Raw genomic sequence first — 113,247 nt, forward strand, 5'->3', positions numbered from 1 at the left:
CAAGTTCAAGTTCAAGGTCTCCGGTTGCCCGAACGACTGCCAGAACTCCATCGAGCGTTCTGACTTTGCCGTGATCGGTACCTGGCGCGACGACATGAAAGTCGACCAGGAAGAAGTCAAGGCCTATGTGGCCAAGAAGGGTCGTCAGTACATCATCGACAACGTCACCACGCGTTGCCCGACCCAGGCGCTGACCCTGAACGATGACGACACCCTGACCGTCGACAACCACAATTGTGTGCGCTGCATGCACTGCCTGAACGTGATGCCGAAAGCACTGCACCCCGGCGACGACAAGGGCGTGACTATCCTCATCGGTGGCAAGCGTACCCTGAAGATCGGCGACCTGATGGGTACCGTGGTGGTTCCATTCAAGAAGCTGGAAACCGAGGAAGACTACGAGTCGCTGGTTGAGCTGGCCGAAGAAATCATCGATTTCTGGGCAGAGAATGGCCTGGAACACGAGCGCTGCGGTGAAATGATCGAACGTATCGGCCTGGTTAACTTCCTTGAAGGTATCGACGTCGATGTTGACCCGAACATGGTCAACAACCCGCGTCAGTCCTCCTACGTCCGCATGGACGGCTGGGACGAGGAAGCCGAGAAGTGGTTTGCACGTCAGGCTGAAGCCTGATCGCCACTGGCTGATCTAACCCGTTACAGTCAGGCCCGGCACGAAATCCGGGCCTGACCTGACTTACTAAATTCAGGAGAGTCACATGGCAATGGCAGACATGAGGGAACCGATCGAGTCCGGTTGTCCCGATGGTTTCCAGTACATGCATCCCACGATGCGCAGAAATTTCGGTCAGTGGAAATACCACGATGACCCGCAGCCCGGCGTACTTCGCCACGTTGCCTTCAATGGCGACGAGGTCTACACCGTCAAGGCCGGCACCCAGCGTATCCTCGATGTGTTCACCCTGCGCACCCTGTGCGACATCGGTGACAAGTTCGCTGACGGTTACATCCGTTTCACCATTCGTTCCAACATTGAGTACATCGTTGACGACGCCGCCAAGGTTGAACCGCTGGTCAAGGCGCTGACCGATGCAGGCTTTGTGGTTGGCGGCACCAAGAACTCCGTCACTTCGCTGTCCCACACCCAGGGCTGGCTGCATTGCGACATCCCGGGCACTGACGCTTCCGGCGTTGTGAAGTCCATGATGGATGAGCTGATCGACGAGTTCACCGCCTGGAACATGCCGAATCGCGTGCACATCACCACTTCCTGCTGCCAGATCAACTGTGGTGGTCAGGGTGATATCGCTATCAACGTTCAGCACACCAAGCCGCCGAAGATCAACCACGATCTGGTGTCCAATGTCTGCGAACGTCCTTCTGTCGTCGCACGTTGTCCGGTTGCCGCCATTCGTCCGGCCATGGTCAACGGCAAGCCTTCCCTGGAAGTCGACGAGAAGAAATGCATTTGCTGCGGCGCATGCTTCCCGCCCTGCCCGCCCATGCAGATCAACGATGCCGAGCACTCCAAGCTGGCTGTCTGGATTGGTGGCAACCACTCCAATGCCCGTGGCAAGCCGACCTTCCAGAAGCTGGTGGCTTCCGGTATCCCGAACAACCCGCCGCGCTGGCCTGAAGCAACGGCCATCGTCAAGCGTATTCTCAAGGAATACAAGGCCGGTGCGAAGGACTGGGAACGTATCAACGAATGGGTTGAGCGTATCGGCTGGCCACGTTTCTTCGAAGTGACCGGTCTGCCGTTCACCAAGTACCACGTGGATAACTGGCGTGGCGCCCGCGCCAGCCTGAACGCATCTACCCACATCCGTTTCTAGGAAACGGTTTTATTCAGGAGTAGATGAATGAAATTATCCATACTGGTAAATGAAGGCCCGTACCAGCACCAGTCCGCTGATAGTGCGATACAGTTCACCAGGGCCGCGCTGGAAAAAGGACACGAGATCTTTCGCGTGTTCTTCTACCACGACGGCGTGAACAACGGCACCCGTTTTGCGGTACCCCCGCAGGATGATCGCAATATCACCGAACAGTGGACGGAAATGGCCAAAGAGCACAACCTGGACCTGGTTATCTGTATTGCCGCGGCACAACGCCGCGGCATACTCGATGAGAACGAGGCCAAGCGTCAGGGTAAGGACGGCAATAACATTGCCGATGGTTTCCGTATCTCCGGCCTTGGCCAGCTCATCGAAGCCGGCATCCAGTCTGATCGCCTGGTCATTTTTGGCGACTAATTGAGGAAACAGAGTTATGGCTGAACCATGGGAAGACGACGAACTTGACGGACCGGTCCGCAAGTTCATGTATGTCAACCGCCGCGCTCCCTACGGCACGATCTATGCCCTGGAGTCGCTGGAAGTTGTACTGATCGCCGCCGCATTCGAGCAGGACGTTACGCTGGTATTTATGGATGACGGTGTTTATCAGATCAAGAAAGGACAGAACACCGATGCGATCGGCGTGAAGAACTTCTCTCCGACCTACCGTGCGCTGGAAGGCTACGATGTCGAGAAACTGTATGTGGAAAAAGAATCGCTGGAATCCCGCGGTCTGACCACAGACGATCTGGTCGTACCGGTCCAGGTGGTTGATAACGACCAGCTGGCCGAACTGATGGAAGAACAGGAAGTAATCCTGAGCTTCTGATACGGAGAGAATCGCTATGCCAATGCTACATACGGTAAACAAATCACCTTTTGAGCGTCGCACGCTGGACACCGCACTGCGTCACGCCGTCAAGGGCGCGGCTGTTCTGCTGATCGAGGACGGTATTTACGCCGCTTTTGATGGCACTGTCGTTGCTGAAAAGGTCAAGGCCGCACTTGCAGATCACAAGATCTACGTGCTCGGCCCGGACATTGCTGCCCGCGGCATGTCTGAACACCACGTTATCGATGGCCTCGAAGTTGTCGACTACGGCGGATTCGTGGATCTTGTCACTGAATATGACAAGGTTCAGTCCTGGTTATAAACCGCAATTGATTTGCACTACTGCTGCAAACGAGGAGAGCAACAATGCCTATCGAAGTAAATGGAAAAGTCTTTGAGACTGATGAAGAAGGTTACCTGGCTGATCTGAACCAGTGGGAGCCTGATATTGCAACTGCAATGGCCAAGGAAGAAGGCAGCGAACTGACTGACGCCCACTGGGAAGTCATCAATTTCCTGCGTGAGTACTATGAAGAGTACCAGATCGCCCCGGCCGTTCGCGTGCTGACCAAGGCTATCGGCAAGAAACTGGGCAAGGACAAGGGCAACAGCAAGTACCTGTACGAACTGTTCCCTTACGGTCCTGCCAAGCAGGCCTGTAAGTATGCCGGTCTGCCCAAGCCAACCGGTTGCGTCTAGGTCCAGGCTTCGACGCTGTTGATCGTGGGGGAGATTGTCTCCCCCACGCTTTAATTTAAAGATTTCCTGACGGAGGAGTGAGCGTGTCTTTAGTTTCGACCCTGTATGTCGGACTCTTCTACTTTGCGACTGTGTTCCTGGTAGTTGGTCTTGCGCTGCGTATTAAAACCTACGCGCAAACCCCCGCTCCTCTCAAGATTCCGACCATGCCTGCTCCGCGTACGGAGACCGGCGTTGTCTTTCGCTTATTCCGCGAAGTGGCCTTTTTTGAAAGTCTGTTCCGTTCCAATAAATGGATCTGGCTATTCGGCTTCATGTTCCACTTCGGCATGCTGCTGGTACTGCTTCGCCACCTGCGCTACTTCACCGAGCCAGTCTGGTTCTGGGTGAACTGGGTGCAGCCCTTTGGTAAATACGCCGCGTTTGCGATGCTGGCCGGCCTGCTTGGCCTGTGGGCGCGTCGCTTCCTGGTGGCGCGTATTCGCTATATCTCAACCCCGTCTGATCACCTGATGCTCGCCCTGCTGGTGGGTATCGCCATGAGCGGCATCGGCATGAGCTTCCTTGTGCATACCGACATTGTGGCGGTCAAGGCGTTCTTCCTGGGATTGATGTATTTATCCCCCCAACCCCTGCCGGCTGATCCACTGCTGCTGGTTCACCTCGGACTTGTCGCAACACTGATGATCATTTTCCCGATCAGCAAACTTTTACATGCGCCGGGCGTTTTCTTCAGCCCAACCCGTAACCAGACCGACAGTTCGCGCGAGCAGCGTCATATCGCTGACTGGGCGAAGGCGCTGGAAACGGGCGAACGGTAAACCGGACCGGAGGATTAAAGCGTGGCTGATTTTGAAGTACCCGAACTGAAAGAATACCTGGAAGTGCCTGAGCCCCGGGAGAACGTAACCAATCACCTGGCCCCGTTCATTGCCAAGCCGGATCACCAGACCGACCTGGGCTTCCCCGGCGAGTTGGTGGATAACTGGAAAGACGTCGCCATCGACAAAATGGGCGACCTGCTGGGCAAGTACCGCTCACTCAGGGTCTTTCTGGATACCTGCGTTCACTGCGGCGCCTGTACGGACAAGTGCCACTATTATCTTGGCACCACCGATGCCAACAACATGCCGGTTGCGCGCCAGGAACTGCTGCGCAAGGTCTACCGTCGCTACTTCACCTTCGCCGGCAAGTACTTCCCCAAACTGGTTGGCGCTACCGACCTGACCGAGGAAGTACTGGACGACTGGTACAGCTATTTCCACCAGTGCTCACAGTGCCGTCGCTGTTCGGTGTTCTGCCCCTACGGCATCGATACCGCCGAGATTTCCATGGCCGCCCGCGAGATTATGGACGCCGTTGGCAAAGGGCAGAAGTACTGCAATGAAATTATCGCCAAGGTCTTCAAGATCGGCAATAACCTGGGCCTGCCCCAGCCGGCACTGGCCGACACACTGGAGGGTCTGGAAGAAGATATCGAAGACGATACCGGTGTAAAAGTTCGCCTGCCACTGGATGAGAAAGGCGCAGACATCCTGTTGATCACCCCGTCCGCCGACTTCTTCGCCGAACCGCACGTCGATGGCCTGATGGGCTACGCCAAGGTGTTCCATGAAGCCGGCGTTTCCTGGACCATAAGCTCCAAGGCCAGTGAAGCCGCCAACTTCGGCATGTTCATCGGCAGTTACGAAAACATGCGCAAGCTGGCGCTGCGAATTCGCGAAGCCGCCATCGAGCTGGGCGTCAAGCGCATCGTGTTCGGTGAATGCGGCCACGCCTGGCGTGTTGCCTACAGCTTCCTCAACACGCTGGCCGGTCCGTTTGATTTCCTCGACCAGAACTACCCGATCCCGCAGCACATCTGCGAGTTCACCAATGACCTGCTCAAGGAAAACAAACTGCGCATGAACAAGGAAGAGAATGATCATATGACCATTACCTTCCACGACTCCTGCAACGTCGCACGTGGTGCCGGCATGGGTGGGTACGAAGGCGGTCAGTTCGAGATTCCGCGGGCTGTGATCAAGGCGGCCTGCAACAACTATTACGACATGGACGACGATACCATCTACGACGCCACCTTCTGTTGTGGCGGCGGCGGCGGTCTGCTGACCGACGACCTGATGGAAATCCGTGTCAAGGGCGCCATGCCTCGCATGCAGGCGCTGAAAAAAGTCACCGAGGAACACGGCGTAACCAACCTTGCGGCCATTTGCGCCATCTGCAAGAGCCAGTTTGCCAAGACACTGCCCTACTTCGGATTCCGCATGGATCAGATTGTCAGTGTCCACCAACTGGTCAGCAACGCTATTGTATTGAAGGGTTCCGAGCAGGAAGCGGAACTCGACGGTACCGCCGAAGATGAAGGCGAAACCGAAACAGCTTAAACCGAATTAATTTTATCGTATTGCAACATTGAATCCGGAACGGGTTCAGATAACAGGAGAACAGGCATGGCTACTTCTCGCGACGACAAGAAATTAACGTTTCGCAAGTTTGAGGAAGGCGACGACAAATGGGACCGCTGGAACGACGCTATTTTCGAAGGCGATCACTCTCACAAGTGCCCGACCTACGTTCACCGTACCCCGCCGTGCCAGGGCAGTTGCCCGTCCGGTGAGGATATCCGTGGCTGGCTGGATATTGTCCGTGGCATAGAGCACCCGCCGGAAGGCGTCAGCATGCAGGAATATGCCTTCCGCCGTTCAACGGATGCCAACCCTTTCCCGGGCGTGATGGGCCGCGTCTGCCCCGCCCCGTGCCAGGATGGTTGTAACCGTAACGAGGTGGAAGATTTTGTCGGCATCAACGCCGTCGAGCAGTACATCGGCGACGTCGCTTTCAAGGAGGGCTTCAAGTTTGAAGCCTGCCAGGATCTGAATGGCAAGAAAGTCGCCATCATCGGTGGTGGTCCTGCCGGCATGGCAGCTGCATACCAGCTGCGCCGTCGTGGCATTGCATCCACCATTTTTGATGATCACGACAAGCTTGGCGGCATGATGCGCTATGGCATCCCCAACTACCGTATTCCGCGTGAAGAGCTGGATCGTGAATGCGAACGTATCATTGAAATGGGTGGCATCGACTTCAAGGCAAACACCCGCGTTGGCCGTGACATTTCTGTCGAGGACCTGGACAAGGAATATGACGCCGTACTGTGGGCGCTGGGTTGCTGGACCGGCCGCGGCCTGCCGCTGGAAGGCTGGGACGAAACCCCGAACTGTGTCTCCGCGGTGAAATTCCTGGAACAGTTCAATAAGGGCAAGATGCACTACACCGCCAACAACATCGTCTGCGTGGGTGGTGGCGATACCTCCATCGACGTGGTATCCGTTTCCCGTCGTATCGGCACCCTGAAAGACTATAACGAAAAGCCTGAAGCGGTTGTAAACGGCGAGATCACACAAGAAGATGTTGATCTTTCACTGAAGAAAGGCTGTGACAATGTCACCCTGACCGCCCTGTTCCCGCGCGACCAGATGACCGCCGCCGAACACGAAGTGAATGACGCGCTGAAAGAAGGCGTGAACATCATCAATGAAGTCATGCCGGTTGAGATCATCCGTAATGACGAAGGTCGTGCAACTGCCCTTAAGCTGGTCGAAGCAAAATGGGAAGGTAATGGTCCGGTCGCAGTTGAAGGCGGCAAGGAATACACCATTGAATGTGACCTGATCGTTGCTGCCATCGGCCAGGGCGGCGACATGAGCGGTCTGGAAGACTATGCCAATGAGCGCAACCTGATCGATGCCGACAAGTTCTACCAGGTTCCGAACCATCCGGGTCACTTCGTGGCCGGTGACATTGTTCGCCCGCACCTGCTGACCACAGCGATTGGGCAGGGCGCCATCGCCGCCGAATCCATCGAGAACTACCTGAAGCACGCTGAACTCAAGAAGCGCCCCAAGGTCGACAAGCACCACTTCAGCCTGCTCGACAAGATGAAGGAAGCCGGTGTTGAACCCGAGCCTTACACGGTCGGCGAAACCCGTGGCACCAGCGATGCGAAGTTCGCCATCCACAACTACGAAGACCGCTCCAAGCAGGAAATCATTAGCGCTGAAAAGCTGTTCCTGGGACACTTTGAATACACGGAACGCAACTTGCGTGAAGAGGACGTGCCGGACTCTGAACAGGTACTGGGTCACTTTGCAGAGCGTATGAAAGGCTACGAAGACGAACAGGCTGTTGCCGAAGCCGGACGTTGCATGAGCTGTGGCATGTGCTTCGAGTGTGACAACTGCGTCATCTACTGTCCCCAGGATGCGGTCTATCGCGTCAAGAAGGACGAAGCCACGCTCGGCCGTTATGTTGCAACCGATTACGCAAAGTGTGTGGGCTGCCACATCTGCGCCGATGTCTGCCCGACCGGCTACATCGATATGGCCCTGGGTGAATAAGCGGAGTCAGGCAAAATGAGCCAAGCCAAACTGCTGCGGAATCTGTTCGCGCTTATGATCAGTGCCCTGCTGTTACAGCCTGCTGCTGTACTGGCTAACGGAAGCGAGGGGGAAAAAGATCCCCTGCCGTTCTCCGATCTGGTCGTGACCGAACCGGGCCAGCATTACAGCGCCGAGACCGAATGCGTTGCACCGGAAGCCGAAATGCGACGTAATCACATGAACTACATCCTTCATCAGCGCGATGAAACGGTGCACAAGGGTATCCGTACCCGCAAGTTCGCACTTGAAGAATGCATCAACTGTCACGCCGTCAAGGATGAGCAAGGTGAATACGTACGGGTTGAGGACGAGCGGCACTTCTGCGCGACCTGTCATACCTACGCGTCGGTCAAAATTGACTGCTTCGAGTGCCATGCCGATGTACCGGTAAGGGCGTCGAAACTGCCGAAGCTGCGGTCCGGCCTGAGCCCACATCCTTCCAGTGAACCCTTTGCCGGCAAACTGGCCAGCGATACGCTGCAGTTGCTGACTTCAGAGGATCAACCTCAATGAGCGATACCCGCAAGCCTATGGATCCCTCCCGCCGTCAGTTTGTGACGACAACCGCCGGTGCAGCAGGCGCAGCCGCCATTGCACCCGGCGTATTCCTGACGACACCGGCACAGGCCAGGCCGGCTGACCAGCCTGTCAGCAGCGACAAACGCTGGGGCATCCTGGTGGATGCCAACCGTTGCGCCAGCGGCTGTAACGACTGTGTCACAGCCTGCGAAAAAGAAAACGGCTGGGGTTCGGCCAACCCGTCGGAAGATAAATCCAGCCCGGAACAAAAGGCGCACTGGATCCGCAAGGTCACCATCAAGGACAAGGCGACACAGCATGTCACCGAGCTGCCACTGCTGTGTCAGCACTGCGAGAACCCGCCCTGCGTCGATGTTTGTCCGACCGGCGCTTCGTTCAAACGCAAGGACGGCATCGTACTGGTCGACAAACACATCTGCATTGGTTGCCGTTACTGCATGATGGCCTGCCCCTACAAGGCCCGCAGCTTCGTCCATGAAGCACTCAAGGATCAGAAGCCCTGGGCGCCGCGTGGCAAGGGTACCGTTGAATCCTGTACCATGTGCGTACACCGCGTCGACGATGACCGTGCACCGGCCTGTGTCGAAGCCTGTAGCGCGGCAGATCACGGCGCACTCTACTTCGGCGACCTGAAAGACGAAAACAGCGAGATCTCCCGGCAGCTCAAGGAATACGGCGGCACGGAAATCCGCGCCGATCTCGGCCTGAACACCGGCGTCCGCTACCGCGGCATCTGACACCTACGGAACTGGCGAATCACCCATGAAACAAGTGCTGAACTATCGCGAAATTGAAGGCAAAAGTACCGGCTTCTGGATCCTGCTCGGCGGGCTGGGCGCATTGATCGCCCTCGCCCTTGGCGCCGTGCTGCACATGGAGCACGAGGGACACTACGTCACCGGCATGAACAACCAGGTCGTCTGGGGGATGCCGCACGTATTTGCAATTTTCCTGATCGTAGCAGCCTCGGGTGCGCTCAACGTCGCCTCTATCGGCACCGTGTTCGGCAAGTCACTGTACAAGCCACTGGGACGCCTGTCCGGTCTGCTGTCCATTGCCCTGCTGCTGGGCGGCCTGATGGTGCTGGTGCTTGATCTCGGTCGCCCCGATCGCCTGATCGTGGCCATGACCTACTACAACTTCAAGTCTATCTTTGCCTGGAACATCATACTCTATAACGGCTTTCTGGCGGTCACCATTGTCTACCTGTGGATGATGATGGAACGCAAAATGAACAAGTATTACAAACCGGCCGGTTACGTCGCCTTTGTCTGGCGCCTGATACTGACCACCGGTACCGGCTCCATCTTCGGCTGGCTGGTAGCACGCCAGGCCTACGACATGGCCATGCTGGCGCCGATGTTCATTATCATGTCGTTCGCCTACGGGCTTGCGGTGTTCATCCTGGTATTGATGGCCACCTATAACTGGACCAACCGTCCACTGGGTGACGCCATCCTGTTCCGTCTCAAGAACCTGCTCGGTGTATTTATTGCCGCCGTGCTGTACTTTGTCATGGTTTATCACCTGAGTAACCTGTACGCTACCGAGCACCACGGCGTGGAGCGCTTTATCCTGCTGGATGGCGGCATTTACACCAGCCTGTTCTGGATCGTACAGATCCTGCTTGGCAGTCTGCTGCCGCTGGCAATGGTCTACCACCCGACCATTGGCAAATCCCGCCCCGCCATTGCAACGGCGGCCGCGCTGGTCATCATTGGTGGATTCGCCCAGCTCTATGTCCTGCTGATTGGCGGTCAGGCCTACCCGCTGGACATGTTCCCGGGCTATGAAGTCACCAGCAGCTTCTTCGATGGACAGATCAATGCTTACAGCCCGTCTATCTGGGAAATCACCCTTGGCGTCGGCGGTGTAGCCACGGCACTGCTGATGGTGACGATTGCCATGCGCGTGCTGAAATTCGCACCGGTGACACTGGAAGATGCGGTTGTCGATCCACACGCGGCGAAAGCTGACTAGCTGGTGACAGTCCGTCGGCAAGGATATTTTTCTCGCACAGGCGCGAACACGCAAAGCACGAAATGTAGTGCGCTTTCACCCGCACTACATTAGTACGTTGCGAGCTCTGCGTCCTGGCGAGAGGCATTACCTGCCATGTCACAGATACTGATCTCGGCTGCCCACAAGTCTTCCGGTAAAACGACTATCACCATCGGCCTGTGTGCCGCACTCCGGCAACGCGGCCTGAGCGTACAGCCCTTCAAAAAAGGCCCGGACTACATTGACCCCATGTGGCTGGGCCGGGCGGCGGGCCACGACTGCCATAACCTCGATTTCTACACCATGCAGCGCGATGAAATCCGCGATACACTGGCCTGGTTCGGGCAATCTGCAGACATCAATATTATCGAGGGCAACAAGGGGCTGTACGATGGCCTGGACCTGGATGGCAGCAACAGCAATGCCGCCCTCGCCAAACTGGTCGGCGCGCCGGTGGTGCTGGTACTCGATGCACGCGGCATGACACGTGGTATTGCCCCACTGATTCTTGGTTACCAGGCCTTCGATCCCGATATCAACATAGCCGGCGTCATTCTCAACCAGCTGGGTGGCAGCCGGCACGAAGCCAAACTGCGTGCCGTTATCGAGAATTATACCGATGTGCCGGTCATCGGCGCCGTCGCACGACACACTGATATGGAGATTCTGGAACGGCACCTGGGCCTCATCCCCAGTAACGAGGAAGATGCCGCTGAAAAACACATTCAGTCGATCGGTACGGCCATCGAGCGCCAGGTCGATCTGGACAAACTGATCACCCTGGCTGCAAGCAGTCCGTTGCCTGCGGTGCCAGCCACATCTCCACTGGCCATTGCACCGCTCGACAGTCCGGTTCGCCTCGGCATCGCGCGTGATGAAGCATTCGGCTTCTATTACCCGGCCGATCTCGATGCCATGACCCATGCCGGCGCCGAACTGGTGTTTATCGACACGCTGCGCGACAGCGAACTGCCACCGATTGACGGGCTGTTTATCGGGGGCGGGTTTCCCGAGAGCAGTATGGAAGCCCTGCAGGCCAACCGGTCACTGCGGGAAAGCATCCGCCGGGCAATCAATAACGGGCTTCCGGTCTATGCAGAGTGCGGTGGCCTGATGTACCTTTCCCGCAGCCTGACCTGGAACGAAAAACACTGTGATATGGTGGGTGCGATACCCGCCGATACCGTCATGCACAGCCGCCCCCAGGGCCGTGGCTATGTACGCCTCAGTGAAGCCGGTCACCCGCTCTGGCCTGCCAGCGAGGATAGCGCCAGTGAAATAGCCGCCCACGAGTTCCATTACTCCGCACTGGAAAACCTGGAGGCGCCCGAAAACTGGGAATACAATGTCCTGCGCGGCACGGGTATCGATGGAAAACACGACGGCTACTGCTACCGCAACCTGCTGGCATGCTACACCCACCAGCGCAGCACCTCGAAAAACCGCTGGACTGAACGCTTTTTACACTTTATCCAGGCGTGCAAAACACGGCACAATTAGCGCCGCAGCCACTCTTATTCAACGACAGCAAGGGTAATACACCATGATCAGTTTGACTCCCGAGGCAGCCGAACATATCCGCGACTCCGCGACACAGGGTAATATGACCGATATGCCCCTGCGGGTCGCCGTTACCCGCCGTGAAGACGGCAGTTTCCACTACGCGCTGGGCTTCGATGATATCAACCGCCAGGACGATCACAGGTTCGAGTCGGAAGGTATCCAGATTGTCGTGGCGCCACAAAGCATGGACCTGCTGAACGGCACCATCATCGACTATGTGGAGCTGGACAGTGGCAAGGAAATCATCTTCATCAACCCTAATGACCCGGCACAGCAATAACACGCCGGTTTAACACACTATGATTGAGTCGGATAAAAAAGCAGCACCGGTCGACCTCGCGAGCGTCTCTGCAGAGCGTCCGTCGCGCCGTCGCCTGCCTTTACCCGACTGGCCGACGACCCGGCAGTTCCTCGCGGCGCTTTCCGCGCTCGGTGTCACGCTATTGATACTGGGGCTGATGAATATCTGGGACTTCCTGCATGCCGAGCAATCCAACTGGCTGCACCTCGCCAACAGTGTACTGCTGGTCAGCGGCATTGCCTTGCTGGCATACACCTTCCACGTTGCCCGCCGCGACCTGGTGGCACCCCTGACCGAGCTGCGCCACTGGGTCAACGAAATGCACAACGGCAAGCTGAACGCGCGTCTGCCAAAATCCGACCAGCCGGATTTCAGCAAACTCTACCGTGATATCAATGCGCTGGCTGAACGACTCGAATCCCTGTCGCTGGACATGCAGTCCGAGGTCGAACAGCAAACCTTCCGTATCCAGCAGAAAACCCACTCACTGGAAATCCTCTACGACATAGCCGCCAACATCAATGCGGCCAATGACCTGGAAGACCTGCTGACACGGTTCCTGCACACGCTCAAGGATGTCGTCAATGCCCGCGCCGGCACCGTGCGTATGCTGACCAGCGATGGTGACATGCAGCTGATCGCCAGCAGCGGTCTCGACCCCGAGGTCGTCAAGCAGGAACAACTGATCAGTATCGACCGTTGCCTGTGTGGACAGGCTGCACAGCACGGTGAAGTCTATGCCCTGGACGATCTCAAGGGCTGCGGACAGTTTGCCGGCCGGCCTTTCTTCGAGTCTGATGATATCGAAATGATCGCCGTGCCGCTGCGTTACCGTGGCAAGGTACTGGGCGTCTATAACCTGTTCACGGCACAGCATGGCCTGGTCGAGCGCGAGGATATGAAAGACCTGCTCACCAGTGTCGGCCACCACCTCGGCATGGCCATCGAAAAGTCACGGCTCGACGAGGAAGCCAACCTGCTGTCCATTATGGAAGAACGCACCCGGCTGGCGAATGAACTGCATGACTCACTGGCGCAAAGTCTCGCCAGTCTCAAGTTCCAGGTACGCGTACTCGACGAAACCCTGCACAGTGGTGAAGAGTCTGCCCTGTGGGAAGAACTGGAGCGTATCGAAAACAGTCTCGACGAGGCCTATACCGAATTACGCGAACTGATCGCACACTTCCGCGCCCCTATCGACAAGCGCGGCCTGGTGCCTGCTGTTGAACAGGCCATCGAACGTTTTCGCCGCAACTCGCAGATCAGCGCATTCCTGCAACTGGAATGGAGTAATACCAAACTCCCGGCAGAAGTCGAAATGCAGGTATTACGCATTATCCAGGAAGCGCTTGCCAATATCCGCAAACACAGCCAGGCCAACGCCGTGCGTGTACTCATGCGCGCCACACCAAACCAGGACTTCCTGATCATGATCGAGGACGACGGTATCGGTATACAGGAAAAAGTCATCGAAGGCGGCCCCGGTGAGCACCTTGGCCTGAAAATACTCGCCGAACGCGCCGCACGGGTACACGGTGAACTGAAAATCGAAAGCGAAGCCGGTGAAGGGACACGTGTCACACTAACCTTCCCGCCACCTGTCGAAGAAGCCGAAAAAGACAGCACTGTGACCGTCGAATTATCCGCACACCAGGCGAGAAAATTATGAGTTTACGTGTGCTGCTGATCGATGATCACACCCTGTTCCGGGTCGGACTCGAGGGCCTGCTGGCACATCGCAGCATCGAAGTCATTGCCTCCATCGGCGACGGACGGGAAGGCCTGCAACGTGCGGAAGAACTCAAACCCGATGTGGTACTGCTGGATATGCGCATGCCGGACATCAATGGCATTGGCGTGCTGCGCAAACTGCGTGAATCCGGTTTTCAGAACCCTGTCGTTATGCTCACCACCAGCAGCGACGAGCGCGACCTCGTGGAGTCATTGCGTAACGGTGCCCAGGGTTACCTGTTGAAAGACATGGAACCCGACCAGCTGGTCATGGCATTGCGTGATATCGTCAGTGGCAAAACTGTCGTGGCACCTGACCTGGCGCCGGTACTGGCCAAGGTCGTGCAGGGTGATGGAACCCTGCCCAACGAAACCTCCCCCTTTGACGAACTCACACCCCGCGAGAGTGAAATTCTCAGTCTGCTTGCCGAAGGTCAGAGTAATAAGGTGATTGCCCGCAACCTGGGCATCTCGGATGGCACGGTAAAACTGCACGTAAAAGCCATCCTGAGAAAACTCGGCGTACATTCCCGGGTCGAGGCCGCCGTCATTGCCGTCGAACAGGGGCTTCGCGACAACCGCGAAAATACTGAATAACACCCGGACACCTGTCAATGAAGACATTTGAAGAAATGATCAATGAAGCCCTGGAGGATGTCGAAGAGATTTTCCCCTGGGACCTGGCCGAGGAACTCGAACAGAAACCGCAACTGATGCTGCTGGATGTACGCGAACCCTATGAGTACGACGCCATGCACATCAAGGGCGCACTCAACGTACCGCGTGGCATTCTGGAAACCGCCTGCGAATTTGACTACGAAGAAACCGTACCGGAACTGGTCACGGCGCGCGAACAGGAGATTATTGTCATCTGCCGCTCAGGAAAACGTAGCGTACTGGTTGCACAGGTGATGCAGCAAATGGGCTACCGGAACGTCAGGTCACTGAAAACCGGTATGCGCGGCTGGAGCGATGACGACCAGGAGATGGTCGATAGCAACGACAGGCTGGTCGATGAAGACGCCGCTATCGACTACTTCACACCGAAACTGCGCCCGGAACAGATGAGCAGTTAAAGATAATGCTTGTGATACTTGCGACGGGTACCGGCCCGCTGTGACACCACACCCTGAATCGCCTCAATACCGGGGATCTCCAGAGACTCGTCGTAGCCTTCATTCACGCACTTGAGAAAGTAACGATCACCTTCAATGCGCAGCTGGCGGAAATAGAACTCTTCCTCGTGCCGGGCCACCACGTAACAGCCATCCTGAATCAGCCCTTCCGGATCTACAATGATGATGCAACCATCCTTGAACTCCGGTTCCATCATGTCTCCCAGCACTCGCAGCGCAAACGGTTCGCTTGCGGAACAACCTGATGCTTCCAAGGTAACTACCTCATATCATTATCAATTCCTGGTTGCGGATTTTACCACGATATGACCCCGCCGACAGCGTTAAAGTAAGCCCCTTACGCGCCGTCAAATACAGCAGCATTGATTTGATTTTAGAGGAAATTCCGTGACACCGCAGGATCTGGTAACCCGCAATGTTCGTCTGGTTTCACTGCCTGAAGTCTGTATCCAGGTACAGGCCCTTGCCGACTCATCGCATACCACCGCCGATGACATCGCCGACGTCGTCAGCAAGGACACTGCGCTGACTACCCGCCTGCTGAAGCTGGTCAACAGCGCCTATTTCAGTCTGCCACGCAAGATCGACACCGTATCACGCGCCGTCAACATGATCGGCATGCGTGAACTGCGCAACCTGACGCTGGCGGCTTCCGCCGCCGAAGTCTTCTCGAATATCCCGCCCGACCTGATCGATATGGCCGGGTTCTGGCAACACAGCGTCTACACCGGCCTGCTGGCGCGCAATCTGGCCCAGTGCTGCAATGTTTTGCACAGCGAACGCCTGTTTACCGCCGGCTTGCTCCACGATGTCGGCCGCCTGCTCATGTTGATGAAAGTACCGGAACAAACCGCCCAGGCAGAAGCCCTGCGCATGCAGTCCAGACGGGATATCTGTGAACTTGAGGAAGACCTGATTGGCTTCAGCCATGCCGAGGTCGGCGAAGCCCTGCTGCTGCACTGGAACATGCCGGAAAACCTGTGTGCCTCGATTCGTTATCACCACCATCCTGAGGCCGCCAGCAATGCACACCTTGAAGCCGCCATCGTGCACATCGCAGACCAGGTCACCCATTGTGCCCAGGAAAGCAAGGATCCGCTGGGTTCACCTTTCTACGACCCCTACGGCGCATTGCTCGATTCCGACCTGAACTCGGAAACCATCGCCGAACAATCCATGCAACACATACAGCCGATGGCCCTGCAACTCACTCATATCAATGAGCAGAAAATTGTCGATGGTATTGCAAAAACTGCCGCCGCATTCAACCAGGTACTCGACCTGTTGTACCCGATGGCGTGGGAGACACCGCGCTAGCCCGCACCGTTAGCCGAAACGAGACGCGCTCTCAACCACTTGTGCAACTCCATCGCGACCAGCACGGATAACGCGAGCCACAACAACTCCATCCAGTGCTCCAGCGATACCGGCTGGATGCCCAGTACATCGCGCAGACCGGGCGTATACATGGCAGCAATATGCACCAGTTGGGCCGCCACAGTGCCAAACAAAAGAATCGGGTTGCGCAACGGGCTGTGACGAAACACGGAACGGGTTTCGGAACGGCTGTTGAACACGTGGATGTTCTCGAACAACACCATCAACAACAACGTCCCGTTACGCGCCTCGTCAAGCGTAAAGCCTCGCCCCAGCAACCACTGGTAGACCGCAAAAGCCATACTGCCGATCACCAGTGCCGAGATAACAACACGCTCCATCATCAGGCGATTAAACACGGCTTCCTGCGGTGGTCGCGGACGGCGATATAATTCATCACCCTCACCCGGCTCGAATGCCAGCGCCACATCCTGTATACCATTGGTCACCAGGTTTAGCCATAACAGTTGCACAGCCAGTAGCGGCAATGGCTGGTTAGTGAACAGCGCCAGCGTAAACAACACCAGTTCTGCCGCACCGGTCGACACCAGCAGGAAAATCACCTTGCGCACATTGGCATAGGCAATGCGCCCTTCTTCAACGCCCGCCACGATGGAGGCAAAGTTGTCATCGGTGATAATCATATCGGCACTTTCACGCGCCACATCGGTACCACTGCGTCCCATGGCGATGCCAACCTGTGCAGTGTGCAGGGCAGGGGCATCATTGGCGCCATCACCACTGACCGCAACAAAGTGCCCCTGCCGCTGCAATGACTGCACAATATCCAGTTTCTGGTGCGGTTCGACACGGGCGAATACACGGGCATTCCGGGTCAGACTGTCCACGGCCGCTTCATTCACGGCCTGGCGTAATTGTGGGCCGGTCACCAGCTGTTCATCGCGTTGCACCAGTTCCAGTTCACGGGCAATGGCGAGTGCCGTCTGTGGATGGTCGCCGGTAACCATGGCCACTTCGATGCCGGCACGCCGGCAGGCAGCCACGGCGGCTTTTGCCTCTGGACGCAACGGGTCCATCATGCCGACCAGACCAAGCAGGGTCAGGTCGTGCAAGTGTTCGCCAGAGAAGCTATCGATATTGTCGGCATCCACGTGTCCATCCGCCAGTGCCAGCACACGAAAGCCCTGCTGCGCCAACCGCTGCGCCTGTCCCTCAATTACTGCACGATCGATGAGCACATCGCCATGAGTCGTGGCCATTTTTGAACACATGGGTAACACACGCTCCAGTGCGCCCTTGACGGACGCCAGCGTTTGACCATCCACACGATTAAGACTTGCTGCGTACATGCGATCCGACTCGAAGGGAATCACCGCCAGTTCCGGGAAAGCGTTCAGCACTTCCTCGCGGATAATACCTGCCTTGTGCGCCATCGCCAGCAAGGCCACATCCACGGCATCGCCGTGCCAGATCCAGCCACCATTCCGGTGTCCCAGAAATGCTTCGCTGGACAGGACAGCAGCCTGACACAGACGCTCAAGCAGGACGTCTTCCCCGGCCACTGGCGCACCGCGTGGCGCGAGAATCACACCCTCCGGAACCATACCCTCACCGCTGATTTCCCACGGCTCCAGGCCGGGGAACACAATGCGGCGTGCCGTCAGCTGATTAACCGTGAGCGTACCGGTCTTGTCGGTGGCGATAAACGTACAGGAACCCAGCGCTTCCACGGCAACCAGCCGGCGGATGATGACGTGGCGCTTTGCCATACGATGCATGCCTGTCGCCAGTGCCACTGTCAACGCCACCGGCAGACCTTCGGGAATGGCTGATACCGCCAGTGCCACCGCCAGCAGGAACACATCGCTGTATGACATGCCCTCCCACAACGCTACAGCAGCCATAATAGCCGCTGCCACACCAACCACAATGGCAACAAACCGGGTAAAGCGCTCCATGCGCAATACCAGCGGCGCCTGCCCCAACGCCTGGCCCATGACGTCCGCGGCAATCTGGCCCAGCCCGGTTGCCAGCCCGGTGGCAACCACAACGCCGCGACCACGACCACGCGCCACCAGCGTACCGGCGAAGGCCATATTGCGCCTCTCGGCCAGCACCGTGTCAGCCTCCAGCACCGGCGCGTGATCTTTCAGAACGGGCAACGACTCGCCTGTCAGCAGGGATTCATCGACTTCAAGGTCGTTGGCAGCCAGCAGGCGCAGGTCAGCTGGAACCCGATCACCGGATTCCAGTAATACGATGTCCCCGGGCACCAGCCCGGCTGCATCGATTTCATAACTATCGCCATCACGCAGCACACGGCAGCGTGTTGCAACCAGTTCCTTGAGTGCAGTCGCTGCCCGCTGGGCAGAATATTCCTGGACTGTTCCGATAACAGCGTTGATCAACAGCACCGCCGCAATGAAGGCAGCATCCGACCAGTGCTGAATAAACAGTGACAACACAGCAGCCGCCAGCAACACATAGATCAGCGGGCTGGCAAACTGGCGCAGGAAAATCTGTAACAGGCCAGGAGGCCGGGGTTTCGGAAGTTCGTTGGGGCCACAGGTTTCAAGCCGTGCAGTGGCTTCTGGTTGCGCAAGACCGTGTGGCGAGGCATGAAGCGCCTCGAGTACTGCCTCGGCGGGTTTAGCATGTGGTGTATTAACGGAACCCATCATGACACCACCTGTTGTCTCGCAACCTGTTATACGTTCAGGTTGCCCACCCGGCATTCCTGTCAATCCATTTCAGGCTTATCCCGTACCAGAAGGTGATTGGTGCCATCATCGCAAACCAGCTCCAGTCGTCGATCAGGAACAGGCTGGCAACCCATTCATGGCCTGCAAGCAGCACCGACCAGGGGATGCTGTAGAGCGTAAATATAAAACTGGCCCAGGTCAGTAACAGCCCCCCTTTTCTTGTTGAAATACTCGAAAATGCGAGAAAAACCCACAGGGGCATATTGTCTGTCCGTTCCATCTGTCCTTCTTCCCCACCCTTGATTGGTATAAGCATAGCTGGCGCGTTGCAGCCTGACAATCTCTGTATCGGCCATCGGAACCATTTTAACGAAACCATGCGTATTGTCCGGGAACCCGCTGTTTTCGTGATCACGGGCACATCAATGCCTGCGACCTCACCCGCTCCCGGTGCCAAGGCCGGAATATTCAATCCCCGACAACTGTGCCAGTCCGGCATCAAAGGTGGCAAGATCATCGTTGTTAAAGGCAGCAAGCTGTGAGTGCCCGCAGGCGCGGGCCATGACCTTCATTAATTCGACCGAAGCCTCAAAGAAATTTGCCAGTCTTTGCGCCGCATCGTCCACATTCAGTCTTTGCCGCAGTTCGGGTTTCTGTGTCGCAATGCCAGCCGGGCAGTTGTTGGTGTTACAGATCCTCGCAGCAACACAACCGATTGACTGCATGGCGCTGTTTGCCACGGCAATACCGTCCGCTCCCAGGGCCATGGCTTTGATAAAATCACTGGGAACACGCAACCCGCCGGTAATAATCAGTGTCACCCTGCCACTGGCACCCTGCTTGTCCAGGTAATGCCGGGCGCGCGCCAGCGCAGGAATTGTAGGCACGCTGATGTGATCGCGGAACAACAGGGGCGCCGCACCCGTGCCACCACCCCGCCCGTCCAGAATGATGTAATCCGTACCGGCCTGCAGGGCAAACTCAATATCACGCTCAATATGATTGGCGCTAAGCTTGAAACCAACCGGAACACCGCCGGTGATTTCCCGCACGCGATCTGCAAATTTACGGAAATCCGCGGGTGTGTCGAGGTCGCTGAAGGCAGGCGGTGAAATGGCCGGTTCACCTGCGGGGATACCGCGCACCTCGGCAATCCTGCCTGTATTTTTCGCGGCCGGCAGGTGCCCGCCGGTGCCTGTCTTGGCGCCCTGTCCACCTTTGAAATGAAAGGCCTGGATATCTTCCAGCACACGCTCGCTGTAACCAAACTTTGCACTGGCCAGTTCATAGAAATAACGGCTGTTGGCGGCCTGTTCTTCCGGCAGCATGCCACCTTCCCCCGAACAGATACCGGTTCCTGCCAGTTCCGCACCTTTGGCCAGTGCTACCTTCGCCTCTTCCGACAGGGAACCAAAACTCATGTCCGAGACGAACAGTGGAATCTTCAGTACCAGCGGTTTACCGGCTTCAGGACCAACCACCAGTTCCGTCATTACATTGGCATCATCCATCAGTGGCTTTCTGTGCAACTGGGCAACCATCACCTGGATATCGTCCCAGCTCGGTAACTGGTAACGCGGAACACCCATCGCACCCATCGGACCGTGATGACCAAATTCCGACAAGCCATTCCGGGCAAGCTGATGAATAAATTCTACTGTCGGCTCTTCCTCCGTCGGCTGCACTTTCGGTATCGGGCTTTCATCCGGCGCAATGCCCGGGCCCTCCTTGCCCACCTGCTCATCTGAAAACTGCTTATGGGTTCCATCGCAAAAAGGAGGATTACGTGTGTGCTTGCAGGCGCACAACCAGGCTTCCTGCGTCTCTTCGGTAACAATGACGCGGGGCGTAAACGGTGTTCCTGCATGAGAGCCATCGCAAAAGGGCTGGCTTTTCGATCGGCCGCAGGTGCAGAAGTGATATTCCTGACCTTTGGACAAGGTGACTTTTACGGGTTTGTTATCGGCTACGACGGGGTTCTTCATTATGGCTCCTTCCTTAATGACGTTCGTCGGACTATACGTGGAAATCCCCTGATCTCAACGTACGTGCAATTTTGTCACGCTGTGAAGGATCAACACCGGCATCATCTGCATACTGCGTCCACCTGGACACGGCCTGTTTAACCTCGGCAACGATCTTCTCCGCCCGCCCCCGCTTCATCGAGGCCGAACGGGCGCAGGCCCTGAAATCATCCAGTGTAAAATTATCCCGCTTGCCATTCACCGTCATCTGGTGACTGGCCGTCCAGCTACCTGCAGGGTTATAACTGTACGTCATGTCGAATGCCGGTGACAGTGACCATTGACCGGATTTATCCATCAGGAAAGCAATATTCTTGACATGATCATCCTGGTTGCGCGCAATAACATTGAACACCATACGACGAAACTGTTCCTCGATGGCACGCATCGGCAAACCCAGTTGCCGTATCACCAGCAATGCCTGCTCATAACTGTAGGCGCCCGCCAGGTTGAAATCATAATGCGCCAGTGCGCACAGTGACTGCATGTGCAGTTTCTCGCCACCCGCAAGGCGATCAAAACGCCGCGTCATAAAATGCCGTCGGCCGTTTTCTTCAAACAGGCGGCAGTCACTGATCTCTATGCCACAATCTCTGGCCATGAGGTAATACGCGTATTCGATCACACCGTAGCCCTGCGGATCTTCGAGTTCCTTGTCGCGGTTTCCCCTGACCCCGTCAAACTTGAGCAACCAGTATTCAAATCCTTCACCGGCCGCCACCTGGCCGGAGCGCACCTCGTTGGTTTTCGGGTTCCAGGCAATCACCGCCTTGGCACGCGCGCCACCGGCCGAGGTACCGACACGCAGAATATCATTCAACGCCTGTTCCCGGTGGTCACCCGCAAATGAAGCCTTCAGGTTATTCCTGTGCGACAGAACCTCCGAGGCAAGTTCAACCAGACGATCGATCTGAATCCGCTTTGCCTTGCGCGCTTTCGGCCCCAGCACAGGAGAAAACTCCAGTGCGCCCATGCCCCGGTCACCGGTGTAACACAGCCGTTCGACCGCATGGAATGCCCCCGGCGAACGCCCCTGCGTAGCAAGCCAGGCATCAATCAAGGCATTACCGAACTTGTCCGGGATCGAGTCTGCCAGCAAGCCGGGCAAGCCATAAAATGTTTGCCGGGACAATTCAGGGAAACGATAGATACGCGTGGAGAGCGGCAGAGTGATGGGAGAAACCTCGATGCCACTTTGCGCAAAGGCCGGCTCATACTCAAACGCTGCGACATCATCACCGTCTGCCAGTGAAACCGCGCCGATGGTACGGCCCCAGAGCCTGACCTCGGCCAGCGATGTCACGACTCTTCCCAGGACCAGGGTTCGCCCGGGGTTTCTGCACGATGTCGCCTGGAAGCCCGTTGCCTTGGCTTGCCTTTTCGCAGCAGCAACTCTATCGGCCCCGGTGTTGCCTCCGGAATCAGATTATCCAGTCCGGACAGCAAATCCAGCACCCGGAAAATCCGGATCAGGCTCGACATCTGCGCCGAATGACCGGCCTCGATCCGCTCCAGCGTTCGCTTGGCCACACCGGCCTGCTCCGCCACCTCGGCCTGGGTCAACTGCAGGTCGAGGCGGCGCCGGGCCAGGCGCTCACCGATTTCGGCAAGAATGGCATCGTCCGCCAGGAGGTCTGTTATCTTCATTTTTTCGCCTTTAATTACGAGTTAATAGCTAATATTTACTTATATCGCCATATTTAGCGATTTATATTCCATATATATTAAAATGTCAAGGCGTCAAATATGTCGAATAAATGATATATTTTACTATATATCGTAGTTATTGGCGAATTATACTGTAGCTGATTCAGCTGATGACTTTGGCTATTTTCTTCAATGTTTCCTTGTTCTCTCCAAACGTACAGATTGCATCGCGATGCTTGCGCAAATGTGAAAACAGACTTACTCCATACAAAGCCGCAGTACAGGTTTGAACAGTCCGGCATCACCACCAAGGGTCGAGAACCGCTTAAATCCGGGTGAGTGGGCGCTCCAGAACAGATGCGTCTCGCAGGCACAATCACTGCAGCCAAACCCGTGAACAGCGCATAGGTACCGGGCCGATCGGTCATGACTTAAGCGCTCACCACATCCTGCGTACCCTTGACTTCTCCCTGTCTATTTTTTCCCCGACCATGTTCGCCCACAAATTAATACCTGCAATTTTTTCCACCCATGCTGTCGGGACTAAAAATGTGGCTCCTCAGAAATATTTGTGGGTAATTCAAGCTGATTATGGACTCTCGCCAAGCCGCCAAGCGCGCAAAGGAGAGAAAATTTACTCAACAAGGCAATTCACAGTACGGTTGATCCCGTTTTTCATCAGGGATGCACTCCCGCAGGTGCTGCGCCAGGATAACCTCATAGACCGTTTCCAGCAGTCCCGGCCCCGTTTCACGGTGAATCTGTACCGCACTATCGACAATACCCGTTCCAATCTCGTTTTCTGTCATCAGCCGCCTGTCCCTTTGCGTGCTTTGCGTCTTTGCGAGAGCATCAATCCGGCAAATGACCAATAGCCCAGAGCGCCTCGATCGTTCGAGGCAAAACGGACATCCCGTTGTCAGCGTTGTTTTCCAGGCCTTACAGGCCTTGAAATTTATACAAAATCACAGGCTTGGTCGCTTGTCCGCGTCGCTCCTTGCCCACGAATTTTTCCGGGGAGGCCATATTGTTTACCCATCGGGTACATATAACCCCACCGCCATTCGCAGACGAATCAGTATCATTCTAAAACGCTACGCCGACATCCCTTTCTTTTCAAGCCATTGGAGAATTGACTGATTAGTCCACTGCCGCCCAGATATACCAGCTCGCCACCGTCCGATAAGGCCGCCAGGCTTCCGCCAGATCAAGGTACACATCATGCGGCACATCTTCATCCAGTTCCCAGTGCACCCGCATGGACTTTCTCAACGCCAGATCCCCCACCGGCAACACATCCATCCTGCCCAGTGAAAACATCAACAACATCTCGGCGGTCCACTGCCCGATACCGGGAAGATCCATCAGCATTTCCGCCACGCGCTCATCATCCAGCGTATCGAGACAATGCAGGTCCAGTTCCTGCTGGCGAACCCGGCGCGCGATTTCGCGGATGTAACGAATCTTCGCCCCGCTCAACCCGCAACGCCGAAGGGTGGTTTCGCGCACGCGGTAAAAGTGTTCGGGATGAAACACGTCGCTGCCAAAGTGTTTGAGCAGTTTATCTTCAATACTGCGCGCAGCCTTGACGGAAAGTTGCTGGTTGACGATGGCCCACACCAGCGTGTGAAAGCGCGGGTGCGGGTCGCGTTGCAGGGTGCAGGGGCCGTGCTGTTCGATCATCCGTGCGAGGACCGGGTCGGTCCTGGCCAGGTAGCGTTCGGCCCGGCGCAGTTGTTTTTTCACAAGTGCCCCAATCCCATGGACACGACGGCGTAGGTGACGATGGCCATGCCGGCGGCGGCGATGGCGGCCTGGCGTTTCCAGCCGAACAGCAACAGTATGACCACTACGGTCCAGCCGATCAGTAACGGCCAGTACTGGACTTCTCCGCTCATGCGCCCTGCTCCCCCTGTTCCAGTAATTTAATCAGGTCGTCTTCGGATAATACCGGCACGCCGAGTTTTTCGGCCCTGACGAGTTTGGAGCCGGCTTTTTCACCGGCGATGACGGCGGTGGTTTTGGCCGATACGCTGCCGGCCACTTTGGCACCCAACGCCTGCAGGCGTGCTTTGGCGTCGTTGCGGGTCAGTGTGGACAGTGTGCCGGTTAATACGTAGGTCTTGCCTTGCAGGGGTTGCGCGGCGGGAATGTCCTGCAACGGCCAGGTGATGCCGGCATCCAGCAGTTTTTTGATCACGTCGCGGTTATGCGACTGTTTGAAGAACTGCACGATATGGCCGGCAACGACAGGGCCGATATCGGGAATGGCTTCCAGTTGTTCCTGCGTGGCTTTCGCCAGCCGATCGATGTCAGCCTGTACGCGCCTGCGGTCGGACAGGCCTTTCGCATCGCTGGCGCCGAAGGCTTTTGCCAGCGCACGCGCGGTGACTTCACCCACTTCGCGGATGCCCAGCGCAAACAGGAAGCGTTCCAGCGTGGTCTGTTTGCTGGCTTCCAGTGCCTTGATGAGGTTCTCGGCAGATTTTTTGCCCATGCGTTCAAGGCCCGCCAGGGTATCGATATCCAGGCGGTACAGGTCGGCGACGTCGTCGATGAGTTTCTCGTCGACGAGTTGTTCCACCAGTTTGTCACCAAGGCCTTCGATGTCCATGGCGCGTCGTGAGGCGAAATGTTTGATGGCTTCCTTGCGCTGTGCTTCGCAGTACAGGCCGCCGGTGCAGCGCGCAATAGCTTCGCCTTCCACGCGTTCGATATCGGAGCCGCATACCGGGCATTTTTTCGGCATAACAAACAGCTTTGCATCTTTGGGTCGGCGGTCTTTCACCACCGACACCACTTCGGGAATCACATCGCCGGCGCGGCGCACGATCACCCAGTCACCGATGTGAACGTCCTTGCGTCGGATCTCGTCCTCGTTGTGCAGGGTGGCGTTGGTGACGGTGACGCCGCCGACGAACACCGGCTCCAGCCGCGCCACCGGGGTGATAGCACCGGTACGACCGACCTGCACATCGATATCGAGTACGCGGGTGAGTTCTTCCTGGGCGGGAAATTTGCGCGCGATGGCCCAGCGCGGGGCGCGGGCGACGAAGCCCAGACGTTGTTGCTGGTCGAGGCTGTCGACCTTGAACACCACGCCGTCGATATCGAACGGCAGCTTGTCGCGCAGCTTCTCCATTTTATGGTAGTAGCTGATACAACCGTCGAGGCCGCGCACGGTAGCGATGCCTTTATATACGCGCAGGCCCCAGTCACGCAAGCGTTCGAGGATGGCGCTGTGACGATCCGGCAGTTCACCATTTTCCACCAGGCCGACGCCGTAGCAGTACATGTCCAGCGGGCGTTGCGCGGTGACTTTCGGGTCGAGTTGACGCAGTGAACCGGCGGCGGCATTGCGCGGGTTGACGAACGGTTTGTGTCCCTCGGCCTGCTGGCGTTTATTGAGTTCGCGGAAACCTTCCAGTGGCATGACCACTTCGCCACGCACTTCCAGTCGTTCGGGGTAGTCCTCACCCATCAGGCGCAGCGGGATGGAAGGGATAGTACGCACGTTCTGTGTCACGTCCTCACCGCTTGTTCCGTCACCACGGGTAGCACCGCGCACCAGCACGCCATGTTCGTATAACAGGCTGATAGCGAGACCATCCAGTTTCGGTTCGGCGGCATACTCAACGGTTTTGGTTCCCAGCCGTTCGCGCACGCGGCGGTCGAACTCGGCCAGTTCCTCGTCACTGAAGGCGTTGTCCAGCGACAGCATGGGGACTTCGTGGCGCACTTCGCCGAAACCGTCCAGCGGTTGCGCGCCGACACGCCGGGTGGGGGAATCGGGGGTAATCAGTTCCGGGTGTTCGGCTTCGAGTTTTTGCAGCTCGCACAACAGACGGTCGTATTCGGCGTCCGGGACTTGCGGGTCGTCGAGCACATAGTAGCGGTAGTTATGGTAACGGATCTGTTCGCGCAGCTGTTCGACGCGTTGCTTTACGTTCAAGGCCGGTTCCGTTCAGGTCAGGACGCCGCAATGCGCGAGCGGGCCTGCGATTCGGCGATCTGTTCGCGCACCTGCATCAGCACCTGGTGGGTCAGCAGTTTGTGTTGTTCGTCGCGCAGTTCACCGGCCAGTTCCACGGCGAGGCGTTCCGCGGTGTTCACGAAGTCATCGAACGCATCCAGCGCACCGATGGCGCAGGGCAGTTGCAGGAACAGGGTGACGCCGGGCGTCGTAAACGCAGGCATATCACGCGGGAAAGTGCCGGGTTTGACCAGGTTGGCGACACCAAACACGGCAATGTCACGACCGCCCTGCTCCACGTGGCGTTCGAAAATACCTTTTTTACCGTGCACCAGCTTGTTGTTGGCGAAGGCCTTGAGGAGTTTGTCGCCGGGAAAAGGTTCGTTGTCTTCGGCGATAACGGAAATGACATGGATCTGCTCACCGGGGTTCGCCGGGCTTTGTGCGCTGCCGGCATCCACAGGGTCGTGCCAGTCGGGATCGTGGTCGCGCTCGGCAACCAGTTTTTCCATGTGCGCCAGTTCCTGTTCGATATCCGCCGCTTCGGTGTCGCCGTGAGCGGCACGTAGCGCATTGCGTCTGGCACGCCGCGCCGGGCGCTGTTGCAGGCGTGTCCAGAGATACACGCCGCCGATGAACGCGGCACCGGTCACCAGCAGGATGATGCGCAGGTCATCCATAGCGAACGACTAGACCGCCGCGAGCTGCACGGCCTCGTCGACATCCACGGACACCAGGCGCGAGACGCCCGGTTCGTGCATGGTGACGCCGGTCAGCCGGTGGGCAAGATCCATGGTGATCTTGTTGTGGGTAATAAAGATGAACTGCACGCGCTCGGACATTTCCTTCACCATCTCGCAGAAACGGCCGACATTGGCGTCATCGAGCGGTGCATCAACCTCGTCGAGCATGCAGAACGGCGATGGATTGAGTTCGAAAATGGAGAACACCAGCGCCACGGCAGTGAGCGCCTTTTCACCACCGGACAACAGGTGGATAGTGCTGTTGCGCTTGCCCGGCGGGCGTGCCATGACGGTCACGCCGGTGTCGAGCAGGTCTTCGCCGGTCAGTTCCAGGTAGGCGTGACCGCCGCCGAACAGGCGCGGGAACGTGGCCTGCAGGCCGGTATTGACCTTGTCGAAGGTTTCCTTGAAGCGGGTGCGTGTCTCGCGGTCGATCTTGCGGATGGCGTTTTCCAGTGTGTCCAGCGCCGAGGTGACGTCCTCGTGCTGGGCGTCGAGGTATTTCTTGCGCTCGGACTGTTCCTCGTATTCCTCGATGGCAGCGAGGTTGATGGGGCCAAGCCGGGTGATGCGGTTGGCCAGCGTCCCGGCCTCGGCTTCCCAGGCTTCCAGCGTGGCGTCCCCGGGCATTTCCTCGACCAGTTGCGCCAGTTCGAAACCGCTTTCGGCAATCTGTTCCAGCAGGGTTTCGCCGCGCACCTTGATCTCCTGCCAGTGGAGTTTTTCCTGGCCGAGGCGGTCGCGCAGTTGTTCCGCCTGCTGCTCGGTGCGGTGGCGTTTCTGTTCGTCTTCGCGCAGCTTGTGCTCGACGGCTTCCAGTTTGCGACGGCGGTCGGCGAGTTCGGTTTCGACTTCGTGGCGTTGCCTGAGGCCGATCTCCAGCTCCTGTTCCAGCTTCTGCAACGGGGCTTCGCCATCGGCGAGTAACTGGCGGAGTTGCTCGCGACGCTGCTGCAAGTGGCCCTGCTGGCCGCGCATGCGTTCCAGGTTCTGCCGGGTGGTTTCCTGTTCGGTGTGCATGGACTGGTATTTGAGTTCCAGTTCATGCGCCTGGTCGCGATCGCGCTGGGCTTCACTGCGCGCCTCATCGAGCGCGTTGCGTAACTGGTCGCGCTGGGCGGAACGCTGCTCGCGTTCATCGGCCAGGGTATCGATGGTGGACAGCGCTTCGTGTAAACGTGCACGGGCCTGGTCGGCGGCTTTGGTGTCTTCGCTCAGCTGGCTGGCGATTTCGCCGGCTTCCTGCTGCAGGGCTTCGTTGCGCTTGTGAATCTGTTCCAGGCGGGTACGACGCGCATCGAACTGAGCACGCGCATCGCTGAAATCACGGTGGGCGCGGTTGGCCTCGACCTGCATTTCCTCGCGCTGCGCCTCGGCATTCTGGAGTTCGCCACGACCGCTTTCCAGGGCGTTTTCAAGATCAGCAATCAGCTGTTGTTTTTCTTTAAGTTGTTCCTGTAATACATTGATTTCTTTCTCGCGTTCCAGCACGCCTGACTTGCCGTCGGCATCGCGCGCCACGCGCAGCCAGCCGGGGCCGACCCAGATGCCATCACGGGTCACAACGGATTCGTGTGCGGCAAGACGGTTGCGCAACTGCAAGGCTTCACTCAGAGTATCGGCGGCATAGACGCCGGCCAGCAAGCTGTTCAACGACCAGGGAGCACGAACCTTCTGTGTCAGCGGTACACCGGCGTTGCCCGCTTCTTCGGTGACAACCGCAGACGTATCCACCAGCGACAAGGCGCCCTGTGAAATATCGGCCAGCGTATCGGCCACGGCATCGCTGCCCTCGACACACACCGCTTCCAGGTAAAAGCCCAGCGCGGTTTCCACGGCCCGTTCCCAGCCGCTATCGACATCGAGCTGCTTGGCGAGGCGCGGTGCATCGTTCAGGCCCTGCGCGTCCAGCCAGTGTTTGATTTCGCCTTCATTCCCACCCAGCGCGGCCTGCTGCAAGGCCTGCAGGGACGACAGGCGGCCGCGGATATCCTGCTGTTCACCCTGTGCCAGGTTGAGTTCACGCTGCTGGGTGCGGGTGCTCTCGCGCAGTGCGTCGATGCGCGCGCGCAGGACTTCAAGCTGCTCCTGCAAGGCGCTTGCCGCCTGCTGGCGCTCTGCTGCCGTGTTTTCCAGTTCGGTGATTTCACGCTCCAGCGCCTGGCTGTCGAGCTGTTTCTGCTCCTGCTCGATGCGTTCGCGACGTTGCGTCAACTGGTTGAGGTGGCGCTCCAGGTGATCGATGCGGGTGCGCTCAACCTGTGCGGTCTGGGTAATTTCATTGGCGCGGACGTTGAAGGCATCCCACTCGCTCTGCCATTCCTGCATGGCCTTTTCGGCGGCCTCACGCCTGGCGCGCGATGCATCGGCGTGTGCACGCGCCTGCTCGCGGGCCGGGGCGTTCCCGGCCAGTTCATTCGCCAACTGTTCCAGCCGTTGCCCGTCGACCTTGATGTGCGCCTGCACCTCGTTCCACGCCTGCTCGGTTTACTCCAGCTCTTCCTGCTGGGTCTGGCGGGTTTCCCTGCCGTGCTGGATAGCCTGCTCGATGCGCGCCACGTCGGCGCCCAGTTCGTAGAAGCGACCCTGGACTTCATTGAAGCTGTCGGTGGCCTCGACGTGTTCCTCGCGGCCCTTTTCCAGTTCGGCCTCCACGGCCCGCAGTTCCGCCATCACAGCTTCCAGCGCCGTCTCGTTTTCCTGGATGCGTTTGCGACGGTCGGCACTTTCCTCGTGCAGCGCCTGGTATCGCAGTGTCAGCAGCTCGGCCTTGACCCGGCGCTCCTGCTCACGCAGCTCCTTGAACCGCTCCGCACTGCGAGCCTGGCGCTTCAGCTTCTCAAGTTGTTTCTCAATTTCATCTCGTAAGTCATCTAAACGTGAGAGATTTTCCTTCGTATGCCTGATGCGTTTTTCAGTTTCCCGGCGGCGTTCCTTGTACTTGGAGATGCCGGCGGCCTCTTCCAGGAAGGTGCGCAGATCTTCCGGTTTGGCCTCGATCAGGCGCGAGATGGTGCCCTGCTCAATGATCGAATAGCTACGCGGCCCAAGGCCGGTGCCGAGGAAAATATCGGTAATATCGCGACGCCGGCAACGCGTGCCGTTGAGGAAGTACGCCGACTGCCCGTCGCGCGTGACCTGGCGGCGCAGGGAGATTTCGTTGTAATTGGCATACTGACCGCCCAGCCCGCCATCCGAGTTGTCGAACACCAGTTCGACCGAGGCCTGTGCCACCGGCTTGCGCGCGGACGAACCGTTGAATATCACGTCGGCCATGGAATCACCGCGCAGGTGCTTGGCGGAACTCTCGCCCATCACCCAGCGCACCGCATCAATGACATTGGATTTACCACACCCGTTCGGCCCCACCACACCCGTCAGTTCGGACGGAAAATGCACAGTGGTAGGGTCGACGAAAGATTTGAAACCGGAGAGTTTAAGCTTGCTCAATCGCATTGCCGAACTGTACCGATACACGCCATGCCTGACAAGGTTGACATGGTGGTTTATCTGCCATCAATTCGACATACCAAACCCAACTCCCTGTTCCCCTGAAACTTGTGTTGTTTGAGCCTCATCCTGTATCTTCCGCGCATGCCTACGAAGCCCAGCAAAGACCTCGAAACCTTCGACAACCCGCACCCCCGGCGCGACTACACCATCCGTATTCGCATGCCGGAATTCACCTGCCTGTGCCCGAAGACCGGCCAGCCGGATGTCGCCGAGCGGGAGCTGGAATATGTGCCCGACCAGCGCTGCGTGGAGCTGAAATCACTGAAGATGTATATCTGGTCGTTCCGTGACGAAGGCGCCTTCCACGAGGATGTGACCAACCAGATCCTCGACAAGCTGGTGGAAGCCTGCGCGCCGCGCTTCATGCGCCTGACGGCCGAATTCAACGTGCGCGGCGGGGTTTACACCACTGTCATCGCCGAACACCGCGACCCGGCCTGGAAAGCCCCGCAGCGGGTCGAGCTTCCCTGAACCCGCATGCCTGTCCGGCAGGCCTTCATCGGCATTGATATCGGCACTTCCGGGATTCGCGCCTGCGCGATTGACGCGCATGATGCGGAACTGGCCTCGGCAACCGCTCCACTGCCTGCGCCGGAACGTGACGGCGCCAACGTCCAGCAGGACCCCGCAGTCTGGTGGCAGGTATTGTGCGCCACCCTGGACAGGCTGGCGGCTTCGCTGCACAACGCAGCAGTCGTCCGTATTGCCCTCGACGGCACCTCATCCACGCTGCTGCTGTGCCAGCCTGATGGCACACCACTCACCCTCGCCCTGATGTATAACGATGCGCGCGCCACACAGGCCGCCGGGCAGGTCAGCAGCGTGGCCCCGAAACACAGTGCCGCACGTGGCGCCAGCGCCAGCCTCGCAAAATACCTGTTTCTGCGCGACCAGCTCAATGCCGGTGATGTCGCCGAAACCTGCGATGCCATTCCACTGCATCAGGCCGACTGGCTGACCGGCAAGCTCACCGGGCAGTTTCACTCCAGCGACGAAAACAATGCGCTTAAACTCGGCTACGACCCGCAACAGCGGCGCTGGCCCGAATGGCTGGGCAAACTGGGAATCGACATGTCAGCCCTGCCGAAAGTCGTCCCGCCGGGAACACCCATCGGCCCCCTGTCGGAACAACTGGCCACACGCTGGAACTGGCCCGGTGCAGAACTGGTCGCCGGCACCACCGACAGCACCGCCGGCTTCCTCGCCACCGGCGCCACACAGACGGGAACAGGCGTCACCTCGCTGGGCAGCACACTGGTCATCAAGGTACTGTCCGACCAGCCGGTATTCGACGCCAGCCACGGCATCTACAGCCACCGACTCGGCAACCACTGGCTGGCCGGTGGCGCATCCAACGCCGGTGGCGCCGTGCTGAAACAATACTTCAGCCGCTGCGACATCAAACGCTACAGCCGCCTGATGGATACCGAACACCCGACCGGGCTGGATTACTACCCGCTAGCCGCCCCCGGTGAACGCTTCCCGATTGCCGACCCGTCACTCGTGCCGCGATTAACACCACGGCCCTCGTCGGAGCGGGTATTTTTCCAGGGCATTCTGGAAGGGCTGGCAAACATTGAAGCGGAAGGTTATCGCTTACTACACGCTTGCGGCGCACCTGCGCTGAAACAGGTACTAACCGTTGGTGGCGGTGCACATAACAAGCGCTGGGAGGCAATGCGGGCAGTGAAGCTCAACGTTCCTGTCTCGCAAGCGTTACACAGTGAGGCGGCGCATGGTGCGGCACGGTTGGCGCGTGGTATCGAGGCGTTGTTTCAGGGTTGAAATGCCGCTCTGCAGGAGATTGTTTCGCTGTGCTCGCAATGACGACTCAGGCAACATCTAACACGGAGCCAGTCACGGGCGGGGTGAGGCTTTTTCAGGCATCGGCGCAGCCGAGCATCGCAGACGTTTTGCGATCAAGCGAGCGTTGTCTGAGCGGTTCGCGCAAAGCGCGTACCGCGAGTTTAGCGAGCGCGCAAAACGTCGAGAAGCGCAGGGAACCCGCGCAGCGGGCAAGCCGCCGCCTGAAAAAGCCTCACCCCGCCCGTGACGAAATCAACCACTCGAACGAAGCCCCTCCTCCCGAACCCACATCACCGTCGCCCCCGCCACTGCCGCCGGCATCACAATAAAGTTCACCACCGGGATCAGCGTGCAAACCATCACCAGCCCGCCGAAACTCCACGCCAGCAACGGCCGCTTGCGCAGCCGCGCCCGTTGCTCGGTGAAGAACAGCCGGTGATTGCCCATCGGGAAGTCGATGTACTGTACTGTCATCATCCACGCCCCGAACAGCACCCACACCACCGTTGCAGGCAGGTTGAGCAGCGGAACCCATAACAGGATAAACAACGGGATCACGCGCAGCAGGTAGTACAGCAGCTTGCGTATTTCAGAAAGCACGGCCGGTGGAATGTCGCGCACCACATCACGCCAGTTTGACTCAAATGTCTTGCCCGTCAGGTGGGCCTCCACGGCTTCCGCCAGCAGGCCGTTGAACGGTGCGCCAATGAGATTGGCGACCACCGAGAAGCTATAGAAGATTACAACCAGACTGGTTGCCCAGAACAGTGGAAGGATAATGAAGCTCAGCCAGTGCAACCAGGAAGGCAGGCGTGACAGTAACCACTGCGTCGTATCATCGACCCAGCTATATGCCCAGGCGAGAAGACCGCCAAACAGCAATAAATTAATGAGCAACGGGATGATAACGAAGCGACGCAGTTTCGGGCGCATTAACAGTGAAGCGCCTTCGAGCAGATAACGCGGACCATTGAACAGATCTTTCATTGCTGCTTTATGTATCCCGCAATACGCTCGACACCGAGCTTCAGACTTTCCATATCGGTTGTATAGGCGAAACGCACATGCTGTTGCGCTTTCCAGTCACCGAAATCGATGCCGGGGGTGATGGCAACGCCGGCCTGCTCCAGCAGGTCGCGTGTAAAAGCAAAACTGTCATCGGTAAAGCGTTCGCAGTTGGCGTAGAGGTAAAAGGCGCCCTGCGGTTGCACCGGGATATCGAAGCCCAGTTCGGTCAGCGCCGGCAGCAGGTAATTTCGTCTCGCCTGGAAGGCCTGGCGGCGTGACTCGATGATGGCCTGCGCCTCATCCGTGTAAGCCGCCAGTGCGGCGTACTGGGCCAGCGTGGGCGCGGCAAGAAACAGGTTCTGCGCCAGTGCATCGAGGGCATCAATGTGGGCCTCGGGCGCAACCAGCCAGCCGAGGCGCCAACCGGTCATACCCTGGAACTTGGAAAAGCTGTTGATCACGAACAGGTCATCAGCCAGCGCCAGTGCCGAACGGGGCCGCTCGCCGTAGCTCAGCCCCTGGTAGATTTCATCCACGATGAGGCTGCCACCACGGGCGCGCACGGCCTTGTGCAGCGCCTCCAGGCGCTCCGGCGTGATGAGGGTGCCGGTGGGGTTGGACGGGCTGGCGATCAGGGCGCAGCAGGTTTTGTCATTCCAGTGGGTTTCGATGCTGGCAGCATCGAGCTGGTAATGCTGGTCTGCGCCAACCGGCACGCGCACCGGCCGGGCATCGAACAGGCGCACGAAGTTGCTGTTGCAGGGGTAACCCGGGTCGGTCATCAACACTTCACTGCCGGGGTCTACCAGCAGCGCCAGTAGCAGTTGCAGGGCGCCGGATGCACCGGGTGTCACAATAATGCACCGCGGGTCAATCTCCAGGCCATCGTGCTCCCGGTAATCGTTGGCTATGGCTTCGCGTAATTCACGCAGCCCGACGGCCGGCGTGTAGTGGGTGCGACCTTCCTGCAGGGCGCGAATGCCGGCATCGATAATCGGTTGCGGGGTGGAGAAATCCGGCTCACCGATCTCCATGTGAACAATAGTACGGCCCTGTGCTTCCAGTTCGCGCGCTCGCGCCAGCAACGCCATGACATGAAACGGCGTGATGGATTCAATACGCCGCGCGGTCACTCAGCCGGCCTCTCTCCGGGTTGCCGCATGCAACTTGTGCAGGCATTCGATATCGACGCAGGGTTTATCGCATACCATACCGGACAGCACGGTCATGGGCGCATCCGGCTCACCCAGCGTATCTACCACCATTGCGGCGCCGGTGAAATCGTGATCCAGGGTATATTCATTGGTGGTGATCAGGGTTTCAAGCCCGGCATCGCGCGCGGCGCGCAGACCATTGGCCGAATCCTCCAGCGCCAGGCATTCATCCGGGCTGACGTCCATGGCCTGCATGGCATAGTGGTAGATGTCCGGCGCCGGTTTCTTGGCCGGCACCACGGCGCCGGCGGCAATCACGTCAAACCAGTCGACCGCCCCGGGCGAAACGCTGTACTGCAACAAGGCGGTAACATTGGCCGGTGTGGTGGTCGTTGCAATGCCCAGCCGCAGACCTGCTTCACGCGCTTCCCTGAGCAGGCGCAGTACGCCTGGACGCAACGGCAACTCACCGGCCGCCATGGTACGGGTATAGATATCCGTCTTGGCGGCGTGCAGGCCGGCCACGTATTCGTCGAGATTCAGGGGTGGCTCGAAGTCAGGCAGGTGCGTTGCCAGGAAGTGCCTGATGCGCTCCTTGCCACCGGTGACCGCCAGCAATTCACCATACAGGGTCTGCGACCACTCCCAGTCGAGGCCGGCCTGCCGGAATGCCTTGTTGAAGGACTGGCGATGGATTTCCTCCGTATCCGCCAGCGTTCCATCAACATCAAACAGCAAGGTTGTTAAGCGACTCATAAAGTTTTTCCTGACGTTAAATCCGTCTAGCCTACCGCACTGCCGAAACCCGCAACAAGCCTCAATGACCCGACACTTTCGATTCGTGCTTGACTCCGCCGATGCACAGCCGGAAACTACGCCACTTGGTTGGGCCGGCCAATAAATGCTTGCCCTTGTTCCGGGTTTTTGATATAGAGCATCGCTTGTTTTAATTTGGAGAAGTTGCATGGCTGCCAAGAAAAAGGCTGCGAAAGCGAAAGCAAAGAAAAAAATTGCCGCGAAGAAACCGGCAACCAGGAAAAAAGTAGCCGCCAAAAAGACGCCGGCAAAGAAAAAAGCTGCCGCCAAAAAGACCGTTGCAAAGAAAAAAACCGTTGCAAAGAAAACTGCGGCGAAAAAAACACCGGTAAAGAAAAAGGCCGTGGCGAAGAAAGCCGTGGCGAAAAAGGCACCCGCCAGGAAGTCTGCCGCCAAAAAGGCGCCAGCAAAAAAAGCGGCTGCAAAGAAAGCCGCCACAAGGAAACCGGCTGCCGCCAGTACACCGAAGACGCGGGCACCGAAAAAGAAATCGCCACACAAGCCGGCCCCCGCTCCACTCTCCGCCCACGCCGGCCCGGTACCCGGCATCGCCCCCTATATGGAAAAGAAGGGCGAGGAATACATGAGCGAGGAACAGGTCAAACACTTCCGCAAGATCCTCAATGCCTGGAAGCATGACCTGATGGAAGAAGTGGATCGCACCGTGCACCATATGCAGGACGAAGCGGCCAACTTCCCCGACCCGAATGACCGTGCCACGCAGGAATCGGAGTTCAGCATGGAACTGCGCGCGCGGGATCGCGAACGCAAGCTGATCAAAAAGATCGACGAAGCGCTGATGCACCTCGAAAATGATGAATACGGCTATTGCGAGGCCTGCGGCATCGAGATCGGCATTCGCCGGCTTGAGGCACGCCCTACCGCCACGCTCTGCATCGACTGCAAGACGCTCGACGAGATCCGCGAGAAACAGCACAGCTAGGACGCGTCAACCCGCAGGGTTAGCCTGGTAAACTGTTGCCCATGCCGGACACCCGTTATACTGGCCGCTTCGCACCCTCGCCCACCGGCCCGCTGCATTTCGGTTCGCTGGTTGCCGCACTGGGCAGTTACCTTGATGCCCGTGCCCGCGGCGGGCGCTGGCTGGTACGCATGGAAGACCTCGACCCGCCGCGGGAAGTACCAGGCGCGGCTGACGATATCCTGTGCACGCTGGAGGCGTTTGCGCTGCTGCATGATGATGAAGTCATGTACCAGAGCCGGCGTCACGAAGCCTACCAGTCAGCGCTCGATCGGCTGCTCGAACAGGGACGCGCCTACCCCTGTGGCTGCACCCGTCGCGAAATTCGTGCAACCGGCACGCCCGGCGGCGTCTACCCGGGCACCTGCCGCAACGGACTGCCGCCCGGACGTGAAGCGCGTTCGGTACGCCTGCGCGTTGACGGTATCACCACACGGTTTATCGATCGTCTGCAGGGCCCCGTTCAGGAAAACCTCGAGCAACAGGTCGGTGATTTTATTCTGCGTCGTGCCGATGGCCTGTTCGCCTACCAGCTGGCCGTCGTGGTCGACGATGCCTGCCAGGGCATCACCGATATCGTGCGTGGCGTTGACCTGCTGGATTCCACTTGCCGCCAGATTGGACTGCAACACGTGCTGGATATACCAACCCCCGCCTACCTGCATTTGCCGATTGCAGTAAAAGCAGATGGCGCCAAGCTCAGCAAACAAACCTTTGCCCGACCGCTCGACCGCAGACAACCCACAACACAACTGGCGCGAGCACTGCGCTTTCTGGGCCACGAGGTGCCCGCCGAACGGGAACGCGAATCGCCCGCCAGCTTCCTGCAATGGGCAGTCACCGTCTGGGACACCCACGCCCTGCCGCAACAGCGCGCCATCGAAGCCGATTGATACTGCTTCCCGATTGTCCGTACAATGCCCTGAATCTGAACAACAAGGAGTTCGTGGATGTCAGAGGAAAAGCTCTACCCGGTGCCACCCGCCTTTGCTGCCAGCGCGCATATCAACGCAACACAGTATCGCGAGATGTACCAGCGCTCCATCGACGACCCGGACGGATTCTGGGGCCAGCAGGCGGAGCGCTTTATCAGCTGGTACAAACCGTGGGACAAGGTACTCGACTGGGACTTCAATGAACCGCACATCGAGTGGTTTGCCGGTGCCGAGCTGAATGCCAGCTACAACTGCATCGACCGGCACCTGGAAACACGCGGTGAACAGACCGCCATTGTCTGGGAAGGTGATGACCCGGCCCGGGACAAGTGCATCACCTATAACGAACTGCACCGCGAAGTCTGCCGCTTCTCCAATGTACTGAAAAAACGTGGCGTGAAAAAAGGCGACCGGGTGTGCATCTATATGCCCATGATCCCCGAGGCCGCCTACGCCATGCTGGCCTGCGCACGTATCGGCGCCGTGCACTCAGTGGTATTCGGTGGCTTCTCGCCGGAATCCATCAAGGACCGCATCCTCGACTCGGACTGCCGCGTGGTGATTACCGCCGATGAAGGCGTGCGCGGCGGCAAGGTCATCCCGCTCAAGGCCAATACGGACAAGGCGCTGGAAAACTGCCCGAATGTGCACACGGTTGTTGTCGTGCGACGCACCGGTGGCGACATTCACTGGCACGACGAGCGCGACGTGTGGCTGCACGAGATCGCGAAAACCGTCGACGCCAGCTGCGAACCGGAACACATGTCTGCCGAAGACCCGTTGTTCATTCTCTATACTTCCGGCTCGACCGGAAAACCCAAGGGCGTACTGCACACCACCGGCGGCTACCTGTTATATGCCGCCATGACTCATAAATATGTATTTGACTACCAGGACGGCGAGACCTACTGGTGTACTGCGGACGTCGGCTGGATCACCGGGCACACCTACATTGTCTATGGCCCGCTGGCGAACGGTGCAAAGACACTGATGTTCGAAGGCATCCCCACCTGGCCGGATGCCTCGCGTTTCTGGCAGGTGTGCGACAAGCACGAAGTGGCCACCTTCTACACAGCGCCGACCGCGATCCGTGCATTGATGCGCGAAGGTGAAGGACCGGTTAAAAAAACAAGGCGCAGCAGCCTGCGACTGCTCGGCACCGTTGGCGAACCCATTAACCCGGAAGCCTGGGAATGGTACAGCCAGGTTGTCGGCGAAGGCCGCTGCCCGATTGTCGACACCTGGTGGCAGACGGAAACCGGCGGCCACATGATCACACCGCTGCCCGGCGCGATTGCCACCAAACCCGGTTCAGCAACCCTGCCCTTCTTTGGTGTGGCACCAGCCCTGGTCGACAATGAAGGCCATGTGCTGGAAGGCGAAGCCGAGGGCAACCTGGTGATCACCCGTCCCTGGCCGGCCATGATGCGCACCGTGTACGGTGATCACAAACGCTTCAGGGAAACCTATTTCTCGACTTACCCGGGCATGTATTTCACCGGCGACGGTGCACGTCGCGACAAGGACGGTTATTACTGGATCACCGGGCGCGTGGACGATGTACTCAATGTTTCAGGGCACAGGCTGGGGACGGCAGAACTGGAAAGTGCGCTGGTCCTGCACGAAGCTGTTGCCGAGGCCGCCGTCGTAGGCTACCCGCACGATATCAAGGGACAGGGTATCTATGCCTTTGTCACGCTGGTCAAGGGTGTGGAACCGAGTGATGAACTCAGAACCGAACTGATCAAAATGGTACGCAACGAAATTGGCCCGATTGCCACCATCGATGTGCTGCAGTGGGCACCCGCACTGCCCAAGACCCGCTCCGGCAAAATCATGCGCCGCATCCTGCGCAAGATTGCCGCGAATGAAATCGATACCCTCGGCGACACCAGTACACTCGCCGACCCGGGAGTGGTCAAGGAACTGATTACCAACCGGGCCCACCAATGAGTCAATTATCGATACAACAACTGGAAGTTCTGCTGGTTGAACCTTCGACCACCCAGCACAGGATTATCGAGGGCTATCTCACGGCGCTGGGCGCACCGGCTGTGCGCCGGGCACAGGATGGAAAGTCTGCACTGGCATTAATGCAGGAAAGCATCCCGGACCTGGTGATCAGCACCATGCACCTGCCCGACATGACAGGCACGGAACTGGTTCAGCGCATGCGTGCGGATGAGCGGCTGCTCGATGTTGCCTTCATGCTGGTCTCCAGCGAAACCGGCATACGCTACCTGGAACCGCTGCGTCAGGCCGGCGTGGTCGCCATGCTGCCCAAACCCTGCTCGCAGGATCAACTGCGCGCCTCGTTGTTTGCGGCGCTGGAGTTTCTTGAACCTGAACCACTGGAACTGGAGCACATCACACCGGAAGAGATGAACGTGTTGATCGTCGACGACAGCTTCACCTCACGACGCATCATCCGCCAGATGCTGGAGAAAATGGGCGTCGAAAAAATCAGCGAAGCGGAAAATGGCAGGCAGGCCGTGGAACATATCGAGCAGGAATTCTTTGACCTGATTGTTACCGACTACAACATGCCGGAAATGGATGGCGAGCAACTCAGCCAGTTCATCCGCAAGGAAAGCAGCCAGCAGAGCGTGCCGGTATTAATGGTCACCTCTGAAACAGACAAGACCCGACTGGCCGGTGTCGAGCAAAGCGGTGTTTCGGCCATTTTCGACAAGCCCTTCAACGTCGACACACTGCGCACCACCATTCAACGCCTGCTTGCCTGACATGTCGGGTTTGTTTCAGGCCGGCTGCCTCTGTGTCCCCGCTACTGGCTGGACCAGCGTGTGACTGGCTGGTTCAACCCGGATGAGAGGCGATGAACTGACGCTTTTTTCGCACCACTTCAGTGCATTATAAGTAATTTCTGATGTACTTCTTTTTGCTCGAAACCTGACCCTGTTGCGTAGTGTTGACAAGCTGTCAGCGCCAGATACCAACATAAAGTTCCTTTTTAAGTTCGTTTTATATCCCCTTGTTTAAATAAGTTTAATATAAGTTTAATTAATGGACGAACAAGCCCGATAAGTGGCTAAGCAACTGATAACCACAACACTTTCCTCAAGCTGACACAGGTCATGCCGATACCTCACCCAGACTGATTCGTCAATACCTTGGCGCACAGAACTGGAAATTTTAACCGAGGCCAAACCCCTATGACACGTTCGAAGCTGATCAAGACAACCGCGTTGAGTCTGGCGCTGCTGTCCGGCGCAAGCCATGCATCCGAAGCCGATATCTATTCGATCCACTTCACTGAAGACGGCAAACATCTTATTACGGGTGGTGCCGGCGGCTACACACTCGCCGACAAGGTGGAACATACCGGCGGCATCAAAATCTGGGATGCCAGCAGTGGCGCACTGGTGGAAGCCCTGGGCGACCGCAAGGATCTGGATATGTTGTTTGGCGACAAGTATGGCCGGGTAGGCAACCGTCGCTGGGGTATCAGCAACTTCAAGGATGTGGTGATGACCGGCTCCTATCCGAACGGCAAGGTATTGCTGATCCCGAGTTCACTGGGCGTTATGGGTAGCAACCAGAAGACACAGCTGCCCGGGTTCATCGGTGGCTATATGGACTTCTCGGGCAAACAACCGGCGCGCATCGAGCTGTCAAAGGTCAAGGGCAAGAACGGCAACTGCGACCCGAAGACCGGCTTCCATGACTATGTCGGTCCGATTGTGCCATCCAACAATGGCAAGTTCGCCGCTATCGTGGTGAATACCTGCACCGCGCGTACCAACGACAAGGACCAGCAGGTTGCCTTCGAGTACAACTCCGACCTGCACGTGATGGACCTGGAAAAATTCACCATCACCCACACCATCGAACATATTGATGCGGGCGTCTACGCGCTGGGTATCACAGATGCCGGTAATCGCGTGGCATTCGTCGGCCGCGACCAGTTCGCTGTTATTGATACCGATACCGACGAGCGCCATGTTGTCGAAAGCTATTCCGGCAGCGATTTCATGATTCCGCGCCAGTTCAGTTCCCTGCAGTTCAGCAAGGACGGCAAGCAATTGATCTCCCTGCGCAATGTCTATGATATCGAATCCGGCAAGGAGCACACCCTGAAATGGGCCAGTGGCGACGCGAAGAAGCCACGCCGTATTTCCAGTGTCCGCGTTTCACCTGACCTGAAGTTCTTTGCCATTGTGATGCCCAGGCGCTCACTGATTACCTTCGGCGACGACGGCCTGCCCCGCTCCTACGGCAAGGCAGACAAGGTGGTGCTGCTGAGCACCACCACCGGTGAACGGACCGAACTGGAAATCACTGACTCCATGACCGAAGGCAAGCGTTGTGTCACGGACATCTCACCGGACAGTACCCGCGTGGCCGTGGGCTGCAAGGGTGGACTGCTGCGGGTCTATGACTCCAGCACCGGAAAACTGGTGTGGCACAAGCAGAACATCGGCAAGAAGTCCGATAATGGCCTGATGCAGGTTGAGTATGATGACGGCCTGGACAACTTCTACAGCATGCTGGACGGCTCGCTGCTGAACTAACGCTTCATCATTCCGGCGAATGCCGGAATCCAGTAAAAAAGGGCCTTACGGCCCTTTTTTACTTCACACCGCCTTCATACTGAGGCGAATACGGCCCTGCTTGTCGACTTCCAGCACCTTGACCTTGATGGTGTCGCCCTCGGACAACTTGTCGCTGACCTTTTCGACACGCTCGTCACTGATCTGGGAGATGTGTACCAGTCCGTCCTTGCCCGGCAGGATGGTCACGAAAGCGCCAAAGTCCATCAGCTTGGCAACCTTGCCTTCGTATACGTGTCCGACTTCAACATCGGCTGTCAACTGCTCGATGCGGCGCTTGCACTCTTCGCCAGCCGCGTGATCCACGGAAGCAATCTTGACCGTACCACTGTCATCGATATCGACGCTGGCACCGGTTTCCTCGGTCAGCGCACGAATCGTCGCCCCGCCCTTACCGATCACGTCGCGGATGCGGTCCGGGTTGATCTTCATGGTGATGTAACGCGGTGCATAGGCCGACATTTCTTCACGCGCGGTACTGATGGCACTGTTCATTTCCTTGAGAATGTGCAGGCGGGCATCCTGTGCCTGGTTAAGTGCCTGCTCCATGATCTCTTTGGTGATGCCATCAATCTTGATGTCCATCTGCAGGGCATTCACACCCTTTTCGGTACCGGCCACCTTGAAGTCCATGTCGCCGAGGTGGTCCTCGTCGCCCATGATATCGGTCAGTACAGCGAAGTTATCGCCTTCCTTGATCAGACCCATCGCCACGCCCGCCACGGGGGCCTTCAACGGTACACCCGCGTCCATCATAGACAGGCTGCTGCCGCACACACTGGCCATGGAGCTGGAACCGTTTGACTCGGTGATTTCCGACACCACGCGAATGGTATAGGGGAAGTCCTCGACCGAAGGCATCACTGCCAGCAGGCCCCGCTTGGCAAGACGACCGTGACCGATCTCGCGACGCTTGGGACTGCCGACACGGCCGGTTTCACCGACGCAGTAGGGCGGGAAGTTGTAGTGCAGCATGAAGTGTTCACGGTACGAACCCTGCAGGGCATCGATGATCTGCGCATCACGCTCGGTACCCAGCGTGGTAACCACCAGCGCCTGGGTTTCACCACGCGTGAACAGCGCAGAACCGTGAACGCGCGGCAGCACGCCGGTGCGGATGGTAATCGGACGAACCGTTTTGGTATCACGGCCGTCGATGCGTGGGTTACCCTCGATGATACGGCTGCGGACAATGCGTTTTTCCAGCTTGTCCATCGCACCGCGGATATCCTCGGCGCTGTGGCCACCTTCATCATCGCTGGCGAGTTTTTCAATCGTTTCTGTACGAATGGCATCCAGCCGTGCATAGCGATCCTGCTTGTCGGCAATCTGGTACGCCTCACCGAATGCCGCCTCGCTGGCATCGGCAACCCGCTTCGCCAGTGTTTCATCAGCTTCAGGTGCTGACCATTCCCAGGCCGGGGCATTCACTTCGGCAGCCAGTTCGCTGATGGCGCTGATGGCAGACTGCATCTGTTCGTGTCCGTATACAACAGAACCGAGCATAACGTCTTCCGGCAGTTCCTTCGCTTCGGACTCGACCATCAGCACGGCCCTGGAGGTGCCGGCAACGACCAGGTCCAGCCTGGAATCTTCCAGCTGGCTGTGTGTCGGGTTCAGGACGTATTCATCGTTGATGTAGCCAACACGCGCTGCACCGACCGGACCGGCAAACGGCAGACCGGAAATCGAGCAGGCCGCGGAAGCGCCAAGCAGGGCAGGAATGTCAGGATCGATCTCGGGGTCCAGTGACATCACCGTGGCGATGATCTGAACTTCGTTGGTGAAACCCTTCGGGAACAACGGGCGAATCGGACGATCGATCAAGCGACACAACAGTGTCTCATTCTCGCTTGGTCGCCCTTCGCGACGGAAAAAGCCGCCCGGGATCTGCCCGGCGGCGTAGGTGCGTTCCTGGTAATCCACGGTCAGCGGGAAGAAGTCCCGGCCTTCCGAACCGCGTTTCAAACCCACCACGGTAACAAATACGACGGTCTCTCCCATGCTGACCATGACGGCGCCACTGGCCTGGCGGGCAATCTCGCCGGTTTCAAAGGTCACGGTATGGTCGCCGTACTGGAACGATTTCTTGATCGGATTCACTGGCTAGTCCTTAACTGATGGCTACAGCTGTTTGATTGAATACTAAAGAAGAAAAAATCAGCGACGCAGACCCAGGCGACCAATCAGGTCCTGGTAACGACTGACGTCCTTGCCCTTGAGGTAATCGAGCAACTTGCGGCGGTTGCTGACCATGCGCAACAGACCCTGGCGGGAATGGTGGTCATGCTTGTGTTCCTGAAAATGGGATGTCAGTTCCTGGATGTTCGCTGTCAGCAGCGCTACCTGTACTTCGGGTGAACCGGTATCGCCCGGCGCACGCTGGTAATCACTGACAATCTGTTGTTTCTGTTCGGTTGATAAAGCCATGCTTTGCTCCAAATGTAAGTCAGGTTATGCATCCAGCGAACAGGCCAGACGCAAGCGGCGTAGTTTACCTGCCTGTGCCATTTCGCTCAACAGCTTAGGCACCTTTCATCATCCGGCGCGGCGCCACCCGGCCGTCGTCGAGAATTTCGCCCATACCGAGGAAGGTATGCTCGCCCTCGTACAGCCGCACCCAGCCGCTGGTGGGCGCGCGCGGCACCAGGACGGCCTGCCCCTGGCGCAGGTAAAAGGCGGCGTCAGCAGATAAATTCACGTTCGGCCATTGGGTTAGCGCGGTTTCGATAGGCAGTAGCAGATCATCGGTGGCACGCTTGTCCTGCTCCTTGATGGCTTCGAGCTGCTCCAGGGTGACGAGCTTGTCGTCACCATAGGGGCCAACCGACGTGCGGCGCAGTGCTGAAACGTGCGCACCGCAGCCCAGCTGCTCGCCGATATCCTCGACCAGTGTACGGACATAGGTGCCTTTTGAGCAGTGCACAGCGATATCCAGCCAGTCTTCGCCGCGCCCGGTCAGGGTGAGTTCGTGGATATCTACGGGGCGCGGGGCGCGCTCCACCTCAACACCCTGCCGGGCCAGTTTGTACAACCGCTGCCCCTCGTGCTTGAGTGCCGAGTACATGGGCGGGATCTGCTCAATGGCGCCGCGGAACTGTTCCAGCACCGCTTCAATCTGTGCATCGCTGTAATGTTCCACCGGGCGGGTACTGATCACTTCACCTTCCGCATCCGCGGTGGTGGTCTTCACGCCCAATTGACAACGCACTTCATAGCGCTTGTCGGCATCCAGCAAAAACGCCGATACCTTGGTGGCTTCACCCAGGCAAATCGGCAATACGCCGGACGCCAGCGGGTCCAGGCTGCCGGTATGGCCGGCCTTTTTGGCGAAAAACAGACGTTTGACCTGTTGCAGGGCATCGTTGGAAGTAATCCCCGACGGTTTGTCCAGCAACAGAATGCCGTTGACGTCCCGACCTCGTACGCGGCGTCGACCCATAACCTGATATTCCTCAATCGTTGTCCGGATCGGTTTCGTCGTCGGGTTTCGCATCGGCCTTGACGGCAGAATCGATCAACGCGCTCAGACGAGCCCCTTCCCGAAGGGAGTGATCCTGTTTGAAATGGAGTTGCGGTACGTGCCGCATCTTGAGTGTCTGGCCGAGCAGGTGGCGCAGGAAACCCGCTGCGCCTTGCAGGGCTTTCAGTGACTCGGTGATTTCATCCTGGTCGCCAAGGGTCGACACATAGACCTTGGCGTGAGACAGGTCGCGCGACACTTCAACGGCCGACACGCTGACCATACCGACACGTGGGTCGCGCACCTCGTCACGAATCAGGGTCGCGAGTTCGCGCTGGATCTGTTCGCCAACGCGGCGCGTTCTGGGAAAATCTCTGGGCATGGAAGCTCACCGCCGCTACTGGAACCTGGCGCGATCAAAACGGCCGGCTCAATCGACCGTACGCGCCCTCTCTGTCCGCTCGAAGACCTCGATCTGGTCGCCGGGCTTGACGTCATTGTAGCCCTTCACACCAATACCGCACTCGGTGCCGCTGCGCACCTCGTTGACGTCATCCTTGAAACGACGCAGTGATTCCAGCTCGCCTTCGAAGATAACCACATTGTCACGCAAGACACGGATCGGTGCACTGCGGCGCACCACACCCTCGGTCACCATGCAGCCGGCAATCGCACCGATCTTCGGCGCACGGAATACATCACGCACCTCGGCAAGACCAATAATCTCTTCCGTGACTTCCGGCGACAACATGCCGGATACCGCGGACTTGACATGATCGATCGCATCGTAAATGACACTGTAATAGTGCAGGTCGATATCGCTCTCTTCGACAATACGCCGTGCCGACGCGTCGGCACGCACATTGAAACCGATCAGGATGGCATTGGCTGCCAGCGCCAGGTTGGCATCGGTCTCGGTAATACCACCAACACCGGATGAAACGATATTAACCGTCACTTCATCGGTAACGATCCTGGTCAGTGCCTCGCGCAATGCCTCGGCACTGCCCTGCACATCCGCCTTAAGGACAACATTGAGTACCTTCTTCTCGCCCTTGCTCATGCTACTGAACATGTCTTCGAGCCTGGCCTGCTGCTGGCGCGCCAGTTTCATTTCGCGCTGTTTCGTCTGGCGGAATTCGGCCAGTTCACGCGCCTTGCGCTCATCATTGATGACCTGCGCATCTTCACCGGCTGCCGGTGTACCGGACAGTCCCAGCACCACGGCCGGCATGGAAGGTCCCGCCGAGTCGATGGGCTTGCCGGCCTCATCGAACATCGCACGCACGCGCCCGATTTCGTGACCGGTAACCAGCGTATCGCCTTTCTTCAACACACCATTCTGTATCAGGATAGTCGCCACCGGACCGCGGCCCTTGTCGAGCGCGGACTCAATTACCACACCCTGCGCGGGACAGTCCACAACGGCCTTCAGTTCCAGCAGTTCGGCCTGTAACAGGATAGCATCGAGCAGTTCATCAATGCCCTGGCCGGTCTTGGCCGACACCTCGATAAACTGGGTATCACCGCCCCAGTCTTCCGGGATAACACCCTTCTGTGACAGTTCGGTTTTAACCCGCTCGGGGTCCGCTTCCGGTTTGTCGATCTTGTTGACAGCCACCACCATCGGTACCCCGGCGGCCTTGCTGTGCTCAATTGCCTCAATGGTCTGCGGCATCACGCCATCGTCAGCCGCCACCACAAGAATAACGATATCCGTTACCCGGGCACCGCGGGCACGCATGGCGGTAAACGCCGCATGGCCCGGGGTATCGAGGAAACTGATGGTGCCCTTGTCGGTTTCGACATGGTAGGCGCCGATATGCTGGGTAATGCCACCCGCCTCGCCCGCGGCCACCCGCGTGCTGCGAATGTAATCAAGCAACGAAGTTTTGCCATGATCGACGTGACCCATGATGGTCACAACCGGTGGACGTGGCACTTTCTCGCCTGTCACTTCGGCAGCAGCCTGTTGCTCGATCTGGATTTCCAGGTCGTTCTCGGAAACCTGTTTGGCGATATGACCAAGCTCCTCGACCAGCAGCACTGCGGTATCCTGGTCCAGCGTCTGGTTAATCGTCGCCATAACACCCATCTTCATGAGTGACTTGATCAGCTCAGTCGCCTTGATGGAAAGTTTCTGCGCCAGGTCACCAACCGAAATGGCTTCCGGAATCTCGACCTCGCGCACCACCGGTGCAGTAGGACGTTCGAACCCGTGTTCACCGGAAGACTTGACAGCCACACCACCGGCGCGCCGACCACTGGGCTTCTTGCGTCGACCACCCTTGCCCTTGGCAACGTGCAGTTCCTTACGACCATATTTGGTGTGTTGATCAGCAGCCGGCTCACGGTGGCGGGTCTTGCGTTCTTTCTCGGCCTTCTGCTGGCGTGCTTCCTGTTCGGCACGCGCCTGGGCCTGGGCTTCATCAGACACCTTGGCCTCGACTTCTTTCGCCTTGCGCGCTGCTTCCTCTTCCTTCCTGCGACGGGCTTCCTCGGTGCGCTTTTGTTCTTCCTCGACCTTGCGCTGTGCCTCTTCCTCGGCGCGACGCAGGGCATCTTTCTCAGCCTGGATTTTCGCCTCACGCTCGGCCAGCAGGCGCGCCTTTTCCTCGGCTTCCCGCTTGAGCCGGTCTTCTTCCTCGGCGACCAGTTCGGCACGCTTCACATAAGTGCGTTTCTTGCGTACCTCGACACTGACGGTCCTGGCCGTGCTGCCACGCCCTGTCGAACCGGTTTTCAATTCAGTGTGCATCTTGCGCCGCAGCGTCACCTTCTTCGGTTGCGCGGCTTCTGCAGCCGTTTCGGATTTCCCGTGGCTCTTGCGCAAATAGCTCAGCAGTTGCATTTTCTCCTTGTCGGAGATGGTTTCATCTGCGTCGCTGATCTGCATGCCGGCTTCTCCCAGTTGCGCCAACAGGCGATCCACGGGCAAGCCAACTACATGTGCAAACTGTCGTACCGTAACGTCGGTCATCGTAAAGCGTCTCCTCGACGGCTACCCTTGTTCTTCTTCCGCAAACCAGGGGGCCCGAGCGGTCATAATCAATTTTCCGGCGCGTTCTTCATCCATGCCGTCGATATCCATCAGGTCATCGACAGCCTGTTCGGCCAGGTCTTCCATAGTAACGATGCCCTTGCCCGCCAGGGTAAAGGCCAGATCCTCGTCCATACCGTCCATCTCCAGCAGGTCATCTGCCGGGCGGCTGCCACCGATATTTTCCTCGCTGGCGATTGCCCGTGTCAGCAGCACATCGCGGGCGCGGCCGCGCAGCTCATCGACGATATCCTCTTCGAATTCCTCGATCTGCAACAGCTCGCTGTTGGGCACATAGGCGATTTCCTCGATGGTCGAGAAACCTTCCTGCACCAGGATCGCCGCCACTTCCTCATCGACATCGAGGTCATCCATGAACACTTTGGTCAGCAGTTTCATTTCTTCCTCGGATTTCTCCGCGGCCTGCTGCTCGTCCATCACGTTCAGTTCCCAGCCGGTCAGCTGACTGGCGAGGCGCACATTCTGGCCGCCACGGCCAATGGCCTGGGACAGCTGTTCGTTGGTCACCGCGACATCCATGCTGTGCTTGTCCTCGTCGACCACAATCGACACAACCTCGGCCGGCGACATGGCATTGATGACAAACTGCGCCGGGTTTTCATCCCAAAGGATAATATCAACACGTTCACCTGCAAGTTCAGTGGACACGGTCTGTACGCGCGAACCACGCATACCGACACAAGCGCCGACCGGGTCGATGCGCGGGTCGTTGGATTTCACGGCGATCTTGGCGCGCATGCCCGGGTCACGAGCGGCGCCGAGAATCTCGATCAGGTCCTGGCCGACTTCCGGCACCTCCAGCTTGAACAGCTCCACCAGAAATTCCGGCGCCACGCGACTGACAAACAACTGCGGGCCGCGCTGCTCGCTGCGCACTTCCTTCAGATAACCGCGCAGACGGTCGCCGGGGCGCACGGCCTCACGCGGAATCATTTCCTCACGGTAAATTATGGCTTCAGCATTACCGCCCAGATCCAGGTAGACATTGCCGCGTTCGACGCGCTTGACGATACCGGTCACCAGTTCACCGACACGGTCTTTATAGGCATCGACCACCTGGGCGCGCTCGGCCTCGCGCACTTTCTGCACAATGACCTGCTTGGCAGTCTGCGCACCGATACGACCGAAATCGACAGATTCGATTTCTTCCTCGACGTAATCACCAACCTGGATATCCGGATTCTGCTTGCGTGCCTCTTCCAGCAGGATCTGGCGGCTGGGGTAGCGGTAACCCCCCTCCTCTTCATCTTCCTCGCCAGCTTCGGTATCAGGGTGTTCCTCGACCACTTCCCAGCGCCGGTAAGTCTTGTAGTCCCCGGTGTTGCGATCGATCTCGACACGTGCCTCGATGTCTTCCTCGTGGCATTTTTTGGTCGCAGACGCCAGTGCAGCCTCGATCGCGCCGAAGATGATTTCCTTGCTGATGCCCTTCTCGTTCGAGACGGCATCCACGACCAGAAGAATTTCTTTACTCATTTACGCACCCTCCACACGATGCGAATCAAAATCGGGAACCAGCCGTGCCCGGTCTATTTCATCCGGCGCCACAACCAGCTCTTCCTCACCCATCTGCAACACGACCTGGCCGTCTCTCAGGCCCATCAGGGTGCCCTGGAATTTACGCCGGCCGTCAACGGCAGCGGCGAGTTGCAAGGTAATCTCATGCCCGGCAAAACGCTCAAAATCTTTTGTCTGGTACAACGGCCGGTCCAGTCCGGGTGACGACACTTCCAGTGCGTACTGCCCACGGATCGGATCCTCAACGTCGAGGATGCCGCTGACCTGGTGGCTGACCGCCCTGCAGTCTTCCACCGTAATGCCCTGCTCACGATCGATGTATACCCGCAGCACGCCCTGTTTGGCGCGGATAAATTCCACCCCGACCAGTTCAAAACCCAGTGCTGTCACCGCCGGCTCCAGGAGCGCGCGTAGTTCCGCTGATTCACGCGGCATACATTTCCACCACAAACAAAAAATGGGCCTATGGCCCACTGCAAAACCCGGAAACCGCCAATTTACCGCCGGCCCCGGGAAACATCCCAGCCATTGTATCAGAAGCCTTTTGTAAAATGTACCCCGATCCAGTCTGAAAGACGCTTTCCCTTCATCTCACCGGCGAATGACGGAATCCATCCAGACACAAACCCCTGGATGCCGGCCTGCACCGGCATGACGTAAAATTGCCGTCTGACTTCCCCACACAGATTCGCTAAGATACTCACCGCTGCCCACCAGACCGCCAACCCGGGCGCGCGCACAGAACAATTGACAGAAAGTCAGCGAGGAGAAGTTGATGGATTTTGCACACGCGCCAGGCCTGAACAAGGCAGTTGACGATGCCGAACAGGAACGCGAAGAACTGCAACTCTATATCAACCTGAAACTGGCCTCGTCCGGCCAACCCACCTGCGTACCCGAAGACGCAGCCCGCTTCCTCGACATCTCCGGCGACCTGCTGCGCAGCTACCGGGAAAAAAACCGCCTGCTGGCTGATTACCACTGCTGGGTCGACCAGCGTATCCAGGACTTCCTCAACCGCTACCTGGGTGACCTGTCACTGGACAAGGTGCCGTCACTGCCCAGCCAGTCATTTATCCTGGACCGGCACGGCGTGGCGCGCGAACTGTCGCTGCCCATGGGCGAGGATGTATTCCGCTCCGACATCATTTCCAGCTACCGGGTAAAAAATGGCGTACTGCACAACCCGGCCAGCGACCGTCGTACCACTGAAGGTTCATTTCACATCGCCGAGGGTGGACTGCCGATCCCCGGGGACAAAAAAGCGGTACCGAAAATTGCCTTTGCGCGCATGCTCGCCCATGCCCTGAATCCACCGAAACAACTCCTGACCATCCCCTTCACAGCCAACCTGCCGGAGCCGGCGCACATGTTCGTGTCGCTGCTGCTACGGCCGGTGGTGTGCCCGGCCATCCCCGGCAAGGAAGCGGAAAAGTCGATGGAGATTCATTTCTTCGCGCCCGGCAACCTGGTCAGCAACCTGGACTTCGTGGAAAGTATTTTCGGCAACGGTGGCAACCCCTACCTGGCCGAGTTCGACGCGGCGCTGGACGTGGACCACTGGACCGGCCACACCGGCTGCGTGATCCTCGCACCACAACTGGTCGGCCTGCCCAAGAAAGACCTGGGTCTGCCGCACTGGAACGACGCCAGCGAACGCCAGCGCACCGACGGCATGTGCTGGAAAGACGAAAATGAAATCTACAATAACGGCCAGGCATTCAAGATCACCGCGCGTGACGAGAGCGGTGTCATCGTCACCCTGCTGGCTGACAACTACTTCGGTTACTGCAAGAAGGAAGTCAAGACCCAGATCAGTTTTGCCGCCAACCTGTACGGCCTGGCGGAGGAAGAACACGCCGGCGGTGCGCTGGCTTTCCCGCGCCGCAATCACGGCGAGGAATACGGTGTTGACAGCCGCACCCACAAACCCGGTTATTCTTTCCAGGAGATCGCCGATCGCTATGGCGAACTGATGGATGTCAAGCCGGAAGGCTATGCCATCGACAAAAAATTCCCGCAGATTGTTTATGTGCCGCAAAAGGTGCGCATGGACCTCAATGCCCAGACCATTAGCTGGGAAAAGGATGGCGAACAACAAACCATCCGCCTGCAGCCGGAAAAGATCTACATGCAGCCCAATGGCTACAAGATAGAAATGGAAAAGCACCCGGGCGCGCCCTCATGGCGCCTGGTCGGCACCAACCCGGAAGGCACGTTCTGTCATAAGCCTTCCACGGTATCAGGAGGCGGCAAGTCGGAAATCTCCAAGTCACTGAACGATGCCGTGATCTACCGCTCGCTGTTCGTCGATGACCTGCAAAAAGACCTCGACCAGGTGCAGGCCATCTTCGACATGGATTACACCACGCGATTCAAACCCGGCTTCGAACACGAGGATCGCGACCCGACACGCCAGCCGCTCAGCCCTGAGCGCAGCCTGGGTTCGGTAATCAAGTTACTGACACCCAGTTCCAGCTATACCGATGCATTCAACCAGTGGCTGGATTCCATCTCGCCGCGCATCCTTGCACTGGTGTTTATCATCAAGCGTTTCTACCGGCCGGAATGGGGCGACAACTGGCGCCAGCACCTGTCGGTGGACAAGGTGGACGGCGCGCCGGCACACGAACTGAAGCTCGATGACCGTCATATCGTTGCCTCTTACCTGCGTGTAGGTTTCGACCGCGATGCCAAGTGGCGAACCTTCAAGCTACGCCAGGACTACATCGCCACCGAAAAAATCCAGATGGAAGACGACATCACGGCTTCTGTGGTGGTGCCGTCGAGCTGTATCGCCGACTGCGCACCGGCGCGCATCGGGGAACACAGCGTAAAACTGGCGCACAACTGTGAATACCGCCTGTTCCAGCGCCCCGATGATGCCATTATCCCGGGTTTCGACAAACAGACCGAGCTGGACATGTCACAAGCGGATAATTTTTTCGCCAACTACGAACCGTTCGATCATGACAAGGTCAGGGAACTGGTTGAAGACGTCCACACCTTCTACCAGTTCACCCCGCCCATGCAGAATATGCTGAAGTCTGCTTACGAGGATGACAGCCCCTATGTCGTGTCATCCGCACACCCGCGCATGGTGGACGGCGCCCCGTCGAAAAACCCGCGTTACCTGCAGACACGGCCTGACCTGGTCAATCCGGTACGTAAGTACGTTGCAGAAATGAGCACCCGCTTCCATCGCAAGCTGCCGCTGGAACAGCAGGTTTGTCACCCGGTCGATGCTGTGCTGGCCGGACGGCGCAACAACCCGCCGGAAGCCGGTATTCGCCCGCTGGCGGTCTACAACCCGATTCACTACCAGGAACTGCCGGAACTGTTCATGGACTTCCTGTGCAGCCTGACCGGCAAATCACCTTCCACCACCGGGGCCGGCAGTGAAGGGGCGTTGACCAAGGGGCCGTTCAATGCGCTGCGCACCGTTGCCGACCTGAACAATGCACTGGTGTCCTATATCCTCACCGGCTATGCCGGTTTTTCCAGTTCTGCCGGGTACGTTGGACCGGATGTACGGGTTGACCATGACATCAGCCTGCTGGTGCCGGAAATCTGGGCGCGACTCGAACCCGAGCAACGCGACCCCGCGTGGCTGATCGAAAACAGCTACCTGGAAAAGCTGGATGATTTCGAACACAACGGTGAACGGGTGCTGGCCAGCCGGCTCGGTTACCGTATTACCAGCCGTTTTGTACACGGGTTCTTCGGCAAGATCTTCGACAACCCCTGCGCGGTCTTCACCGACGAGATTCTCAAGCCGGAAATCCAGAGCCTCGATGTGTTTGTCGATGGCATCAACAATATCGTCGAGGCACAGCAGCGCGAGGCGCAGCGCTTCATTGACGATGGCAGCATTGAGGATGCCTGTCCGCCGTTGCAGGCACTTATCAATATCATGGCCACCGGCGAGCACGAAGGTATGGATGCGCATCACCCGAAATTCCGCGCCATGTTCACCCGCGAAAACCTGCTCAGGTCGCGCTGGTACAAACACCGGCTGGAAGTGAAGCAGTACCGCGACATTGCGCTCTGGCAGCGCAACGTGAATTACCTGAAACAGTTTATGGACGATGCCGACTATGTCGATGAAGCGCAGCGCCTCGACATTGCCGGCCGTTACCGGCGTGCGACCGAACGTCTGAAACAGGCGCAGAGTCGCAGCTATCTCAAGAATCTGGTGGGTACACTGGGTGCTGACCCGCTTGGTCTGTCGACAGTTGCCGCCGGCAACCCGCTGATCAACTGGAGTCGCATGAAATTGTCATTCTCAAGCAGCGGCGCCGTTGAACCTGCCCATTCTCCCGACACTGTCGAGGTCAAACCCATGACCTTGCTGCAACGCTTCAAGGCCCGCTTCCGGCGTGCACGTTTGCAATAGCGGGGCGCATGAGTCACTACAACCAGACCGACACGCTGGAAGCGCGCGACCTCACCTGCATCCGCGATGACCGCAACCTGTTCAGTGAGCTGTCTTTCACCCTGGGCGCCGGGCAGGTTCTGCTGGTGGAAGGCCGTAATGGCAGCGGCAAAACCTCACTGCTGCGCATCCTCTGTGGCATCCGCCAACCGGACGAGGGCTATATCCACTGGAACGGTGGGGATATCTACCGGCTGGCCACCGGCTACAACGCCGTGACCGCCTGGGTCGGGCACAAGGACGGCATCAAGCTGGAACTCACCGCGCGGGAAAACCTGATATTCGCACGCAGCCTCGGCACACCATCAACAATGGAAATCGCCGACGCGCTGGAGGCCATGGAACTTGGCGGCTTCGATGATGTCTCTGCCATTAACCTTTCGGCGGGACAGAAACGCCGGCTGGCACTGGCACGGCTGCTGGTAACCCGGTCGCCGTTGTGGATTCTCGATGAACCGTTCACATCGCTCGACACTCACGGTATCTCGCTGATTGAAAGTATGATCAACACACACCTCGAGGACGGTGGTATGCTGGCTGTTACGTCACACCATACGGTTACACTGGACAGCAGCGACATTACCCGCATCAACCTTTCTGCATGAAACCCGCCACACTTCCACAGGCCTTTACCCTACTGCTGCGCCGTGACCTGACACTGGCGTACCGGCGACGCTCGGAAATGATCAACCCGCTGTTGTTCTTCGTGCTGGTGACTGCACTGTTCCCGCTTGGTATCGGTGCCGACCCTTCACTGTTACGCGAAATCGGGCCGGGCATTATCTGGGTTGCTGCCCTGCTTGCTTCGCTGCTGTCACTGGAAACCGTATTCCGTTCCGACTTCGACGACGGTTCACTGGAACAATTGTTGCTCAGCCCCCACCCGCTGTCGGTGCTGATGGTCGCCAAGGTACTGGCGCACTGGCTGATCACCGGCCTGCCGTTGCTGATCGTGGCGCCGTTGCTCGGTGTGTTGCTCAACCTGTCTGCTGAAGCAATGCGTACCCTGTTAGTCACGCTGGCACTCGGCACACCGGTGCTGAGCCTGATCGGCGCCATTGGCGTGGCACTGACCGTCGGCCTGCGCAAGGGCGGCACCATCCTGTCACTGCTGGTGCTGCCACTGTATGTGCCGGTACTGATTTTTGCCGCCAGCGCTGTCGCCAACAGCGACGCCGGACTGCCGGTCGGCGCACACCTGTCACTGCTCTCGGCGTTGCTGCTACTGGCTATCAGCCTGTCACCCGCTGCCACCGCCGCGTCACTACGCATCAGTATGAGTTGATCATGTTACGTTTCTTCCACCAGCTTGCCTCACCAAAACATTTCTACCGTATCAGTGGAAAGTGGATTCCCTGGCTGGGTGCAGCCTGTCTCGTTTTCATGCTGGCCGGCCTCTACCAGGGACTGCTGGTCGCACCAACGGACTACCAGCAGGGTGACAGCTACCGCATCATGTTCGTGCATGTACCGGCAGCATGGATGTCACTGTTTATTTATATGGTAATGGCCGGCGCCGGTGTCATCGGCCTGGTATGGCGTATCAAGCTGGCCGAGATTATGGCCATCAGCAGTGCGCATGTTGGCGCCTCATTTACTTTCCTGGCACTCATCACCGGGTCGATCTGGGGCAAACCCATGTGGGGCAGCTGGTGGGTGTGGGATGCGCGCCTGACATCGGAACTGATCCTGCTGTTTTTGTACCTCGGTGTCATCGCCCTGTACAACGCGGTAGAGGATCGACGCACCGCAGCACGCGCCACCTCGATTCTGGCACTGGTGGGTGTCGTCAACATACCGATCATCCACTACTCGGTGGAATGGTGGAATACCCTGCACCAGGGACCGACGGTCACCAAGTTTGATGCACCGTCCATTGATTTCCGCATGCTGATCCCCCTGCTGCTGATGGCCATCGCCTTCAAACTCTTCTATGCCACGGTCGTGCTGATGCGCGCACGTGTCGAAGTACTCCAGCGTGAACGTAATACCTCCTGGGTAAAGGAACTGGTGGCGACACATGAATGACTTCCTGCATATGGGTGGCTATGCCAGCTACGTCTGGAGCTCGTACGCTATTACGCTGGTGGTACTGCTGGCGAACCTGGTCGCACCTGTCATGGCACGCCGCAAACTGTTAACCCAACTGGCGCAGCGTGAAAAACGCGCGCAGAGGATGAACCGATGAACCCTGCCCGCCGTAAACGTCTGATCCTGATCGGCCTGATGGTGACCGGTGTCGCTATTGCCGTTGGTTTTGCACTCAATGCATTCAACCAGAACCTGATGTTTTTCTATTCGCCCAGTGAAGTGGTGGCGGGCGATGCACCGCCTGGCCACACCTTCCGGCTCGGTGGACTGGTCACGACCGGTAGCGTGAAACGCCTGCCCAACGGACTAACGACACGCTTCGAGGTCACCGACAACAACAAAACCGTAACCATCGAGTACACCGGCATCCTGCCTGACCTGTTTCGTGAGGGTCAGGGGATAGTCGCACACGGCGAGCTCAACGAAAATGGCGTATTCATCGCGGATGAGGTACTGGCCAAGCACGATGAAAACTACATGCCGCCGGAAGTTGCCGACGCACTGGAAAAATCTCACAGGGAAGGCGTCGCTGCCGGGGGTAACAACACACCATGATTCCTGAACTTGGACAATTCGCACTGATACTCGCACTGTGCCTGGCACTGGTTCAGGCAACAGTTCCACTGATCGGCAGCCTCAACCGCACCCCGTCGTGGGTGGCGCTGGCACGTCCACTGACCTACGGGCAGTTCGTGTTCCTCAGTATCGCCCTTGCCGCGCTGGTCCATGCCTTCCTGACCAATGACTTCTCGGTGCTGTACGTCGCGCAGCACGGCAATACCGAATTGCCGACGATCTACAAGATTTCCGCCGTATGGGGCGCACACGAAGGTTCGTTATTACTCTGGGTGTTCATCCTTTCTGCCTGGTCGGTTGCTGTTGCCGCTTTCTCCCGCAGTCTGCCGGAAGTCATGGTGGCGCGCGTGCTGTCGGTCATGGGTATGGTCAGTATCGGCTTCCTGTCTTTTCTGCTGTTTACGTCCAACCCCTTCGCCCGCCTGTTCCCTGCACCCTTCCAGGGTGGTGAACTGAACCCGCTGCTACAGGACTTCGGCCTGGCGATCCACCCACCGATGCTGTACATGGGTTACGTCGGCCTGTCTGTTGCGTTCAGCTTTGCCATTGCCGCGCTGATCGGCGGCAAGCTGGATAATGCCTGGGCACGCTGGTCGCGGCCCTGGACACTGGTAGCGTGGATGTTTCTTACCGTTGGCATCGTACTGGGCAGCTGGTGGGCCTACTACGAACTCGGCTGGGGTGGCTGGTGGTTCTGGGATCCTGTGGAGAACGCCTCGTTCATGCCCTGGCTCGCCGGCACGGCGCTGGTTCATTCACTGGCGGTCACCGAAAAGCGTGGCGCCTTCAAACGCTGGACAGTGTTGTTGGCACTACTTGCCTTCTCACTCAGCCTGCTGGGCACTTTCCTGGTGCGTTCCGGTGTACTGACCTCGGTACACGCCTTCGCCTCGGACCCGGCGCGCGGTATGTTTATCCTGATCTTCCTGATACTGGTTATTGGCGGGTCACTGTTCCTGTATGCACTGCGCGCACCGGGCATCACTCGCGGCGGTGGTTTCGACATGCTGTCACGCGAGACAATGCTACTGGGCAACAATCTGTTGCTGATCATTATTACTGCGCTGGTATTGCTCGGCACACTGGCGCCACTGCTCTACGAAGCTTTTGAGTGGGGCAAGATCTCCGTCGGCTTCCCCTGGTTCAACAGTATGTTCGTAACCTTTGCCCCACTGATGATTCTGTTGATGGGTGCCGGACCACTGACCCGCTGGAAACACCAGGACCCTGCTGAACTGCTCAGGCAACTGCGTGTCGCCATGGCGATCAGTATCGCGGCAGGCGTGATTACGGCCTTGCCATTTGCGAGCGGTTCCTGGTCTGCCGGGCTGGCGGTCGGACTGGCCATGTGGCTGTTCACCACCTTGCTGACCAGTGTCCATGTCCGCTTGCGCAATCGCGGCGGCCTGGCAAAACTGTTTTCCGACCTTGCAGGGCGTGGCGGCCGCTCCTACTACGGTATGTGGGTCGCGCATCTTGGTATTGCTGTATTTGTTGTTGGTGTCACCTTCGTCACCCAGTTCGATATCGAAAAAGATGTGCGCATGAGTCCGGGCCAGGAAGTCACCCTCAATGACTATGTATTCCGCTTCGACGGTGTTGCCGCACATGAAGGCCCTAACTACACGGCACAACGCGGCACTATTCATGTCAGCCGCGACGGTCGCGAAATTGCCCTGTTGCACCCCGAGAAGCGTACCTACCGCGTACAGACCAAACCCATGACAGAAGCCGGTATCGATGCCGGACTGTTCCGTGACATCTATGTCTCACTGGGTGAATCACTCGGCGGCGGTGACTGGGCCCTGCGTCTGTACTACAAACCCATGGTGCGCTGGATCTGGCTGGGTGGATTGCTGATGGCCTTCGGTGGTCTGCTGGCTGCCTCCGACCCGCGCTACCGCATGCGTGTACTGGCGAAGCTGCGCGGCGATACACCAGCCGGTGCGCTGACCAGCGGGGGAACAGCCTGATGCCTGCGTTTGCCCGTTACCTTGCCCCGCTGCTGGCATTTCTGGCACTGGGCGCACTGCTTTACAAGGGGCTCGGCATCGACCCGAAAAGGGTTCCCTCACCGTTGATCGACAAACCGGCCCCCGTGTTCAACCTGCCCCGGCTGAAACAGCCTGAACAGTTCCTTGGTAATGCAGATTTCCAGGGCAAGGTCTCACTGTTCAACGTATGGGCGACCTGGTGCGTCGCCTGTCGACAGGAACATCCCGTACTTATGCAACTCAGCAAAATGGGTGTGCCGATCTATGGTCTTAATTACAAGGACAAACGCGCTGATGCCGAACAGTGGTTACAACGTTTCGGTGATCCCTATGTCGCCAACGCGTTTGACGCCGAGGGGCGTGTCGGCATCGACTGGGGCGTGTACGGTACGCCGGAAACCTTTGTCATCGACAAACAGGGCGTAATCCGTCACAAGCATATCGGCCCGCTGGGCCGCGACGCGATTGAGCGTGAAATCCTGCCACTGGTGAAAAAACTGCGTGAGGAAAAAGGATGAAGTCTTTTCACGCCATGGACGCCGGCCTGCGCCGGTATGACGGTAGTGGTTTGAAGCATTTCCGCATTGTTCTCTTTGCCTGCCTGGCCGTATCTGCCGCCCTGTTCTCCCCGTTGCAGGCCGCAGGACTGGAAGTGTTTGACTTCAGTGGCAAGGTCGATGAAACGCGCTTCAAGTCACTGATCACCGAGTTACGCTGCCTGGTGTGCCAGAACCAGTCACTGGCCGATTCGGATGCCGACCTGGCTCATGACCTGCGCCGTGAGGTATATGAACTGATGGACCAGGGCAAAAGTGACCGGGAAGTCGTGGACTTTCTGGTTTCACGCTATGGCGATTTTGTGCTTTACAACCCGCCCGTCAAACCGGAAACCTGGATACTCTGGTATGGCCCGTTCGGCCTGCTTGTTATCGGCCTGCTGGTACTGGCGTACACCATCCGCCAGCGCAAACTACAACCTGAAGCCAGTTTTTCCACTCAGGAACAGGAGCGACTGAAAAAGCTGCTCGGTGACGACAGTAACGGAGACAAATCTGCATGACCACTTTCTGGCTGCTGACCGGCACAATGGCCGTGCTTGCACTAACCTTTATTATACTGCCGGTCATGCGCAAACAGCGTAGCGATGACATAGACCGCGACCAGCTCAACACCGCCGTCATCCGTGAGCAACTCGATGAACTCAAGTCCGACATGCGCGCAGGGAAACTGGATGAAGCGGTCTATGAATCCGCCCGCCACGATCTCGAACGCGAACTGCTCAACGCGGTGAGTGGTGACGGACAGGCACCCGGAAATACGACTCGCAGCGGCCGCTGGGTACTGGCCTTACTGGTGCCCGCCATCCCGCTGTTGGCAATTGGCCTCTACCAGCAACTGGGGGTCAGCAATTTTTCCGAACAGGCGGCACAGGCCCGCCGTGCAGCGACAGAAAATCCGGGTGGCGTGTCGGAACACGAGATCAACAGCATGCTGGAGCAGCTGGCGCAGCGCCTGGAAAAAGAACCGGACCACCCGGAAGGGTGGATGCTGCTGGGACGCAGTTACACGTCAATGCGCCGCTTTGACGAAGCCCTGAACGCCTACGAACAGGCACGCAAGTATGGTGGCGATTCACCTGACCTGCTCATCGACTATGCCGACACACTGGTAGCCGCGAACAGCGGCAACTTCAGTGACAAGGCCGGTGAGTTGTTGCAACAGGCACTGGCGGAACAACCGGACAATCCCAAGGGGCTGTGGCTGCTCGGGCACTGGTATTACCAGCGCGGTGATTTCCAGAATGCACTGGAAAACTGGCAGGCTGTTGCCACCCAGGTACAGCCCGGCAGTGAAACCGCCGTGATCCTGCAACAACAGATTCAGCTGGCGCGCACAAAATCTGGCATCAGTACACCAGCGGAAGCCACACAGGCAGCCGACAGCAGTGCAGACAAAACATCGATACGTGTGACGGTATCACTCGACCCGGCCCTGCAGGACAAGGTATCACCGGACGATACCCTGTTTATCTTTGCCCGCGCTGTCAATGGCCCGCGTATGCCGCTGGCCATTGTGCGCAAACAGGTACGTGACCTGCCGGTCACTGTCACGCTGGATGACTCTATGGCCATGTCATCGGCCATGGTGCTGTCGCGTTTCCCGCAGGTGAGTATCGGTGCGAGAATTTCAAAGACGGGCCAGGCCATGCCGGCGCCGGGTGACTTGCAGGGTATGCAGAGTCCGGTTTCGACAAAAAGTGCGGCGGACAAGGTTAATGTTGTGATTAATGAACGGGTGGGTGGGCAGTGAGTAACCGTTTAACAGGCTGTTGAAAATCGTGAATACTGATTGCTGTCCAACCTGTGTAAACACAACTCCATCGTCTTTTCTCCGTGCATACACCATGTTGTACGCAAACATACCGGCGGGTATTTATATAACAAACGGAGTGGCCACACAGCGCGCAGAGTTGCTGTCCGGACTCTAACTCCAACCTGTGACGATGCAGCGCTGCACCTGCTTGTTCAAGAAGTGGTTCATATTGCCACCCTGAGCAGTTCCGCCAGCGGCTGCGGTCTGGAGATAGCATAGCCCTGACCGTAATCGACACCCAGATCACGCAGTCGCTTGAGGATGTCTTCGTTTTCGACGAACTCGGCGACAGTCTCCATGTTCAGTGCGTGGCCCAGGTCGTTGACTGAACGGACGATGGCTTCATCCACCGCTTCGTTCAACAGGTTGCGCACGAAACGGCCGTCGATCTTGAGGTAATCGACTGGCAGTTGCTGTAAATAGCCAAACGAGGATAAGCCCGAACCGAAGTCGTCCAGCGAGAAGTGGACACCGTATTGACGCAGCTCGCCCATGAACTCGAGGGCCGCAGTCAGGTTGGTGATAGCGGAAGTTTCGGTTATCTCGAAACACAGCTGCACCAGGCTTAACGGCCCACTGCGAACCAGCACCTCAATCTGCCGCAGAACCCGCTCATCACCAAGGCTCGGACCGGAGAGATTAACCGTCAGGCTCAGCTGGCAGGCTTGCTCGACAGGAAGTTTGTCTATTTGATCAGCCAGGTGATACACCACCCACAGGTCGAGCCGTGTGGAGAGTCCGAAGCGTTCGGCGGCGGGCAGGAAATTGCCTGGCCCGATCAGTTCACCTTCACTGCCCAACATGCGCAGCAGAACTTCGTAATGCATTTCCCTGTGCGGATTCAAGGGACGAATTTCCTGGCAGTAGAGAACAAAGCGGTTATCGTCCAACGCCCGTTCCAGGCGTTCCACCCAGACCATCTCCCGGCTCACCAGGGTAGTACCCCGATCCCCCTCGCCCTGAAAAAAACGGATGCGTCCACGACCTTCTTCCTTGGCCTGGTAGCAGGCGATGTCGGCCTGCTTCATCAATTCCACAACATCCGGTGAGACCGCCGTGACAGAGACCACCCCGACACTCATACCTACCCTGAAGTGACTCTTGCCCCAGACGAAGCGGTGGTTTATTACCGTCTCGTGCAACTGATGCAGTGTCCGTGTAGCCATCTCCGGTGGGCAATCGCGCAACAGGATACCGAACTCGTCACCACCCAGTCGCGCGACCACATCCTGTTGTCGCAGCTTGCGACGCATCAGGCTGGACACCTGGCGTAACAGCTCGTCGCCAGCGGCATGTCCACAGGTGTCATTGACCACCTTGAACTGGTCCAGGTCGATGTAAGCCAGAACATGGAGCATCTCCGGAGCGCCCTGGGCACTGTCCAGCAGGGCGATCAGCTCCCGCTCAAACTCGCTTCGATTAATGAGACCGGTAAGAGCGTCGTGGGTGGCCTGGTGAGAGAGCCGCTCGTTCAACTCGCGGGCTTCGGTAACATCCTCCTTGACGGCGATGAAATGGGTCACCTCGCCAGTCTCGTTGCGGATCGGGGAGATGGTCTCCGTGACCCAGTACAGTCTGCCACTCTTGGACCGGTTGTGCAGTTCGCCACGCCACTCCCGTCCGGACTTGATGGTTCTCCACAGTTCCCGATAGGTTTCCGATGAGGATTCACCAGACTTGAGGATGCGAGGGTTCTCGCCCAGCACCTCTGCGGGCTGATAACCGGTCACCTCGGTAAACTTTGGGTTTACGTATTCGATGCGTCCCTCCGCATCGGTAATCATAATGATGCATGCGCTTTGCTCTACCGCACGCCGCAGCATGTGAACCTGGACATCGGCTGTCTCCTTGTAGCGCAGTAAGTTGCGAACGGTTCCGACTAATGCCTGCAGTTCCGGACGATGCGGGTCCAGGCCATCCCCGTCCAGCCCTTGCCGATCCCGCAGGGCAACGAGCCAGTGACCGAAATCATGGAAGGGCCTCAGTGCAACATAATTGATCAGCAGCACCATCACTGATAGCCATAGCAGAAGCGCCAGGAGCACGTTAACCGTCCCCCGGTGTTTGATTCCGGCAAGGTTCACGGGAATTTCCGGCGTATTGGCCACACAGCCCTCACAGGGCGCGACATCGAACCGATCCTGCGGTAACAGCAGGTCGTCAAGACCGGCATAGAAAGCCATGGAGATGGCGATGGCCAGCAGCAGGCCGGCCAGCACCAGCCGCTTGCGGATGATGCGTATAAGTTCAGTCATGTGTCATACTCCAACGGCACAGCACGATCAGCCAACCACTTGCGGGCGACGTCCGCGGCCGGCAGCGGCTAGTCGATATAATAACCCTGCGCCACAGCGCAGCCGATCCTGCGCAGGAACGCCAGCGCCTGCTCCGTCTCCACCCCTTCTGCCACCACCTTCAGCGACAGGCTGTGAGCGAGGCTCACAATGGAACGTGTGATGGCGACATTGGCCGGGTTGTCTGGCAGGTCCTGCACGAATGAACGGTCAATCTTGAGAATATCAACGGGAAGTTGCTGCAGATAGCCCAGCGAGGAGTAGCCGGTTCCGAAGTCATCAATCGATATCCTTATCCCGGTCTCGTGCAACGCCGTAAGCACCTCACTGGCCCGATGCCGATCCAGCATCATGGCGGTCTCGGTCACCTCCAGTTCCAGGCAGTCGGATCCAACATCCCAGGCCTCCAGCAGATCGCATACCTGTGCGACCAGCTTGGTATCGTGCAGATTCCAGGTCGAGAGATTGACGGCAACACAAGTTTCCAGGCCGGATTCACGCCACGCATTGCATTGTCGCAGCACCGCATTCAGCACCCATTGACTCAAGGGCTGTATCAGGCCGGTTTGCTCCGCCAGTGGCACGAACTGATCAGGTGGCACCATGCCGAGTTCCGGGTGACGCCAACGAACCAGCGCCTCGAGGCCGACCAGCTCACCGCTGGAAATGCTGACCTTCGGCTGGTAGAACAAGACCAGTTGCTCCTCACTGATGGCCTGCCTCAGCGCGTTCGCCACGATCAGACGCTGCTTGCTGAACTGATCCTTATCAGGGTCATAGACAGCAAATTGACTGCAATCCCGCCTGGCCGTGTACATGGCCACTTCCGCGTGGCGCAGGAGCGTGTCAGTGTCCGTCCCGTGTTGCGGATAGTGCGCGACGCCAACAGTGTGAGTAACGTATATCTGCAAGCCGTCGAGCGCGAAAGGAGCCTCGAAGGCCACCTGGAGGCTATCAATCGCTTCAGTCAGGCCATTGGAGGGAGTTTGCGGTTTCAGTGCAATGGCGAACTGATCGCCACCGAATCGGCTTACTGTCTCCGCCCCGCCCCAGGTGTCGCGCAGGCGTTGGGCAATCTGCTGGAGCAGCAGGTCTCCATGGTAGTGCCCGAGGGTATCGTTTACCTCCCTGAAATTGTCGATGCCGATCAATATCACGGTCAACGGATTTTGTCCCGGAGCGCATGTTGCCAGCAGCCGGTCCACGCGGTCGTAGAGGAGCATACGGTTGGGCAGTGAGGTCAGGGGGTCATACAGGCGCAGGCGTTCCAGTTCACGCGTTCGCTGGCGAATGCCAAGCTCCAGCCGGTCACGCTGGGCGGCCAGCGCGGATGCCGCGCGCCTGCCTGCGTGCACTTCCTGTTCGAGCCTGAGACGCACCAGACGAAGACTCCGGTTGACCCGTCTGGCATAGACCGAGCTACCCGCCAGTAACAACAACGCTGCAAAAGTGCCACCTGCCCAGTTTCTCTGCTCACGCAGTACATCCAGCAAAGTCAGACGAACAACCGGCCTGTCATAGGGTTCAACGCGCAGATCCTGCAACAACGCATGGACTGGCTGATAGTTCAGCGGCACGCTCCATCCGGTGATACGGGCCGCCCTGGCGGCTGGATGGTCAGCTGGCAGGTTGAGCAACGCTGAAGCTACGCGGCCGGCAAGCTGTGACGGCATATGCCCGACCTTCGCCAGGGGCCACTCAGGATACAGCTGCGTGCTTAGCAAGAACGGGAATCCTGCATCGTTGGCGGGCTTGTGCCGGTGCAGGATACGGAAGTTCCGTAAATCGATCCGCCCCTCCTCTTGCATACGCTCCAGGGTATCGGTACGCACCGTTCCGGCATCGACTGTACCGTCGCGTACCGCATAGACGACCGCATCGTGGGTGCTACCGAAACGCAAATCGCCCACGTCCTCAAACAGGTTCAGGCCATCGCGCCGGAATACACGGCGTGCCATCAGAAAGCCGCCCAGTGATCGCTCATCCACGGCCATGAAAGTGGTACCTATGAGATCGCCAAGCTCATGTAAATCGCTGCGATCGGCACGCGTGAAAATCACACCGCCGAACCGGGTATAGCCGCGGCCAAGACGTAGATTCTTCATGGTGGCGATGGCAGTTGCCAGACCGCGTGTTTCCAGCCCGACGTAGATATAGGGATTGGCCAGGACGAAATCGACCTCGCCCCGGGTGACAGCACGCTGGATTGTGGAGAAGCCCAGCGGCACAACGGTGAAATGTTTCCCCGGAATCGCCTGGCTCAGGTAGTCCGCCATCGGGGACCACTGTGCCCGGGCCTGCCTGTCGCCGCGTTTTGCCAGTACACCAATCCGTATCTCGTTCGCCACTCCTGGTATAGCCATCGCGGGCGGTACGCCGAGACACAGGCACTGCATGAGCAACCATATGCCAGCGACATGCCGGTAACGCCATCCACGCTCGCTCTGTGGCCAGGTGCGTTCAGGATGAGCGCGAATACACGCTGCATGCCTGGGCCCGGTCCATGTAGCCATACGCATTCTCTCCTGTGGTAACAGTTCCTGTCCGGGTACAAACAGCGTAAAGCACCCGGGGCATACAGCCGGCACTCCTGCCAGGCCTATATCCTGAATCGTTCTACAGTACCCAGCAGGTTACTGGAAAGCCTGGCCAGGCTTTCACTGGCGAGAGCTGTCTGCTGCGCGCCGGTAGCAGTTTCCTGCGCCATATCGTTAATAGCGACGATATTTCGGTTGATTTCTTCTGCCACTGCCGTTTGCTCTTCCGCTGCGCTCGCGATCTGTGCGCTCATATCGCGGATGCTTCCTACCGCTTCGGAAATTCTCCGCAGGGAGTCATCAGCCTCTCCGGCCTGTTTAACGACATTGTCTGCATGTTTCAGGCTGTTATTCATCACCTCGACTGCGTTACGAGACCCGGCTTGCAGCTTTTCAACAACCTGGCTGATTTCCTCGGTTGATTTCTGCGTCCTGCCGGCAAGGCTTCTTACCTCGTCAGCTACCACGGCAAAGCCTCTTCCGTGTTCCCCCGCCCGGGCCGCCTCGATGGCTGCATTCAGGGCGAGCAGATTGGTCTGTTCGGCAACACCACGGATCACATCCATAACACTGATAATATCCGCACTCTCCTGTTCGAGTATTCCAATCACTTCCGACGCACCGCCAATACTGCCCGCAAGCTGCTTGATGGCCTCGACAGTAGTGCTAACGATATGCCGGCCTGCGCTTGTTTCATTGTCCGCATCAGTCGCGGCGCCGGCTGAATGCGTTATGCTACTGGCCACCTCCTGTGCCGTGGCGCTCATTTCGTTCATGGCGGTCGCCACCTGCTCTGTCTGCGCCTGCTGCTCGTCAATACTCTGACTGGCCTGCTCGGTGGTAGCGCTGAGTTCTTCCGCCGATGCGGAAACCTGTTGCGCAGAGTCACTGATCAGGCGCACCAGATCCATGAACTGCTCCGCCATTGCATTGACACCATCCCCGACCTGTCTCATCTCATCCTTCACTTCCAGATGCACCCGGCTTGTCAGGTCACCGTCTGCAAGACGTCGCGTAGTCTCATTGATCCGGGACACGCTGTCGGTAACCGAAAGGTAAAACCCGACAAACAGGTAGACGACCAGTACAAGCAGCAGTGACATACCGGCCAGGGTTGCCAGCCTCTGTTGTTCCAGATCGTCATGCTGTCTGGCCAGAATGCTGTCCATTGACGGGAGGATAACGTCATAGAAATGTAAGCTGGCCGAAATAGCATCGGTCCCGGTCGCGAAGACCGTCTCTGCGTCGATGTTGATTGACCTTGCGTTGATCAACTTGTCGTCCAGCATACCCAGAAAACGCTTGTTCTTCCGAATGACATCGCTGAGGCTGATTTCCAGCTGGTCACTCAAAAGCGGGAGCCTTTTAGCGGCTGCCTTGATTTCGTTCTGTAACTCAACAATCCCCCCATCGATTCGTCCGCTGAGTTGCGCCAGCTGCAACTTCTGCTGCTCATTGATGCTGCCGTGTTCAGCGATACCCGCGCCGAGTCCTCTGGCCTGGCCTGTTGTATCAGTCACCACCGGAAGCACCGTAATCACCGCATTGACCAGGCGACTGAGGTAGGGGTCGAAAATCAGTTCGGAATGGTCCGCAACCATCAATAGCAACGAGATCGTATTCCGCACCAGATTGCTGTGTTCGGAAAAGCTCTTCTCAGCACTCATGTCCATCGATGCACTGCGGAGTTGTTTCCACTCAGCCTTGAGTCTGCCCAGTGATTCGCCAAGCCTCAACCGGTCTCCAAGCCTGTCTGTCAGCGCCTCAATATTCCGGAATACCTCGTCGATTTCGCCACGCTTTTTTGTGATCCTGTCACGAAAACCCGTGTTTCCCTTAAGGTAGGCATTGGTCATCCCTCGATGCTGCGGTATATGCTCCAACAAACCCCGTATCAGCATGACATACTCAAGACCACGCTGTTTTTGTTCCGTCGACTGCACGCTTTTATCAATATAGTCCACAAGAAGGAAGCTTACAGAGGCCAGTGGCAGTATAAACAGAATAAAAATCAAACCGAACTTGTGAGCGTAACGCAGCCTGCCCATAATTGCTGTGCCGGGCATCAAAATTTGTTTCATCATAATCTCACCTGTCACGTGTTCCAGATATCGGTTTCGACAAGATCACGCATGCTTTCGGCCACATGCACGGTCCATTAATAAACTTGCTACCACCAGTTTTCGGGGGCGATGGGTAAAAATGAATAAGATTTTTTAGTGCGAGGCATAAGAATATTGCTTACATACAGCTAAGACAGGCTTAAAACTCTGGCGCGCATTGTGCATACTTACCAGATCGTGTGAGTTTGCCGCAGGTCAAAGAAACCATACTGCCTGTCGTGGCAGAATGGTTCCATGGTCAGCAAAGTCTGTACACAGCACAATGTGAACCAATTTACGCCAGGAGGAATGGAGGGCAAGAGATGACAGAACAACCCCGCTATTTCCTGAGATCACGCATTCGGGAATTCGTGATCCCCCCGGTTCGGGACTGTCTGGTACTCGGCCGGGAAGCGCCCATTGGTTGCGTCGCGTTGCGTCAGTGCCTCGATCTGTGTGTACCCGCCCCGTTTGAACATATTGAGATCGAGGATGACATAATCAGCGATATTCTTATCCGAAACAACGTGTTGCGTCGAATAACCAAGAACAACCTGGTAGCCTTTGTATTGCGCCGTATCAAGCCCGTCATGGGACCGGACGAGGTAATTGAAGTGGAGCTGGAGCCGGAGATAATGTTGGAAGACGGGTTCTCATGACCGCACTGCTGGCGCGGGATGCATTATGTCGACGCGTACTCCAGGTGAACGCCAACACACGTCCGTCGGAACGGAACACTCAGGTTCAACCCCTGATCTATGCGGTATTTTCCGTTGACCCGGAGCCGGCCATGGCGGAACACTTCCTGGGTCTGGTGCCGGAAACGGTTGCGGCCCGATATCCCGGACGGATTTTCGCCGACCTCCTGCCCGCGCACCGTCCGACACTGGTAGCCGCTACCAGTCCGCTGCAGGGACTTTTGCCACAGATGGATAAATCCGGCGACGATGCGCTGCCCGTTGTGACGAAAAGCGGCGGCTTTGCCGGAGTGATCACCCGCACCAGCCTGCTCGGTGCGCTACTCGAACAGGAACAGACTCTGCTGGCGGAGGCGCACGACCTGCGTGACACGATTGAACAGGATCATCGCAGACTCAAGGGCTGGTCAGATCGGCTTGAGCGCCTGAACGGCGCGTTGGGTGAATTATTTGCTTTTACCTCCCGCAATCCGACCGAAAGCGAGTTGTTCATCACAGGTGTCCGCGTGTTATCAAGGCTGCTGGGCGCGTATTCCGGGGCAGCAAGAATACGGGATGGGGATACATGTGTCAGCCACTATCTTAATACCGGCGCAACCCCGGATAAGGGGGGGGCTGCCCGACAGAACGCACAATGTGTGCCCCCACCCCACACGGAAATCGGTCCACCATGCGATGCCTGTCTGGAGGCGGCTGAACGCGATGAACAACTATCCGCAGACTCAAGACCCTGTTTGCAGAACGCCGTCCCGCTCGTCGTACAAGTTGCGGATGACCAACGGATCTACGGTCATGTCTGCCTGTGCCGTGGAAACAGTGGAAAGAATTTTACCAATGACGATCGACTGATCGCGGAAAATTTTTCCAGCGCATTGTCTCTTGCCCTGGCCGGCATCAGGGCACGGGATGAACGAAAGGCGGTCGAGGATACCGCCCGGGAAACGGAGCAGGATTACCGCAGGCTTACGGAAAACCTGCCCGGCATCGTTTACAGGCTGTATACCGCCCCCCGGCCCCGTTGGCAGTGTTTTAACCACATGCTGGAACCGATAACCGGCTACCGTCCGGACGAGTTACCAACCGACCAGGCGTTCGGTCTGTATTGTCTCATTGTAGATGAGGATCGCCCCGGGGTACTGGAGGTTTTGCGACGTGCAGATGAGACACTTCAACCCTTCGAGATGAGCTATCGCATCCGTGATCGTAACGGCGCGGTGCGTCACCTTCTCGACCGTGGCAGGCCGATCCGCGATAAAACGGGATCACACTTCATAGATGGCGTTATCCTCGATCTCACCAGTCATATGCAGACGGAAGAGCAACTGGCGCGCTTGCTGGAAGAAAACCGTAGCCTCTCGCAACGGCTGGTTACGCTCCAGGAGGAAGAACGCCGTTGCCTGGCACGTGAACTGCATGACGAACTTGGCCAGTCTTTAACCGCTATTCGTGCCGATGCCCAGGTTATCAGCGCGCTTGCCAGGGATCGTTGTCCAGAGGCCTGTGAAAGCGCTGATGCCATCAGTGAAGTATCCGTTCAGGCTTATGATTCGGTGCGCTTGATCATGCAACGTCTGCGTCCGCCGATGCTCGATCGGCTGGGCCTCGCAAGCACATTGCAGGAGACCGTGGAACACTGGCAACGGCGATGCCCGGAGTTGAACTGGGAGTTATCTATCGATGAGTCTCTGGATGGACTGAGTGATGAAGCCAATATTACAGCATACCGCATCGTTCAGGAGTCAGTGACGAATGTCATCAAACATGCCTGCGCCGGGAAAATCGAAATTGTGTTGACGAATACAAAAAACTCTTCAGGGACACCAATGCTGGAGATCCGCATCCGCGATAACGGTCGTGGTACGAACCCGGGTCGGCCTCATATGGGTCTGGGCCTGGTCGGCATGCGCGAACGGGTACTCGGACAGGGCGGGCAGTTCGAAGTACGCAGTCAGGCAGATCAAGGAACCGAGATATGCGCCTGGTTGCCGGTGCAGGGGACAGCACTACCCGTCAGGCAGACCGGGAAACCGGCTGAAACGAGTCCGACGTCACTGGCTGGATAAGACACGGTGTCTGGCAATATCAACGTGCTTCTGGCAGACGATCATCCGGTGGTCCGGTCGGGGTACCGGCGGCTGCTGGATTCCTGCCCGGATATTGCAGTTACCGGCGAGGCGGACGATGGCGAAGCCGCTTGTCGCATGTACACCGGGAAGCGGCCCGATGTGGTCGTAATGGATATCAATATGCCAGGCGTCAATGGTGTGGAAGCCGCACGCAGGATACTGGATTCAGATCCGGATGCCAGGATACTGGTGTTCACCATGTATGACAATCCGGCGATGATGATTCAGGCAATGGAGGCAGGTGTTCTGGGCTATCTCACCAAGCGCTGCCCGGTGGATGTGCTCACAGATGCCATTCGCAAGGTGGCCAGGGGCAAAGTGGCCATCGACCCGGATCTGGCCACAACGCTGATCCCGAAACGGCGTGGTTACACCGAAAACCCTGTCTCGAAACTGACACCACGAGAACATGAGGTATTCCGCCTGCTGGCAGAGGGACGCAGCGTAGGCGAAATTGCACTGTTACTGGATATTAGTGACAAGACTGTCGGTGTCCATCAAACACGCATTATGCATAAGCTGGGTACGCGTAATGCCGTGCAACTGGTTCATTTGGCAATCCGTCAGGGGGTGATCCAGGTTTGAGGAGGCCGCCCGGATTTTTCTCATGATACTGTCCACACCAAACTCACAGGCCGATTGTTCTATAAAACAAAGGACGATTGAAATCGTTGCGGGTGAAGTTGCTTTTCACCGACAAGCCAACGCTAACCCGATGATACCGGCAGTTACGGCTCTGCATCCCTGAGGTCAATCAGCCTCGCCCTCAGCCTGGTCGCACGGGCCGACGGCAATTGATAGATCCAGCCCGCAAGCCTTTCCTGCACACCGTCTGCGGCCGTTTCGGTAGATCCGCCCAGGTCGAACCACGCCCAGACCCGGCCGTCCAGTTCCCGGGTTCTCACATTGACCCGAAGCCCGTCCCAGGTTTCGAACTCTGCGGTCACGACCTCCCTGTCAGTCGAATCATCGGCTGGACGGCTGCGCATATCCTCCATTTTCAGCCCGGCCAGACTCCTGGCCAGGGCATTAACTTCCGAGGCCTTCTTTACCGCGACTGTCTCGGGTTGATTCGCAATACGGAAACCCGGTGCACCGCGAAAGGCTTTCTCGATCACAAGGCGACTGCTGTCCGGCTGGCGAATGCTCACCTGCTTCACAGTCTTTGGCTTGATGTGAATAATCTGCCGGTCGACCCAGTCGACCCGCCTTTGCGGCAGATCCAGTCTGCCGGCGACCAGCCACGCGCGGGCTTCACCGGATGGTCGCACATAGATCCCGTCTTTACCGCCAGCGATAAGTCCGCCGCGGATTTTCCCGATAATAAGTGAAGCAACCGGTTCGTCTCCCGCCACATACAGTGCGATGCGCATATTATCGACATTCGCGGTCGGCTCCTGCACACCCAGCCGCGCATAGTTTTCCGGCTTGTCGGTTTTGGCTTCGACTTTTTCCAACCGGGCGACGGCAAGCAGCAGTGGCTTGACCCGCTCGAACAATACGGGATATCCCCCCCTGTCCGGCAACTGCCACTGATCGCCGGTTCTCGTGACATCGTACTCATCACCACGACGCTCAACCCGGATACGGCTGATGTGGTTCAGTCGCTGTTCCAGCCGTGGGAAAAGAAGCCGGCCCGAATCTTTTTGCCCGGCCAGTTCCGGTTTCTGCCCGGCCAGAAAATATCCACCTGCAACAATCCCCAGTATAGCCAGAATGATAAACAGGGTTTTGTTCGTCATGATCCTTTCATTGCCATGCGACGCATGCGTCGTACTCTCGTCACACCCAGTCCCGTGGCCAGCAGAATGACCAGCAAGGGTATCAGCCCGATATTGACGAGTTTCAACCAGGCACCGAGTTTTTCAATATTACGGGTCAGGTCGTGTTGAACATTGCGCAGCTCCTTGCGAAGCCTGATCTGCTCAGACTGTAATTTACGCAGATCCTCACGCAGTTCAGCACTCATGATCATCGCACTTTCACCTTCTTTCTGTTGCTGAAGCTCGCTGATCTTTTGTCCTGTCTCGCTGAGGCTGACCTGTAGTGCCCGCTCCCTGGCGCGGAACTGTGTCTCGGCGGCCTCCTTTAATGCAGCAACCTTTATAAAAGGTCTGGCCGAACGTCCCCGGCTGCGCAGGCTGATCAGGTCATTACTGCCGCTGAGATTTTCCAGCGCATTGATCAGGAAGGCACCGTTATCCGCCCGCATGGCCGCAACGCGTCGACCGTAAAAGTCCCTGAAATCGACCCAGAAGCGGTCATCCAGCATGTCGGCATCGGCCACGACAATGATATTTACCGGCTCGCGAGATGCCATCAGGCGGTCACCACTTTCAACCCCGTCTACACCCTGTGGAAAGGCAGTTTGCACATCACCACGAATGCGTGCGGCCAGCACCAGTGGTATGCCACCCGGGGCATAGGTCTGCAACAGATCCGTCGGTTTTGTGCCGTATTTCACATAGCCTGCTTCAAGCTGCATGGCCTGGTCACCGGTCTGCACAAGCGGCGTCAGCTGTGTCGTGGCATCCGGCATTTTCAGCAGAAAACCGGAACTCGCCATGACCAGCGACTGCAGGTCCGCGGTAACGAAATCCTCGCGATTGAAGTGATCCTTGTGCAAACTCATCCACACGATGTAATCCACCGGTGTACCCCGGCTGGTCATGACACTGGTTGCGACACGCCGGTCGACGGCAAGATACCCGGGAGCAAGCCGCACACCCCAGGCATCCATCAGCGGCTGCAGGTATGCACTGCGTACCGCTTCAACGTAACCTTGCTCCGGGCTGGTTACTTTGGGCATTGAGGTATCAGTTTCCGAGAAGGTATCGAGAAACACCAGTGCGCGTCCACCGGCAAGAACGTACTGGTCAATAGCGAACAGTGCCTGCTGTGACAGGTCTTTTGGATACACGACCATCAATACGTCGACATTTTCAGGAATAATCTTGCTGTCAGTATCCAGTTCCAGCACGTCGAATGACTGTTTCATCCGGGCGACGGTAAACCAGTCACGTTCCTGTTCACCAAGCAGGGGGTGGTCAGCCCTTGAACCCGCGGTGACAGGCAGACCGGACATCAGCCCGACCACCGGTCTGCGCGGGTTGGCCAGGCTGTAGACCAGTCTGGAAACGTTGTATTCCAGTGCATCTTCCTGGTCGGACTGGAAGAAGGGAATGCGCCGGATATCGTCGACCGAATTACTGCCGACAAGTCCAAACCAGGCGTAGCTGCCGGATGTATCAACGGGGATACCTTGCAGACCGTAGCGTGCAGCCTGTTCTTCGGCATCGGAAAACGGTTCGGGGGCCTCGACAATGAGCCTCAACTTCCCTTCGCTCATCGCAGCGTATTCTTCCAGCAGCTCGCGCACCCGTTGACCATAGGTAGCAATCACCGGCATATCAGCGAACTGTTTTTCCGAAAAGTAGAAGCGCAGTGTAACGGGTTCATCGAGCGCCGCCAGAATATTACGCGTGCCTTCGGACAGGGTGTACAGTCTGTTCTCCGTCATATCGAACCTGACACCCTTGATCAAAAGGCCCGCAAGCAGGTTCACGACCAGTAGCAGCACGGCAACAAATATCAGCCCCGATGTGGAATAAAGCCTGCGCATGTTCAACATAGCATCATTAATCCGATTTTTTGAGTTCCACAATAATGGCATTGGCCAACAGCCAGGCAGCAATAAAAGAAAAGAAGAAAACCAGATCACGGAAATCAATCACGCCCCGGGTGATCGATTCAAAATGGCTCAGAAAACTCATGCTGCTGATTGCGTTCATCAACGCCTGCGGCGCCCAGTCCTGGAACACGTCCATTACCATCGGGAACCCCGCCAGCACAAAAACAAGACAGATCGCAAACGAGATGACAAAGGCAATAACCTGGTTACGCGTAGCGGCAGATACGCAAGCGCCGACCGCGAGGTAAGCGCCTGCCATCAGGAAACTGCCAACATAGCTCAGCAGGATAACGGGGTTATCCGGTTGACCGAGATAATTCACCGTGATCCACACTGGAAAGGTAAGGACCAACGCAATACCCGTGAACACCCACGCCGCGATAAACTTGCCCAGCACGGCATCTGCGACGGATACAGGCAATGTCATCAACAATTCAATCGTCCCGGTCTTGCGCTCTTCGGCCCACAGGCGCATGGATAGCGCGGGAATCAGGAACAGGTACAGCCATGGGTGGAAGGTAAAGAAAGGCTGAAGATCGGCCTGACCGCGTTCATACAGACCGCCCAGGTAGAACGTAAACACGCCGGATAGCACAAGGAATATAACGATGAACACATAGGCAACCGGCGTAGAAAAGTAGCTGCCCAGTTCTCGTTTAAGAATGCTGACGGCTGCACTCATGTCTCAACACCCGGCTGTATCGTGCCACTGCGGGTAGTGATACGTCGGAATACTTCATCGAGTTGCCCGCTCTCGACAAACAGCTCTTCGAGCTGCCAGCCTTCATCACGCGCCAGTTGCGTTACCTGCCTGACAATGGACACACCATTGTTCGGCAACACTGTGAGATGGTTTTCGACAGCCGTAAAAATCACCTTCGAAACAGTATCCAGCTGTTGCAGGCAAGCCCTGGCGGTGGCGGGAACATCACCTTCAAAGCATATCCTGACTGCATTGTGTAAATCCGACATGGACAGCAGTTGCCGGGGTGTGCCATCGAACAGCAAGTCACCATGCGCAATGATAATGGCGCGATCACAAATTGCGTCAACCTCTTCAAGAATATGCGTGGAAATCAGGATGGCCTTGTCCCCGGCCATTTCCCGGATCAGTTCACGGACTTCGTGCTTCTGGTTGGGATCGAGACCATCGGTCGGTTCATCCATAATCAGCACAGGCGGATCGTGCAATATAGCCTGTGCCAGACCAACCCGTCGCTTGAACCCCTTGGACAGGGTTTCGATCGGCTTATGAACCACGCTGCCCAGGTTTGCCCTGGCAATTGCCGTTGCTACCCGCTCGTGTTGTTCCTTTCCACGGTAGCCGCGTATTTCGGCAATAAACGCCAGGAAAGCTGTTGCTGTCATGTCATCATAGGCAGGGGCGCCTTCAGGCAGATACCCGATACGGCGCTTGACCTCGATCGGCTCACGGCTGACATCAAACCCGGCCACCCGTATCCGGCCCCGGTCGGGTGTCAGGAAACCGCTGATCATTTTCATGGTGGTGGACTTGCCTGCGCCATTTGGCCCGAGAAACCCCAGTACCTCACCGCTACGGACGTTGAAGGAAACATCCCGGACAGCAGTGAACGCGCCAAAGTCCTTGCACAGCGATGTGACTTCTATCGCTGTATCTGCCTCTGTGGCGGCTTTTGTCATGCCAGACCTATGCACGGTTTAACCCTGTTACAAGCTATTCTTACAAGACTTTGTTTATTTTCGACACACAAACAATGAGATGTCTCTATAATCCCGTTTATTCCTCTATCGTCGTATCGGCTGTCACCTGTTGCGGACGGACAGTCACAAACTTACGCTCGATGAGTTTCCTGTCCCCGTACCAGAGCTGGAAAATCCAGTCACCTTCCACCAGTTCATAGTCCTCGTTAAATACGTAACCGTCAAAGCCCATCACCTGCTGGATTTCAACGCGACCTTTTAACGGACGATCCCAGCCAGTGGTTGTAGAGCCGTCCGGCAGGGTCATTTCCGGGTGGATGAGAACCTTACGCAACCTCATGACCGGGCTGATAATCACATCCGGCGGCAGGTTGAAAAGGCGAAACTGGTAACCGAAATAGGTATCTTTAACCAGCGGGATACGGTCGGTCATCGAGACATGTTCAAGCTTCGGTTTGCGAACCACCTTTCCGGTATTGGTCAGGGCACTGTCCTTGATCTGCCCTTTTCGGGCAGCCTTGTAGATGCCAAACTGAAAGACATGCGATCTGATCCCTTCAGGTTTCTGATCTGTCATCTTACCGGCATCCGTGGACTGCATCGTCCCGGCAACTTTTGCGTCAGCGTTGTCCGCAACCTGATCGCAGCCGGCGAGTGCAACCATAAACACAAGTGTTATCACGCGTTTCATAATAAGATCTCTACTTTTCCCGGCACCTGGCCTGGACGTTGAGTATCCGGAGAAGTATCGAACAAGTCCAGGAACATTCCTTATTGCGCACGGCTGAAAAAAAACGGGGCGCTGCAATGGCAACGCCCCGGAAAAGAAAGGACCACACCTATCCCGTTATTATTGTGTATTTCATCCTTTTCACACCTCTTTACAGCCAGCTGTTTCCCTCAAGACTCAGGGATACTGGAACCAGGCTTCGCGGGTCGCCGGCGACAGACCGTGGCTGGCGCTGTCCGTACAATGGGAAACCACCCTGATCAGGAAAGGTGTTCCTTCCTGTCCCGGTTCCCTGGGGTCTGCAATTGCCGTAGCAACATTCGGGTGACCCTCGTGACCGGGACGGGAGGTAGCCGTCATCTGGAACGGGTAGGCACCGCGTACCAGCGGGAAGTCCAGGTCGATTTCGAATTCACCTTCGCCATTGGCATCGGTGGTGAAGGAGTTGGCTGAACCGGGGGCACCAGCGGGATCGACCCAGGGGCTGATAGCATTAAGATCATCCAGTGCAGAACCAGGTGCCAGCGGTGTAGCACCACCACCGGTCAGGGGACTGCCAAGCGGATTGAGACCATTCTTGCCCTTGATACGCAGCCAGACAGTGAACAGCGTATCAGGTGCTGCACCATCGAGTTCAATTTCGACTTTGCTGCCGCTGCCTTTCTGTTTTACCTCAAGCGTTGCAGTAGCACCCTGCCAGGCATTACCACTGGGGTCGGTCGCACAGTTGGCTTCAACGGTATCGCCGCTGCCACTGGTGGAACCTGGCCCCCGGCGGGTCATATCATCGTCAATTACTTCAGAACCGCCTGCCATTGCCATGCTGGAAACCATACCCATACCCAGCAGTGCGGCGGCGAGTGTTGTCATTTTGCTTTTAGACATTTCCATACCCTCATGTATTTGTTAATTATCACTTCATAAAATGATCCCGGTGAGCGTTGCCTGGCCCGAGGGACCAGACAATCTGCCCGAGAACATCTCCGTACTACGTTTGACTTACTGGACAAATGCTTCGTGGATGACCATCAGCATGCGCGGATCAACGAAGTCTTCACTACCCGTGACGTTGTTACGCCCAAGGTAAGTGGCGATCGGCAGGGCACAGCCGGAGTTCACGCCACCCGGGCCATAGGTGCTCTGTGCACCTGTCTGCTCACCCGTGCAGGTTCCATCCTGTGCGTCGGCGTCGGCCGGCAGGATCGAGTACTCGCCAACACCACCACCCTGAACAAAACATTCCGCAGGTGGAACAGCGCCGGTGACCGAACAGCCTGGATTGAAGGCAGATGCCGCAATCAACAGTGTTTCCACGTCACAGGAGGTGCCTGCGGGATTGGCGCCATTAGCCGTCGGACCACCGATGTTGTCACAGGCTACTGCTGACATGCGGTTGGGCCGAATACCGGCAATAACGTTCACGCCCGGATCCAGACCGATGGTGCGTGACGGGAAGTCATCGCCCCAGTCAACAACCTGGACTTTCTGGCGGAACACACTCGGATTACAACCACCCGGACCGACTTCTCCCTCGAGACAGTCGCGTGAACGCTCACGATCAGTGACGTAGATGGTGCCATCCTCGTCGTAGCCCCAGGCACGCAGTGAGTCACGACGTGACGGATCATCGGCCGGTTTGCCCGGACGCAGGTCAATCCAGCGTGTCACGACAGCACGGTTCTTTTTCTTTCCGAGCTTGAAAATATCATCGTCATCACCATCGTCCATCTCGTGATCATCATCTTTTTTGCTGCCCTTGTTGCAGCCAACACCGCAACTGGTGTCTTCAATACCGGCTTTCCAGTCCACCATGGCAATGGCTGCGCCGTGGAACATACTCACGCCCATGCCTTCTTCGCTGAAGGCAATACCGGCCATACAGGTCCAGCGCGGGTCCTTATCGGCAGGCTGGCTATACTCATCGATAACCTGCATGGTCTCCTGGTCGATAACCAGCAGGCGACTGTTGGCACTACGCTCGGCAGTCTGGTAGACCGGCGGGAAGAACAGGTTGGAAGCGTTACCACTGGGGTGAGTATTACCTAGCGGGCTGACCGAATCGGAGTTCTGCGCATTGAAGAAGTTCGCGTCACAGATTGCCTGGATGATGTTGCCGTTCGGCATCATCTGGGTACCCAGTGGACGCGGCAGACTGCCACGCCCGGCAGGCCCCGTGGGGTTGCCCAGCAACGGCCGGTAAGAAACGGTCCTGATCGGAGTACCATCACGATGGAACTGGGTCAATGCCTGCTGAGCGGCACTGGTAATGAAGGCGTGGCCGTTCAGTCCACCGGATAATACGCCGGTAGGTTTGAACGGACCCGGGCATTCGAGGTTGCCGCTGCCGTTTTCGCACACCGGACCATTCGGATCAGCCGAACCACCAAACGGGTTAGCCACGGTTATGCCGCGGGCACCGGTAACGATGCTGACTTCCAGCACCTGTCCCGGACCGTTGGCGGCTGCAAACGGCGCATTCATGGCATCGGCCATCATGAAGTTGGCCTCCAGACAGGCGGGGGCTCCTACCTCGTCAAGACCATGTGCGGAAACACCACCCGCAAACATGGCGAGACCCAGCCCGTAGGCGAGGCTCGTGAGTTGTTTCACTGTTTTCATCGTGTTGAGCTCCTCACAAATATTGGTTTTAGTAAATTTAGTGCTCACGTAAGCGGGACCGGAATTGGCCGCTCCTGAAGGGTATGAGAGGCTGGTCAGGTAATTTATTCAGTTTATGTTTGTGCCTATAGACACAATGTGCCAAAAGACACAAAGCAAGCCAACGCGATGCAGGGAAGTCCTGTAATGGCCTGACCGCTGCAAAAAAACCGCTAAAATTGAATAAACCGGGTTGTCGTGGCATCTAGCCACTATGGAGATCATTAACCGCCTGTTGAACGCACACTGCCTGCGCAAAAAAATCACCGAGAACCGGGATCGACTCTATGGCGTAGCCCTGGCGTGGAGTGGCGAACCGGCGGTCGCCGATGATCTTGTACAGGAGACCCTGATGATTGCCCTGCAGCGCAGTCATCAGCTACGGGAGCAGGAACGCCTGAATGCCTGGATGTACACCATACTAAGCAACTGCTGGAAACAGTATCTGCGCCGGGTACGTCCCACCGTTGACATAGATGACGTGGAAATCTGCTGTGAAGGCGACGCGGAAGCCGGAAGCAGCGAACAGGAAGTGATCGACCACGTGCGGCGCGCGATACTGCGTTTGCCCGCCGTGCAACGACAAACGGTCACGCTGGTGGACCTGGTGGGATTCAGCTATGCCGAAGTCGCCGATATACTGGATGTCCCGATTGGCACGGTGATGAGTCGTTTATACACATCAAGGCAATCCCTGCAAAAAGCCCTCGCCAACTTCCGTTCTCCACAACCCGCTGCAGCCGGACATCTTCGGAGAGTCAAGTGACTAAAATGGATTTTAGAATTGAACGTATTCTGCATGCCTATATCGATGGTGAACTGGAGCCACAGGCAAAAAGTCGCCTGCTGATACAGATGGAAAACGATGAGGCTGTCCGTGCACGTGCCTGTGAACTGCAACGCACCAAGGAATGGGTGAAGTCTTCCTTTGAAGGTGAGACAGCACCGACTCGTACACTGCCCGGCATACACTGGCGCCTCAGGCATACCTCGCCTTTCCACATTGCCGCATCCCTGCTGATTGCAGTCATGGCTTTTGGCGCTGGCTGGTCCAGCCATTCACTGAAAGATAATGCAACAACACCGGTGATGGCACAGGGCAACGTCAATAAAGAGGCCCCTCATGTCATTCTGCATATCAGCGATGCAGATGAGGCACGCTTCGTCAAAGTCCTCGAACGTACCGAAATGCTGCTACTCAAATACAGGAATACCGGCGCGCAAATCGAGGTGGTCGCCAATTCAGGGGGACTGGACCTTATGCGAACCGCTTCGTCGCACCACATCGACCGCATCAAGCTCCTGATCGCGCGCTATGACAATGTACGCTTTATTGCCTGCAGTCGTGGATTGAGCAAACTGCGTGAACTTGGCATGAATACCACCATAATCGACGGCGTGGATGCGCACGCCCCGGCAGCCGACCATCTGATAGAACGCCTTACCGAAGGCTGGACCTATATCAGAATCTAGATTACTGCCAGCTCGCACACAGGTGTGTTAACCTCCCGATACCACGTGCAACCGGGTATCGGGAGCAATGCGCAAAATAAAACCTCTGCACACCATGATTCATCGTGGTGAATACAGCCTGAAGCTCGCTGCAGTGCTTTTGGGGGTAACGCTGCTGGTTGGCAGCCCGGCTTGTGATGCGCGGGCATATCGCTGCACTGACGCCAATGGCAGTATCAGCTATTCACAGACTCCTTGTACTGCCAGCCAGACAGGCGACAGAATGCGTGGCGTAGGCACTACCAGGGTTCAGGACCGGGAAGCCTGTGCACGAATACGGCATTTCGCTGCTGAAAACTTTGAAAAGATCAGGAACGGCAGCGAACCCTCGCTGTTAATCAATAAGTTTGGCGGGCCGAACTATATCAATCCGCTTACACTGAACGTAATCAATTTTGTCAGCGGCTTTCGTTTAAGTGAAGATATTCCGGCCATGAAAGTCAGCGGAATGGCTTACAGCAAATGCATAAACGGCGGGTTTGGAAAAGTACAGACCAGCGACCTGCCGGTGGAAATGCTGCCACCCGAAAACCCTGCCCCACAACCTGTCCCGCCCGGAAAACCTTCGACTGATAACACGCAGTAACGGTGAGCACGGTCCTGTGAATACGCAAACCGGGGAGAGTCAGGTTTTCTGGCGACGAATGCTGCCCTTTCTTTCCTGGATTGGCGAATTACGCGACCCAACGACTCTCCGTGCAGACCTGCTGGCCGGCCTCACCGTAGCACTGGTACTGATCCCGCAGTCCATGGCCTACGCGCAACTTGCCGGCCTGCCCCCTTATTACGGCCTGTATGCCGCATTTCTGCCCCCTGTTGTATCCGCCCTGTTTGGCTCATCACGCCAGCTTGCCAATGGCCCGGTAGCAGTGGTATCACTCATGACGGCTGCCGCGCTGGAGCCCCTCGCCAGTTCCGGCAGTGAAGGCTATGTCGCCTATGCCATTCTGCTGGCCTTGCTGGTGGGATTGTTCCAGCTCACACTCGGACTGATAAGGCTGGGTGTACTGGTCAACTTTCTTTCCCACCCGGTGGTACTGGGCTTTACCAATGCCGCTGCCATCATTATCGCCACCTCTCAACTGGGAAAGGTCCTTGGTGTCAGTGTGGAAATGGCCGAGCACCACTACGAATCCGTGTGGAATACGCTTCAGGCCGGTCTTGTCAACGGACACCTCCCTACACTGGCCATGGCCACCCTGGCCTTTGTCATTATGATCGGGTTGCGTCGCCTCAATCCACGCTTGCCAGGCGTACTGATCGCCGTGGCCGTCACCACTGCTGTGTCGTGGTTCTGGGAATATGAAAAGCGTCATGAACTTACATCAGACCAGATTGCAAACCCCAAGGTACAACAACTGATCAGGGAACAATTCCGTCTGCGCAAGGAAATCGGGTTCTCGAGGACTCGGCTGGCACAGCTCGAGCATGACTACCAGTCTGCCCTGAAGCAATATGGAAAGGATGCACCCGACACCCTGACCGCTCTACACGCCAGGGATGTTGCAGCTTCAACCCTGCAACAGAAGTCACAACAGTACCAGGATGACCTGAAGGAACTGAGGGGCCTGCACTTCGAGCTGGTACCGGCTGGCGGTGACACCCCGGCAAGACTCTATCTACGCGACAATGTACCGTCCGGTCTTGAAACACAGGGCGGTGTATGGCGGCTGCGAGATATTATCAATACACAAAACCTGCTGGCCACCAGTGGTGGGGCAGTCGTTGGTCATGTTCCCGGCGGACTACCTGAATTCAGAATTCCCCGCCTGGACTGGAATGTCATCGCCCAGTTACTGAGCGCAGCGCTGACCATCGCGCTGATCGGCTTTATGGAAGCCATTGCCATTGCCAGAAGTATGGCGACAAAAACCCGACAGCGGCTGGATGCCAACCAGGAACTGGTTGGACAGGGGATGGCAAACATTGTCGGCAGCCTGTTTCAGAGCTATGCCGTGGCTGGCTCTTTCTCCCGTTCGGCGGTCAATTTCAGTGCCGGTGCCATGACCGGGTTTTCCTCGGTGGTCACCGGACTGGTCGTTGTGGTGACACTGCTCTGGCTGACACCGCTGCTGTATCACCTGCCACAGGCCACTCTGGCAGCAGTGATCATGGTAGCTGTCATTGGCCTGGTTCGCATCGAACCGATACGACACGCCTGGAAGGCTCACCACCACGATGGCTTCGTGGCGATTATCACCTTTGCGCTGACGCTGTTACTGGCCCCCCACCTCGACAAGGGGATCCTCATTGGTGTTGGCCTGTCACTGGGGCTGTACCTGTATCGCACCATGCAACCAAGGGTTGCCGTGCTGTCGCGCTACCGGGACGGCAGCATGCGGGATATTACTGTTCACAAACTCAAAACCTGTGACAACATATCAGTCATACGTTTCGATGGTTCACTGTACTTCGCCAACACGGGATATTTCGAAGACAAGGTCCTGGAAAAGGTCGCACTTTATCCTGACCTGAAGTTTGTCATCATCGATGCGGAAGGCATCAACCAGATCGATGCCACCGGCGAGGAGATGCTGGTTGAATTGAGTCGACGCCTGAATGAATCGGGTATCGAACTGCTGTTTGCACGTATGAAGCGCCAGTTCATGGACACTCTGAGACGTACCGGTGATATTGAGCACCTGGGAGAAGATCGCTTCTTTGCCCGGGTGCAGAATGCACTTGAATACGCCTGGGAAAGACTGGGGGATGATCACCCTGAAAATTGTCCGCTGCGGGTTCACCAAAACGCACCAGGACAGGATTAACATGCCCTGGCTACACGGGCAACGCCGTCGCTGCCGGTGATACGCAGCATACCTCGAAAAGCGGCTTCGGACTGGAAATACCGTAACCCTGTACATAATCCACACCAATCTGCCTGAGTTGCTGCAGCACTGTTTCGTTCTCGACAAACTCGGCAACCGTCTGTATGCCCATGACATGAGCAAGCTGATTGATCAGGTGTACCATTTCCCGATCGCCCACGTTATCTCGCTGTCAGCCGTAACTTCCATTTGCACCAGGCTAAAACAGTTTTCCGTCCCTCCTCTCGGGGCATACACCCCAGTCTGCTGGATCGCGCCTGCTTGTGTTTATCAGTGCCTCGACCATATCCATCGGCAGTGGAAAAACAATGGTGTTGGATCGCTCACCGGCAATTTCCGTCAAGGTCTGCAGGTAACGCAGCTGTAATGCCTGGGACTGCTTTGAAAGTGTCCTCGCCGCTTCCAGCAGTTTTTCCGCAGCCTGCATTTCACCCTCGGCATGGATGATCTTGGCACGTCTGGTGCGTTCGGCCTCGGCCTGTTTGGCAATGGCCCGTATCATGCTCTCATCCAGATCCACGTGTTTGATTTCAACATTGCTGACCTTGATGCCCCAGGCATCGGTTTGCTGATCAAGAGAACTCTGGATGTCGGTATTGAGGCGCTCACGTTCCGCCAGCATTTCATCCAGCTCGTGTTGCCCCAGTACGGAGCGCAGGGTAGTCTGGGCCAGCTGGCTGGTTGCCTCATAGAAGTCCTCGACCTGGATAATGGCCTTCTCCGGCTCAATAACACGGAAATAGACGACTGCGTTCACTTTTACCGAGACGTTATCGTGGGAGATCACATCCTGTGTGGGAACATCCATGACGATAGTGCGCAGATCGACCCTGACCATTTGCTGGATAAGCGGGACAATGATAAAAAACCCGGGTCCCTTTACCTGTTGCCCCCTGTACAATGGCACACTACAGCGTGCTTTCCATGTCTCACTGTGAATGGAAACCCGGCCCTGTTGCTCAAAGTCATCGAGCACGGTAGCCACACCGCCAACCAGTTCTTCCAGCCCGCTCACCACCGGTCGGCGAAATCCCTCCTATCTGGATCGGTGTCGCGGCGCCGACATTGGTACCCGGTGCCATGGCGGCAATGTGGCTGGCGTAAAGAATGTAGGTACCGGCACTGGCTGCACGCGCGCCGGTCGGCGCTACGTAGCTCGCAACAGGTACAGTAGAACGGGTAATGTTCTTGATGATGCCGCGCATGGCAGTATCCAGACCACCCGGGGTGTCCATACGGATAACCACCAGTTCAGCATTGCGCCGGGCAGCTGCTCCCAGCGCCCGACCAATGTAATCATCGGTCGCTGGACCAATAGCACCTTCTATAGTCAGTTGAATAACCGGGCTGTCCGAACTGACCACGGATTGCACACTCAATAGCAGTCCAGCTGCGAGAAACAGCGGTATGACCAGGGATACCCGTATCAATCCTGGCATTTACCGGCCTCCAGGTGTGCCTGAGTCAAAGCATAGTTCAGATGCGGCCATAGAGCTTGCGCAACTCTGTTTTGGCCGCCTCCAGAACGGCCTTCTGTTCGGGATCGAGGTGTTTTCCGGCACGGTTGATATAGAAGACCAGCATTGACATTGCCGAACGAAACGGTGTGGATTTTCGCCGCTGGCTGGCCTCGGCGGAACGCTTCAGGGACTGGGCAATACGGCGCGGGTCTTTCCAGGTAAAGACCCCCTCTTCGAGATCCAGCGCATCACTTTCCCGCGTGACGCGCGCTGACCAGTTCCTCTCCCCTTCGACCATGCCGGCACTCCTTTTCCAGGCCCGGCGCAATACCGCTACTTACCAGGCAGCAGGGCACTGATGTACAGTCGTTTTACAGGCGATCTGGCAAGTGCTTGCGAATCTCCTGTGCATCATACTGCCCGAGGTTTTTCTCGATCTCGGTAACTTTCACACCGGACAGACTTTTCAGCTTATCTCTCAGCAAGCCGAGTAGCGGTGGGCCCGCTACCAGCAATAAGCGGTTAAAGCGCCCCTCATGATGGGCCGCCTGTAAATATTCGGCGACCTGTTTGGCAAAACGGATGGCCTCCTCTTTTTTAGGCTCGACGGATGTCCCCATGGCATGACGCCCCTGTCCACTACTGTCAAAGCTGCGTCCGGGCCGATCGGAAACCAGTTCCTGTTCACGCTTGCGAGCATCCGGATGATCCAGCTCGTCCACCTGCTGCAATGGCCCACGCGGGTCATCAACGGTAAAAATACGCGCCTTGCTCTGGTCTGCGACCACTACCAAGCGATTGGACATAAACAATACCTCCTTGATATATCTGCATGACCCGGGAAATATTTCCTACAGGGTCGATTTTAAACACAGGCTACGCGTCAGACAGCCTTGAGCAAGAACACTCTCTTTACAAAATCCCTTCCATCCTGTTACTGGCTGATACGTTCCGCATTCACCAGCGGAACAAAGGCCACACCCAACACACTTTCTGTCTCTGTTTTTCCCTGCTCGTCCTTTCTGACCAGCATCAGTTCCTGGTGGCTGTAGGGTAAACCTACAGGGATGACCATCCTGCCCCCCGGCTTGAGCTGCTCTACGAGTGCCGCAGGGATATGCGTGGCCGCAGCAGTCACAATAACGCCATCATACGGCGCATGCTCGGGCCAGCCCTGATAACCGTCACCGATACGCATTTCGATATTCCGGTAGCCGAGTCTTTTAAAAACATCTGCGGCAATAGCACCCAGCTCTTTGACAACTTCAACGGAATAGACCTTGCTGCACAGCTGTGACAATATCGCCGTCTGGTAGCCGGAACCTGTGCCAATTTCAAGAATACGATGTTCTGGTTCAGGCGCCAGCAAGTCCGTCATCAGTGCCACGATATAGGGTTGGGAGATGGTCTGTCCATAGCCGATGGGCAGTGGTCCGTTTTCAAACGCGGCCGCCCGCATATCCGCCGGCACAAATGCATCCCGCGGCACCTTGCGCATGGCTTCCATCACACGTGGATCGAGTTCATCCTTGCCGATCATGCTGTGCGTATATCGCACTTCGGCATTGATGTCCTCGATCATCTCTTCCTGTTTGTTTCTCATCTCAGGTACCTTCCTGCCACGAGGAAAGATAGCGTTCCTGATCACCTGTCAGGATGTCAATCTGAACATTCATTGCAGCCAGTTTCAGCCGCGCCACCTCCTGGTCGATTTCAACAGGCACCGGGTGGACACGGTTATCCATGTGTTGTGTTTGCCTTGCCAGGTACACGGCGCATAACGCCTGGTTGGCGAAACTCATGTCCATGACCGCAGAAGGATGTCCTTCTGCAGCGGCAAGATTGACCAGCCGCCCCTCCGCCAGCAGGCAGACCCGTCGCCCGTCGGCAAGCCGGTATTCATCGACAGATTCACGTGGCCGGTGTTTGCTGCCGGCCATTGCCTCCAGTGCAGGGATATTGATCTCGACATTGAAGTGGCCTGAATTTGCCATCACGCAGCCGTCTTTCATCACCTCAAAGTGGGCCTCGTCAACAACATGTTTGTCACCCGTGGCCGTAACGATAAAGTCAGAAAGCTTTGCTGCTTCAAGCAGTGGCATAACACGAAATCCGTCCATGGCAGCCTCCAGCGCCCGCAACGGTTCGACTTCGGTCACCACGACACTGGCGCCGTGACCCTTGGCGCGCATGGCAATACCGCGGCCACACCAGCCATAACCCACTACGGTAAAGGTCTTGCCGGCGATCAGGATATTTGTTGCGCGTATCACGCCATCCAGCGCACTCTGACCGGTTCCATAGCGGTTATCAAAAAGGTGCTTGGTCATGGCGTCATTCACGGCAATGACCGGGAACTGTAGTGCACCCTCCCCGGCCATGGCACGCAGCCGGATGACACCGGTGGTGGTTTCTTCAGTCCCCCCCAGCATATTGTCAATAAGATCGTGGCGCGACTGATGAATCCGGCTGACAAGGTCGGCCCCGTCGTCCATGGTTATAACCGGCTGATGATCGAGCGCCGCATCGATATGCTGGTAATACCGATCGGTTGATTCGCCACGCACTGCATAGACAGGAATACCATAGTGTTCGACCAGCGCGGCCGCCACGTCGTCCTGGGTGCTCAGGGGGTTGCTGGCGCACAGTACCACTTCCGCGCCTGCGGCTTTAAGGGTCCGCGCCAGGTTAGCGGTCTCCGTGGTGATATGCAGGCATCCGCTCAGATGAATACCCTTCAACGGCTGTTCACGGCTGTAACGCGCCATGAGCTCGCGTAACACCGGCATTTCCTGCCAGGCCCACTCTATGCGTTTACAGCCCGCTTCTGCCAGCGCCCGGTCTTTAATATCGAAATGGCCCGGGCCTGTCATGCTGCAAAATCACGTAACCTGACCGGCATTCGTTTTGCTCCCCAGTCACCAGGGCTTGCTTCAAAAACACCGGCACAGGGTGTCCCGCAGGATACGCATTTACCCTCTGCGTCAAGATTCCATTCCGTCAGTACATACCAGTCGCGACCGATCAGTTTTTCCCCGCACTGATGGCAATAGGTACTGTCTCCTTCCTCATTGTGCACATTACCCGTGTAGGCATAACGCACCCCGTTCTTCATAGCGATCTCACGTGCGCGTATCAGGGTTTCCTTTGGCGTCGGTGGTACATCCATCATTTTCCAGTCGGGGTGAAAGGCGGAAAAATGCATGGGCACATCCGGCCCCAGCTTCTCCACCACCCAGCGGGTCATTTCGTCGATTTCCTTGTCTGAATCGTTCTTGCCCGGTATCAGCAGGGTTGTTGTTTCCAGCCACACGTCCGTTTCGTGTTTGATGTATTCCAGGGTTTCCAGGACCGGTGCCAGGTGCGAGCCGGTAATCTTGTGGTAAAAGTCCTCGGTAAATGCCTTCAGGTCAACATTGGCGGCATTCATGTATTGGTAGAACTCCTTGCGCGGTTCGGGGCAGACATACCCTGCGGTGACCGCGACCGACCTGATTCCCTTTTCATGACAGGCTTTTGCGACATCGATGGCATACTCATGAAAGATCACCGGGTCGTTATAGGTGTACGCGACGCTACGGCAATTGAGTCTTTCGGCAGCACTGGCGATCAGTTCCGGTGAAGCCTCGTCAGCCAGTGTGTCAATTTCCCGCGATTTGCTGATGTCCCAGTTCTGGCAGAACTTGCAGGCCAGGTTACAACCCGCCGTGCCGAACGACAGCACCGGTGTACCGGGAAGAAAATGGTTCAGCGGCTTCTTTTCAATCGGGTCGATACAATAACCGCTGGAACGGCCATAGGTTGTCAGCACAATGCTGTCGTCGAGATTTTGACGGACAAAGCACAGGCCACGCTGACCTTCGTGCAACTTGCAGAAGCGTGGGCACAGGTCGCACTGTATCCGCCCATCGTCCAGCTTGTGCCAGTATCGGGTATCAACGGTATAACGATCACGTTCTGTCATGAGAGTCATCCCCGTTTGTGATGGTGTAATAAATAGTTGATTGGATAAAATCTGTCATTGACGCGTATCAACAGGAAGGGCATCTGTCTAAAGTATAGTAATCATTGGCGCCATAGCCAGACGGCTGAAGCGGGGTGGACATGCCGGTTCATAACGAAAATATCGCCGCAGTATTCGACGAGATCGCTGACCTGCTCGAAATAGAGGGTGACAACCCGTTCCGGGTCCGTGCCTACCGCAACGGTGCGCGCACCCTGATTGAACGCGGTGAAGACATTACCTGTCTTTCCGGCATCGGAAAAAATCTGGCTGACAAGATTCATGAAATCCTCGATACCGGGCATTGCCGCACACTGGACAAACTGCGCAGGAAGCTGCCTGCTGACATCACCGAGTTACTGAAACTGCCGGGGCTTGGCCCCAGGCGCGTACATGCCCTGTTCCACGAACTGGACATCCATAATCTCGAGCAGCTTGAACGTGCGGCCCGTGATGGCCTGCTATCGACACTGGTTGAGACCGCTGACCTGCGTGGCGACCTGCACACGCATACACGCGCCAGCGATGGCCACGCCTCGCTTCAGGTCATGGCCGATGCAGCAAGGCAGCACGGGCTGGAATACCTCGCCATTACCGATCATTCCCGTCGCCTGACAGCCGCACATGGGCTGGACAGCCAGCGACTGCTGGCAGGAACCCGGGAGATGCTGATATGAAACGCTTCAAAAATATTCTGGTTGTAGTGGATCCTGACGATCAGGCGCAACCGGCCCTGGACCGGGCTGCAATGCTTGCACTCCTCAACGAAGCCAGCCTGCACGTGCTGGTGGTTCTGGAAAAGCTCCCTCAGGAGTTGCGCATGATGGTCACCGCGTTACACCCGCAGGAACTGCAGGCTATTGTCGAGCGCAAACTGTATAAGAACCTGGACAAGCGCCTTGCGCCACTTCGCGAGGATGGCATCACCGTCAGTGTGTCGGTGGAGTGGAATGACACACCTTTCCTGGCGATCATCCGTAACGTACTGCGCCATCAGCACGACCTGGTCATCAAGGCCACCCAGCGCGTGACTGGACCCGGCGCCGTGTTGTTTCACCCGACAGACCGGCATCTGATGCGCAAATGCCCCTGTCCACTGTGGATGGTCAAACCGGCATCCTACCCCGCCTACCGACGTATCCTCGCCGCCGTGGACCCGTTTCCCGACAAGGAACCCAACAGCACGCTCAACCGCAATATTCTCGATCTCGCCAGTTCACTGGCCAGCATCGAAGACGCGGAACTGCACGTGGTGCATGCCACCCCCCTGATAGCCAATGCCGACCTGTATAGCCCGGATATTGACGCAGGTGTGGAGCCGGATATGGGTCAGTACCAGGACGAGATGCTTATACTGCACCGTGAAGGTGTGCACAAGCTTCTGGCTGACTACACGGTTGCCGGTGAACGGGTCCACATCGAGACGGGCAACCCCGGAGATGTGATAGTAGAAGTGGCACAGCGTGAACAGGCCGACCTGGTGGTCATGGGTACACTGGCCCGAACCGGCATCCCCGGGCTGCTGATTGGCAACACCGCTGAACGGGTTCTGGATCACGTAAGCTGCGACGTAATGGCTGTAAAACCCGAGGGCTTCGTTACACCCGTAACCCCGGACGACTGAATCAGACCGTCCCCAGGCAGCCGAACTTTGTTTAGCCAACATCGCAATCAGCCCTTGATACAAATCATTGGTGTCAGGCGCGCCACCTTGCGCGCCAGACCGGCATGTTCAGCCGCGTCCACCACGGCGGTGACATCCTTGTAGGCGCCGGGTGCTTCCTCGGCGACGCCACGTGACGAGTGACTGCGGATCAGAATGCCGCGTGCGGCCAGCTCATCGGCCAGCTGGCGGCCGCGCCACAGCTTTGCCGCCTGGTGGCGGCTCATGGCACGACCGGCGCCGTGACAGGCTGAAGAAAAGGCTCGCGATTCGCTTTCTGCGAGGCCGGCCAGGATATGGGACGCGGTGCCCATCGAGCCGCCGATCAGCACCGGTTGTCCGGTGCTGCTGAATACGGCGGGCAATTCGGGGTGCCCCGGTCCGAAGGCGCGCGTGGCACCCTTGCGATGCACAAACAGTGATTGGTGTGTGTCCTCGATGCGGTGAGTTTCCTGTTTGCAGGTGTTGTGTGACACATCATAGATCAGGTTGAGATCTACACCGCCGAATACCCGTTCAAATGCGCGGCGGGTCAAGTGGGTAAGGATCTGCCGATTGGCCAGCGCGCAATTAATGCCGGCACGCATTGCGCCCAGGTATTCCTGTCCCAGCGGCGACTGCAGGGGTGCACAGGCCAGTTCACGGTCAGGCAGGCTTATCTTGTATTGATGTGCCGCCACCGCCATATGCTTCAGGTATTCGGTTCCGATCTGGTGCCCCAGTCCGCGTGAGCCACAGTGAATGCTGACCACCACTTCACCGGCACGCAGCCCGAACGCCGCCGCAGTTTTGGCGTCGTAGATTTCCGCCACTTCCTGGACTTCCAGGTAATGGTTGCCGGAGCCCAGGGTACCCATTTCATCACGTTGACGTTTTTTCGCGCGCCCGGACACGATATCAGCCTGGGCACCGGCCATGCAGCCGTGCTCTTCGATCCGTTCAAGATCTTCTTCCCGGCCATAACCCTGTTTGACCGCCCAGCGTGCGCCGCCGTTCAGCATGTCATCCATCTGTCGGGCATTGAGACGCAGGTGTCCGGTACTGCCAACACCTGCCGGGATCGACACGAACAAGTCATCCGCCAGCTCCCGACCATACGCCTGCACCTGCTCGCGAGACAGGCCGGTGGTCAGGGTGCGGACCCCGCAGGAAATATCGAAGCCCACCCCACCGGCCGATACCACACCACCGGCGTCGGCATCGAAGGCGGCGACACCGCCTATGGGAAAGCCGTAGCCCCAGTGCGCATCGGGCATGGCATAAGACGCCTTGACGATGCCTGGCAGGGTAGCGACGTTGACCACCTGTTCGTAGACCTTGTGGTCCATGTCGCGAATCAGGTCTTCACTGGCGTAGATAATGCCAGGGACACGCATACCGTTGTGCGCTTCGATGAGCCATTCGCTTTCAGATTGGCGCTTGAACAGATTGATATCCATGATCGGCTGCCTCCGGTATCACACGTCGAGTATGCACTGGGCGCGCCACAGACCGTCGCTGCCCTGTTCCACCCTCAGTTCGGTTAAGGTCGCACCCTTTACTTCCACGCGCGGTTGATGACGGGCTCTGTCGATCCGTTCGCCCCGGACGCGTGCCCGAAGCTGTGTACCGTCGATGTCGACACTGAACTGGCTGAACAACATGTGTCGGGTCGCCATTTCATAGACCAGGGCGTTGAGCCAGTCGTACAGAAGCAACTCCATATCGGGTGCCTGGCAGGTCAGTTCCAGCTGCATTTTCGGCTCAACACGTTGCAGGTCAGTAATCACGGCGGTCAAGGCAAGTGCCGCCTGTTCGAAAGCGCTCATCACGTCACTGCCGATACCCCGCACACCCACATCGGCCTCATGCGGGAAATGTTCCCAGCGTTCAAGGCTGTCGGTCGCATGAATCAGAGGGCGCTCCCTTTACAGGTCAACAGCGTACTGCATATTTTTAGTATAGATGCCAAAGGCCTGTACTTTGCCAGCCAGGAACATTGATCTGGAACAAAGCCAGGGGACCGGCAATCCTGTCGCTGCAGCTACCCCTCATTTCCGCTCCCTCATGCGCACATAAAACTTTTCCAGCTCTACCAGGAACAATACCGACGACGCGACCAGCAGGATTATCAGCCAGGTATCAAAGCCAATCGCCGTGGTACCAAACAAGGTCTGCATTGGTGAAAGATAGGTAAAGGCCAGCTGAAACATTACAAGTGCGCCAATGGCCATCAGGACATACCTGTTACCGGTGAATCCTTCCCGGTTGAATACCGGACCCGTGATGTAGCGCGAATTAAACAAATAAAATATCTCGAACATAACCAGGGTGTTGACGGCAACCGTGCGTGCGTGTTCGATACTGGCACCCTGCTCCACTTCCCGGATAAAAAGCCCAAAGGTTCCACTCATCAAAATAACGGAGACAAACGCGATACGCCAGACAAGGTGCGGGCCGAGCATTGGTTCGCGGGCATCACGTGGCGGGCGCTGCATTACATTCTTTTCCGGCGGTTCAAACGCCAGCGACAGCGCCAGGGTTACCGCCGTTACCATATTTACCCAGAGTATCTGCACCGGGGTTAACGGTAGTTGGTGAAACCCAAAGAGGATGGCAGCCAGAATGATCAACGCCTCACCACCATTGGTCGGCAGAATGAAAAGAATAGCCTTTTTGAGGTTGTCATAGACCGTGCGACCCTCTTTCACCGCATGGATGATCGAGGCAAAATTATCATCGGCCAGCACCATTTCGGCAGCTTCCCTTGCAGCTTCCGTACCATTGCGGCCCATGGCAATACCCACGTCAGCTCTTTTCAGGGCCGGAGCATCATTGACGCCGTCCCCAGTCATGGCCACGATCAGATCCTGCTCCTGCAACACTTTGACCAGGCGTAACTTGTGTTCCGGATTAACACGCGCATACACATCAACAATCAGCACACGCTGCCGCAACTCATCATCACTCATGGATTCGAGTTCCTGGCCGGTGACTACAGCATCAGTATTGACAAGTTTCAGTTGCCGTGCGATGGCACATGCCGTGGTGCCATGATCACCGGTAATCATTTTTACCCGGATACCGGCCTTTTCACAGGCCTGTACCGCACTAATGGCTTCCTCACGAGGGGGATCGATCAGGCCGAACAGACCCAGCATGCACAGGTTATTTTCCACATCAGTGAAGACCAGGCCGGTTTGTTCATAATCGACCGGTTTAACCGCAATGGCCAGCACACGCTGACCTTGCCGCGCCATTTCATCAATACCGGATTCCCAATAGTTCCTGTCCAGGGGCTGGTCGCCATCAGGCGTTCGCTGCCATGCACACATGTCCAGTACGCGCTCAGGCGCACCCTTGAGAAAAATGAAGGCGCTACCGGAGTGGCTGTGGTGCAGCGTGGCCATAAAGCGATGCTCGGATTCAAATGGAATAAGATCCGTACGTGGATAATGTTTACGCTCCACTTCAGGATCCAGGCCAACCTTCAGGCCTGCCACCAGCAACGCCCCTTCCATCGGGTCGCCATTGACCAGCCATTCAGCGTTTTTTTGTTCCAGCGATGCGTCGTTACACAACTGCGCAGCCCGCGCCGCATCCAGCAGCAGCGGTCTGTCTGACGGAAGCACTTCCCGATTGTCCAATGTGACCGCACCGTGTGGGTCATATCCCGTACCACCGAGATCAAACGCACCCTGGGTGGTAATAACCGTACGGACGGTCATTTCATTGCGCGTCAGGGTCCCGGTTTTATCAGAACAAATTACCGTTACCGCCCCCAGCGTCTCAACCGCTGGCAACCTGCGGATAATGGCATGCTGCCGAGCCATCCGCTGTACACCGATCGCCAGGGTAATTGTCATAATAGCGGGCAAACCTTCAGGGATTGCTGCAACGGCAAGACTAACGGCGGCAAGAAACATTTCCGCCATGATGTAGTCACGAACCATTACACCAAAAGCGAAGGTGATAACGGCGATACCCAGAATCACAACCGTCAGCCAGCGGCCGAACCGGGCCAGTTGACGTAGTAGTGGCGTTGTGAGTGACTCAACTTCCGACACCAGGATGCTGATACGTCCAATCTCGGTATGTGCACCGGTTGCCACAACGACGCCGCCCCCCTGGCCATGGGTCACCAGGGTACCCGAATAAGCCAGGCAGCGACGATCACCGAGCACGGCATCCTGTGCGACAGGATCGGTATTCTTTTCCACTGCCACCGACTCACCTGTCAGGATAGACTCCTGGATTTGCAGTCCCTTGACGCGGAACAGCCGAAGATCGGCGGGGACCTTGTCACCGGATTGCAGCAACACGACATCACCGGGCACCAGTTCGTCCGCCGGAATCTTCGTCTGTCGGCCATCACGCAACACCATGGCCGTCGGAGAAAGCATCTGGCGTATCGCCTTCAGGGCATTCTCGGCCTTGCCCTCCTGCAAGAAGCCGATCACAGCATTAGCAAGGACAATTCCCAGGATCACGCTGGCATCCAGCCAGTGCCCGAGCATGGCCGTGACAGCACTTGCTGCCATCAGCACATAAATCAGTACATTGTGAAACTGGTAGAAAAACCGCAATAAAGGACTGTGTACCCTCGGCTCGGGAAGCCGGTTGATCCCGTATTTTTTGAGCCTGCTATCCGCCTCTTCATTTGAAAGGCCAGCCGGAGTCGTTGCAAGTGTTTCGAAAACCTCATTAATGCTTTCGACATGCCATCTATCGGATATTTCCCCCCACCCGTCTGACTGGCCATCCAGATTCCTGAATGCGCCAAGTGAACGTTTCGCAACTACAGCGCCCACAACAGCCAGAATAACCAACATGACGAGGATGATCAGCCATTCGATCACCGCAACATCAAACCTCCATATCAACTCGTCATTCACCGGGATACCTTCTCCTGATGGAGCATTGTCGGATTTTTACGGGTAAACAGTACACCCCTTTGTATATGCCAAAGGTCTATACTTTTCCAGTCAGTAACCTTGACCTGGAACAAGAATATAACTGGTAGTGCCATGATAAATAAAGCAAACTGAAATCATGGCTGATATCAAGGCACTTCAGCCGGAGCAGTGGCGATCAGGGTGTGCTGGTACCGGCGAGCAATATGAAACACCTGATGCTGCGCTCTAACGTCGTCGACGCCGTGCGTGAAAACCGCTTCAGCATCTACGCAATCGAGCATGCTGACCAGGCGCTTGAGTTGCTCACCGGCACCGCGGCCGGTGAAGCCGGCAGTGACGGGCTGTTTCCGGAAGACACGGCAAATGGCCAGGTACAACTGCGTTTGCGCACCCTGGCAGGACTGAGAATGCAATATACCGCGGCGGCAAAAGAACTCACGGCAGGTGTACCACTTGAGGAGCGGGATCATCATGGCGTGGGTTTCAGTAAAAAGCCGGGGCGTGATACGGATTAACCAGAGGCCGCTAGTCTTCTTCCCGTTCAATACTGCAACAGTGCGTCAACGGTGCGCCCTCCTCCTTCCGCACCTGCTTGCCGGATAACAGGATTTCCCCGCGCACAGGGCCGGGGCGGAACGTGGTACAGCCTTTTACACCCGCCTTGTATGCATCTTCATACAGCGAACGGAAGTCCTCAAAGGCATAGTCCTCCGGCACGTTGATCGTTTTGGAGATGGCATTGTCAACAAACGGCTGTAATGCCGCCTGCATAGCGAGGTGTGCAGCGGGAGACAGTGCCCGTGCATCAATAAAATAGTCCGGCAAGGGTTCATCCGTCAGCTTGTGCCAGTAGCGGTAAGCATAGTCTGTCACCTCGAAGGTTTCATAGTCACCGCCCTGGTCCAGCACACGTCGATGGTGTCTGAAACCGAATACCGGCTCGATACCACTGGACACATTGCCCGCCAGCAGACTGATGGTGCCGTTCGGTGCAACTGCCGTGAGATGGCTGTTGCGGATTCCCTGCTCCCGGATACCCCGCTGGATTGATGCCGGTAACGACTGGATAAATGCACTCTGAAGATAGTGCTCTGTGTCGAAATACGGGAAACAGCCCTTCTCGGCAGCCAGTTCAATCGAAGCAAGGTAAGCGGCATGACAAACCGTTTGCATAATCTGTTCTGCCTTGTGACGCGCACCAGCCTTGCCGTAATGCAGTCCCAGCATGATCAGCGCATCTGCCAGACCGGTAATACCAAGCCCGATACGACGCGATCCCTGCGCCTGTTCAGCCTGCGCCTGCAGGGGGAAATGAGAGCAGTCGATGACATTGTCCAGTAGACGGACAGCGATCTTTACAGTCTCACGGATCCCCTCCATATCGAGGTGTGCATGGGTGGTAAAGGGCTCAACAACAAAGCGGGTCAGGTTGACCGACCCAAGGTCGCAGGCACCATAAGGTGGTAAAGGAATCTCTCCGCAGGGATTGGTGGTGGTGATCTGTTCACGGTAAGCCAGATTATTGAGCGCATTGATGCGGTCGATAAACAACACACCTGGCTCGGCGGTATCATAAGCGGCACGCATAATACGTTCCCAGAGAGCACGTGCCGGCACCCGCCTGATGATCCTGCAAGGCACCGCTTCGCGCTGTCCGGTCCACGCGCGCATAATGGTTTCGCCCGGACTGTCCTGCTCAAGGCTGTCGAGTGGAAACACCAGCGGCCAGAGCGCATCCTGATCTATCGCTTGCATAAAAGCGTCCGTTACCTGCACCGAAATATTGAAGTGCTGCAATTCACCGGGGGTTCGCTTGGCCTCGACAAAATGTTCGATGTCAGGATGATCACAACGCAGACTGGCAAGCATGGCGCCGCGCCGGGCACCTGTCGACATAATCGTCGCGCACATGGCGTCCCAGATGCGCATAAAGGAAACCGGACCTGACGCAATGCGGCCGCTGGCATGAGCGATGGTGTTCCCTGGACGCAGATTTGAAAAATCGTAACCCGTGCCGCCACCTGCCTGCATGGTGAGGGCGCCTTCCTTGAGCTGGTCAAAGATGCTCTCCATGGAATCATCGATAATCCCCATGACAAAACAGTTCAGCAGGGTCACGCGCCGGCCACTCCCGGCACCGGCGAGGATACGGCCACCGGGGAGAAAGCGAAAATCTTCCAGGATGCTGTAAAAGCGCTCCTCCCAGAAACCGGCATCATGCGCCTCGACGGAAGCCAGTGCACTGGCCACCCGGCCCCAGCTATCCTCGATGCTGCGCTCCTGCGGTACACCGCCCAGCTCCAGGCGGTATCTGGTTTCCCAGATGTGCTGTGCAATGGAGGTGTCGAGGCAGGTTATTTTCATGGCTGTCTCTGTCGTTATTCCGTTAACCAAGAATAGTAGCTACGCAGCGAAATCAACGTCGGTGGCCAACGCAGCCCGGATCTCAGGCCGTCTACAGTCATCGGGATGCTCGACTGGTCGATCAGGATAAAATCGCTGTACCTGCGCCAGTACAAGGCCCAGTTTGCCGACCTGCTGATCGAGCCGGTAACCGGTTTCCGACAGTGGGCTGATTTTTCCCACCCTGACCAGGAAATCGAGCGGGGCCGACAAGCGGCGCTGGAAAAGATGCCTGAGTTGCTGGAGCAACTTGGGCTGTCCCACAGCAGGCACTGACCCCCCGCCCCCGGGGAGAGGGGAGTTCCAGCGCTGCAGTGACTTTCACGAACAGCCGCCCCCTAATGGTGCTTGCAAACCGCCTTCAGGGTCATAATGGCGTCATCGAAAGACAGCTCGGGCTTTCCTTCACCACGCTTGCCGCGCTCGGCGCAGACAACTACATCATCAACTGAAAGAATACCTTGCAGGCAACCGCTATCGTCAACGACCGGTAAACGGCGCACATGCGCCTCGCTCATTGCCTGCAGTGCGGAATCGATACTGTCCTCGGCCTTGCAGCACTTCACCTCGTGACCATTGATTACATCGCTGGTGCATATCTCGCACAAGGGTTTGTGTTGCAGTGCACCGGCCATGGCGATGTCGCGGTCGGTAATTATGCCAACGGGCATTCCGTCATCGTTCATCACCGGAATGGAACCACAGTCACCATTCCACATTTGCATCGCCACGGTTTCCAGGTCAGTTTGCGGGGTACAACATATCGCCCTGGCAGTCATCACTTCAGAGACTCTCATCGCATGTTCCTCCTTGTTCACGGCATGAACTTACCCAACCCAATAATAGCCCAAAAAACCGCTTCTGCATGGTCTCCCCGTGTGCGAGGAGGGTGCCAGTTGTGTTGTGTTCTGAGGCAAATCAAACATGGCACGTTCAAAGTGTGCTTTACTATAGTACAGAGAAGTTCAAGCCTTTAAGCAGGCTACAAAATATTACGGGGGTTGCCATGCTTAATCTGAATCCTGATATCGTTTGCTTTCTGATTTCCCGGGCACGAATCTTTCACAGTAAGGAAGAAGTCGTATTGCCGGACGTCCCCGACAACCCGGCAGATGACTGGGCCCTGCAGGTACTGGCCGACCACACCGGTGATTCCGTCTTCCAGGAATTCAAGGCAACTGTCGACGACCTGGAGCCGGATCAGCAGCAGGAGCTGGTTGCACTGATGTGGATCGGGAGAAATGACTTCAGCCCGAACGAATGGGTCGCAGCGTTACAGGAAGCCCGCCAGAACTGGGGTGAAAACACAGCAGAGTACCTTATTTCTCACCCACTGCTGGCTGACTACCTGCTTGAAGGACTTAACCTTCTCGGCCATAGCTGCGATGAATAAATAATCTGCAGGTCAAAGATCTGCCGCCAGTATCACGCCCGGCTTTCCTGTTGGGGTTGGGTGCCACGGGCGGTCATTTTCGGGGTTTCATCCTTTACCCAGCCCTGCAGCAACAACTGGTCAATTTCCCGTTCTGCTTCCAGCCAGTCCTGTTCGGGGCTGCCACCCGTAAATCCACGGTGCTCGGCGCGCAGGTAGGCGCATTCGGCAATCAGCCTGTGCCTGGCATCTACGTCGACAGCACTGCCGTGCCCCTGGAGCCTGATAGCGGGTCCGTCCGAGGCCTCAATCCGCGCCTTCAGTTTCTCCGCAGCCTTTTCCATCGCCTGTTCAAGCTTGCGCTCGAAGCCTGTTTCCAGTGTACGCAGACGTTTACGCAATGCATCCACTTCAGCGGATAGTGATTTCACTGTCAGTTTCTCTGCCATTTCCTTATCCTCCTTCCATGATCGTCCTCGAGTGCAGGATCTCTATCACGGTCATGGATATTGACCCTGATCATTTCATACTGGACTGATACGTAGTATTTACTAGTCTTGGGTTAAGCTGATAACAATGTTCACAGGAGCAAGGCCATGCCAGAAACGCATAAAATTCCTCATGTCGGCGCCCCGGATCCGGAGTTGAAAAACTCCCCGGTTTTTGATGAAGCTGATAACGACTACCTCTCACTCGACCTGGAACTTGAATCCAGCGCCTGCTACTTCAATGGGAAGTCCTACCCCATCGGCCAGTATGTCTGCAGCGGTGATGAACTGTTGCGCTGCGAGGAAAAAGGCGTATGGATGCGGGAAGGTTCCTGCCACGAGGAAGAGTGACCCCTGAGCCTGTGATGTCAGTATCCGGGCGCCGGTGCCTGAACACCGGCGCCCGACAGGCTTACTCGACCTTGACCGTGTGGCGCTTTGATATTTCAAGCTTCGGGATGATCAGCTCCAGAATGCCATCCGAAAACTTCGCCCTGGCCTTGTCTCCGTCCACTTCGCAGGGCAGTGTGGCGGTACGCGCAAACGACCCCTGGTAAATTTCGGAACGGAAATAGTCGTCTTTCTCTTCGCTGCGTTCCTCTTTGGTGCATCCCTTGATCGTTACTGTGTGATCCGTCACGGATATATCGAGGTCTTTTTTGTCGACGCCCGGCACTTCTGCACGGACCACCACCTCGTCGTCCCGCTCGATAATATCCAGCCTGGGCATTTTCGCTTCAACAAGCCCGGTCATCTCCGTCCACGAGGGCCACTCCCACTGCGCGGGACGAATCCCGACCCGCGGCAGCACGCTGCCGAACATGCGCTCCATCTCTTCAAAAGGCGTCAGGGCATGCGTGTGTGTCGCCTTCCTGGTTTCGGTACCTTCACTCGATTTCATTTCTTTCTTTGCCATGTCAATCACCTCCTGTAATAGCTCACGCCAATAGTGCTTTACCCATGCACGATTTCAGCTGTGGCTGTAGTAACCACGTCGTGCTCCACTCAACAAAGACTGAAAATCCTCGCCACGACTGTGTACCAGCAGTTCATGGTTGAGTTGCTGACGGGTATCACAACAATCACATAGCCGGATCCACCCCTTACGAGCACAGCCCTGGCAACATGATCTTCGGAAACTGGTAACTCACGTTTTGCACTTCCAAGCATAGACCATCAGGAGGCGCATGCCATTGAGCTGGATCAAGCTGGCAGTCTAGGCCAGCAACGCCGCAATAATGCCGGTAAAAAATATGCCATCAAAGGTCCCCGCCCCCCCGATTGACGCAACCGGCACACCCAGCCGGTCTATGTCACGCATGCGCATCAGGTCAGCGCCGACCAGCACCCCCATCGTGCCACCGATGTAGGCAAGTGGCGCAGCATGCTGCGGGTCGAGCAGAAGGGCCGCGATAACCGATGTAACAGGTGCGACAAACAGGGGCATGCCAATCCCCATCCCCGGAATCGGGCGACTGAACAGGTAACTGACCGTTGCTACAATGGCTATCGCCAACATTGTGACGCTCACCCCGTATCCGTGATGTGTGAACAGGTAGAGGGAAACGGCAACCGGAATCAGGCAACCGCCCACGTTGACAGCAATAAGTGTTTTCCCCTGCGGACCCATACGTGGAAACCCCCAGGGAACCGGCTTGTGCGGGAGCCTGGCGGCAATCGCCTCCCAGCCAGACTCGCGCCAGTAAACAGGAACGTTGATGCCACTGCCGATCAGCGACCCCAGAAGCAACAGCATGCCGGCTTGCGGCGATAAGCCCAGCTTATCAAAGGCAATGGTGATAGCCCCCACCTGGATCAGCGCCACCAGGAAAATACCGATGACAAACAATATGACCAGATAAATAAATGTGAGTGGCATAAAGGCTTCTACCGGCAAGTTCAATTGAGTTAATCTATGGTCTGTCCTGTCAAATAGCAACCGGGCAACAGCACAAAATCAACGCAGGAGGTAAAGGGAACATTGCCATGACTGCCGCATTATCGAACGCCGGCTTCCTGCCACGCCCCCGCCTGCAGCGTCTTGTCGACATCCTGCAACAGGAAGGTTACACCTGTGTTGGCCCGCAGCTTCGCGACCATACCATTCATTATGATGTCATGGACTCGGTGGAGCGGCTGCCACAAGGACTCAGCGACCGGCAGACACCCGGACACTACCAGCTCAATCCTGCCGGACACGCCCGTTACTTTGCCTGGGCCAACGGGCCGCAGGCGCTCAAACCGCTGTTGTTTGCGCCCCGTGAGCCGTTGTGGAAATCGCAGGCTGGCGAAGCAGGGCAGCTCGACTTCAGTGAAATCATCCCGGCCACAGAAGCCCTTGCCGTCATTGGTGTTCGCGCCTGCGACATTGCCGCCCTGTACATTCACGACAGGCACTTCCTGCAACAGGCATACCGCGACCCCTGCTACCTGGCGCGCCGGCAGAAACTCCTGCTGGTCGCAGTCAATTGCACCCACCCTGCCGAAACCTGTTTTTGTGTCTCCACCGGTGATGGTCCGCAGGTCAGCTATGGCTATGACCTTGCGTTGTCCGAACTGGATGACGGTTTTATCGTCGAGGCCCACACCGAAAAAGGCCTGTCGATCCAGTCCCGCCTTGAACTCGACAGCGTCACTGATGCGCAGCGCGAAGCCGCAGATGCTGCCAGCCGCCACGCAGTACAACAGCAGACCCGACGACTGCCGTCACGCAATCTGAATCAGCCCTTGTTCGACAATCTCGATCACCCGCGCTGGGAAGACATTGCAGAACGCTGTCTTTCCTGTGGTAATTGCACCAGTGTGTGCCCGACCTGTTTCTGTCACAGCGAGTTCGATGAAGCCGTGCTGGATGGCACCAGCAGCACCCACTACCGGCAGTGGGATTCCTGTTTTAACGAGGGCCACAGCTATATCCACGGGATCACCATTCGCAGTGATACCCGGCTGCGCTATCGCCAGTGGCTGACCCACAAGCTGGGTAGCTGGCACGAACAGTATGGTCGTTCCGGTTGTGTCGGTTGCGGGCGCTGTATCAGCTGGTGTCCGGTGGGCATCGACCTCACCGAAGAGGCCGCCATCATCTGCGGGGAAGTGGATCATGTCTAATCCCTACCTGCCGCAACAGGCTAAAATCGTCGAACGCATCGAGGAATCGCCCGGCCTGTTCACATTGCGCCTGCGCTTTAGCAATCCACAGGCGCAGGCCGCCTACCAGTTCGAACCCGGGCAGTTCAACATGCTGTACCTGTATGGCGTCGGCGAAATCCCCATTTCCATCGTTTCCGACCCGAAAGATGAGCACATCATCGACCACACTATTCGCGCCGTGGGGCGGGTCAGCAAGGCCATGTCCCGCCTCAGGGCCGGTGAGTGTATTGGCGTACGCGGACCTTACGGTCGCGGCTGGCCGTTACTGGCCGCCGAACAGCGCGATGTTGTCGTAGTCACCGGTGGACTGGGCTGTGCACCGGTAGTCTCGGTCATCAATTACATTGCCAATCGACGCGAACGTTTTGGCAAACTGAACATCGTTCAGGGCGTCAAGCATTCCAGCGATTTTATCTGGCGGGAGCGCTATGACCGCTGGCGCGAGATGCCGGATACCACCGTATTACTGGCGGCGGACCAGGGCGATCCCGTCTGGCCCTGGCACATCGGCCTGGTAACAGATCTGTTCGACCAGCTGGATTTTGATCCTGATCGCGTCAGCGTTATGTTGTGCGGACCGGAAGGTATGATGCGTGTCGTGGTCCGGCACATGCTGGAGGAAAAAGTCGCAGAAAATGACATCTGGCTGAGCATGGAGCGCAACATGCAATGTGCCGTGGGTCATTGCGGTCACTGCCAGTATGGTGGGAAGTACATCTGCAAGGATGGACCGGTATTCAGCTACGGCGAACTCAAACCCCTGTTTGGCAAGGCGGGCTTCTGATATGGCAAACAAACCCAAAGTGGCGGTACACAAGTTCAGCTCCTGTGACGGTTGCCAGCTGGCCTTCCTCAACATGGGTGAAGATCTCCTGACGCTGAGCGAGCAGGTAGACATTGTACATTTCGCCGAAGCTGGCCCGGTGGATGAAGATATACCCGTGGATATCGCCTTTATCGAAGGCAGTATTGCCACGCCAGACGATCTGCCACGCATCGAGCGCATTCGTCGCAACAGCCGTTACCTGATCAGTATCGGCGCCTGCGCCACCAGCGGCGGCATACAGGCCCTGCGCAACATGGCGGACACAACGCAATGGATTGCCGCCATTTATGCCAGCCCGGAACACATCCACAGCCTTGATGAATCCACCGCGATTACCCGGCATGTCAAGGTGGATTTCGAACTGTGGGGCTGCCCTGTCAATCAGCAACAGATCCTCACGACAGTCCGCGCTCTGTTATCGGGCGTACTGCCACCGGTACAACAGGACAGCCTGTGCCAGGAATGCAAACGCACACAGACAAACTGTGTCATGGTTACCAGAGGAAAGCCCTGCCTGGGACCGGTTACCCGCAACGGTTGTGGAGCACTCTGTCCGTCGCTGGGGCGCGCCTGTTATGGCTGTTACGGCCCGGCAGGAAACATCAATGTCGACGCCCTGTCACAACGGTTTGAAGCACTGGGTCTGGAAAAGGATGAAGCGAGACAGCGTTTTCAGTTTATTCATAGTGGCGCAGCCGCCTTTCACAACTAATGCCCACCCATAAGCGCCACGATTTCTCTCGCCAGGGCGCAAAGGCGCCAGGAAAAGGCTTGTGTATGTTTCTACTACCGCCTGGCAAGCGTGGTTCATTCTCAATGGAAAGCGCACCGGGTCAACAGCATGAGCAATAGAACCATTAACATCAACGTCCCGGTACTGGCCCGGGTGGAAGGTGAAGGTGCACTGGAGCTGAAGATACGCGATCAGCACATTGACGAACTACGCCTGCGCATCTACGAGCCGCCACGTTATTTCGAGAAATTCCTGGAAGGACGAAACTATGACGAGGTAGCCGATGCCGTGGCGCGTATCTGCGGCATCTGCCCGGTGGCCTACCAGATGACCGCTGTACACGCCATTGAATCCATTTTCCAGCTCAAGACTTCATCATGGATCCGCGCCATGCGCCGGGTCATGTACTGCGGCGAATGGCTGCAAAGCCACAGCCTGCACATCCACATGCTGGCGGCGCCGGACTTTCTTGGCTTCAACAGCATCATTGAAATGGCCGAACAGCACGCCGCGGAAGTCCGGCGCGGCCTGATGTTGCAAGGCCTGGGCAATGATCTTATTGCCCTGTTCGGCGGCCGCTCCGTTCACCCGGTCGGCGTACGCACCGGTGGATTTTACAAGGCGCCTTCCGCTGATCGGGTTGAACAAATACTTGTGCGGTTAAGGAACGCACTCGCGGATGTCGAAGCACTGGTTGGCTGGACGGCATCCCTGGATCTGCCCGGTGATGAACAGGATTTTGTCTGTGTTGCCCTGCGCCACGAAACGGAGTACCCGCTGAATGAAGGCCGCATTGTGTCAGACCACGGACTGGACATCCGCATCGATGAATACGAGGCACACTTCAGGGAATTCCAGGTTCCCCATTCCACGGCATTGCACAGCCTGTTGAATGACAGGCCTTACCTGCTTGGCCCGCTGGCGCGTATCAACCTGAACCGGGACAAACTGCCCGATGCCGTTCGTTCGGTGATGGATGACACCGGCATCCGTTTCCCCTCCCGCAATATGTTCCACAGCATCGTCGCGCGCGCCGTTGAAATGCACTATGCCATTGCCGAAGCCATTCGTCTGCTGGAGAGCTACGCAGAAACTGCGATGGATGACGAGGAAATCACACCGGTCGCCGGAACCGGTTTTGGCTGCACCGAAGCACCGCGTGGCCTGCTATGGCACCGCTACGAACTGGATGCCGACGGACGGGTAGCGCAGGCGCGCATTGTGCCGCCCACCAGTCAGAACCAGGCGCGGATCGAGGAAGATCTGCGGCGTTCGCTGGAACAATTCGGCCTGCAGCATGACCAGACCGACCTGCGCCTGCACGCGGAAAAAGTCATTCGCAACTACGACCCGTGTATTTCCTGCGCCACACATTTTCTGAAGCTGGACATTGAGCATCTGTCCACTGCGGAAGAACACAAACAAAACAAAACCCCGCACGGCGGAATACCGGCAAATGCATGCTTCACCGGGAAGATACGCGTTATCGGCATCGGCTCCCCTTCCGCTGCCGACAGGCTTGGCTGGGAGGTAGTGCAACAACTTGAGCGAGAGGGTGAACTGCAGGCACTCATGCCGGAAAAGCTGGTGCTTTGCACGCTTGATCGCCCTGCCAACGACCTGCTGGAGCAGTTGACGCATAGCGAACATATCATTCTTATCGATGCACTGACGGTTGCGGGAAGCAATGTATCACAACGTGAACAGGTCATTGAACTGTCAGCAGATGACATCACAACAGCCCCTGTCCAGCTGTCCAGCCACGCTATCGGAATCCGCGAATCGCTGGCACTGTATCAGGCATTGGAAAACCGGGAGCGGGATAAAGCCTTACCCGACATACTTGTTTTTGGCCTTGATGCCGGCGACACGCCTGACACCCCGTTCAGTCAGTCAGCCGTTCAAAAACTGGCCCGGGCGGTTAAGGAAAAACTGCTGGAATTGATCTGTCTCAGAGACACACAGCCGACTGGCAGCTAGACTACTCACCAGGTCGGAGTTGTCCATGCTGCTTAGGGTAAACATGCATGATTGAAATCAGGATTCACGGACGTGGTGGACAGGGCAATGTTGTAGCCGCCTACCTGCTGGCAACGGCGGCTTTCGAGGCAGGCCGTTACGGACAGGCTTTTCCCAGCTTTGGCGCGGAACGGCGAGGCGCGCCGGTGGCCGCGTTTGTGCGTATCGACGACAAGCCGATCCGGCGCCGCTGCCAGGTCAGGGAGCCTGCCTTCCTGATCATCCAGGATGAAGCCCTGCTGCACGTTCCCGGTATACTCGATGGCCTGCGCCCGGGCGTTGGGGTGCTGGTCAATTCCGGCCGCACACCCGATCAACTGACGCCGGTTAACGGCTACGAAGTCATCACCCTGCCGGCCTCCGCACTGGCTAATGAAATATTGGGCAGGCCGGTACCCAACACGGCGCTGCTGGCCGCATTTCTGACGCTCACCGAATTGCTGCCCAGGCAGGCATTGATCAAGGCGCTGGCGGGACGCTTCCGCGGCGACACACTGGAACGTAACACCCGTCTCATTGAACAGGCCGCCGGCAAGGTACCGGCCGGACACTGGAAGGACGTGCAGCATGCAGCAAGCGCTTGAAGGTTCTCAGGCCATCGCGCGGGCCGTAAGCCTGTGCAAGCCACAGGTAGTGTCCGCCTACCCCATCACGCCACAGACCCACATCGTGGAAAACCTGTCGAAGCTGGTCGCGGACGGTGAACTGGAGTGCGAACTGGTCAGCGTCGAAAGCGAATTTTCCGCGGCCTCGGTCGCACTGGGCGCGGTGGCTGCCGGTTCGCGCGCCTACACCGCCTCCTCGTCGCAGGGTATCCTGCTGATGAGCGAAGTCCTGTTCAACATTGCCGGGCTGCGCATACCGCTGGTGCTGACCTGCGCCAACCGCGCGGTATCGGCGCCGCTGTCGATCTGGAACGACCAGCAGGATTCCATGGCAGTACGTGATGCCGGCTGGATTCAACTCTATTGCGCCGACAACCAGGAAGCCGTGGACACGACCATTCAGGCGTTCCGCATTGCCGAGCAATGCGAACTGCCGGTGATGGTATGCGTCGATGGCTTTACGCTCACGCATACGCTTGAAGTCCTGGACATGCCGGAGCCGCAAGAGGTGGATGCGTTTTTGCCTGCTTTCAACTTTGCCCGACGCCTGGATCCGGCCAATCCACTCAGTGTCGGCACACTGGTATCGCCTGAGTTCTTCACCGAAACGCGCCACGATCACCACCAGGCGCTACGTGATGCCGCTGATGTCATCGTCCAGGCACAACACGACTGGCTGGAAATCAGTGGCCGCGACACCGGAGGCCTGCTGCGCATTGCCGGGCCGGAAAAAGCCACCACCGCAGTCCTCACGCTGGGCTCCATTGCCGGCACGCTTCAGGAAGCCATGGAAACCCATGAAGGTGACAACCCTGCACGCCTGATCATGCTACGTAGCTTCCGTCCCTTCCCGGACCAGGCATTGCGCGAGGCCTGCCAGGGACTCGAACGCCTGATCGTGCTGGAAAGAGCCCTGTCACCGGGTGCCGGCGGCATCGTTGGCAGTGAAGTCCGCGCAACATTGAGCACCATGAACAACCCGCCACAGGTCTTCAACTTTGCCGTGGGTCTGGGGGGTCGCGATGTGCCAATAGAAATCTGGTCACAACTGCTCGAAGCCGTCGAAGCAGGCCGCGGAACCGGTTTCGATATCCTCGACCTCGATAGAGGCAAACTTCCCGCGGAGGCGTCGTGACATGACAGATGACGTGAAGATTCCTCTGACCAGCCTGCGACGTTCACAACCCCGCTTCAGTGGTTTTGAAGCCGGTCACCGTGCCTGTCTCGGTTGTGGCGAAGCACTGGCAGCACGGCTGGTTACGGAGTCCGCCGGACCGGATGTGATCTACGCCAATGCCACCGGTTGCCTGGAGGTGTTTACCACGGCCTGGCCGGAGTCAGCGTGGCGGGTGCCCTGGATGCACTCGCTGTTTGCCAACGCCGCAGCGATCGGCGCGGGTATGGAAGCGGCATTGAAAGCACAGGGAAAGTCGACGCGGGTCATCGCCATGGGTGGCGACGGTGGCACGTTCGATATCGGTTTCCAGGCCCTGTCGGGGATGCTGGAACGCGGACACAATGTGCTGTACGTCTGTTTCGACAACGAAGCCTACATGAATACCGGCATACAGCGCTCCAGCTCAACGCCCCACGCAGCGGCCACCACCACCTCACCGGCGGGCCGGGAGAGCATGGGTAAACGGCACATGAAAAAGGACATCGTATCGATCGTTGCCGCGCACCATATTCCTTACGCCGCCACGGCATCCGTGGCCTACCCGGCTGATATCCACAAAAAGGTACGCCGTGCACTGGCGATCGACGGGCCGACATTCCTGCACGTCCACACCCCCTGCCCGCTGGGCTGGGGACACGATGGCGCGCTGACGATCGAGATTGCACGCCTCGCCGTGCAGACCGGGCTGTTCCCGCTGATCGAACTGGAACGAGGTGGTGTCGTCAGCGTGATGCCGATTCGCAAACAGCGCCCGGTCACAGATTATCTGGGCCTGCAGACGCGTTTCCGGCACCTGTTTGCCGATAGCGCGAAAGCCAGAGAAGAACTTGAACATTTGCAGGCACTGGCGGATTACAACATCGAACGCTATGGCCTGCATGGGCAACAGCAGGCGGATGCCCTGGACACCGAGGGTGCGGATACAGTGCGGCGTGGAGGCATGCGATGGGCATAAAAATCACCCGCGGCAGTTTTGCCCGGCCGGGTACCTCGCTGCAGTTCGATACCGGCTCATGGCGGGTGCAACAACCGGTACACCGGCATGCAGCGGCACCCTGTCGCAGCGCCTGCCCGGCTGGCGAAGATGCACAGGCGTATCTTGCACTGGTAGAACAGGAACGCTTCCGTGAGGCCTGGGGGAATATCATTGCCGCCAACCCCATGCCTGCCATTACCGGACGCGTCTGCCACCACCCCTGTGAAACAGCCTGTAACCGCGGGAGTTATGATGAAGCCATCGCCATTCATCATGTTGAACGTTTTCTCGGTGACATGGCGCTGGAGGAAGACTGGGCGTATCCGCCTGTTGATATCCCGGAAGGCGCGCCCGAAGTGGCCGTGGTCGGGGCCGGGCCAGCCGGTTGTTCGGCGGCCTGGCACCTGCTGCTGCGTGGTTACCGCGTGCAACTGTTCGAGACTTTGCCGCAGGCCGGCGGACTACTCCGCAGTGCCATTCCGCCTTACCGGCTACCATCAGACGTCGTGGAAAAGGAACTCTCCCGTATACTGGCCCAGGGCATTCAGTTCATGCCGGGGCAGCGTCTGGGACGCGATTTCTCCCTGGAGGAATTGCAGGCCAGCTTCAGTGCCGTGTTCCTGGGTATCGGAACACAACGCAGCCGTGAGTGGAGCATCGACGGCGCCACACCGCACGACCTGCACGTCGGCCTGTCACTGTTGAAAGAATGGATGGATATTGGCGCCATACCCGGCTGGTCCAGTGTCGCTATCGTCGGCGCCGGCAACACGGCCATCGACCTTGCGCGGGTACTGAAACTGACAGGTGTAGCGGAAGTCCACATCATCTCGCACAAGGCGATTCCCGGACCCGGCGTAGCGGAAGAAGATGCCATGCCCGCGATCCGTCGTGAAATCGACCAGGGCCTTGAGGAAGGCGTCATCATCCACGAGCACCGTGGTGTGCAACGACTTATCCTGCGCGGTGAGCAGGTGGTCGGGCTGGAACTGGTGCATATGAAAAAGTTGCCCGACGCCAGCGGCCAGTTAAAGCGCGTGGCCTTTGAAGGAACCGAATCCATATTGCACGTGGAACAGGTTATCCCTGCCATTGGACAGACGGTCGACCCCGAAGGCGTCAGGACCCTGCTTGGCCAGCGCTCGTATTTCCGTGTGGATGCGTGGGGACATTTCCCCGATCAGCCCGGACTGTTTACCGGGGGTGATGCTCGCGGTGACCGCGGAACCGTCAGTGAAGCTATTGGTGACGGAAGGCGGGCCGCCATAGCGATAGATCATTTTCTCAGGGAAACAACAGGCAACCCGCCGGAGAACCATGCTGAGCCGATTCCCGTTGAACAACTTAACCTGAACTATTACGAACCGGCAGCGCGCACTGAAGTGCAATTGCTCGATGTTACCGAGCGCAGAAAATTTATCGAGATCGAGAGTGGCCTGACACAAAAGCAGGCAACTTACGAGGGGCAACGCTGCTTCTCCTGCGGTAACTGCCTTGCCTGCGACAACTGCTGGACACTATGCCCTGATGTTGCGGTACTGAAAACACAGGATGTTGCCGCCGATGGCTCACACTACGTGTTCGACTATGGCTACTGCAAGGGTTGCGGATTATGCGCGCAGGAATGCCCGAGTGGCTATATCGTAATGAAAGCGTAACAGGAAAAGCCAGGGCAATTGTTCCAACCCGGGCCTCCTGAAAAATTAATGTTCTACCGGGTCCAGAAAGTGCGTCAATTGACGCGAGTCATTTCGCACTCTGGCAGACCACCCCTTGATGGTAGTGATGATCAGGACCAGACAGGCCGCCTGGGTAAGAAGGAGGAAAATGGTAAGCGGTGTATTCATTTCAGACTCCTTTGCAGGTCAGTTACGGGAACCAGACAATAGAGGACAAAGCAAGCAATAACTCCATATACAAGCAATAGCTACGCCAGACGGAAACATGCGAGCAATAAAGTCTGTAAAAACATATGGTAATAAAGCCTTTCTGAACCCGTCGTGAAAACCCGGGAACGCCCTATCTGTCGCCAAACCACGACAGATATATTCCAGAAAATCCAACCTGTTGAAAACTGGTGAGTTCGGGTGTTACTTGGTGGTGACAGGTAATGTTACTGCTTGCGTCCTCATCCGGTCACTTGTAATACGCTGGCCGGCTGTTGCTGAGGCACAGGTCTACCAGGTCGTCGAGGCGCGCGGTCCCGGCGCACATCACGCTATCCGCGCCACCCCAGTAAATCGTTACGCCGCCGTCGTCATCCGCGACCGCACCGCAACTAAAGACGACGTTGTGTACATAGCCCGTAATCTCCCAGGGGTCCTGCGGCGCCAGCACCCAGTCATCCGAGACGCCAATAATCTTTGCCGGATTGGCGAGGTCGTGCAGCGCCACGCCGAGGCGATAGACCGCCCCGTCCATGGTCTCGAATACGCCGTGGTAGATACTGAGCCAGCCGCGCTCAGTGCGGATCGGGGTCGCACCGGGACCGATCTTGGTTTCGTCCCAGTGATATTGCAGCGGTTTCATCACCACTTCGGAATCGCCCCAGTGCACAAGGTCCGGTGACCAGGATAACCATATCGACCAGGGACTGATCTCCGAATGCGGACGATCCAGGCGGGCATATCGAGCGCCGAAACGTTGCGGAAAAATAACGACATTACGCATGTCCGCCTGCGTGATCAGCGAAACCCGCTCGACCGATCGGAAGTCCCGCGTTTTCGCCAGGCCGATGCGCACACCGTGGCGTGAATAGGCGCTGTAGGTAATCAGGTATTCACCATCGATGCAGGAAATTCTGGGATCTTCCACACCATAGGCTTCATACTCAGCAAACATGCCCTGTTGC

The 113,247-nt window shown here is 57.3% G+C and carries 103 protein-coding genes and 3 pseudogenes; 56 read left to right on the plus strand and 50 right to left on the minus strand.

Annotated features, from left to right (window positions below):
* From ACW81B_RS01550 to ACW81B_RS01630, 17 genes and pseudogenes are all read left to right on the plus strand, one after another.
* Positions 1–634 (plus strand): annotated as a pseudogene (locus ACW81B_RS01550) (dissimilatory-type sulfite reductase subunit alpha); the annotation flags it as partial.
* 91 nt (positions 635–725) lie between these two features.
* Positions 726–1,796 (plus strand): dissimilatory-type sulfite reductase subunit beta, encoded by a 1,071-nt coding sequence (gene dsrB / locus ACW81B_RS01555; protein ID WP_491578540.1) that lies wholly within the window; start codon positions 726–728, stop codon positions 1,794–1,796.
* Positions 1,797–1,823: 27 nt separating this feature from the next.
* Positions 1,824–2,216 (plus strand): sulfurtransferase complex subunit TusD, encoded by a 393-nt coding sequence (gene tusD / locus ACW81B_RS01560; protein ID WP_491578440.1) that lies wholly within the window; start codon positions 1,824–1,826, stop codon positions 2,214–2,216.
* Positions 2,217–2,232: 16 nt separating this feature from the next.
* On the plus strand, positions 2,233–2,628 hold the full coding sequence (tusC, locus tag ACW81B_RS01565) for a sulfurtransferase complex subunit TusC (protein ID WP_491578441.1): 396 nt from the start codon (positions 2,233–2,235) through the stop codon (positions 2,626–2,628).
* A gap of 16 nt (positions 2,629–2,644) precedes the next feature.
* Positions 2,645–2,953: a sulfurtransferase complex subunit TusB gene (tusB, locus tag ACW81B_RS01570; protein ID WP_491578442.1), complete on the plus strand. Its 309-nt coding sequence runs from the start codon at positions 2,645–2,647 to the stop codon at positions 2,951–2,953.
* A gap of 44 nt (positions 2,954–2,997) precedes the next feature.
* Positions 2,998–3,330 (plus strand): TusE/DsrC/DsvC family sulfur relay protein, encoded by a 333-nt coding sequence (locus tag ACW81B_RS01575; RefSeq protein ID WP_491578443.1) that lies wholly within the window; start codon positions 2,998–3,000, stop codon positions 3,328–3,330.
* Positions 3,331–3,413: 83 nt separating this feature from the next.
* On the plus strand, positions 3,414–4,151 hold the full coding sequence (locus ACW81B_RS01580; RefSeq protein WP_491578444.1) for a respiratory nitrate reductase subunit gamma: 738 nt from the start codon (positions 3,414–3,416) through the stop codon (positions 4,149–4,151).
* A 21-nt stretch (positions 4,152–4,172) separates the two neighbouring features.
* The gene (gene dsrK / locus ACW81B_RS01585) at positions 4,173–5,717 is read left to right on the plus strand and encodes a sulfate reduction electron transfer complex DsrMKJOP subunit DsrK (RefSeq protein WP_491578445.1); all 1,545 of its coding nucleotides are present in this window, start codon (positions 4,173–4,175) and stop codon (positions 5,715–5,717) included.
* Positions 5,718–5,783: 66 nt separating this feature from the next.
* Positions 5,784–7,730 (plus strand): NAD(P)-binding protein, encoded by a 1,947-nt coding sequence (locus ACW81B_RS01590; protein WP_491578446.1) that lies wholly within the window; start codon positions 5,784–5,786, stop codon positions 7,728–7,730.
* Between the two features lie 15 nt (positions 7,731–7,745).
* Positions 7,746–8,285 (plus strand): hypothetical protein, encoded by a 540-nt coding sequence (locus ACW81B_RS01595; RefSeq protein ID WP_491578447.1) that lies wholly within the window; start codon positions 7,746–7,748, stop codon positions 8,283–8,285.
* The gene (gene dsrO, locus ACW81B_RS01600; protein WP_491578448.1) at positions 8,282–9,049 is read left to right on the plus strand and encodes a sulfate reduction electron transfer complex DsrMKJOP subunit DsrO; all 768 of its coding nucleotides are present in this window, start codon (positions 8,282–8,284) and stop codon (positions 9,047–9,049) included. The genes ACW81B_RS01595 and dsrO overlap by 4 nt, the downstream gene beginning before the upstream one ends.
* A gap of 25 nt (positions 9,050–9,074) precedes the next feature.
* A complete protein-coding gene (nrfD, locus tag ACW81B_RS01605; protein ID WP_491578449.1) occupies positions 9,075–10,292 on the plus strand; it encodes an NrfD/PsrC family molybdoenzyme membrane anchor subunit in 1,218 nt (405 codons plus the stop codon).
* 135 nt (positions 10,293–10,427) lie between these two features.
* Complete coding sequence (locus tag ACW81B_RS01610) at positions 10,428–11,813, plus strand: cobyrinic acid a,c-diamide synthase CobB (protein ID WP_491578450.1); 1,386 nt, start codon at positions 10,428–10,430, stop codon at positions 11,811–11,813.
* A gap of 43 nt (positions 11,814–11,856) precedes the next feature.
* The gene (locus ACW81B_RS01615) at positions 11,857–12,156 is read left to right on the plus strand and encodes a HesB/IscA family protein (protein WP_491578451.1); all 300 of its coding nucleotides are present in this window, start codon (positions 11,857–11,859) and stop codon (positions 12,154–12,156) included.
* A 19-nt stretch (positions 12,157–12,175) separates the two neighbouring features.
* Positions 12,176–13,846: a GAF domain-containing protein gene (locus tag ACW81B_RS01620; protein WP_491578452.1), complete on the plus strand. Its 1,671-nt coding sequence runs from the start codon at positions 12,176–12,178 to the stop codon at positions 13,844–13,846.
* Entirely contained in the window at positions 13,843–14,505 is a 663-nt protein-coding gene (locus ACW81B_RS01625) for a response regulator (RefSeq protein ID WP_491578453.1), read from the plus strand. Before ACW81B_RS01620 ends, ACW81B_RS01625 begins: the two co-directional genes overlap by 4 nt.
* A gap of 17 nt (positions 14,506–14,522) precedes the next feature.
* A complete protein-coding gene (locus tag ACW81B_RS01630) occupies positions 14,523–14,984 on the plus strand; it encodes a rhodanese-like domain-containing protein (protein WP_491578454.1) in 462 nt (153 codons plus the stop codon).
* Here the strand turns inward: ACW81B_RS01630 and ACW81B_RS01635 are convergent.
* On the minus strand, positions 14,981–15,298 hold the full coding sequence (locus ACW81B_RS01635) for a S24 family peptidase (protein ID WP_491578455.1): 318 nt from the start codon (positions 15,296–15,298) through the stop codon (positions 14,981–14,983). The two genes, ACW81B_RS01630 and ACW81B_RS01635, sit on opposite strands and share 4 nt — an antisense overlap.
* 133 nt (positions 15,299–15,431) lie before the next feature.
* Here ACW81B_RS01635 and ACW81B_RS01640 point away from each other — a divergent pair, with 133 nt between their 5' ends.
* On the plus strand, positions 15,432–16,361 hold the full coding sequence (locus ACW81B_RS01640; RefSeq protein WP_491578456.1) for an HDOD domain-containing protein: 930 nt from the start codon (positions 15,432–15,434) through the stop codon (positions 16,359–16,361).
* Here the strand turns inward: ACW81B_RS01640 and ACW81B_RS01645 are convergent.
* The 12 genes and pseudogenes from ACW81B_RS01645 to smc form a co-directional block, all read right to left on the minus strand.
* Positions 16,358–19,063: a cation-translocating P-type ATPase gene (locus tag ACW81B_RS01645; protein ID WP_491578457.1), complete on the minus strand. Its 2,706-nt coding sequence runs from the start codon at positions 19,061–19,063 to the stop codon at positions 16,358–16,360. The genes ACW81B_RS01640 and ACW81B_RS01645 overlap by 4 nt on opposite strands.
* Before the next feature lie 34 nt (positions 19,064–19,097).
* Entirely contained in the window at positions 19,098–19,400 is a 303-nt protein-coding gene (locus ACW81B_RS01650) for a hypothetical protein (protein ID WP_491578458.1), read from the minus strand.
* Positions 19,401–19,521: 121 nt separating this feature from the next.
* Positions 19,522–21,069, minus strand: a complete 1,548-nt coding sequence (locus ACW81B_RS01655; protein ID WP_491578459.1) for a glutamate synthase-related protein — start codon at positions 21,067–21,069, stop codon at positions 19,522–19,524.
* A gap of 31 nt (positions 21,070–21,100) precedes the next feature.
* A complete protein-coding gene (locus tag ACW81B_RS01660; protein WP_491578460.1) occupies positions 21,101–22,411 on the minus strand; it encodes a type II toxin-antitoxin system HipA family toxin in 1,311 nt (436 codons plus the stop codon).
* Complete coding sequence (locus ACW81B_RS01665; protein WP_491578461.1) at positions 22,408–22,755, minus strand: helix-turn-helix domain-containing protein; 348 nt, start codon at positions 22,753–22,755, stop codon at positions 22,408–22,410. Before ACW81B_RS01665 ends, ACW81B_RS01660 begins: the two co-directional genes overlap by 4 nt.
* A 258-nt stretch (positions 22,756–23,013) precedes the next feature.
* Positions 23,014–23,154 (minus strand): annotated as a pseudogene (locus ACW81B_RS01670) (DUF123 domain-containing protein); the annotation flags it as partial.
* Between the two features lie 239 nt (positions 23,155–23,393).
* The gene (locus ACW81B_RS01675; protein WP_491578462.1) at positions 23,394–23,564 is read right to left on the minus strand and encodes a GxxExxY protein; all 171 of its coding nucleotides are present in this window, start codon (positions 23,562–23,564) and stop codon (positions 23,394–23,396) included.
* A 331-nt stretch (positions 23,565–23,895) separates the two neighbouring features.
* Positions 23,896–24,501, minus strand: a complete 606-nt coding sequence (locus ACW81B_RS01680) for a DNA-3-methyladenine glycosylase family protein (protein WP_491578463.1) — start codon at positions 24,499–24,501, stop codon at positions 23,896–23,898.
* Positions 24,498–24,653, minus strand: a complete 156-nt coding sequence (locus ACW81B_RS01685) for a hypothetical protein (RefSeq protein ID WP_491578464.1) — start codon at positions 24,651–24,653, stop codon at positions 24,498–24,500. Before ACW81B_RS01685 ends, ACW81B_RS01680 begins: the two co-directional genes overlap by 4 nt.
* Complete coding sequence (gene ligA / locus ACW81B_RS01690; RefSeq protein WP_491578465.1) at positions 24,650–26,707, minus strand: NAD-dependent DNA ligase LigA; 2,058 nt, start codon at positions 26,705–26,707, stop codon at positions 24,650–24,652. The genes ACW81B_RS01685 and ligA overlap by 4 nt, the downstream gene beginning before the upstream one ends.
* A 17-nt stretch (positions 26,708–26,724) precedes the next feature.
* Complete coding sequence (gene zipA, locus ACW81B_RS01695; protein WP_491578466.1) at positions 26,725–27,408, minus strand: cell division protein ZipA; 684 nt, start codon at positions 27,406–27,408, stop codon at positions 26,725–26,727.
* Between the two features lie 9 nt (positions 27,409–27,417).
* Positions 27,418–30,927 (minus strand): annotated as a pseudogene (gene smc / locus ACW81B_RS01700) (chromosome segregation protein SMC).
* Between the two features lie 138 nt (positions 30,928–31,065).
* Here smc and queF point away from each other — a divergent pair.
* Positions 31,066–31,455, plus strand: coding sequence for a preQ(1) synthase (queF, locus tag ACW81B_RS01705; RefSeq protein ID WP_491578467.1), 390 nt, complete (start codon positions 31,066–31,068; stop codon positions 31,453–31,455).
* Positions 31,456–31,461: 6 nt separating this feature from the next.
* Positions 31,462–32,769, plus strand: coding sequence for an FGGY-family carbohydrate kinase (locus ACW81B_RS01710; protein WP_491578468.1), 1,308 nt, complete (start codon positions 31,462–31,464; stop codon positions 32,767–32,769).
* Positions 32,770–33,042: 273 nt separating this feature from the next.
* Here ACW81B_RS01710 and cysZ read toward each other — a convergent pair whose 3' ends face one another.
* Genes cysZ through ACW81B_RS01725 form a run of 3 tightly spaced genes read right to left on the minus strand, consistent with a single transcriptional unit; the run spans position 33,043 to position 35,708 of the window.
* Entirely contained in the window at positions 33,043–33,777 is a 735-nt protein-coding gene (cysZ, locus tag ACW81B_RS01715; RefSeq protein WP_491578469.1) for a sulfate transporter CysZ, read from the minus strand.
* Complete coding sequence (locus tag ACW81B_RS01720) at positions 33,774–34,931, minus strand: pyridoxal phosphate-dependent aminotransferase (protein WP_491578470.1); 1,158 nt, start codon at positions 34,929–34,931, stop codon at positions 33,774–33,776. Before ACW81B_RS01720 ends, cysZ begins: the two co-directional genes overlap by 4 nt.
* Positions 34,932–35,708, minus strand: a complete 777-nt coding sequence (locus tag ACW81B_RS01725; RefSeq protein WP_491578471.1) for an HAD family hydrolase — start codon at positions 35,706–35,708, stop codon at positions 34,932–34,934.
* 208 nt (positions 35,709–35,916) lie between these two features.
* Here ACW81B_RS01725 and dksA point away from each other — a divergent pair, with 208 nt between their 5' ends.
* From dksA to ACW81B_RS01750, 5 genes are all read left to right on the plus strand, one after another.
* The gene (dksA, locus tag ACW81B_RS01730; RefSeq protein WP_491578472.1) at positions 35,917–36,711 is read left to right on the plus strand and encodes an RNA polymerase-binding protein DksA; all 795 of its coding nucleotides are present in this window, start codon (positions 35,917–35,919) and stop codon (positions 36,709–36,711) included.
* Between the two features lie 41 nt (positions 36,712–36,752).
* Positions 36,753–37,643 carry a tRNA glutamyl-Q(34) synthetase GluQRS gene (gene gluQRS / locus ACW81B_RS01735; RefSeq protein WP_491578473.1) on the plus strand — a complete coding sequence of 297 codons (891 nt, stop codon included), beginning with the start codon at positions 36,753–36,755 and terminating at the stop codon, positions 37,641–37,643.
* Positions 37,644–37,700: 57 nt separating this feature from the next.
* On the plus strand, positions 37,701–39,638 hold the full coding sequence (gene acs, locus ACW81B_RS01740; protein WP_491578474.1) for an acetate--CoA ligase: 1,938 nt from the start codon (positions 37,701–37,703) through the stop codon (positions 39,636–39,638).
* Positions 39,635–40,429 carry a response regulator gene (locus ACW81B_RS01745; protein ID WP_491578475.1) on the plus strand — a complete coding sequence of 265 codons (795 nt, stop codon included), beginning with the start codon at positions 39,635–39,637 and terminating at the stop codon, positions 40,427–40,429. Before acs ends, ACW81B_RS01745 begins: the two co-directional genes overlap by 4 nt.
* 429 nt (positions 40,430–40,858) lie before the next feature.
* Positions 40,859–42,217, plus strand: coding sequence for a WD40 repeat domain-containing protein (locus ACW81B_RS01750; protein WP_491578476.1), 1,359 nt, complete (start codon positions 40,859–40,861; stop codon positions 42,215–42,217).
* Between the two features lie 63 nt (positions 42,218–42,280).
* Here the strand turns inward: ACW81B_RS01750 and pnp are convergent, their stop codons facing one another.
* The 7 genes from pnp to rimP form a co-directional block, all read right to left on the minus strand.
* Entirely contained in the window at positions 42,281–44,359 is a 2,079-nt protein-coding gene (gene pnp / locus ACW81B_RS01755) for a polyribonucleotide nucleotidyltransferase (RefSeq protein ID WP_491578477.1), read from the minus strand.
* Positions 44,360–44,416: 57 nt separating this feature from the next.
* Positions 44,417–44,686 carry a 30S ribosomal protein S15 gene (gene rpsO, locus ACW81B_RS01760; protein WP_491578478.1) on the minus strand — a complete coding sequence of 90 codons (270 nt, stop codon included), beginning with the start codon at positions 44,684–44,686 and terminating at the stop codon, positions 44,417–44,419.
* A gap of 94 nt (positions 44,687–44,780) precedes the next feature.
* A complete protein-coding gene (gene truB, locus ACW81B_RS01765) occupies positions 44,781–45,698 on the minus strand; it encodes a tRNA pseudouridine(55) synthase TruB (protein ID WP_491578479.1) in 918 nt (305 codons plus the stop codon).
* Between the two features lie 13 nt (positions 45,699–45,711).
* Positions 45,712–46,101 (minus strand): 30S ribosome-binding factor RbfA, encoded by a 390-nt coding sequence (gene rbfA, locus ACW81B_RS01770; protein WP_491578480.1) that lies wholly within the window; start codon positions 46,099–46,101, stop codon positions 45,712–45,714.
* Positions 46,102–46,149: 48 nt separating this feature from the next.
* Entirely contained in the window at positions 46,150–48,699 is a 2,550-nt protein-coding gene (infB, locus tag ACW81B_RS01775; protein ID WP_491578481.1) for a translation initiation factor IF-2, read from the minus strand.
* Between the two features lie 21 nt (positions 48,700–48,720).
* Positions 48,721–50,256 carry a transcription termination factor NusA gene (gene nusA, locus ACW81B_RS01780; RefSeq protein ID WP_491578482.1) on the minus strand — a complete coding sequence of 512 codons (1,536 nt, stop codon included), beginning with the start codon at positions 50,254–50,256 and terminating at the stop codon, positions 48,721–48,723.
* Positions 50,257–50,733, minus strand: a complete 477-nt coding sequence (gene rimP, locus ACW81B_RS01785; RefSeq protein ID WP_491578483.1) for a ribosome maturation factor RimP — start codon at positions 50,731–50,733, stop codon at positions 50,257–50,259. It abuts the gene before it with no gap.
* A gap of 340 nt (positions 50,734–51,073) precedes the next feature.
* Between rimP and ACW81B_RS01790 the strand changes: the two genes are divergently transcribed.
* The 10 genes from ACW81B_RS01790 to ccmI are packed head-to-tail and all read left to right on the plus strand — an operon-like array spanning position 51,074 to position 61,704.
* The gene (locus tag ACW81B_RS01790; protein WP_491578484.1) at positions 51,074–54,694 is read left to right on the plus strand and encodes a PPi-type phosphoenolpyruvate carboxykinase family protein; all 3,621 of its coding nucleotides are present in this window, start codon (positions 51,074–51,076) and stop codon (positions 54,692–54,694) included.
* An 8-nt stretch (positions 54,695–54,702) separates the two neighbouring features.
* Positions 54,703–55,338 (plus strand): cytochrome c biogenesis heme-transporting ATPase CcmA, encoded by a 636-nt coding sequence (gene ccmA / locus ACW81B_RS01795; RefSeq protein ID WP_491578485.1) that lies wholly within the window; start codon positions 54,703–54,705, stop codon positions 55,336–55,338.
* On the plus strand, positions 55,335–56,018 hold the full coding sequence (ccmB, locus tag ACW81B_RS01800; protein ID WP_491578486.1) for a heme exporter protein CcmB: 684 nt from the start codon (positions 55,335–55,337) through the stop codon (positions 56,016–56,018). The genes ccmA and ccmB overlap by 4 nt, the downstream gene beginning before the upstream one ends.
* A gap of 2 nt (positions 56,019–56,020) precedes the next feature.
* Complete coding sequence (locus ACW81B_RS01805) at positions 56,021–56,761, plus strand: heme ABC transporter permease (RefSeq protein ID WP_491578487.1); 741 nt, start codon at positions 56,021–56,023, stop codon at positions 56,759–56,761.
* Positions 56,754–56,921: a heme exporter protein CcmD gene (gene ccmD, locus ACW81B_RS01810; protein WP_491578488.1), complete on the plus strand. Its 168-nt coding sequence runs from the start codon at positions 56,754–56,756 to the stop codon at positions 56,919–56,921. The genes ACW81B_RS01805 and ccmD overlap by 8 nt, the downstream gene beginning before the upstream one ends.
* Positions 56,918–57,379: a cytochrome c maturation protein CcmE gene (ccmE, locus tag ACW81B_RS01815; protein ID WP_491578489.1), complete on the plus strand. Its 462-nt coding sequence runs from the start codon at positions 56,918–56,920 to the stop codon at positions 57,377–57,379. The genes ccmD and ccmE overlap by 4 nt, the downstream gene beginning before the upstream one ends.
* Positions 57,376–59,373 carry a heme lyase CcmF/NrfE family subunit gene (locus ACW81B_RS01820; protein WP_491578490.1) on the plus strand — a complete coding sequence of 666 codons (1,998 nt, stop codon included), beginning with the start codon at positions 57,376–57,378 and terminating at the stop codon, positions 59,371–59,373. Before ccmE ends, ACW81B_RS01820 begins: the two co-directional genes overlap by 4 nt.
* Positions 59,373–59,912 (plus strand): DsbE family thiol:disulfide interchange protein, encoded by a 540-nt coding sequence (locus ACW81B_RS01825; protein ID WP_491578491.1) that lies wholly within the window; start codon positions 59,373–59,375, stop codon positions 59,910–59,912. Before ACW81B_RS01820 ends, ACW81B_RS01825 begins: the two co-directional genes overlap by 1 nt.
* Positions 59,909–60,454, plus strand: coding sequence for a cytochrome c-type biogenesis protein (locus ACW81B_RS01830; protein ID WP_491578492.1), 546 nt, complete (start codon positions 59,909–59,911; stop codon positions 60,452–60,454). Before ACW81B_RS01825 ends, ACW81B_RS01830 begins: the two co-directional genes overlap by 4 nt.
* On the plus strand, positions 60,451–61,704 hold the full coding sequence (gene ccmI / locus ACW81B_RS01835; RefSeq protein ID WP_491578493.1) for a c-type cytochrome biogenesis protein CcmI: 1,254 nt from the start codon (positions 60,451–60,453) through the stop codon (positions 61,702–61,704). The genes ACW81B_RS01830 and ccmI overlap by 4 nt, the downstream gene beginning before the upstream one ends.
* A gap of 227 nt (positions 61,705–61,931) precedes the next feature.
* Here ccmI and ACW81B_RS01840 read toward each other — a convergent pair whose 3' ends face one another.
* The 3 genes from ACW81B_RS01840 to ACW81B_RS01850 all read right to left on the minus strand — a co-directional run bounded on the left by ACW81B_RS01840 (position 61,932) and on the right by ACW81B_RS01850 (position 68,682).
* On the minus strand, positions 61,932–64,022 hold the full coding sequence (locus ACW81B_RS01840; protein ID WP_491578494.1) for an EAL domain-containing protein: 2,091 nt from the start codon (positions 64,020–64,022) through the stop codon (positions 61,932–61,934).
* Positions 64,023–64,090: 68 nt separating this feature from the next.
* Positions 64,091–66,424 carry an EAL domain-containing protein gene (locus ACW81B_RS01845; protein WP_491578495.1) on the minus strand — a complete coding sequence of 778 codons (2,334 nt, stop codon included), beginning with the start codon at positions 66,422–66,424 and terminating at the stop codon, positions 64,091–64,093.
* 236 nt (positions 66,425–66,660) lie between these two features.
* The gene (locus tag ACW81B_RS01850) at positions 66,661–68,682 is read right to left on the minus strand and encodes a methyl-accepting chemotaxis protein (protein WP_491578496.1); all 2,022 of its coding nucleotides are present in this window, start codon (positions 68,680–68,682) and stop codon (positions 66,661–66,663) included.
* A 341-nt stretch (positions 68,683–69,023) separates the two neighbouring features.
* Between ACW81B_RS01850 and ACW81B_RS01855 the strand changes: the two genes are divergently transcribed.
* Genes ACW81B_RS01855 through ACW81B_RS01865 form a run of 3 tightly spaced genes read left to right on the plus strand, consistent with a single transcriptional unit; the run spans position 69,024 to position 72,109 of the window.
* On the plus strand, positions 69,024–69,359 hold the full coding sequence (locus ACW81B_RS01855; protein WP_491578497.1) for a hypothetical protein: 336 nt from the start codon (positions 69,024–69,026) through the stop codon (positions 69,357–69,359).
* Positions 69,356–71,461 carry a histidine kinase gene (locus ACW81B_RS01860; RefSeq protein ID WP_491578498.1) on the plus strand — a complete coding sequence of 702 codons (2,106 nt, stop codon included), beginning with the start codon at positions 69,356–69,358 and terminating at the stop codon, positions 71,459–71,461. The genes ACW81B_RS01855 and ACW81B_RS01860 overlap by 4 nt, the downstream gene beginning before the upstream one ends.
* 6 nt (positions 71,462–71,467) lie before the next feature.
* On the plus strand, positions 71,468–72,109 hold the full coding sequence (locus tag ACW81B_RS01865; protein ID WP_491578499.1) for a response regulator: 642 nt from the start codon (positions 71,468–71,470) through the stop codon (positions 72,107–72,109).
* 143 nt (positions 72,110–72,252) lie between these two features.
* On the opposite strand, the gene ACW81B_RS01870 is transcribed toward ACW81B_RS01865, so the two are convergent.
* From ACW81B_RS01870 to ACW81B_RS01900, 7 genes are all read right to left on the minus strand, one after another.
* Positions 72,253–73,266 carry a DUF4340 domain-containing protein gene (locus ACW81B_RS01870; protein ID WP_491578500.1) on the minus strand — a complete coding sequence of 338 codons (1,014 nt, stop codon included), beginning with the start codon at positions 73,264–73,266 and terminating at the stop codon, positions 72,253–72,255.
* Positions 73,263–75,155 (minus strand): Gldg family protein, encoded by a 1,893-nt coding sequence (locus ACW81B_RS01875; RefSeq protein WP_491578501.1) that lies wholly within the window; start codon positions 75,153–75,155, stop codon positions 73,263–73,265. Before ACW81B_RS01875 ends, ACW81B_RS01870 begins: the two co-directional genes overlap by 4 nt.
* Positions 75,156–75,162: 7 nt before the next feature.
* Positions 75,163–75,897 (minus strand): ABC transporter permease subunit, encoded by a 735-nt coding sequence (locus ACW81B_RS01880; RefSeq protein ID WP_491578502.1) that lies wholly within the window; start codon positions 75,895–75,897, stop codon positions 75,163–75,165.
* Positions 75,894–76,877: an ABC transporter ATP-binding protein gene (locus ACW81B_RS01885; RefSeq protein ID WP_491578503.1), complete on the minus strand. Its 984-nt coding sequence runs from the start codon at positions 76,875–76,877 to the stop codon at positions 75,894–75,896. The genes ACW81B_RS01880 and ACW81B_RS01885 overlap by 4 nt, the downstream gene beginning before the upstream one ends.
* A gap of 97 nt (positions 76,878–76,974) precedes the next feature.
* Complete coding sequence (locus ACW81B_RS01890) at positions 76,975–77,475, minus strand: DUF3859 domain-containing protein (protein WP_491578504.1); 501 nt, start codon at positions 77,473–77,475, stop codon at positions 76,975–76,977.
* A gap of 330 nt (positions 77,476–77,805) precedes the next feature.
* Positions 77,806–78,513, minus strand: coding sequence for a hypothetical protein (locus ACW81B_RS01895; protein WP_491578505.1), 708 nt, complete (start codon positions 78,511–78,513; stop codon positions 77,806–77,808).
* Between the two features lie 114 nt (positions 78,514–78,627).
* Positions 78,628–80,247 carry a hypothetical protein gene (locus ACW81B_RS01900; RefSeq protein WP_491578506.1) on the minus strand — a complete coding sequence of 540 codons (1,620 nt, stop codon included), beginning with the start codon at positions 80,245–80,247 and terminating at the stop codon, positions 78,628–78,630.
* A 253-nt stretch (positions 80,248–80,500) separates the two neighbouring features.
* On the opposite strand from ACW81B_RS01900, the gene ACW81B_RS01905 reads away from it, so the two are divergent.
* From ACW81B_RS01905 to ACW81B_RS01920, 4 genes are all read left to right on the plus strand, one after another.
* On the plus strand, positions 80,501–81,052 hold the full coding sequence (locus ACW81B_RS01905; RefSeq protein WP_491578507.1) for an RNA polymerase sigma factor: 552 nt from the start codon (positions 80,501–80,503) through the stop codon (positions 81,050–81,052).
* Positions 81,053–81,057: 5 nt separating this feature from the next.
* Positions 81,058–81,759 carry a hypothetical protein gene (locus ACW81B_RS01910; protein WP_491578508.1) on the plus strand — a complete coding sequence of 234 codons (702 nt, stop codon included), beginning with the start codon at positions 81,058–81,060 and terminating at the stop codon, positions 81,757–81,759.
* 67 nt (positions 81,760–81,826) lie between these two features.
* Positions 81,827–82,384 (plus strand): DUF4124 domain-containing protein, encoded by a 558-nt coding sequence (locus ACW81B_RS01915; RefSeq protein ID WP_491578509.1) that lies wholly within the window; start codon positions 81,827–81,829, stop codon positions 82,382–82,384.
* A gap of 58 nt (positions 82,385–82,442) precedes the next feature.
* Positions 82,443–84,566, plus strand: a complete 2,124-nt coding sequence (locus ACW81B_RS01920; RefSeq protein WP_491578510.1) for a SulP family inorganic anion transporter — start codon at positions 82,443–82,445, stop codon at positions 84,564–84,566.
* Between the two features lie 10 nt (positions 84,567–84,576).
* Here the strand turns inward: ACW81B_RS01920 and ACW81B_RS01925 are convergent, their stop codons facing one another.
* The 8 genes from ACW81B_RS01925 to amrS all read right to left on the minus strand — a co-directional run bounded on the left by ACW81B_RS01925 (position 84,577) and on the right by amrS (position 90,050).
* On the minus strand, positions 84,577–84,786 hold the full coding sequence (locus ACW81B_RS01925; RefSeq protein ID WP_491578511.1) for an EAL domain-containing protein: 210 nt from the start codon (positions 84,784–84,786) through the stop codon (positions 84,577–84,579).
* A gap of 39 nt (positions 84,787–84,825) precedes the next feature.
* On the minus strand, positions 84,826–85,644 hold the full coding sequence (locus ACW81B_RS01930; RefSeq protein ID WP_491578512.1) for a slipin family protein: 819 nt from the start codon (positions 85,642–85,644) through the stop codon (positions 84,826–84,828).
* The gene (locus ACW81B_RS01935) at positions 85,592–86,065 is read right to left on the minus strand and encodes a Clp protease/crotonase-like domain-containing protein (protein ID WP_491578513.1); all 474 of its coding nucleotides are present in this window, start codon (positions 86,063–86,065) and stop codon (positions 85,592–85,594) included. The genes ACW81B_RS01930 and ACW81B_RS01935 overlap by 53 nt, the downstream gene beginning before the upstream one ends.
* Positions 86,066–86,102: 37 nt before the next feature.
* Complete coding sequence (locus ACW81B_RS01940; RefSeq protein ID WP_491578514.1) at positions 86,103–86,384, minus strand: DUF3175 domain-containing protein; 282 nt, start codon at positions 86,382–86,384, stop codon at positions 86,103–86,105.
* Positions 86,385–86,457: 73 nt separating this feature from the next.
* Entirely contained in the window at positions 86,458–86,892 is a 435-nt protein-coding gene (locus tag ACW81B_RS01945) for a host attachment protein (protein ID WP_491578515.1), read from the minus strand.
* A 128-nt stretch (positions 86,893–87,020) separates the two neighbouring features.
* Positions 87,021–87,689, minus strand: coding sequence for a protein-L-isoaspartate(D-aspartate) O-methyltransferase (locus tag ACW81B_RS01950; protein WP_491578516.1), 669 nt, complete (start codon positions 87,687–87,689; stop codon positions 87,021–87,023).
* A 1-nt stretch (position 87,690) separates the two neighbouring features.
* Positions 87,691–88,959, minus strand: coding sequence for an adenosylhomocysteinase (gene ahcY / locus ACW81B_RS01955; RefSeq protein ID WP_491578517.1), 1,269 nt, complete (start codon positions 88,957–88,959; stop codon positions 87,691–87,693).
* Positions 88,956–90,050 carry an AmmeMemoRadiSam system radical SAM enzyme gene (gene amrS / locus ACW81B_RS01960; RefSeq protein WP_491578518.1) on the minus strand — a complete coding sequence of 365 codons (1,095 nt, stop codon included), beginning with the start codon at positions 90,048–90,050 and terminating at the stop codon, positions 88,956–88,958. The genes ahcY and amrS overlap by 4 nt, the downstream gene beginning before the upstream one ends.
* A gap of 140 nt (positions 90,051–90,190) precedes the next feature.
* Between amrS and ACW81B_RS01965 the strand changes: the two genes are divergently transcribed.
* Positions 90,191–90,766, plus strand: coding sequence for a helix-hairpin-helix domain-containing protein (locus ACW81B_RS01965; RefSeq protein ID WP_491578519.1), 576 nt, complete (start codon positions 90,191–90,193; stop codon positions 90,764–90,766).
* On the plus strand, positions 90,763–91,713 hold the full coding sequence (uspE, locus tag ACW81B_RS01970; protein ID WP_491578520.1) for a universal stress protein UspE: 951 nt from the start codon (positions 90,763–90,765) through the stop codon (positions 91,711–91,713). The genes ACW81B_RS01965 and uspE overlap by 4 nt, the downstream gene beginning before the upstream one ends.
* Before the next feature lie 47 nt (positions 91,714–91,760).
* On the opposite strand, the gene ACW81B_RS01975 is transcribed toward uspE, so the two are convergent.
* The 3 genes from ACW81B_RS01975 to ACW81B_RS01985 all read right to left on the minus strand — a co-directional run bounded on the left by ACW81B_RS01975 (position 91,761) and on the right by ACW81B_RS01985 (position 96,467).
* Positions 91,761–93,191: an RtcB family protein gene (locus tag ACW81B_RS01975; RefSeq protein ID WP_491578521.1), complete on the minus strand. Its 1,431-nt coding sequence runs from the start codon at positions 93,189–93,191 to the stop codon at positions 91,761–91,763.
* 18 nt (positions 93,192–93,209) lie between these two features.
* The gene (locus ACW81B_RS01980) at positions 93,210–93,647 is read right to left on the minus strand and encodes an archease (RefSeq protein ID WP_491578541.1); all 438 of its coding nucleotides are present in this window, start codon (positions 93,645–93,647) and stop codon (positions 93,210–93,212) included.
* A 135-nt stretch (positions 93,648–93,782) separates the two neighbouring features.
* The gene (locus ACW81B_RS01985) at positions 93,783–96,467 is read right to left on the minus strand and encodes a cation-transporting P-type ATPase (RefSeq protein WP_491578542.1); all 2,685 of its coding nucleotides are present in this window, start codon (positions 96,465–96,467) and stop codon (positions 93,783–93,785) included.
* Positions 96,468–96,850: 383 nt separating this feature from the next.
* Between ACW81B_RS01985 and ACW81B_RS01990 the strand changes: the two genes are divergently transcribed.
* Positions 96,851–97,162: a hypothetical protein gene (locus ACW81B_RS01990; RefSeq protein WP_491578522.1), complete on the plus strand. Its 312-nt coding sequence runs from the start codon at positions 96,851–96,853 to the stop codon at positions 97,160–97,162.
* A gap of 10 nt (positions 97,163–97,172) precedes the next feature.
* Here ACW81B_RS01990 and ACW81B_RS01995 read toward each other — a convergent pair whose 3' ends face one another.
* Positions 97,173–99,011 (minus strand): adenosylcobalamin-dependent ribonucleoside-diphosphate reductase, encoded by a 1,839-nt coding sequence (locus tag ACW81B_RS01995; protein WP_491578523.1) that lies wholly within the window; start codon positions 99,009–99,011, stop codon positions 97,173–97,175.
* Positions 99,012–99,116: 105 nt separating this feature from the next.
* Here ACW81B_RS01995 and ACW81B_RS02000 point away from each other — a divergent pair, with 105 nt between their 5' ends.
* A complete protein-coding gene (locus ACW81B_RS02000; RefSeq protein WP_491578524.1) occupies positions 99,117–99,326 on the plus strand; it encodes a hypothetical protein in 210 nt (69 codons plus the stop codon).
* 62 nt (positions 99,327–99,388) lie between these two features.
* Here the strand turns inward: ACW81B_RS02000 and ACW81B_RS02005 are convergent, their stop codons facing one another.
* Positions 99,389–99,847, minus strand: coding sequence for a CBS domain-containing protein (locus ACW81B_RS02005; RefSeq protein WP_491578525.1), 459 nt, complete (start codon positions 99,845–99,847; stop codon positions 99,389–99,391).
* A gap of 209 nt (positions 99,848–100,056) precedes the next feature.
* Here ACW81B_RS02005 and ACW81B_RS02010 point away from each other — a divergent pair, with 209 nt between their 5' ends.
* On the plus strand, positions 100,057–100,443 hold the full coding sequence (locus ACW81B_RS02010) for a DUF3775 domain-containing protein (RefSeq protein WP_491578526.1): 387 nt from the start codon (positions 100,057–100,059) through the stop codon (positions 100,441–100,443).
* Between the two features lie 32 nt (positions 100,444–100,475).
* Here ACW81B_RS02010 and ACW81B_RS02015 read toward each other — a convergent pair whose 3' ends face one another.
* Positions 100,476–100,871 carry a DUF2934 domain-containing protein gene (locus tag ACW81B_RS02015; protein ID WP_491578527.1) on the minus strand — a complete coding sequence of 132 codons (396 nt, stop codon included), beginning with the start codon at positions 100,869–100,871 and terminating at the stop codon, positions 100,476–100,478.
* Positions 100,872–101,018: 147 nt separating this feature from the next.
* Between ACW81B_RS02015 and ACW81B_RS02020 the strand changes: the two genes are divergently transcribed.
* Complete coding sequence (locus tag ACW81B_RS02020) at positions 101,019–101,261, plus strand: hypothetical protein (RefSeq protein WP_491578528.1); 243 nt, start codon at positions 101,019–101,021, stop codon at positions 101,259–101,261.
* Positions 101,262–101,322: 61 nt separating this feature from the next.
* Here ACW81B_RS02020 and ACW81B_RS02025 read toward each other — a convergent pair whose 3' ends face one another.
* Both ACW81B_RS02025 and ACW81B_RS02030 read right to left on the minus strand, forming a co-directional pair.
* On the minus strand, positions 101,323–101,826 hold the full coding sequence (locus ACW81B_RS02025) for an Hsp20/alpha crystallin family protein (RefSeq protein WP_491578529.1): 504 nt from the start codon (positions 101,824–101,826) through the stop codon (positions 101,323–101,325).
* Positions 101,827–102,126: 300 nt separating this feature from the next.
* Positions 102,127–102,789 carry a DUF1614 domain-containing protein gene (locus tag ACW81B_RS02030; protein WP_491578530.1) on the minus strand — a complete coding sequence of 221 codons (663 nt, stop codon included), beginning with the start codon at positions 102,787–102,789 and terminating at the stop codon, positions 102,127–102,129.
* A 107-nt stretch (positions 102,790–102,896) separates the two neighbouring features.
* On the opposite strand from ACW81B_RS02030, the gene ACW81B_RS02035 reads away from it, so the two are divergent.
* The 8 genes from ACW81B_RS02035 to ACW81B_RS02070 all read left to right on the plus strand — a co-directional run bounded on the left by ACW81B_RS02035 (position 102,897) and on the right by ACW81B_RS02070 (position 112,054).
* A complete protein-coding gene (locus tag ACW81B_RS02035) occupies positions 102,897–104,018 on the plus strand; it encodes a 4Fe-4S dicluster domain-containing protein (protein WP_491578531.1) in 1,122 nt (373 codons plus the stop codon).
* Positions 104,011–104,844, plus strand: a complete 834-nt coding sequence (locus ACW81B_RS02040; protein ID WP_491578532.1) for an FAD/NAD(P)-binding protein — start codon at positions 104,011–104,013, stop codon at positions 104,842–104,844. Before ACW81B_RS02035 ends, ACW81B_RS02040 begins: the two co-directional genes overlap by 8 nt.
* A 1-nt stretch (position 104,845) precedes the next feature.
* Positions 104,846–105,598, plus strand: coding sequence for an NADH-quinone oxidoreductase subunit B family protein (locus ACW81B_RS02045; protein ID WP_491578533.1), 753 nt, complete (start codon positions 104,846–104,848; stop codon positions 105,596–105,598).
* Between the two features lie 129 nt (positions 105,599–105,727).
* Complete coding sequence (locus ACW81B_RS02050; RefSeq protein ID WP_491578534.1) at positions 105,728–107,599, plus strand: nickel-dependent hydrogenase large subunit; 1,872 nt, start codon at positions 105,728–105,730, stop codon at positions 107,597–107,599.
* A gap of 47 nt (positions 107,600–107,646) precedes the next feature.
* Positions 107,647–108,222: a 2-oxoacid:acceptor oxidoreductase family protein gene (locus ACW81B_RS02055; RefSeq protein WP_491578535.1), complete on the plus strand. Its 576-nt coding sequence runs from the start codon at positions 107,647–107,649 to the stop codon at positions 108,220–108,222.
* Positions 108,206–109,378, plus strand: coding sequence for a pyruvate ferredoxin oxidoreductase (gene porA, locus ACW81B_RS02060; protein ID WP_491578536.1), 1,173 nt, complete (start codon positions 108,206–108,208; stop codon positions 109,376–109,378). The genes ACW81B_RS02055 and porA overlap by 17 nt, the downstream gene beginning before the upstream one ends.
* Position 109,379: 1 nt before the next feature.
* Positions 109,380–110,375: a thiamine pyrophosphate-dependent enzyme gene (locus tag ACW81B_RS02065; RefSeq protein WP_491578537.1), complete on the plus strand. Its 996-nt coding sequence runs from the start codon at positions 109,380–109,382 to the stop codon at positions 110,373–110,375.
* Positions 110,366–112,054, plus strand: coding sequence for an FAD-dependent oxidoreductase (locus ACW81B_RS02070; RefSeq protein WP_491578538.1), 1,689 nt, complete (start codon positions 110,366–110,368; stop codon positions 112,052–112,054). The genes ACW81B_RS02065 and ACW81B_RS02070 overlap by 10 nt, the downstream gene beginning before the upstream one ends.
* Before the next feature lie 478 nt (positions 112,055–112,532).
* Here ACW81B_RS02070 and ACW81B_RS02075 read toward each other — a convergent pair.
* On the minus strand, positions 112,533–113,247 hold a 715-nt coding region (locus tag ACW81B_RS02075; RefSeq protein WP_491578539.1), incomplete at its 5' end, for a glycoside hydrolase family 130 protein.

Source organism: Thiogranum sp. (assembly GCF_058323355.1).

Excerpts from the sequence above, each read along its gene's own strand:
- dsrB (WP_491578540.1), top strand. The coding sequence starts at position 726 with ATGGCAGACATGAGGGAACCGATCGAGTCCGGTTGTCCCGATGGTTTC.
- tusD (WP_491578440.1), top strand. The coding sequence starts at position 1,824 with ATGAAATTATCCATACTGGTAAATGAAGGCCCGTACCAGCACCAGTCC.
- tusC (WP_491578441.1), top strand. The coding sequence starts at position 2,233 with ATGGCTGAACCATGGGAAGACGACGAACTTGACGGACCGGTCCGCAAG.
- tusB (WP_491578442.1), top strand. The coding sequence starts at position 2,645 with ATGCCAATGCTACATACGGTAAACAAATCACCTTTTGAGCGTCGCACG.
- ACW81B_RS01575 (WP_491578443.1), top strand. The coding sequence starts at position 2,998 with ATGCCTATCGAAGTAAATGGAAAAGTCTTTGAGACTGATGAAGAAGGT.
- ACW81B_RS01590 (WP_491578446.1), top strand. The coding sequence starts at position 5,784 with ATGGCTACTTCTCGCGACGACAAGAAATTAACGTTTCGCAAGTTTGAG.
- ACW81B_RS01595 (WP_491578447.1), top strand. The coding sequence starts at position 7,746 with ATGAGCCAAGCCAAACTGCTGCGGAATCTGTTCGCGCTTATGATCAGT.
- dsrO (WP_491578448.1), top strand. The coding sequence starts at position 8,282 with ATGAGCGATACCCGCAAGCCTATGGATCCCTCCCGCCGTCAGTTTGTG.
- nrfD (WP_491578449.1), top strand. The coding sequence starts at position 9,075 with ATGAAACAAGTGCTGAACTATCGCGAAATTGAAGGCAAAAGTACCGGC.
- ACW81B_RS01610 (WP_491578450.1), top strand. The coding sequence starts at position 10,428 with ATGTCACAGATACTGATCTCGGCTGCCCACAAGTCTTCCGGTAAAACG.
- ACW81B_RS01615 (WP_491578451.1), top strand. The coding sequence starts at position 11,857 with ATGATCAGTTTGACTCCCGAGGCAGCCGAACATATCCGCGACTCCGCG.
- ACW81B_RS01620 (WP_491578452.1), top strand. The coding sequence starts at position 12,176 with ATGATTGAGTCGGATAAAAAAGCAGCACCGGTCGACCTCGCGAGCGTC.
- ACW81B_RS01625 (WP_491578453.1), top strand. The coding sequence starts at position 13,843 with ATGAGTTTACGTGTGCTGCTGATCGATGATCACACCCTGTTCCGGGTC.
- ACW81B_RS01630 (WP_491578454.1), top strand. The coding sequence starts at position 14,523 with ATGAAGACATTTGAAGAAATGATCAATGAAGCCCTGGAGGATGTCGAA.
- ACW81B_RS01645 (WP_491578457.1), bottom strand. The coding sequence starts at position 19,063 with ATGATGGGTTCCGTTAATACACCACATGCTAAACCCGCCGAGGCAGTA.
- ACW81B_RS01650 (WP_491578458.1), bottom strand. The coding sequence starts at position 19,400 with ATGCTTATACCAATCAAGGGTGGGGAAGAAGGACAGATGGAACGGACA.
- ACW81B_RS01655 (WP_491578459.1), bottom strand. The coding sequence starts at position 21,069 with ATGAAGAACCCCGTCGTAGCCGATAACAAACCCGTAAAAGTCACCTTG.
- ACW81B_RS01665 (WP_491578461.1), bottom strand. The coding sequence starts at position 22,755 with ATGAAGATAACAGACCTCCTGGCGGACGATGCCATTCTTGCCGAAATC.
- ACW81B_RS01675 (WP_491578462.1), bottom strand. The coding sequence starts at position 23,564 with ATGACAGAAAACGAGATTGGAACGGGTATTGTCGATAGTGCGGTACAG.
- ACW81B_RS01685 (WP_491578464.1), bottom strand. The coding sequence starts at position 24,653 with ATGAGCGGAGAAGTCCAGTACTGGCCGTTACTGATCGGCTGGACCGTA.
- zipA (WP_491578466.1), bottom strand. The coding sequence starts at position 27,408 with ATGGATGACCTGCGCATCATCCTGCTGGTGACCGGTGCCGCGTTCATC.
- queF (WP_491578467.1), top strand. The coding sequence starts at position 31,066 with ATGCCTACGAAGCCCAGCAAAGACCTCGAAACCTTCGACAACCCGCAC.
- ACW81B_RS01710 (WP_491578468.1), top strand. The coding sequence starts at position 31,462 with ATGCCTGTCCGGCAGGCCTTCATCGGCATTGATATCGGCACTTCCGGG.
- cysZ (WP_491578469.1), bottom strand. The coding sequence starts at position 33,777 with ATGAAAGATCTGTTCAATGGTCCGCGTTATCTGCTCGAAGGCGCTTCA.
- ACW81B_RS01725 (WP_491578471.1), bottom strand. The coding sequence starts at position 35,708 with ATGAGTCGCTTAACAACCTTGCTGTTTGATGTTGATGGAACGCTGGCG.
- dksA (WP_491578472.1), top strand. The coding sequence starts at position 35,917 with ATGGCTGCCAAGAAAAAGGCTGCGAAAGCGAAAGCAAAGAAAAAAATT.
- gluQRS (WP_491578473.1), top strand. The coding sequence starts at position 36,753 with ATGCCGGACACCCGTTATACTGGCCGCTTCGCACCCTCGCCCACCGGC.
- acs (WP_491578474.1), top strand. The coding sequence starts at position 37,701 with ATGTCAGAGGAAAAGCTCTACCCGGTGCCACCCGCCTTTGCTGCCAGC.
- ACW81B_RS01745 (WP_491578475.1), top strand. The coding sequence starts at position 39,635 with ATGAGTCAATTATCGATACAACAACTGGAAGTTCTGCTGGTTGAACCT.
- ACW81B_RS01750 (WP_491578476.1), top strand. The coding sequence starts at position 40,859 with ATGACACGTTCGAAGCTGATCAAGACAACCGCGTTGAGTCTGGCGCTG.
- rpsO (WP_491578478.1), bottom strand. The coding sequence starts at position 44,686 with ATGGCTTTATCAACCGAACAGAAACAACAGATTGTCAGTGATTACCAG.
- truB (WP_491578479.1), bottom strand. The coding sequence starts at position 45,698 with ATGGGTCGACGCCGCGTACGAGGTCGGGACGTCAACGGCATTCTGTTG.
- rbfA (WP_491578480.1), bottom strand. The coding sequence starts at position 46,101 with ATGCCCAGAGATTTTCCCAGAACGCGCCGCGTTGGCGAACAGATCCAG.
- infB (WP_491578481.1), bottom strand. The coding sequence starts at position 48,699 with ATGACCGACGTTACGGTACGACAGTTTGCACATGTAGTTGGCTTGCCC.
- nusA (WP_491578482.1), bottom strand. The coding sequence starts at position 50,256 with ATGAGTAAAGAAATTCTTCTGGTCGTGGATGCCGTCTCGAACGAGAAG.
- rimP (WP_491578483.1), bottom strand. The coding sequence starts at position 50,733 with ATGCCGCGTGAATCAGCGGAACTACGCGCGCTCCTGGAGCCGGCGGTG.
- ACW81B_RS01790 (WP_491578484.1), top strand. The coding sequence starts at position 51,074 with ATGGATTTTGCACACGCGCCAGGCCTGAACAAGGCAGTTGACGATGCC.
- ccmA (WP_491578485.1), top strand. The coding sequence starts at position 54,703 with ATGAGTCACTACAACCAGACCGACACGCTGGAAGCGCGCGACCTCACC.
- ccmB (WP_491578486.1), top strand. The coding sequence starts at position 55,335 with ATGAAACCCGCCACACTTCCACAGGCCTTTACCCTACTGCTGCGCCGT.
- ACW81B_RS01805 (WP_491578487.1), top strand. The coding sequence starts at position 56,021 with ATGTTACGTTTCTTCCACCAGCTTGCCTCACCAAAACATTTCTACCGT.
- ccmD (WP_491578488.1), top strand. The coding sequence starts at position 56,754 with ATGAATGACTTCCTGCATATGGGTGGCTATGCCAGCTACGTCTGGAGC.
- ccmE (WP_491578489.1), top strand. The coding sequence starts at position 56,918 with ATGAACCCTGCCCGCCGTAAACGTCTGATCCTGATCGGCCTGATGGTG.
- ACW81B_RS01820 (WP_491578490.1), top strand. The coding sequence starts at position 57,376 with ATGATTCCTGAACTTGGACAATTCGCACTGATACTCGCACTGTGCCTG.
- ACW81B_RS01825 (WP_491578491.1), top strand. The coding sequence starts at position 59,373 with ATGCCTGCGTTTGCCCGTTACCTTGCCCCGCTGCTGGCATTTCTGGCA.
- ACW81B_RS01830 (WP_491578492.1), top strand. The coding sequence starts at position 59,909 with ATGAAGTCTTTTCACGCCATGGACGCCGGCCTGCGCCGGTATGACGGT.
- ccmI (WP_491578493.1), top strand. The coding sequence starts at position 60,451 with ATGACCACTTTCTGGCTGCTGACCGGCACAATGGCCGTGCTTGCACTA.
- ACW81B_RS01840 (WP_491578494.1), bottom strand. The coding sequence starts at position 64,022 with ATGACTGAACTTATACGCATCATCCGCAAGCGGCTGGTGCTGGCCGGC.
- ACW81B_RS01845 (WP_491578495.1), bottom strand. The coding sequence starts at position 66,424 with ATGGCTATACCAGGAGTGGCGAACGAGATACGGATTGGTGTACTGGCA.
- ACW81B_RS01850 (WP_491578496.1), bottom strand. The coding sequence starts at position 68,682 with ATGATGAAACAAATTTTGATGCCCGGCACAGCAATTATGGGCAGGCTG.
- ACW81B_RS01855 (WP_491578497.1), top strand. The coding sequence starts at position 69,024 with ATGACAGAACAACCCCGCTATTTCCTGAGATCACGCATTCGGGAATTC.
- ACW81B_RS01860 (WP_491578498.1), top strand. The coding sequence starts at position 69,356 with ATGACCGCACTGCTGGCGCGGGATGCATTATGTCGACGCGTACTCCAG.
- ACW81B_RS01870 (WP_491578500.1), bottom strand. The coding sequence starts at position 73,266 with ATGACGAACAAAACCCTGTTTATCATTCTGGCTATACTGGGGATTGTT.
- ACW81B_RS01875 (WP_491578501.1), bottom strand. The coding sequence starts at position 75,155 with ATGTTGAACATGCGCAGGCTTTATTCCACATCGGGGCTGATATTTGTT.
- ACW81B_RS01880 (WP_491578502.1), bottom strand. The coding sequence starts at position 75,897 with ATGAGTGCAGCCGTCAGCATTCTTAAACGAGAACTGGGCAGCTACTTT.
- ACW81B_RS01885 (WP_491578503.1), bottom strand. The coding sequence starts at position 76,877 with ATGACAAAAGCCGCCACAGAGGCAGATACAGCGATAGAAGTCACATCG.
- ACW81B_RS01890 (WP_491578504.1), bottom strand. The coding sequence starts at position 77,475 with ATGACAGATCAGAAACCTGAAGGGATCAGATCGCATGTCTTTCAGTTT.
- ACW81B_RS01895 (WP_491578505.1), bottom strand. The coding sequence starts at position 78,513 with ATGTCTAAAAGCAAAATGACAACACTCGCCGCCGCACTGCTGGGTATG.
- ACW81B_RS01900 (WP_491578506.1), bottom strand. The coding sequence starts at position 80,247 with ATGAAAACAGTGAAACAACTCACGAGCCTCGCCTACGGGCTGGGTCTC.
- ACW81B_RS01905 (WP_491578507.1), top strand. The coding sequence starts at position 80,501 with ATGGAGATCATTAACCGCCTGTTGAACGCACACTGCCTGCGCAAAAAA.
- ACW81B_RS01910 (WP_491578508.1), top strand. The coding sequence starts at position 81,058 with ATGGATTTTAGAATTGAACGTATTCTGCATGCCTATATCGATGGTGAA.
- ACW81B_RS01915 (WP_491578509.1), top strand. The coding sequence starts at position 81,827 with ATGCGCAAAATAAAACCTCTGCACACCATGATTCATCGTGGTGAATAC.
- ACW81B_RS01920 (WP_491578510.1), top strand. The coding sequence starts at position 82,443 with ATGCTGCCCTTTCTTTCCTGGATTGGCGAATTACGCGACCCAACGACT.
- ACW81B_RS01935 (WP_491578513.1), bottom strand. The coding sequence starts at position 86,065 with ATGCCAGGATTGATACGGGTATCCCTGGTCATACCGCTGTTTCTCGCA.
- ACW81B_RS01940 (WP_491578514.1), bottom strand. The coding sequence starts at position 86,384 with ATGGTCGAAGGGGAGAGGAACTGGTCAGCGCGCGTCACGCGGGAAAGT.
- ACW81B_RS01945 (WP_491578515.1), bottom strand. The coding sequence starts at position 86,892 with ATGTCCAATCGCTTGGTAGTGGTCGCAGACCAGAGCAAGGCGCGTATT.
- ACW81B_RS01950 (WP_491578516.1), bottom strand. The coding sequence starts at position 87,689 with ATGAGAAACAAACAGGAAGAGATGATCGAGGACATCAATGCCGAAGTG.
- ahcY (WP_491578517.1), bottom strand. The coding sequence starts at position 88,959 with ATGACAGGCCCGGGCCATTTCGATATTAAAGACCGGGCGCTGGCAGAA.
- amrS (WP_491578518.1), bottom strand. The coding sequence starts at position 90,050 with ATGACAGAACGTGATCGTTATACCGTTGATACCCGATACTGGCACAAG.
- ACW81B_RS01965 (WP_491578519.1), top strand. The coding sequence starts at position 90,191 with ATGCCGGTTCATAACGAAAATATCGCCGCAGTATTCGACGAGATCGCT.
- uspE (WP_491578520.1), top strand. The coding sequence starts at position 90,763 with ATGAAACGCTTCAAAAATATTCTGGTTGTAGTGGATCCTGACGATCAG.
- ACW81B_RS01975 (WP_491578521.1), bottom strand. The coding sequence starts at position 93,191 with ATGGATATCAATCTGTTCAAGCGCCAATCTGAAAGCGAATGGCTCATC.
- ACW81B_RS01990 (WP_491578522.1), top strand. The coding sequence starts at position 96,851 with ATGAAACACCTGATGCTGCGCTCTAACGTCGTCGACGCCGTGCGTGAA.
- ACW81B_RS01995 (WP_491578523.1), bottom strand. The coding sequence starts at position 99,011 with ATGAAAATAACCTGCCTCGACACCTCCATTGCACAGCACATCTGGGAA.
- ACW81B_RS02000 (WP_491578524.1), top strand. The coding sequence starts at position 99,117 with ATGCTCGACTGGTCGATCAGGATAAAATCGCTGTACCTGCGCCAGTAC.
- ACW81B_RS02005 (WP_491578525.1), bottom strand. The coding sequence starts at position 99,847 with ATGAGAGTCTCTGAAGTGATGACTGCCAGGGCGATATGTTGTACCCCG.
- ACW81B_RS02010 (WP_491578526.1), top strand. The coding sequence starts at position 100,057 with ATGCTTAATCTGAATCCTGATATCGTTTGCTTTCTGATTTCCCGGGCA.
- ACW81B_RS02015 (WP_491578527.1), bottom strand. The coding sequence starts at position 100,871 with ATGGCAGAGAAACTGACAGTGAAATCACTATCCGCTGAAGTGGATGCA.
- ACW81B_RS02020 (WP_491578528.1), top strand. The coding sequence starts at position 101,019 with ATGCCAGAAACGCATAAAATTCCTCATGTCGGCGCCCCGGATCCGGAG.
- ACW81B_RS02025 (WP_491578529.1), bottom strand. The coding sequence starts at position 101,826 with ATGGCAAAGAAAGAAATGAAATCGAGTGAAGGTACCGAAACCAGGAAG.
- ACW81B_RS02030 (WP_491578530.1), bottom strand. The coding sequence starts at position 102,789 with ATGCCACTCACATTTATTTATCTGGTCATATTGTTTGTCATCGGTATT.
- ACW81B_RS02035 (WP_491578531.1), top strand. The coding sequence starts at position 102,897 with ATGACTGCCGCATTATCGAACGCCGGCTTCCTGCCACGCCCCCGCCTG.
- ACW81B_RS02040 (WP_491578532.1), top strand. The coding sequence starts at position 104,011 with ATGTCTAATCCCTACCTGCCGCAACAGGCTAAAATCGTCGAACGCATC.
- ACW81B_RS02045 (WP_491578533.1), top strand. The coding sequence starts at position 104,846 with ATGGCAAACAAACCCAAAGTGGCGGTACACAAGTTCAGCTCCTGTGAC.
- ACW81B_RS02050 (WP_491578534.1), top strand. The coding sequence starts at position 105,728 with ATGAGCAATAGAACCATTAACATCAACGTCCCGGTACTGGCCCGGGTG.
- ACW81B_RS02055 (WP_491578535.1), top strand. The coding sequence starts at position 107,647 with ATGATTGAAATCAGGATTCACGGACGTGGTGGACAGGGCAATGTTGTA.
- porA (WP_491578536.1), top strand. The coding sequence starts at position 108,206 with ATGCAGCAAGCGCTTGAAGGTTCTCAGGCCATCGCGCGGGCCGTAAGC.
- ACW81B_RS02065 (WP_491578537.1), top strand. The coding sequence starts at position 109,380 with ATGACAGATGACGTGAAGATTCCTCTGACCAGCCTGCGACGTTCACAA.
- ACW81B_RS02070 (WP_491578538.1), top strand. The coding sequence starts at position 110,366 with ATGGGCATAAAAATCACCCGCGGCAGTTTTGCCCGGCCGGGTACCTCG.